Origin of the sequence: Paenarthrobacter sp. Y-19 (genome assembly GCF_029223985.1) — a bacterium.
GTDB lineage: Bacteria > Actinomycetota > Actinomycetes > Actinomycetales > Micrococcaceae > Arthrobacter > Arthrobacter nicotinovorans.
Window position 1 is genome coordinate 4,047,765 of the sequence record NZ_CP119414.1, and the last position, 115,008, is coordinate 4,162,772.

At 62.2% G+C, this 115,008-nt stretch carries 107 protein-coding genes, 3 tRNA genes and 3 pseudogenes (2 of these 113 running past the window's edge); 48 read left to right on the forward strand and 65 right to left on the reverse strand.

The genetic code is table 11. The features are described 5' to 3' along the window. The 3 genes from PYR64_RS19030 to PYR64_RS19040 form a co-directional block, all read left to right on the forward strand. On the forward strand, positions 1-1,562 hold the 3' portion of the coding sequence (locus tag PYR64_RS19030; RefSeq protein ID WP_018779419.1) for a dihydroxyacetone kinase family protein. The gene continues 175 nt to the left of window position 1, outside the view; the window shows 1,562 of its 1,737 coding nt (coding positions 176-1,737); its start codon lies off the left edge, out of view; it ends in the stop codon at positions 1,560-1,562. 9 nt (positions 1,563-1,571) lie between these two features. Further along, a complete protein-coding gene (locus PYR64_RS19035; protein ID WP_018779420.1) occupies positions 1,572-2,030 on the forward strand; it encodes a ribose-5-phosphate isomerase in 459 nt (152 codons plus the stop codon). Positions 2,031-2,109: 79 nt separating this feature from the next. Further along, a complete protein-coding gene (locus PYR64_RS19040) occupies positions 2,110-2,571 on the forward strand; it encodes a phage tail protein (RefSeq protein ID WP_275777036.1) in 462 nt (153 codons plus the stop codon). Between the two features lie 73 nt (positions 2,572-2,644). Here PYR64_RS19040 and PYR64_RS19045 read toward each other — a convergent pair whose 3' ends face one another. After that, complete coding sequence (locus tag PYR64_RS19045) at positions 2,645-3,376, reverse strand: hypothetical protein (RefSeq protein WP_018779422.1); 732 nt, start codon at positions 3,374-3,376, stop codon at positions 2,645-2,647. Positions 3,377-3,470: 94 nt separating this feature from the next. Next, positions 3,471-4,856, reverse strand: coding sequence for a replicative DNA helicase (dnaB, locus tag PYR64_RS19050; protein WP_018779423.1), 1,386 nt, complete (start codon positions 4,854-4,856; stop codon positions 3,471-3,473). Between the two features lie 592 nt (positions 4,857-5,448). Between dnaB and PYR64_RS19055 the strand changes: the two genes are divergently transcribed. Both PYR64_RS19055 and PYR64_RS19060 read left to right on the forward strand, forming a co-directional pair. Next, complete coding sequence (locus PYR64_RS19055) at positions 5,449-5,922, forward strand: hypothetical protein (RefSeq protein WP_039243490.1); 474 nt, start codon at positions 5,449-5,451, stop codon at positions 5,920-5,922. 7 nt (positions 5,923-5,929) lie between these two features. Beyond that, positions 5,930-6,505: a hypothetical protein gene (locus PYR64_RS19060; RefSeq protein ID WP_275777038.1), complete on the forward strand. Its 576-nt coding sequence runs from the start codon at positions 5,930-5,932 to the stop codon at positions 6,503-6,505. Here PYR64_RS19060 and PYR64_RS19065 read toward each other — a convergent pair whose 3' ends face one another. The 5 genes from PYR64_RS19065 to PYR64_RS19085 form a co-directional block, all read right to left on the reverse strand. Further along, complete coding sequence (locus tag PYR64_RS19065; protein ID WP_035734183.1) at positions 6,506-6,895, reverse strand: zf-TFIIB domain-containing protein; 390 nt, start codon at positions 6,893-6,895, stop codon at positions 6,506-6,508. Between the two features lie 37 nt (positions 6,896-6,932). Beyond that, a complete protein-coding gene (locus PYR64_RS19070; RefSeq protein ID WP_275780005.1) occupies positions 6,933-7,559 on the reverse strand; it encodes an FMN reductase in 627 nt (208 codons plus the stop codon). Positions 7,560-7,649: 90 nt separating this feature from the next. Further along, positions 7,650-8,609: an alpha/beta hydrolase gene (locus PYR64_RS19075; protein WP_275777041.1), complete on the reverse strand. Its 960-nt coding sequence runs from the start codon at positions 8,607-8,609 to the stop codon at positions 7,650-7,652. An 18-nt stretch (positions 8,610-8,627) separates the two neighbouring features. Next, entirely contained in the window at positions 8,628-9,656 is a 1,029-nt protein-coding gene (locus PYR64_RS19080; protein ID WP_275777043.1) for an alpha/beta hydrolase, read from the reverse strand. A gap of 117 nt (positions 9,657-9,773) precedes the next feature. Beyond that, the gene (locus PYR64_RS19085; RefSeq protein ID WP_018779430.1) at positions 9,774-10,286 is read right to left on the reverse strand and encodes a GNAT family N-acetyltransferase; all 513 of its coding nucleotides are present in this window, start codon (positions 10,284-10,286) and stop codon (positions 9,774-9,776) included. A gap of 129 nt (positions 10,287-10,415) precedes the next feature. Between PYR64_RS19085 and PYR64_RS19090 the strand changes: the two genes are divergently transcribed. Both PYR64_RS19090 and PYR64_RS19095 read left to right on the forward strand, forming a co-directional pair. Beyond that, positions 10,416-11,666, forward strand: a complete 1,251-nt coding sequence (locus PYR64_RS19090) for a CaiB/BaiF CoA-transferase family protein (protein WP_018779431.1) — start codon at positions 10,416-10,418, stop codon at positions 11,664-11,666. Further along, a complete protein-coding gene (locus tag PYR64_RS19095) occupies positions 11,663-12,613 on the forward strand; it encodes a hydroxymethylglutaryl-CoA lyase (RefSeq protein WP_055974114.1) in 951 nt (316 codons plus the stop codon). Before PYR64_RS19090 ends, PYR64_RS19095 begins: the two co-directional genes overlap by 4 nt. Here the strand turns inward: PYR64_RS19095 and PYR64_RS19100 are convergent. Together PYR64_RS19100 and PYR64_RS19105 are read right to left on the reverse strand one after the other, a co-directional pair. Next, positions 12,610-13,059, reverse strand: coding sequence for an SRPBCC family protein (locus PYR64_RS19100; protein ID WP_055974117.1), 450 nt, complete (start codon positions 13,057-13,059; stop codon positions 12,610-12,612). The two genes, PYR64_RS19095 and PYR64_RS19100, sit on opposite strands and share 4 nt — an antisense overlap. An 85-nt stretch (positions 13,060-13,144) precedes the next feature. Next, positions 13,145-13,438 carry a DUF4287 domain-containing protein gene (locus PYR64_RS19105; protein ID WP_018779434.1) on the reverse strand — a complete coding sequence of 98 codons (294 nt, stop codon included), beginning with the start codon at positions 13,436-13,438 and terminating at the stop codon, positions 13,145-13,147. 95 nt (positions 13,439-13,533) lie between these two features. Here PYR64_RS19105 and PYR64_RS19110 point away from each other — a divergent pair, with 95 nt between their 5' ends. Continuing rightward, on the forward strand, positions 13,534-14,421 hold the full coding sequence (locus PYR64_RS19110; protein WP_275777047.1) for a hypothetical protein: 888 nt from the start codon (positions 13,534-13,536) through the stop codon (positions 14,419-14,421). 5 nt (positions 14,422-14,426) lie between these two features. On the opposite strand, the gene PYR64_RS19115 is transcribed toward PYR64_RS19110, so the two are convergent. Continuing rightward, the gene (locus PYR64_RS19115) at positions 14,427-15,344 is read right to left on the reverse strand and encodes a diacylglycerol kinase family protein (RefSeq protein WP_275777049.1); all 918 of its coding nucleotides are present in this window, start codon (positions 15,342-15,344) and stop codon (positions 14,427-14,429) included. Between the two features lie 174 nt (positions 15,345-15,518). Between PYR64_RS19115 and PYR64_RS19120 the strand changes: the two genes are divergently transcribed. After that, positions 15,519-15,725 (forward strand): hypothetical protein, encoded by a 207-nt coding sequence (locus PYR64_RS19120; RefSeq protein WP_275777051.1) that lies wholly within the window; start codon positions 15,519-15,521, stop codon positions 15,723-15,725. Here the strand turns inward: PYR64_RS19120 and PYR64_RS19125 are convergent. Continuing rightward, on the reverse strand, positions 15,722-16,501 hold the full coding sequence (locus PYR64_RS19125) for a class I SAM-dependent methyltransferase (protein WP_275780007.1): 780 nt from the start codon (positions 16,499-16,501) through the stop codon (positions 15,722-15,724). The two genes, PYR64_RS19120 and PYR64_RS19125, sit on opposite strands and share 4 nt — an antisense overlap. A gap of 121 nt (positions 16,502-16,622) precedes the next feature. Here PYR64_RS19125 and PYR64_RS19130 point away from each other — a divergent pair, with 121 nt between their 5' ends. The 7 genes from PYR64_RS19130 (at position 16,623) to PYR64_RS19160 (ending at position 22,698) form a co-directional block, all read left to right on the forward strand. Continuing rightward, the gene (locus PYR64_RS19130; protein WP_018779439.1) at positions 16,623-17,300 is read left to right on the forward strand and encodes an ABC transporter ATP-binding protein; all 678 of its coding nucleotides are present in this window, start codon (positions 16,623-16,625) and stop codon (positions 17,298-17,300) included. After that, entirely contained in the window at positions 17,245-18,834 is a 1,590-nt protein-coding gene (locus tag PYR64_RS19135; RefSeq protein ID WP_275777053.1) for a DUF6297 family protein, read from the forward strand. Before PYR64_RS19130 ends, PYR64_RS19135 begins: the two co-directional genes overlap by 56 nt. A 478-nt stretch (positions 18,835-19,312) precedes the next feature. Then, positions 19,313-19,564, forward strand: a complete 252-nt coding sequence (locus PYR64_RS19140) for a hypothetical protein (protein ID WP_275777056.1) — start codon at positions 19,313-19,315, stop codon at positions 19,562-19,564. 31 nt (positions 19,565-19,595) lie between these two features. After that, positions 19,596-20,990, forward strand: coding sequence for a hypothetical protein (locus PYR64_RS19145; RefSeq protein ID WP_275777057.1), 1,395 nt, complete (start codon positions 19,596-19,598; stop codon positions 20,988-20,990). Next, the gene (locus PYR64_RS19150; RefSeq protein WP_275777058.1) at positions 20,987-21,583 is read left to right on the forward strand and encodes an ATP-binding cassette domain-containing protein; all 597 of its coding nucleotides are present in this window, start codon (positions 20,987-20,989) and stop codon (positions 21,581-21,583) included. Before PYR64_RS19145 ends, PYR64_RS19150 begins: the two co-directional genes overlap by 4 nt. Then, positions 21,580-22,131 carry a hypothetical protein gene (locus PYR64_RS19155; protein WP_275777060.1) on the forward strand — a complete coding sequence of 184 codons (552 nt, stop codon included), beginning with the start codon at positions 21,580-21,582 and terminating at the stop codon, positions 22,129-22,131. The genes PYR64_RS19150 and PYR64_RS19155 overlap by 4 nt, the downstream gene beginning before the upstream one ends. Positions 22,132-22,134: 3 nt before the next feature. Beyond that, positions 22,135-22,698 (forward strand): hypothetical protein, encoded by a 564-nt coding sequence (locus PYR64_RS19160; RefSeq protein ID WP_275777062.1) that lies wholly within the window; start codon positions 22,135-22,137, stop codon positions 22,696-22,698. A 34-nt stretch (positions 22,699-22,732) separates the two neighbouring features. Here the strand turns inward: PYR64_RS19160 and PYR64_RS19165 are convergent, their stop codons facing one another. Next, entirely contained in the window at positions 22,733-23,584 is an 852-nt protein-coding gene (locus PYR64_RS19165; RefSeq protein ID WP_275777064.1) for a PhzF family phenazine biosynthesis protein, read from the reverse strand. Between the two features lie 59 nt (positions 23,585-23,643). Here PYR64_RS19165 and PYR64_RS19170 point away from each other — a divergent pair, with 59 nt between their 5' ends. Beyond that, positions 23,644-24,066, forward strand: coding sequence for a DUF1801 domain-containing protein (locus PYR64_RS19170; protein ID WP_275777066.1), 423 nt, complete (start codon positions 23,644-23,646; stop codon positions 24,064-24,066). Between the two features lie 328 nt (positions 24,067-24,394). Further along, positions 24,395-25,335: pseudogene (locus PYR64_RS19175) on the forward strand (IS30 family transposase). A 124-nt stretch (positions 25,336-25,459) separates the two neighbouring features. Here PYR64_RS19175 and rplI read toward each other — a convergent pair. From rplI to PYR64_RS19200, 5 genes are all read right to left on the reverse strand, one after another. Beyond that, positions 25,460-25,912 (reverse strand): 50S ribosomal protein L9, encoded by a 453-nt coding sequence (rplI, locus tag PYR64_RS19180; protein WP_018778531.1) that lies wholly within the window; start codon positions 25,910-25,912, stop codon positions 25,460-25,462. An 18-nt stretch (positions 25,913-25,930) separates the two neighbouring features. Next, the gene (rpsR, locus tag PYR64_RS19185; RefSeq protein WP_003800144.1) at positions 25,931-26,170 is read right to left on the reverse strand and encodes a 30S ribosomal protein S18; all 240 of its coding nucleotides are present in this window, start codon (positions 26,168-26,170) and stop codon (positions 25,931-25,933) included. A 128-nt stretch (positions 26,171-26,298) separates the two neighbouring features. Then, positions 26,299-26,871: a single-stranded DNA-binding protein gene (locus tag PYR64_RS19190; protein ID WP_018778530.1), complete on the reverse strand. Its 573-nt coding sequence runs from the start codon at positions 26,869-26,871 to the stop codon at positions 26,299-26,301. Positions 26,872-26,921: 50 nt separating this feature from the next. Then, positions 26,922-27,227 carry a 30S ribosomal protein S6 gene (gene rpsF / locus PYR64_RS19195; RefSeq protein ID WP_011776755.1) on the reverse strand — a complete coding sequence of 102 codons (306 nt, stop codon included), beginning with the start codon at positions 27,225-27,227 and terminating at the stop codon, positions 26,922-26,924. Between the two features lie 281 nt (positions 27,228-27,508). Then, positions 27,509-27,591 (reverse strand) — tRNA-Leu (locus PYR64_RS19200). Positions 27,592-27,710: 119 nt separating this feature from the next. On the opposite strand from PYR64_RS19200, the gene PYR64_RS19205 reads away from it, so the two are divergent. Together PYR64_RS19205 and PYR64_RS19210 are read left to right on the forward strand one after the other, a co-directional pair. Beyond that, a complete protein-coding gene (locus PYR64_RS19205; protein ID WP_179128458.1) occupies positions 27,711-27,866 on the forward strand; it encodes a hypothetical protein in 156 nt (51 codons plus the stop codon). Continuing rightward, positions 27,863-28,540 carry a DUF1345 domain-containing protein gene (locus PYR64_RS19210; protein ID WP_275777071.1) on the forward strand — a complete coding sequence of 226 codons (678 nt, stop codon included), beginning with the start codon at positions 27,863-27,865 and terminating at the stop codon, positions 28,538-28,540. The genes PYR64_RS19205 and PYR64_RS19210 overlap by 4 nt, the downstream gene beginning before the upstream one ends. Positions 28,541-28,647: 107 nt before the next feature. Here PYR64_RS19210 and PYR64_RS19215 read toward each other — a convergent pair whose 3' ends face one another. The 3 genes from PYR64_RS19215 to PYR64_RS19225 all read right to left on the reverse strand — a co-directional run bounded on the left by PYR64_RS19215 (position 28,648) and on the right by PYR64_RS19225 (position 32,562). Further along, complete coding sequence (locus PYR64_RS19215; RefSeq protein WP_275777073.1) at positions 28,648-30,060, reverse strand: amino acid permease; 1,413 nt, start codon at positions 30,058-30,060, stop codon at positions 28,648-28,650. Positions 30,061-30,283: 223 nt separating this feature from the next. Then, entirely contained in the window at positions 30,284-31,591 is a 1,308-nt protein-coding gene (locus tag PYR64_RS19220; protein WP_110504782.1) for a M18 family aminopeptidase, read from the reverse strand. A 74-nt stretch (positions 31,592-31,665) separates the two neighbouring features. Continuing rightward, positions 31,666-32,562 carry a 3,4-dioxygenase subunit beta gene (locus PYR64_RS19225; protein ID WP_275777075.1) on the reverse strand — a complete coding sequence of 299 codons (897 nt, stop codon included), beginning with the start codon at positions 32,560-32,562 and terminating at the stop codon, positions 31,666-31,668. A 179-nt stretch (positions 32,563-32,741) separates the two neighbouring features. On the opposite strand from PYR64_RS19225, the gene PYR64_RS19230 reads away from it, so the two are divergent. From PYR64_RS19230 to PYR64_RS19240, 3 genes are read left to right on the forward strand one after another with little or no spacing between them, the layout of a single operon-like run. After that, positions 32,742-33,191, forward strand: a complete 450-nt coding sequence (locus PYR64_RS19230) for a hypothetical protein (RefSeq protein WP_189076446.1) — start codon at positions 32,742-32,744, stop codon at positions 33,189-33,191. Continuing rightward, positions 33,188-33,928: a cyclase family protein gene (locus PYR64_RS19235; protein ID WP_275777078.1), complete on the forward strand. Its 741-nt coding sequence runs from the start codon at positions 33,188-33,190 to the stop codon at positions 33,926-33,928. The genes PYR64_RS19230 and PYR64_RS19235 overlap by 4 nt, the downstream gene beginning before the upstream one ends. Positions 33,929-33,970: 42 nt before the next feature. Continuing rightward, entirely contained in the window at positions 33,971-34,735 is a 765-nt protein-coding gene (locus PYR64_RS19240) for an IclR family transcriptional regulator (protein WP_189076448.1), read from the forward strand. A gap of 4 nt (positions 34,736-34,739) precedes the next feature. Here PYR64_RS19240 and PYR64_RS19245 read toward each other — a convergent pair whose 3' ends face one another. The 8 genes from PYR64_RS19245 to PYR64_RS19280 form a co-directional block, all read right to left on the reverse strand. After that, entirely contained in the window at positions 34,740-35,510 is a 771-nt protein-coding gene (locus PYR64_RS19245; protein WP_018778521.1) for an IclR family transcriptional regulator C-terminal domain-containing protein, read from the reverse strand. 36 nt (positions 35,511-35,546) lie between these two features. Then, positions 35,547-36,716, reverse strand: a complete 1,170-nt coding sequence (gene alr / locus PYR64_RS19250) for an alanine racemase (protein WP_275777081.1) — start codon at positions 36,714-36,716, stop codon at positions 35,547-35,549. A gap of 72 nt (positions 36,717-36,788) precedes the next feature. Continuing rightward, positions 36,789-38,231, reverse strand: a complete 1,443-nt coding sequence (locus tag PYR64_RS19255) for an amino acid permease (protein WP_039243531.1) — start codon at positions 38,229-38,231, stop codon at positions 36,789-36,791. Between the two features lie 184 nt (positions 38,232-38,415). Next, positions 38,416-39,105 carry a response regulator transcription factor gene (locus PYR64_RS19260; RefSeq protein WP_018778518.1) on the reverse strand — a complete coding sequence of 230 codons (690 nt, stop codon included), beginning with the start codon at positions 39,103-39,105 and terminating at the stop codon, positions 38,416-38,418. Continuing rightward, positions 39,102-40,391 carry a histidine kinase gene (locus PYR64_RS19265; protein ID WP_039243532.1) on the reverse strand — a complete coding sequence of 430 codons (1,290 nt, stop codon included), beginning with the start codon at positions 40,389-40,391 and terminating at the stop codon, positions 39,102-39,104. The genes PYR64_RS19260 and PYR64_RS19265 overlap by 4 nt, the downstream gene beginning before the upstream one ends. A gap of 26 nt (positions 40,392-40,417) precedes the next feature. After that, entirely contained in the window at positions 40,418-41,317 is a 900-nt protein-coding gene (locus tag PYR64_RS19270; protein ID WP_018778516.1) for an ABC transporter permease, read from the reverse strand. A 5-nt stretch (positions 41,318-41,322) separates the two neighbouring features. Then, positions 41,323-42,264 carry an ABC transporter ATP-binding protein gene (locus PYR64_RS19275; protein ID WP_018778515.1) on the reverse strand — a complete coding sequence of 314 codons (942 nt, stop codon included), beginning with the start codon at positions 42,262-42,264 and terminating at the stop codon, positions 41,323-41,325. 153 nt (positions 42,265-42,417) lie between these two features. Further along, positions 42,418-43,923, reverse strand: coding sequence for a bifunctional phosphatase PAP2/diacylglycerol kinase family protein (locus tag PYR64_RS19280; protein WP_039243533.1), 1,506 nt, complete (start codon positions 43,921-43,923; stop codon positions 42,418-42,420). A gap of 55 nt (positions 43,924-43,978) precedes the next feature. On the opposite strand from PYR64_RS19280, the gene PYR64_RS19285 reads away from it, so the two are divergent. After that, positions 43,979-44,683, forward strand: a complete 705-nt coding sequence (locus PYR64_RS19285) for a phosphatase PAP2 family protein (RefSeq protein WP_275777086.1) — start codon at positions 43,979-43,981, stop codon at positions 44,681-44,683. Here PYR64_RS19285 and PYR64_RS19290 read toward each other — a convergent pair. From PYR64_RS19290 to PYR64_RS19330, 9 genes and pseudogenes are all read right to left on the reverse strand, one after another. Further along, positions 44,628-45,815, reverse strand: a complete 1,188-nt coding sequence (locus PYR64_RS19290) for an MFS transporter (protein ID WP_189076453.1) — start codon at positions 45,813-45,815, stop codon at positions 44,628-44,630. The genes PYR64_RS19285 and PYR64_RS19290 overlap by 56 nt on opposite strands. After that, entirely contained in the window at positions 45,812-46,579 is a 768-nt protein-coding gene (locus tag PYR64_RS19295) for a DeoR/GlpR family DNA-binding transcription regulator (RefSeq protein ID WP_275777088.1), read from the reverse strand. Before PYR64_RS19295 ends, PYR64_RS19290 begins: the two co-directional genes overlap by 4 nt. A gap of 476 nt (positions 46,580-47,055) precedes the next feature. After that, positions 47,056-48,738: an ATP-binding cassette domain-containing protein gene (locus PYR64_RS19300; protein ID WP_055976759.1), complete on the reverse strand. Its 1,683-nt coding sequence runs from the start codon at positions 48,736-48,738 to the stop codon at positions 47,056-47,058. A 68-nt stretch (positions 48,739-48,806) separates the two neighbouring features. Beyond that, entirely contained in the window at positions 48,807-50,063 is a 1,257-nt protein-coding gene (locus PYR64_RS19305; RefSeq protein ID WP_064722365.1) for an FAD-dependent oxidoreductase, read from the reverse strand. 15 nt (positions 50,064-50,078) lie between these two features. Then, a complete protein-coding gene (locus tag PYR64_RS19310) occupies positions 50,079-52,058 on the reverse strand; it encodes a penicillin-binding transpeptidase domain-containing protein (RefSeq protein ID WP_275777092.1) in 1,980 nt (659 codons plus the stop codon). Between the two features lie 118 nt (positions 52,059-52,176). Next, on the reverse strand, positions 52,177-52,605 hold the full coding sequence (locus PYR64_RS19315) for an NPCBM/NEW2 domain-containing protein (protein ID WP_275777094.1): 429 nt from the start codon (positions 52,603-52,605) through the stop codon (positions 52,177-52,179). A gap of 752 nt (positions 52,606-53,357) precedes the next feature. Further along, positions 53,358-56,024, reverse strand: a pseudogene (locus PYR64_RS19320) (TIM-barrel domain-containing protein); the annotation flags it as partial. 150 nt (positions 56,025-56,174) lie between these two features. Then, positions 56,175-56,831, reverse strand: coding sequence for a response regulator transcription factor (locus PYR64_RS19325; protein ID WP_018778505.1), 657 nt, complete (start codon positions 56,829-56,831; stop codon positions 56,175-56,177). Next, a complete protein-coding gene (locus PYR64_RS19330) occupies positions 56,828-58,108 on the reverse strand; it encodes a sensor histidine kinase (protein ID WP_055976744.1) in 1,281 nt (426 codons plus the stop codon). The genes PYR64_RS19325 and PYR64_RS19330 overlap by 4 nt, the downstream gene beginning before the upstream one ends. 193 nt (positions 58,109-58,301) lie before the next feature. Here PYR64_RS19330 and PYR64_RS19335 point away from each other — a divergent pair, with 193 nt between their 5' ends. Together PYR64_RS19335 and PYR64_RS19340 are read left to right on the forward strand one after the other, a co-directional pair. Further along, the gene (locus tag PYR64_RS19335; protein WP_275777097.1) at positions 58,302-59,381 is read left to right on the forward strand and encodes an ABC transporter permease; all 1,080 of its coding nucleotides are present in this window, start codon (positions 58,302-58,304) and stop codon (positions 59,379-59,381) included. A 24-nt stretch (positions 59,382-59,405) separates the two neighbouring features. After that, on the forward strand, positions 59,406-60,107 hold the full coding sequence (locus PYR64_RS19340) for an ABC transporter ATP-binding protein (protein ID WP_055976738.1): 702 nt from the start codon (positions 59,406-59,408) through the stop codon (positions 60,105-60,107). Between the two features lie 47 nt (positions 60,108-60,154). Here PYR64_RS19340 and PYR64_RS19345 read toward each other — a convergent pair whose 3' ends face one another. Then, a complete protein-coding gene (locus PYR64_RS19345) occupies positions 60,155-60,553 on the reverse strand; it encodes a helix-turn-helix domain-containing protein (RefSeq protein ID WP_055976736.1) in 399 nt (132 codons plus the stop codon). 83 nt (positions 60,554-60,636) lie between these two features. Between PYR64_RS19345 and PYR64_RS19350 the strand changes: the two genes are divergently transcribed. Beyond that, positions 60,637-61,242 (forward strand): NAD(P)H-binding protein, encoded by a 606-nt coding sequence (locus PYR64_RS19350; protein WP_018778500.1) that lies wholly within the window; start codon positions 60,637-60,639, stop codon positions 61,240-61,242. A 5-nt stretch (positions 61,243-61,247) separates the two neighbouring features. Here the strand turns inward: PYR64_RS19350 and PYR64_RS19355 are convergent, their stop codons facing one another. The 5 genes from PYR64_RS19355 to PYR64_RS19375 all read right to left on the reverse strand — a co-directional run bounded on the left by PYR64_RS19355 (position 61,248) and on the right by PYR64_RS19375 (position 67,138). Next, positions 61,248-62,693, reverse strand: a complete 1,446-nt coding sequence (locus PYR64_RS19355; RefSeq protein ID WP_055976733.1) for an NAD(P)/FAD-dependent oxidoreductase — start codon at positions 62,691-62,693, stop codon at positions 61,248-61,250. After that, positions 62,686-64,194 (reverse strand): glycosyltransferase 87 family protein, encoded by a 1,509-nt coding sequence (locus tag PYR64_RS19360; protein WP_055976730.1) that lies wholly within the window; start codon positions 64,192-64,194, stop codon positions 62,686-62,688. The genes PYR64_RS19355 and PYR64_RS19360 overlap by 8 nt, the downstream gene beginning before the upstream one ends. Before the next feature lie 150 nt (positions 64,195-64,344). Next, positions 64,345-64,485, reverse strand: a complete 141-nt coding sequence (locus PYR64_RS19365; RefSeq protein WP_018778497.1) for a hypothetical protein — start codon at positions 64,483-64,485, stop codon at positions 64,345-64,347. 602 nt (positions 64,486-65,087) lie between these two features. After that, positions 65,088-65,669 carry a histidine phosphatase family protein gene (locus PYR64_RS19370; protein ID WP_018778496.1) on the reverse strand — a complete coding sequence of 194 codons (582 nt, stop codon included), beginning with the start codon at positions 65,667-65,669 and terminating at the stop codon, positions 65,088-65,090. Beyond that, positions 65,666-67,138 carry a CCA tRNA nucleotidyltransferase gene (locus PYR64_RS19375; protein WP_018778495.1) on the reverse strand — a complete coding sequence of 491 codons (1,473 nt, stop codon included), beginning with the start codon at positions 67,136-67,138 and terminating at the stop codon, positions 65,666-65,668. Before PYR64_RS19375 ends, PYR64_RS19370 begins: the two co-directional genes overlap by 4 nt. Before the next feature lie 196 nt (positions 67,139-67,334). On the opposite strand from PYR64_RS19375, the gene PYR64_RS19380 reads away from it, so the two are divergent. The 5 genes from PYR64_RS19380 (at position 67,335) to trxA (ending at position 73,207) form a co-directional block, all read left to right on the forward strand. Continuing rightward, the gene (locus PYR64_RS19380) at positions 67,335-67,838 is read left to right on the forward strand and encodes an NUDIX hydrolase (RefSeq protein ID WP_018778494.1); all 504 of its coding nucleotides are present in this window, start codon (positions 67,335-67,337) and stop codon (positions 67,836-67,838) included. A 26-nt stretch (positions 67,839-67,864) separates the two neighbouring features. Then, positions 67,865-69,877, forward strand: coding sequence for a murein biosynthesis integral membrane protein MurJ (gene murJ, locus PYR64_RS19385; RefSeq protein WP_055976728.1), 2,013 nt, complete (start codon positions 67,865-67,867; stop codon positions 69,875-69,877). A 140-nt stretch (positions 69,878-70,017) separates the two neighbouring features. Then, positions 70,018-71,661 (forward strand): hypothetical protein, encoded by a 1,644-nt coding sequence (locus tag PYR64_RS19390; protein WP_055976724.1) that lies wholly within the window; start codon positions 70,018-70,020, stop codon positions 71,659-71,661. A 228-nt stretch (positions 71,662-71,889) separates the two neighbouring features. Continuing rightward, the gene (trxB, locus tag PYR64_RS19395) at positions 71,890-72,846 is read left to right on the forward strand and encodes a thioredoxin-disulfide reductase (RefSeq protein WP_055976720.1); all 957 of its coding nucleotides are present in this window, start codon (positions 71,890-71,892) and stop codon (positions 72,844-72,846) included. A gap of 34 nt (positions 72,847-72,880) precedes the next feature. Then, entirely contained in the window at positions 72,881-73,207 is a 327-nt protein-coding gene (gene trxA / locus PYR64_RS19400) for a thioredoxin (protein ID WP_014923339.1), read from the forward strand. A gap of 5,024 nt (positions 73,208-78,231) precedes the next feature. Here the strand turns inward: trxA and PYR64_RS19405 are convergent. The 8 genes from PYR64_RS19405 to rpmH form a co-directional block, all read right to left on the reverse strand. Beyond that, positions 78,232-79,473: a ParB/RepB/Spo0J family partition protein gene (locus tag PYR64_RS19405; RefSeq protein WP_055976717.1), complete on the reverse strand. Its 1,242-nt coding sequence runs from the start codon at positions 79,471-79,473 to the stop codon at positions 78,232-78,234. Between the two features lie 67 nt (positions 79,474-79,540). After that, a complete protein-coding gene (locus tag PYR64_RS19410) occupies positions 79,541-80,596 on the reverse strand; it encodes a ParA family protein (RefSeq protein ID WP_227453619.1) in 1,056 nt (351 codons plus the stop codon). An 87-nt stretch (positions 80,597-80,683) separates the two neighbouring features. Then, complete coding sequence (gene rsmG / locus PYR64_RS19415) at positions 80,684-81,334, reverse strand: 16S rRNA (guanine(527)-N(7))-methyltransferase RsmG (protein ID WP_039238988.1); 651 nt, start codon at positions 81,332-81,334, stop codon at positions 80,684-80,686. A gap of 5 nt (positions 81,335-81,339) precedes the next feature. Then, the gene (locus tag PYR64_RS19420; RefSeq protein WP_039238989.1) at positions 81,340-81,891 is read right to left on the reverse strand and encodes a R3H domain-containing nucleic acid-binding protein; all 552 of its coding nucleotides are present in this window, start codon (positions 81,889-81,891) and stop codon (positions 81,340-81,342) included. After that, positions 81,891-82,868: a membrane protein insertase YidC gene (gene yidC / locus PYR64_RS19425; RefSeq protein ID WP_018778484.1), complete on the reverse strand. Its 978-nt coding sequence runs from the start codon at positions 82,866-82,868 to the stop codon at positions 81,891-81,893. The genes PYR64_RS19420 and yidC overlap by 1 nt, the downstream gene beginning before the upstream one ends. A gap of 16 nt (positions 82,869-82,884) precedes the next feature. Beyond that, positions 82,885-83,370 carry a membrane protein insertion efficiency factor YidD gene (gene yidD / locus PYR64_RS19430; protein ID WP_026267272.1) on the reverse strand — a complete coding sequence of 162 codons (486 nt, stop codon included), beginning with the start codon at positions 83,368-83,370 and terminating at the stop codon, positions 82,885-82,887. After that, a complete protein-coding gene (gene rnpA, locus PYR64_RS19435) occupies positions 83,300-83,710 on the reverse strand; it encodes a ribonuclease P protein component (RefSeq protein ID WP_079582047.1) in 411 nt (136 codons plus the stop codon). Before rnpA ends, yidD begins: the two co-directional genes overlap by 71 nt. Before the next feature lie 41 nt (positions 83,711-83,751). Then, complete coding sequence (gene rpmH, locus PYR64_RS19440) at positions 83,752-83,889, reverse strand: 50S ribosomal protein L34 (RefSeq protein WP_011776797.1); 138 nt, start codon at positions 83,887-83,889, stop codon at positions 83,752-83,754. A 466-nt stretch (positions 83,890-84,355) separates the two neighbouring features. Between rpmH and dnaA the strand changes: the two genes are divergently transcribed. The 12 genes and pseudogenes from dnaA to PYR64_RS19500 all read left to right on the forward strand — a co-directional run bounded on the left by dnaA (position 84,356) and on the right by PYR64_RS19500 (position 97,576). Continuing rightward, entirely contained in the window at positions 84,356-85,774 is a 1,419-nt protein-coding gene (gene dnaA, locus PYR64_RS19445) for a chromosomal replication initiator protein DnaA (RefSeq protein WP_018778482.1), read from the forward strand. Between the two features lie 576 nt (positions 85,775-86,350). Continuing rightward, positions 86,351-87,475, forward strand: a complete 1,125-nt coding sequence (gene dnaN, locus PYR64_RS19450; protein ID WP_018778481.1) for a DNA polymerase III subunit beta — start codon at positions 86,351-86,353, stop codon at positions 87,473-87,475. A 21-nt stretch (positions 87,476-87,496) separates the two neighbouring features. Then, positions 87,497-88,402: pseudogene (gnd, locus tag PYR64_RS19455) on the forward strand (phosphogluconate dehydrogenase (NAD(+)-dependent, decarboxylating)); the annotation flags it as partial. A 23-nt stretch (positions 88,403-88,425) separates the two neighbouring features. Continuing rightward, positions 88,426-89,619 carry a DNA replication/repair protein RecF gene (gene recF / locus PYR64_RS19460; RefSeq protein ID WP_018778479.1) on the forward strand — a complete coding sequence of 398 codons (1,194 nt, stop codon included), beginning with the start codon at positions 88,426-88,428 and terminating at the stop codon, positions 89,617-89,619. Continuing rightward, on the forward strand, positions 89,606-90,160 hold the full coding sequence (locus PYR64_RS19465; RefSeq protein ID WP_018778478.1) for a DciA family protein: 555 nt from the start codon (positions 89,606-89,608) through the stop codon (positions 90,158-90,160). The genes recF and PYR64_RS19465 overlap by 14 nt, the downstream gene beginning before the upstream one ends. A 338-nt stretch (positions 90,161-90,498) precedes the next feature. Continuing rightward, complete coding sequence (gyrB, locus tag PYR64_RS19470; protein WP_018778477.1) at positions 90,499-92,577, forward strand: DNA topoisomerase (ATP-hydrolyzing) subunit B; 2,079 nt, start codon at positions 90,499-90,501, stop codon at positions 92,575-92,577. A 63-nt stretch (positions 92,578-92,640) separates the two neighbouring features. Further along, positions 92,641-95,313, forward strand: a complete 2,673-nt coding sequence (gene gyrA / locus PYR64_RS19475) for a DNA gyrase subunit A (protein ID WP_079582045.1) — start codon at positions 92,641-92,643, stop codon at positions 95,311-95,313. Next, positions 95,310-96,035, forward strand: a complete 726-nt coding sequence (locus PYR64_RS19480; protein WP_039238995.1) for a DUF3566 domain-containing protein — start codon at positions 95,310-95,312, stop codon at positions 96,033-96,035. Before gyrA ends, PYR64_RS19480 begins: the two co-directional genes overlap by 4 nt. A 113-nt stretch (positions 96,036-96,148) precedes the next feature. Beyond that, positions 96,149-96,222: transfer RNA gene (locus PYR64_RS19485), tRNA-Ile, on the forward strand. Positions 96,223-96,269: 47 nt separating this feature from the next. Continuing rightward, on the forward strand, positions 96,270-96,389 hold the full coding sequence (locus PYR64_RS19490; RefSeq protein ID WP_018778473.1) for a DLW-39 family protein: 120 nt from the start codon (positions 96,270-96,272) through the stop codon (positions 96,387-96,389). Between the two features lie 71 nt (positions 96,390-96,460). Further along, positions 96,461-96,536 (forward strand) — tRNA-Ala (locus tag PYR64_RS19495). A gap of 116 nt (positions 96,537-96,652) precedes the next feature. Continuing rightward, positions 96,653-97,576 carry a DMT family transporter gene (locus tag PYR64_RS19500; protein WP_039238996.1) on the forward strand — a complete coding sequence of 308 codons (924 nt, stop codon included), beginning with the start codon at positions 96,653-96,655 and terminating at the stop codon, positions 97,574-97,576. Between the two features lie 34 nt (positions 97,577-97,610). Here the strand turns inward: PYR64_RS19500 and PYR64_RS19505 are convergent, their stop codons facing one another. Together PYR64_RS19505 and PYR64_RS19510 are read right to left on the reverse strand one after the other, a co-directional pair. After that, positions 97,611-98,486 carry a glycosyltransferase family 2 protein gene (locus PYR64_RS19505; RefSeq protein WP_018778470.1) on the reverse strand — a complete coding sequence of 292 codons (876 nt, stop codon included), beginning with the start codon at positions 98,484-98,486 and terminating at the stop codon, positions 97,611-97,613. 129 nt (positions 98,487-98,615) lie between these two features. After that, entirely contained in the window at positions 98,616-99,587 is a 972-nt protein-coding gene (locus PYR64_RS19510) for a hypothetical protein (protein ID WP_018778469.1), read from the reverse strand. Positions 99,588-99,740: 153 nt separating this feature from the next. On the opposite strand from PYR64_RS19510, the gene PYR64_RS19515 reads away from it, so the two are divergent. Further along, the gene (locus PYR64_RS19515; RefSeq protein ID WP_018778468.1) at positions 99,741-100,283 is read left to right on the forward strand and encodes a peptidylprolyl isomerase; all 543 of its coding nucleotides are present in this window, start codon (positions 99,741-99,743) and stop codon (positions 100,281-100,283) included. A gap of 20 nt (positions 100,284-100,303) precedes the next feature. Further along, positions 100,304-101,158: a rhomboid family intramembrane serine protease gene (locus PYR64_RS19520; RefSeq protein ID WP_055976705.1), complete on the forward strand. Its 855-nt coding sequence runs from the start codon at positions 100,304-100,306 to the stop codon at positions 101,156-101,158. Between the two features lie 51 nt (positions 101,159-101,209). Here PYR64_RS19520 and PYR64_RS19525 read toward each other — a convergent pair whose 3' ends face one another. From PYR64_RS19525 to PYR64_RS19555, 7 genes are all read right to left on the reverse strand, one after another. Next, entirely contained in the window at positions 101,210-101,830 is a 621-nt protein-coding gene (locus PYR64_RS19525) for a GyrI-like domain-containing protein (RefSeq protein ID WP_275777123.1), read from the reverse strand. A 756-nt stretch (positions 101,831-102,586) separates the two neighbouring features. Continuing rightward, positions 102,587-103,186, reverse strand: coding sequence for a DNA-3-methyladenine glycosylase I (locus PYR64_RS19530; protein ID WP_275777125.1), 600 nt, complete (start codon positions 103,184-103,186; stop codon positions 102,587-102,589). 139 nt (positions 103,187-103,325) lie between these two features. Then, positions 103,326-104,042 carry an alpha-ketoglutarate-dependent dioxygenase AlkB gene (locus PYR64_RS19535; protein ID WP_275777127.1) on the reverse strand — a complete coding sequence of 239 codons (717 nt, stop codon included), beginning with the start codon at positions 104,040-104,042 and terminating at the stop codon, positions 103,326-103,328. Further along, the gene (locus PYR64_RS19540; protein ID WP_018778463.1) at positions 104,039-104,668 is read right to left on the reverse strand and encodes a methylated-DNA--[protein]-cysteine S-methyltransferase; all 630 of its coding nucleotides are present in this window, start codon (positions 104,666-104,668) and stop codon (positions 104,039-104,041) included. Before PYR64_RS19540 ends, PYR64_RS19535 begins: the two co-directional genes overlap by 4 nt. After that, complete coding sequence (locus PYR64_RS19545; RefSeq protein WP_039239002.1) at positions 104,665-105,195, reverse strand: RNA polymerase sigma factor; 531 nt, start codon at positions 105,193-105,195, stop codon at positions 104,665-104,667. The genes PYR64_RS19540 and PYR64_RS19545 overlap by 4 nt, the downstream gene beginning before the upstream one ends. Further along, the gene (locus tag PYR64_RS19550) at positions 105,195-105,704 is read right to left on the reverse strand and encodes a methylated-DNA--[protein]-cysteine S-methyltransferase (protein ID WP_018778461.1); all 510 of its coding nucleotides are present in this window, start codon (positions 105,702-105,704) and stop codon (positions 105,195-105,197) included. The genes PYR64_RS19545 and PYR64_RS19550 overlap by 1 nt, the downstream gene beginning before the upstream one ends. Positions 105,705-105,749: 45 nt before the next feature. Beyond that, positions 105,750-106,004 (reverse strand): cell division protein CrgA, encoded by a 255-nt coding sequence (locus PYR64_RS19555; RefSeq protein ID WP_018778460.1) that lies wholly within the window; start codon positions 106,002-106,004, stop codon positions 105,750-105,752. Between the two features lie 206 nt (positions 106,005-106,210). On the opposite strand from PYR64_RS19555, the gene PYR64_RS19560 reads away from it, so the two are divergent. Both PYR64_RS19560 and PYR64_RS19565 read left to right on the forward strand, forming a co-directional pair. Continuing rightward, a complete protein-coding gene (locus tag PYR64_RS19560) occupies positions 106,211-106,990 on the forward strand; it encodes a class E sortase (RefSeq protein WP_051088516.1) in 780 nt (259 codons plus the stop codon). A 170-nt stretch (positions 106,991-107,160) separates the two neighbouring features. Continuing rightward, the gene (locus PYR64_RS19565; protein WP_039239007.1) at positions 107,161-107,802 is read left to right on the forward strand and encodes an aminodeoxychorismate/anthranilate synthase component II; all 642 of its coding nucleotides are present in this window, start codon (positions 107,161-107,163) and stop codon (positions 107,800-107,802) included. A 50-nt stretch (positions 107,803-107,852) separates the two neighbouring features. Here PYR64_RS19565 and pknB read toward each other — a convergent pair whose 3' ends face one another. The 5 genes in view from pknB to PYR64_RS19590 are tightly spaced (at most 6 nt apart) and all read right to left on the reverse strand, a layout consistent with a single transcriptional unit that may run on beyond the window. Further along, positions 107,853-109,763 carry a Stk1 family PASTA domain-containing Ser/Thr kinase gene (gene pknB / locus PYR64_RS19570; protein WP_275777131.1) on the reverse strand — a complete coding sequence of 637 codons (1,911 nt, stop codon included), beginning with the start codon at positions 109,761-109,763 and terminating at the stop codon, positions 107,853-107,855. Positions 109,764-109,769: 6 nt separating this feature from the next. Then, a complete protein-coding gene (locus tag PYR64_RS19575; RefSeq protein WP_018778456.1) occupies positions 109,770-111,626 on the reverse strand; it encodes a protein kinase in 1,857 nt (618 codons plus the stop codon). Next, positions 111,623-113,080, reverse strand: coding sequence for a penicillin-binding transpeptidase domain-containing protein (locus PYR64_RS19580; RefSeq protein ID WP_026267267.1), 1,458 nt, complete (start codon positions 113,078-113,080; stop codon positions 111,623-111,625). The genes PYR64_RS19575 and PYR64_RS19580 overlap by 4 nt, the downstream gene beginning before the upstream one ends. Beyond that, a complete protein-coding gene (locus PYR64_RS19585) occupies positions 113,077-114,504 on the reverse strand; it encodes an FtsW/RodA/SpoVE family cell cycle protein (RefSeq protein WP_018778454.1) in 1,428 nt (475 codons plus the stop codon). The genes PYR64_RS19580 and PYR64_RS19585 overlap by 4 nt, the downstream gene beginning before the upstream one ends. After that, positions 114,501-115,008: the final stretch of a PP2C family serine/threonine-protein phosphatase gene (locus tag PYR64_RS19590; RefSeq protein WP_064722333.1), read on the reverse strand. The gene runs 1,193 nt beyond the window's last position; only the last 508 of its 1,701 coding nucleotides appear in the window; the start codon falls outside the window, past its right edge; its stop codon occupies positions 114,501-114,503. Before PYR64_RS19590 ends, PYR64_RS19585 begins: the two co-directional genes overlap by 4 nt.

The window sequence follows — 115,008 nt, forward strand, 5'->3', positions numbered from 1 at the left end:
TCGCCGGCATCATCGGGCCGGGCTTTGCTGACGGTGCAGTGGTGGGAAACATCTTCACCTCCCCGTCATCTCAGCAGGCCTACTCCGTGGCCAAGGCAGCCGACTCCGGTGCCGGCGTCGTCTTCACGTACGGCAACTACGCCGGCGATGTCATGAACTTCGGCATGGCCAGCGAACGCCTGAACGCCGAGGGCATCCGGGCAGAGAACGTTCTGGTCACCGATGACATTGCCAGCGCCTCACCCGGGGAGATCGGGAAGCGGCGCGGCATTGCCGGGGATTTCGTGGTCTTCAAGGTCATGGGTGCTGCTGCCGAAGCAGGACTTGACCTCGACTCGGTGGTTCGTCTGGGAAGCAAGGCGAATGGGTTGACCCGAACCATTGGCACCGCGTTTGGCGGTTGCACCTTCCCGGGAGCCGACCAACCGTTGTTCCGCCTTCCCGAGGGACAGATGGGCCTTGGGCTGGGTATCCACGGCGAGCCGGGACTGTTCGATACCGAGCTGCCGTCCGCCGTCGAACTTGGCCGCGAACTGGTGCGCCGGGTCCTGGCCGAAACTCCGGCGGGCGCTTCCCGGAGACTCGCCGTGATCCTCAACGGCCTGGGTTCCACCAAGCATGAGGAGCTTTTCGTCCTCTGGCGCACCGTCGCTCCCCTGCTGCGCGAAGCCGGTTACACGCTGGTGATGCCGGAGGTGGGTGAACTGGTGACCTCGCTGGATATGGCCGGTGCGTCGCTGACGCTGACCTGGTTGGACGATGAACTGGAGCAGTACTGGACCGCACCTGCCCTGACTCCGGCCTATCGCCGTGGCTCTGTTGGCTTCGATGCCGGTGTTTCCGAGGTCGTCCACGAGGATTCCGCGACCGAAGCTGCCGACTACTCCTCCACAGCTGAGTCCCGCGCGTACGCAGCACAGTGCCTCTCGGCCCTGGACACTACCGCATCGCTGCTGCGGGCTTCCGAATCGATGCTAGGGGACATGGACGCGATAGCAGGCGACGGCGACCACGGCCGCGGCATGGTGCGCGGATCCGCAGCTGCCAACGAGGCCGCAGCAACCGCGTTCGAGCGGGGTGCGGGGGCCGGTTCGGTCCTGATCGCGGCCGGCGACGCCTGGGCAGACAAGGCCGGAGGTACCTCGGGCGTTCTTTGGGGTGCCGGGCTGCGCGCCTTCGGCGAGCGGTTGGGTGATGCAGAGACCCCGACGCCGGACGTCCTCGCCGAGTCTGTTCGCGCCTTCGCGGACCGCATCGCGGGCCTTGGGAAGGCCGAGATGGGCGACAAAACAATGATGGATGCCCTGCTTCCGTTCGCTGCGTCGCTGGAGGAACGCATCGCTTCCGGCATCCCTGTCGAAGAGGCTTGGGCAGTTGCTGCGACTGACGCTTCGGCCGCTGCCGCGTCCACCGCTGACCTCCGCCCCCTCAAAGGCCGAGCCAGGCCACTGGCCGAGAAGAGCCTCGGTACGCCGGATCCCGGGGCGACGTCGCTCGCCATGGTGTTCACCGCCGTCGGACCCCATTTCACCGCAGTTCCCGTAGCTGCCGTTACCAACTAGGAGAATTCCATGCGCATTATCGTGGGCGCCGACGAAGCCGGCGTTGATTACAAAGACCGGATCATGGCCGACCTCAAGGCCGACTCCCGGATTACTGAAGTGATCGACATCGGAGTCAACCACGCGGATGAAGACTTTACCCGCCCCTACCCATACGTTGGAATCGCTGCCGGAGAGATGATCCGCGACGGCAAGGCCGACCGGGCCATCCTGTTCTGCGGCACGGGAATCGGCGTGGCCATCGCGGCCAACAAAGTACCCGGCATCCGGGCCACGGCAGCACACGATTCGTTCTCCGTCGAACGCTCAGTCCTGTCCAACGACTGCCAGGTCCTCACCATGGGTCAGCGCGTCGTGGGCGTGGAGCTTGCCCGTCGCCTGGCCAAGGAGTGGATCGGCTACGCGTTCGATCCATCCTCCGGCTCAGCCGCGAAGGTGAAGGTGCTGAGCGACTTCGAGGGCTGCTAAGCCTCCACAACGGCTGCACAGTCATTCCTGCCCGCCTCACCAGTAGCATTGGTCCAAACAGGCCCGAGCAGGAGAGCTGATGCCCTACATCGTTGACTTCAAGAACGTTTCCACTGTGGGACTCGAATCCTCCCCCGTAGCGGAAGCCGCCGCAGGACTACGGGCCAACGAAGCCCGCTACTACAAGAACAAGTACGGCCATGAATTCACGGTCAGCCCCGCCGACGAGCTCCCCGACGTGGTGGACAGGGTGAGCCGGATCCTCAAGGAAGAACGCGACATCGTGATCAAGTCGCGGCCACTGGAAGCCACGTCTTTTCAGGTGGAGGACCTTCAGATGGCCTACGTTTTCTACGAGTCCGGGCTGTCCATCAACGTCATGTACAGCGTTGGCGAGGGAAAAAGGGCCGTCGGGTTCAAGCTCTCCGACGGCATGGAAGTCCCTGAAGAACTGGAATCAAAGTTCAAGTTTGCCCGCCAGAAATCCAAATTGGCCGGCACCATCCGCGGGTCCTACTTCGTCATCAAGGGCGAATACTGACCCTGCTCAGGGCAGCTTTAAGCCGATGAAGGCCGTACGTGCGGACGAACCCGCCCGCACGGCCTTCACGGAACTATTTGATGAGCGCGGCGGCCTGGTCCATGAGCGCGCCTGCTGCTTCCGGCCCACCGGCCGCAGCTTCGGTACCTGAGGCCGTGGCCGAGATCAGGACACCGTCCTTGACGGCGTGCGCCGTGTAGATCGCTCCCGTTTTCCCGTCAGGCATCACCATGAGCGTCTTCAGCGCCACCGTGCCGGGCACGCCGCCAACACCTTCGATCTTTTCGGTGGAGGTTGTTATTGCCTCTCCCTCCGCGGAGAACGTCATTTTCCGGCACGTTTCTGCCAGGGACTTGCTTGACTCCACGCTCTCCTGCAGCACGGCAGAGTCGACTCCGGACGTCAGCGATACGTTGCTGATGAAGTCGCCCACCTTGGCCCGGGCCGTCCCCGCGATGCTCGAACCGGAGATATCGTGCGGAACTCCAAGAGTGCGCAGGTCCTTGCAGCTTTCCGGTTCAATGGTGGCCTTGCCGAAGCCGTCCAGCAGTGAGGCGTACTGGCCCAAGAGCTCCTCACCGGAAAGTACGGCGGGACTGCTGCCATCAGAGGCCTTGATTTGCCCGACCAAAGCGACGAGTTCTTCGTCGGTGTACTGCTTTGCCGGGGACGGTGTGCTGGAGGCCGTTTCGCTGGCCGCAGCCGCCGTCGAGTCCTGCGATGCCGGCGTAGTGCCGCCGCATGCCGTAAGAGTCATCGCAACGATTGCTGATGCCCCAAGTCCGAGCAGCAAGTTCTTCTTCATATGATTCCCCAATAAGTCATTGATAAACCCGCGGACGCGGACCGAGTCAACACTACTGGCCCGGTCACGTTGTCAGGGGAGGGCCACAAGAAGATTAGAACCCGCCGCCACCGCCGGTATCGCCGGCCATGTTGGCGAAGCGCGAATAGTGGCCTTGGAAGGCGACCACGATGTCCTTGGTGGGGCCGTTACGGTGCTTGGCGATCAGGATGTCCGCTTCACCCGCACGCGGCGATTCCTTGTCGTAAACGTCTTCACGGTGAAGCAGGATGACCATGTCGGCGTCCTGCTCGATCGAGCCTGATTCACGGAGGTCGGAAACCATCGGGCGCTTGTCTTGTCGCTGCTCGGAACCACGGTTCAGCTGTGACAGCGCGATGACGGGAACCTGGAGCTCCTTGGCGAGCAGCTTGAGTGCACGCGAGAACTCGGAGACTTCCTGCTGTCGGGACTCAACTTTCTTGCCCGAGCTCATGAGCTGGAGGTAGTCAAGGATCACGAGCTTGAGGTCATGCTGCTGCTTCAGGCGGCGGCATTTCGCCCGGATCTCCATGAGGGACATGTTGGGGCTGTCATCAATGAACAGGGGAGCATCGTTCATGCGGCCCATGGTGGTGGCAATCTTGGACCATTGCTCGTCCTTGATGGTTCCCTTGCGGAGATCCTGGAGGCCAATGGTGGCTTCTGCGGAGAGCAGACGCATGGCGATCTCGTTCCGGCCCATTTCCAAGGAGAACATGACAGTGGCCAGGTTGTTCTTGATGGCGGCCGAGCGGGCGAAGTCCAACGCGAAAGTGGACTTACCAACAGCCGGGCGGGCTGCGATAACGATCATCTGGCCCGGGTGGAGGCCGTGCGTCAGTTCGTCGAGCTCGTAGAATCCTGTGGGAACACCGGTCATGCCTTCGCCGCGGTGGCCCGAAGCTTCGATCTCGTCCACAGTGGACTCCATGACGTCCTTCAACGCCACGTAGTCCTCGGCGGTGCGTTTTTCAGCCACCGCGTAGACCTCGGCCTGTGCTTGGTTGACGAGGTCCTCCACCTCGCCGTCCTGGCCGTAGCCCATCTGCACAATCTTGGTGCCGGCATTGACCAAGCGGCGGAGGACCGCTCGTTCGGCCACGATCTCCGCGTAGTACCCGGCGTTTGCGGCGGTGGGAACAGTCTGGATGAGCTCGTGAAGGTAGGCGGGGCCGCCGATCCGGTTGATCTCGCCGCGCTTGGTCAGCTCGTCCGATACCGTCACGGCATCAGCAGGTTCACCACGGCCGTAGAGGTCAATGATGGATTCATAGATGGTCTCGTGCGCCGGCCGGTAGAAGTCATGTCCGCGGACGATTTCGACGACGTCGGCGATCGCATCCTTGGACAGCATCATGCCGCCCAGTACTGACTGTTCGGCAGGAATGTCCTGGGGAGGCTTCCGGCTCGAGTCCGAAGCGCGAGTGCCCTCGATTGAGTCCAAGTGCGTAACTGACAAAGCCGTCCTCCATTTTTGTACCGCTGCAGGGCTGAACTCCCTGGCGGCCTGTAAAGCGCAGTGTGTGGCTAAACCGTCCGCCGGGGTTGCTCCGAGAATGTCAGGCAGCTCCGACAAAATAGCGGTATCCACAAGTTATCCACAGCCGCTTCCCTGAGATCGTCACCGTAAGCGGCTTTTTGCGACCAAGGAAACTCGACTCGGGGATATCCGTGCCCAAAATGGACACTTCAGACACGTTACAGCAGGTACCCGAAGGCCCCTGTGGATAAGCTGTGGAATACCACCTCCACGTTGTGCACAGACTGTGCACTACTCTGTGGATAGAGAAATTCTTTTGACGGAATCAACACTCTGACCTGCGGAAACGCTTCTCACAAGCTGTGGACTAAAGAAAGATTCAGCGGAAAATCATCCACAGCCCCAAGGGTTCCAAGGAGGCCCGGAGTGGCTAAAAGCACCATAAACATGCCCCAAATGTGATGCATCTTACTTTTCGTGGCTGAATTTGACACTATCCTCTCAGAAGCCTATGCCCACCGTGGAATGTGCTGTGGATAACGCAGTTCTGGCATAAGCTCTAAGCATGGGGATGAACTTTGGTGACGTGTTGACGATTGCCCTTCCGCTTCTTGTCCTCCTGGGCCTGTTGTGGGCCTTGACTGCGGCCTTCAAACCACGGGACACCGGGGTGTCGGATGCTGAGAGATACCAGCGGGAACTGGCAGCCCGCTCCGCCGCGCACCAGGCTTCCCAGGTCCAAGAGGCGCTGGCCCTTCGAGCCCGCATCGAGGCCACCACCAAGCCGAGCCAAAACGAAGCCCAACACAGCCAGCAGACCGAGCAGAACCGCACGGCAGTCCAGGCGCAGGCCGCCCGTTCGCAGGCCGCCGGCCAGCAGGGCCACCAACCCGCTGTGCTTCCCAACGGCCAGCTCAACCCCCAGCTCGCCTTCGAGCTGCAGAACCTGGTCCGAAGCGGCAAAAAGATTGAAGCCATCAAAGTTCTTCGCCAAGCCACCCACTCAGATTTGCTTACCGCCAAGAACTACGTAGATCGGCTCTGACAACGCCATGGATTCCATCCTCATTCCGCTCCTGATCCTCATTGCGGTGGTGGCGGGAGTGCTCCTGCTCATTCATTCCTTCACCAAGCGCTCTGCTGAAACAAAGGCGGGCAACGACGCAGCAAATGCGCCAATGGACCCCGTGGATCTGGCCAAGGAGTCTGCGGCCAAGCTCAACCAGGAACAGCACCGCCAGCTGTACTCGCTCATAGCCCAGGGCCAGGGCATGGCGGCGATCAAGCTGTATCTGCAGGCCACGGGTGAGGGGCTGCGGGCCTCGCGCAACGCCGTGGGCGCTTTGGCGGCACACCCGCAACCATTCACGCCGGAAGCCCCGGCCAAAGACCTGCTCGCGGATGAGGACGATGAACCGGAGCGCTTTCCCTACCGCTACAGGGCAATCGTCAGCAAGGGTGACGTCACCCGCGAAGTCAGCAGCAATATGCTCAACGACGAAATCTACGGACGGATCCGCACGTTGGCCAAGAGCGGTGACGTGGAAGGCGCGGCCTTGGCCCTGACCCGCCATTCGGACATCAACATCAAGCAGGCCCGGGAATTCATCGAGCTTCTGGACGACTAGCTAGAAGTCAAAGAGGTCGCCCAGGAAGCCTTCCTTCTTCTTCCGCTTGCGGCCGTACTGGTCGCGGCCACCATCCCGCCGGTCGTAGTCCCGACGGTCACGGTCATGATGGTCGCGGTCATGATCGTGCCGGTCGCGGCGGTCCCTGTCGTCGTACCGCGGTTCCTGCGGACGGGATTCAAACGGGTTATAGAGGGGCGGCGGGGCGATCGGCGGTTGTGGTGGCGCCTGCCGGCTGACGGCCGGGCCGGTCTCAGCTGCTACGCGGTCAATAATCTTGTCCAGCTCACCGCGGTCCAGCCACACTCCCCTGCATTGTGGGCAGTAGTCGATCTCCACGCCGCTTCGTTCGCTCATCACCAGGTCAATGGAATCCACAGGACACTTCATGCTTGCCCCAACGACCGGCGCCCGCTAAAAGTTCGGCCTACCTGCCGGCTGAGATTCCGGCCAGCAGCTGCTCGAACGGTAACGACTCGAGGGCGTTGTCCTTGCGATGCGGCTGCGTGCCGTTGAGCAGTTGCACGAGTTCACCCGCGGCGCGGTCCACCCGCGACGAAAGTGGCGAGGCGCCGTCGTCGGTGTTTCCCCAGTCTTGCGGCCCCGCGAAGACGCCCGTAGCCGCGATCCTGGTGCGCAGGTAGCTGAACAGGGGCCGCATGGCGTAGTCGAGGACCATCTGGTGGCGGTCGGTGCCGCCCGTCGCGCCCAGCAGTACGGCCTTGCCGTCCAGCGACTTGGGATCGAGGACGTCGATGAACGACTTGAACAGACCGCTGTAAGAGGCGCTGAAGACGGGGCTGACGGCGATGATGGCATCGGAATCCTCGACGCCGGCAATCACCTCCGCGAGGCGCGGTGCGGCGTAGCCGGTAACGAAGTTGTTGGCGATGTCCACCGCCAGGTCGCGCAGCTCGACGATGTCGATCTTCGCCTCATAGCCGGCTCCGCGCAGCTGCCGCTCGGCAGAAGCTGCCAGCTGGTCCGCCAGCAAGCGGCTCGACGACGGGACTCCGAGTCCGGCGGAAAGTACGGTGATGCGGCGGGTTTCCATGGCATTCTCCTGTTGCTTGTTCATCCAGCTTACATGCATTTGCATCTAAATCTAAGAACAGGGGCCCTTCCGGAAGTATTCCCTCCTGGCCTACGGAGTCTTGAGTTGCTGCAGGAACTCCACAGTAGCCGCGGCGATCTGCGCCTGCGCCACGGACCTGTCCACGCCCGGCTGACCGTCTCCGGGCTGCGCTCCGTAATTTCCAAAGAAGGCATGGTTCCCGCCTTGGACCGCGACAAACCTGGTGTCACCCGGCAGCAAGTCGCGGGAGGCCTCGATCTTCGCCGGAGTGCTGAGGCCATCTTCTGTTCCGGAAATGGACTCGACCATCAGCCCCGCACGCTCCCGGAGGGATTCCAAAGGGTAGGAGGCGTACAGAAGCAGCCCGTCCACATCGGCGTTGCCAAGCGCGAAGGAACTGGCACTTACCCCGCCGAGCGAGTGGCCTCCCACTGCCCACGTGGTGATGGCGGGGTGGGCGGCCATGGCGCTGCGGGCCTGGTCTCCGTTTAGCAAGCTGAGGTTCAGGGGCTCTTTCAGAATGACCACCAGGAACCCGGCATCGGCGGCGGGCTTGAGCAGGTCCACGTAGGCGCGGGCTTCAACCCGGGCGCCCGGATAGAACACCAAGCCTGTACTGACCTCACTAGCCTCGGGAGTCAGCACGATCGACGTCGGGTCCTCGGTGATCGAAAAGCTGGACGCCGGGCCTGAGGCCTGGTCAGCAGGTGGCTGGTACGCGAATGGATTGAGCCAGAAGAGCATTGCCACAAGCGCCAGCACCGCCACGCGCCCAAGCCAGGACCCGACCGTCCGCACGACAGAACGCGGCCGTTGTGCGCGTCGACGCCGCCACAGCAGCAAGCCCCACAAGAGCCCGACGACGGCGGCAGTCACCAAAAGCGACGGAAGCAAGGGGTGGCCCCGCAGTACGGCCGGGTTCCCCGCAAGCATCCATGCCGGCACCAGGACCAGTACCGCGGCACAGACAACAGAAGCCCAGAAGAGGAGGGGAGTGCGGGTTATCCGACGTTCAGGGGAATCAGCCATTCCCCCATAATAGTTCCATCATGGAGATACTTTGGCGGTATACCGCGCCAGGAAATCGAACGTCCTGTCCCGGGCCTCCTGCGCCTCGCTGAAATTCAAGTGGAACTGGTATTCGTGCGGCAGCTCGGGCTCATGATTGGCCGGCCAGAACAGCTCCGTCACCGGCACCCCGGCGTCCTTCAGTCGGTTGCTGTACGGAACGGATTGGAGCCAAGTGAGGCCGTCGCCGTTGCCGCCGCTGATGAACGTCGGCGGGAAACCGGGGGTGACAAAGTCGATGGTAGACATGGTGGCCCCGGCATACGTGGCAGACCAATCCTTGGTGCCGGTGTAGGCCCAAAGGGAAGTCTTGAAACCCCACGCCACGATGCCGTTCAGGTCAGCCATGGCGCGAAGATCGTAGACACCGCAATGCAGGATGGTGGCAGCAAGCTCCGATTTCCGGAGGGCCGGCTGGATTCCCATGAGATTGGCATACTCCGGGTTCACCGTGAGCGTGGTCATCTGGCTGGCCAGCTGGGCGCCGGCGGAGTCCCCTGCGAGGACGATGCGGCTGGTGTCCACATTGAGCTCGGCGGCGTGCGCCTTGATATACGCCAGGGCTTCATTGATGTCCCGCACAGCGGTCGGGTACGTGGCCTCCGGCGCGATCGCATAGCTCATCCCAATCGTGGTGTAGCCCTTGGCCGCCAGAATCTGCAGATAGGGATTGACGTCGCGTTGTGCCCCGGAAATCCAGGCGCCCCCATGAATCCACACGACCGTAGGAAGGGGAGCCGCCGTGCCTTGCGGGCTGAAAACGTCAAACGTGGAGCCTGGCTTGTAGACAACACCGGCCTGGGTTTCCAGGGGCGTGTCGGGAACGTAAGGCGTCATCTCGTCGATGGTGGCTTGGGCACCCCGTTCAAAAACACTGCGGATGAGCAAGGCCGACGGCCAGGGCGTAGCGGAAAGAGCCAAGGCCAGGACCAACACCACCAGGATGGCCAGCTCGAGCTTCCGCAGCCGTGAGGTGCGACGTCGTGGAACCTTCGGTCGCGGTGGCACTTGAGCCGTTTCGGCTTTCCCTGCACTGGCTTGAATCGAATCCAAAGGCCCCATCACACACTCCCCCAGTCGGCGCATCCCTGGACCCATGCTAAGGCGGGGAGCCGTTGGATGGGATCAGGACAGCGGCCGTGCCGCCGAGAGCAGGACGCCCTCACCGCCGTCGAACGTCACCGTATGAAAACCCGGGCCACGCGCGACCTCACGAAACCCCCATTTCCGGTGCAGTGCCAACGAGGCCTGGTTGCGGGCGTTCACTACGTACCAAGCGTCGCCGGCCTGCTGCCAAATCCATTGGAGCCTTGCTTCGGTAAGCTCCTGGGCCAGCCCTCGTCGTCGGAAATCCGGCAGCACGGTGATGCCGGCCAGATAATGACCGGCGGGCGCCGATCCGTCCGGGAAATCCCATTGGTGCGTTTTGGCCCAACCCACGACGGCGGAGCCTCCGCCCGCCGGTACGTCCGGAGGCATCCCGGCCACAAGAACCAAACGCCCGGGATCAGCGATGGCGCTGCCGATCCTCAGCCCGAACGCCCGGGCGGCGGCGGGCGCGGTCCGGCCAGCGGCCAGCTCCACCGCGACGATGCCGGGAACGTCCACCTCGGTGGCGGTCCGGATCAGGAAACCCATAGCGTGAGTCTACTTCCGTCACCGACAATGCCCGCCAACGGCCGTGACGATGGTGGAGCCGGCCATACCGTGCCAGAGTGTAAGGGGTTCCCTACTGCTGCCCTCGCCAGCCACGCACGAAAGAAGACCATGACAGAGCAAACAATCGCCCCGCTGGACGGCGTCCGGGTCCTGGAGCTCGGCAACTACATCGCGGCTCCTACCGCGGGCCGGCTCCTTGCCGACTTCGGCGCCGAAGTCATCAAGGTGGAACGTCCGGGAACCGGTGACGAATTGCGCAACTGGCGGCTCCACAAGGGCACCACCTCCATGCTCTACCGGACGCTGAACCGGAACAAGAAGTCAGTGGTCCTCGATCTCCGCACGGATGCCGGCAAACAGGCGGTCCTGGAGCTTGTGGCGAAGTGCGACATCCTGTTGGAAAACTTTCGTCCCGGCACCTTGGAAAAGTGGGGCCTCGGCCCGGAAGTCCTGAACGAGGCAAACCCCGAGCTCATCGTCACCCGTATCTCCGCCTTCGGGCAGACGGGGCCACTGTCCGGACGGCCCGGTTTTGCCGCCGTCGCCGAAGCCTACGGCGGGTTCCGCAACTTGGTGGGCGACCCGGACCGCGCACCGGTGCGCGTCGGCGTCTCCATTGGAGACTCGATCGCGGGACTGTACGCCGCCTTCGGCTCCGTCATGAGCCTCTTCCAACGCGAAGCACGACGCCGGGACCCGGGTTCCGGCGTTCCCCTCACCGAACGCGTCATTGACGTTGCCCTGCATGAGGCCATGTTTTCGATGATGGAATCACTGATTCCGGATTACCAGGCCTACGGCGTGGACCGTCAGCGCGTGGGTGGGCGGATGGAAGGCATTGCCCCCTCCAACGCGTACGTGTGCGGGGACGGCGCGAGCATCGTGGTGGCCGGCAACGGTGATTCGATCTTCCAGCGGTACATGCAGACCATCGGACGCCCGGACCTGGCCGAACGCCCGGATTTGCAGGGCAATGCCGGGCGCTGGACCCGGCGTGAAGAGCTCGATCAGGCAATTGGCGAATGGACGGCCACGCTGCCTGCCGCCGAAGCCCTGGCCGTGCTGGAAGCCGCCGGCGTCCCCGCGGGACCCATCTACACAGCGGCGGACATCAGCGACGACAGCCAGTACGCGGCACGGAACATGATCCAGAAATTCGATGTTTCCACGGGCGAGGAGACCATCCCCGGCGTTGGGTTCCCCGGGATTGTGCCCGTCATCGGCGGTCAATCCCTGCCTATCCGCAACCTCGGGCCGGACCTCGGTGAGAACACCCAGGAGATCCTCGGTGGCCTGCTGGGCATGAGTGCGGGCCAAATCGATGCCGCATCCGGCCGTGAGGAAGCAGTACGCTCATGAACCACGTTGAGAACCCCCTTGCCGGAACACTGGGCCAAGCCATCCTTCGGGACGTCACTCTGCGCGACGGCTTGCAACTCACGGGCAAGCTCCTGACGGCTGAGCAGAAGATCGAAACCGTCCGGGAGCTGCTGCGCCTGGGCGTGCCCGCCATTGAACTCGGCTCCATGGCCCGCGCCGACCTGGTTCCCACCATGGCCAACACCTTGGAGGTCGTCCAGGCGCTTACGCCGGAGGAACTGGAGAAGTGCTGGATCTGGGTAGCCACCCCCGGCCACGTGGCGAAGGCATCGGCTGCGGGGGCGCGGAACTTCCAGTACTGCCTGTCCGCCTCGGATTCCCACAACAAGGCGAACATCGGCCGCACCACGGATCAGAGCCTGGCGGCCCTGCCCGAGGCCGTCGAATACGCACGCGCCGTGAACGGGCAGATCCAGCTGTGCATCGCAACATCTTTTACCTGCCCGTTTGAGGGCAACATTTCCGAAGAACGCATACTCTCGATTGCCAATGATCCCCGCGCCGAGGGCACCACGGACATTGTCATCTGCGATACCTTGGGCCAGGCGGTTCCTGCCCAGGTTGCCGGACTGGTGGCACGTGTGCGGGACGAATCCCCTGCCCGCCGGATCGTCTATCACGGCCACGACACCTGGGGTTTGGGCGTGGCAAATACCCTCGCAGCCATCCAGGCAGGAGCTGCCATGGTGGACGGCGCTTTGGGGGGTCTTGGCGGCTGCCCCTTTGCCCCGGGTGCCAGCGGCAACACTTCCAGCGAGGACATCCTGTTCGCGACCCGCCCGGACTGGCTGACCCCGGGGATCTTTGGCGAACTCGTGGTGCTGTCGGAGACGTTGCTGGCGGAGCTTGATGAGCCGAACCGCTCCAAGTCAGCGCAGGGCGCACGATCCAAGGCCGACGCTTTCGACTGGGTGGTGCGCTCCTAGCTGTGCCGCCCGGCCCCGCCCAGGGCCATGAGTTCCAGCCGTCTGAGGGTTTCGCGGTTCCGGACTGCAATAACGGGATCACGCAGCTTCTTGGGCACCATCTTGCCCGGTCCACGCACGGCATCCTCGGCAATGGAAACCCTGCATTGCGAGTCTCCAACGTCTTCCAAGGTGATGCGCACTGTGGCTTCGCCCAGGGGCCAGCCCCTCGCGAGAAGCTCCAGCATCCGCCCGGGTTCGACGGCGGTCACGCGTGTGCTGTCGTCGATGAGGAACGGCCAGGAGCCCACGGAGTGACGAAGCCCGGACCCCTTCTCCGGCCAATGGTCGTCAACGGAACGGATTCTTGAGGCGCCAACCACCCACCCGGAATACAGCCAGCCCTCCTGGACAACCTTCCAAACATCTGCGGCAGGGGTTTTGAACAGCTGCGTCACGGTAGACATGTGAACCTTTCTGCGCGCGTACGGATGGTGCAGTGGACACTAAGCTAAGCATGCTTAGTGCTTCATGGCCAGTGACCTCCAGCGGTCACGATGACGGCTTGCTGGCCTTGCCGTCCAACCAGAGCATGTCCGACTCGTCCCGGTGGCTTCCCTCGGATCCCACGTGCCGGCTGTCGATCTGCGCTCCCTTCTTGATGACATGCACCAAGGCCATTCCGTGGCCGCGGCCTAGGCCGTAGTCCGCCTTAAGCCATTCAAGGATGGTGCCCGCCTTCACCGAGGGGTCGCTGAAGCCTTTGGTTTCCGCGATCTCGACCAATTGCCGCGGCGTGAGGCCTGTTTTGTCCTCAATGGCGTCGAGGTAAGCCTGGAATGACATGGATACCGCCTTTCATGGCAACTCCTTGGGCGGAGTTGAAAGCTGTGCGTCAGCGACATCGTACCCGCGCTCCCAGCGGCGCCTACACTGATCGCATGGTGTGCCGAAAAGGGCGTGTCCTTGCCGGGTTTCTGGTCCTGGCGGCGATGATGCCTGCCCTGTCCGCCTGCGACTCCGGTGCCGCCTCCCCGCAGCCCTCGGCGAGCACCAGCGCCATCGCCGTGGAAGTCAACCAGTCCCGTGACCAGTACGGCAAGCAAGCCATCCAGATCCAGTTCACCAACACGACGGCCACGCCCCTGACAGTGACCTCTGCCCGGCTTCGTTCGCCCCTCTATGAGGAAGAGATTCTCTGGCAGCGACCCGAAAGCGGCCTCGAACTGCCCCCGGGACAGCCCAAAGCTGTGCCCACAGCACTGCCTGCGGCGGCCTGCGGAGCAGCACAAGACACCTCCGAGCCGCCGACCGGAGCAACCTTGGAGTACTCCGAACCCGGCAAGGAAGCCACGAAGGAAACCACTGAGGCCACCGACCCCTTCGGGGTGCTGACCAGAAACGCAACCGAACTCTGCATCGCAACTGAAGCTGCCGCCGTCGCCACCATGGTGCTGGACCCCGAACTGAAGGTGGCAACGGACGGACGGACCGCCGTCGTGCGACTCATCATCACCCCGGCCACGCAGGGCGGGGGGCCACAAAGCCTCACCATCGAATCGATCGACGAGACTACGTTGCTGGCGCAGTCCCCCGGTAACCCCTGGCCCACGAACGTCACCGTGGGCACGGACAAACAGGAACTGGCCCTGACCATCCGCCCGGCACGCTGCGACCCCCATGCCGTCGCCGAAGACAAAGTGGGCACGCTCCTGCCACTCAGGATCAGGCTCGGAGGACGGCAGGGCCTGATAAAGGTCCCGGCATCAAATGACCTGCGTGGTCGCATCTACGACTTTGTCACCGCCGCCTGCGCACCTGCAGGCTAAGAGCCTTATCCGAGTGTTGCGAGGGCGCGGGGAGCGCACTCCACCGTGACCTTGACGTTGGCCTCCACGCTCTTCACCTCGCCATCCATCTGGTAAGGAAGCGGCTTGAGGGTGGTGAATTCGTAGTTGCTCACGCTGGGCTGGTCCCCCAGGCCCTGGGTGGTGGCCTTCAAGGCAGTCAGGAGCACGCGCCACTTGGCCATGTGCGGGAAGGTGATGACCTCGAACTTGCCGTCCGACGGGTGCCCGTCGGCTTCACTCAAGGTGGCGTATTTGGCCATCTCGTGGATGTTCGCAAAGACCAGGCTGTCGAACTTGCGGCGTTTTCCGTCGGCCAAACGGATGGCGAACGGCTCGAATTTGGAGAAGGTCTGTATGACAGTGACCATTTCCTTGAGTGCGCCTTTGCTGCCCTTTTCCAGTTCCGTGGCAACCACCGGGGTCAAACCGAAGCCGATGTACGAATGCGCATATTCAAGGGGTTCGTCACCTTTTTGCCCTGTGTGGATGCGGAGAAGGTCGATGTTGTGGACATGCCCCTCGGCAATGGCCTCTTCCAAGGGCTTGGTGGCCATGATCCGGCTGTGGTCATTCGCGTTGCCTGCCGCCCGGACAGCACATACTGCCTTGGGGTTACCAGCCTGCATGACGCCATTGACGACCTCGTTGTAGCCGCCGTCGCCGCTCACCGAGACCACGAGGACGTCCCCGCCCTTGGCCGCCGCTTCCCGCGCCAGATCCACGGCGTGGCCGGCGTGCTCCGTCGGCTGGAGGGTGATCTCGGGCTGATAGGTGAGGAGTTCCTTCAGCTTCTCCTGCAACTGCTGCGCGAGCTCCGGCGCATCCCCCGTGCTGTTGGGATTGAAAATGATAACGATCGACTCAAAGGTCCGGGCAGAATCCACGATGTACTCCTGATTCATTGCGAGGTCCCTTATTCAGGCGGTTGTATCCCTCGGAGGTTCCCATAGTATTCGCAACCCGTGGGGGTTTCGGATATACAGCGAACGTGAAACCATGAAAATGGGTTCCCAGATGTGAACCTTTGTCGATCAGCTGGATGCGGCGTGGTGCTGCGGCAGCAGCGGGGAAATCCCATGGACTCACGCCAGACAGCACGACTACTCGTCCTTGAGCATGAGATCACCCTTGACGATCTATGGGCTTGGTACTGGGCAAATGGCGGAAATGCCATGCTCTTGGACTTTGATGCCTACCTGTTCGGGATCCTGGAACGCGATCCCTTCGACCTCCGAATCCTCAGCTGGGCCATGGAAGACCTGGAAGCGCGGTCACTCCTCTAACTGTCCCCAGACTGTGTTGCTCCCGCTTTCCGCTGCGCTTCGATCAGGTGCCGGGTGGAGTGCGCAACGAAGGGATGTCCGGATCTCATCCGGCCATCCAGTTCCTTGAGCTGGTCGAGGTACCGTTCCGGCGAGAACCCGGGGATCCACCACACGCATTTGCGCAGGATCCACACCACCGCACCCACGTCAAAGAACTCCATGCGGCACCGGGCCGTTCTGAGGTCCGTCACGGTAAGCCCGGCGGCTTCTGCTGCTGCAACCTCGGCCTGCGGGTCGCGGCCCTTCCGCTGCTCGGGCAGCGGTCCCAGGAAATATTCGATGAGTTCAAAGGCCGACGCCGGCCCAACGTGCTGGGCGAAATAGTGGCCGCCGGGGACCAGGACGCGGTGGATCTCATTCCAGTCCGGGCTGACGGGGTGCCGGGCAGTGACCAGTTCGAACGACCCGTCAGGGAAAGGTAGCGCATCGCCGGCTGTTGGCTCCACGATCTGCACGCCCCGCGGTCCCAACAAGGCCCGGGCGCGGGCGGCGTTGGGTGGCCACGCCTCGGTGGCTGTCATCCTTTCGGGAAAGCTGCGGGCCTCTGACAACACTTCTCCGCCACCGGTGTCCAGGTCCAGGGCGCTTCGGACCTGGGCCAGGCGGTCTGCCTGCAACGCGGCGAACCCCCAGGGCGGGCGCTCTTCAGTGGCGCGCTTATCCAGCCATCCGAACCCCCAGCCATCCACGTCGGCTTCCGTGGCCTCCGCAATCAGGGTTTCGAAGTCCCTCATCATTTCTCCAACTCCGCCGGCAAGCCGGCACTCCCGCATTCGTCCATTTCGCCCGGGTTCCGCGCGCCCCATGCCCAACGCTACCGGGAGCCGGCGCCCGTTCCGCCGGTAGGGTTGCACCATGGGGTCAGTACTGGAAGCCGAAGGCTTGCTTGTGGGATATGCCGGAGCTCCAGTGTGTGGAGAGGTATCCGCTTCGGTGGCTGCCGGCGAAGTCCTCGGAATCGTGGGGGTGAACGGTGCCGGGAAGTCGACGGTAGCCAGGACCATCGCAGGTCGCCAGGCTCCCCTGGCCGGAGACGTGAGAGTCCACGGCCTCCTCATCGATCCCGACGCGGTGCCGTTCCGTCGGCAGGTAGCGGCCGTTTTCGACGACGACCTCTTCTTCCCCTCGCTCACGGTCAGGGAGCACCTGCTCCTCGTTGCCCGCGGCCATTCCGTAGCCGACCCTGAAGGGCGGGTGGAAGAAGAACTCGGGTTCTTCGGACTTCTTGGCAGAGCCGACGCGATCCCGGATGCCCTCTCTTCCGGGCAACGACGCAGGCTCCTCCTCGCAGCAGGCCTGATCCGTCCATCCTCGCTGCTGATCCTTGACGAGCCGGAACAGCGCCTCGATCCGATGATGCGGGTGGCACTCGGGGTGCGCATCGCTGAACACGCCCGGAACGGCGGTGCCGTGGTGCTGGTGACCCACGATCCGGAGTTGTTGCTCGCCACGGCCTCTTCCTGCCTGGTCATCGACCATGAAGTCCGCGAGCTGGAGCCCGAGCGGGGAGCGTCGATCATTGCCGGGTCCTGAGTTACTGACAGTTGATGGTTCGACGGCGGACCGTAACCTCGCCGCGGAGATCGTCCGTTTTACCCGCAGCACCACCCGGCGTTACAAGCGCAGCCGGATTTCGTTGAGTGAACGCTTCGTCGACGCGTACAGCTGGGGACTTGGCATTGCCGTTTCGCTGACCATCGCGGCCTCGTTCGTACTGGCCCTCCGCAACGAGATCGCCGACCGCAGCTCCGCGGGCAGCAGCATCATCGGGGAACAGTGGCTTGTCCTCCCCGAGTCCGTGCTGTGGACGACCGTGACGTACGCCTTCCTGCTGATCGTGGCCAACCTCGCCCGGAAGCTCGGTCCTGTCACGGTGGGTGGACCTGAGAGCACCTGGTGGCTGTCCCTCCCCATCGACCGCCGCCCCATGGTCCTGCCCCCATTCCTGCGCAAAGTGGTTCTCACTTCGGCCGGCCTGGCCATTGTTTTCCTGCCGTTCAGCATGGTCACCGCTGTTGACCGCACGCCCATTGGGCATCTTCTTGCATCAGTCACCTTTGCTGCGGCCGGGGTCATCGCCGTGGCGTTGGCGGCCTTCCAGCAGCTCGGCATGGTCCGACCCCGGCTTGGCCGCGCGATGACCATGGTCGTGCTCCTTGCCTGCGCGGTCCTTCCTGCGCTCCCTGAATCTCCCTGGCCGGCAGCGCTGGCCGGAGCCACCGCCGTCGTACTTCTGGTCCTTGCGGGTCCGCGCACGGGTGAGGTGCGCAGCGAGGAGCTGATCCGCGGCGGGGCGGTGGCCGGGCATGCCGGAGCTTCCCTGTTCATGATGGATTCCAACGAGGTACTGCGTGCGCTGGGCGCCGGTCGGAAAACGGTCGACGGCGGCAGGGCAGCGGGCTTCTTCGCCCGCCCGGCCGGAGGTCCGCTTCGGGCGCTGATCCGGGCGGATGTTGTGGCATTCCTCAGGCTGAATCCGCCCCTGCTATCTTCTTTGCTGTGGCTGGTGGCCTGCGTCGCCATGCTGTTGGTCGAAGGCGGCCTGCCCGAATTCGCGCAGTTGGGCATCATCGTCATCGCCGGCTGCGCCACGGCTTCCGGCATGGGCGGCGTGGCCCGCAAGGCGGCACTGGTGCCCGAACTCGATGCGTTACTCCCCCTCCACCCGGCGCTGGTCCGCAGCAGCCGTGCCCTCATGCCGTGCCTGGCCATGGCCGTGTGGATGGCCGCCCTCAGTGGGCTCCTGGTTCTTTTGGGCGCTTCCGATCCTGCCCTGATTGCGGTAGGCGCCCTGGCAGGAATCGGGATGGGTGCGGGATCGCTCCGTTCAGCCACCAAAGCCGCGCCGGACTGGTCGGCTCCCCCGGTGGACACGCCCTTCGGCCCCGTTCCACGCGCCCAGCTGGGTTCCCTGATGCGCGGACTCGACGTGACCATCCTGGCCATGGTTCCGCTGCTGGTAGGGCTCTATCTTGGCTACACTCCGTGGGCCGTGGGGATGGTCCAGGCCCTGTTCAGTGCGGGCATCGTCATGGTTGCAGTGCTGTCCAGACCCAAGCGGGCGTGAGGGCCGGGGCGCTACAGGAGCAAGGTCGGGCCCTGTCAACAGAGGTAGGTGTTACTCACCATGCCCGCAATATGTATGAGTAGCACGCCGTCCGTGTCACAGGTTTTGAAACTTTTTTAAATCTTTTTTGCCCCCGCTGGTCTACGGGAGCGCAGGTGATGTTCCTGAGTGAGGCCAGTGCCAGATTCATGACGCCGAAATTGCAAAGATCATCCCCTAGGGCACTAAATACATAATTGTTACGCGATTTGTTGAAACTTGTAGATTCAAACATCTGCACCCTAATCCTTCTCCGGACCAATAATGGGGTTGACCGGCACAACTTCGTACGCAATGCTCCTTCTTGGCTGCAAATGTCATTCGGCCGAAGACAAACAGCCCTATCAAGTGATCCAGAAGAATCCATTCGCATGATATTGAAAGTAGCATTTCCATGTCGGCATCAATTACGCGAGTTAAGCGTGATATCAGCCCAGCCGTGGCCAAGGCGGCTAAGGTCGGCGGCGTGACGGCTGCCCTGTTCGCAACCTTGTCCGTGGTATTCCAGGCCGTCGCTACCCTCGGCATCTCCTCGGGTCTGGCGACCAATCTGTACTTCGCGCTCAACGCACTTTCCTGGGCCGCGTTGGCTGCAGGCATCGTCGCCTCGTTCGGAATCGGCACGGCCCTCGCAGGCGTCATCTTCGGACTCGTCAAGCGCTGGGCACTGAAGCAGTTCGTGGCCTGGTAAACCGCAGCAAGTGAACCCGGAGGGGGCCACAATGGATCCACTTAGCACCCAGCCACGCTGGCGCAGTGCTTTCGCTGTGGCCCTTACCGGATGCCATGCCACGTATATCAACGAATTCCGTCGCAGATCCAGCCGCCTTCAAGGTGTCCTTGACGACCTTGGGTTCCGCTTCAGCCTGGGCGCCAGCAAAGCCGTAGTGACGGCAGGACAGGCTGCAACATTGCTTGTCATAGTGATTGGCCTTGTATGGACAGCACCCCACGCCGGCCTGTCCCCTTTGGGTATTCCGCTCAACGCTCCGGACCTGACCACAATAGCCGGCGTCATGCTGGCATTGGGGCTTTTACAGGCGAGGCGTCGCTTCCGGCGGGCTCACCGGCAGTGGACTACCGTATCGGGAGCGCTGGGATGCGGCATGCGCGCCGGGATGGCCATCCCGGACATCGGCTTGGCTTTGATGCTGGCAGTCCAGAACCTCCACTGGGGCAGCCTGATCAATGTACTGGCAACCCTTGGCTTGGCTGGAGCCACGGTTGCCCTGCTTCCAAACGGCAGATCGTGGGTCTGGACGCCCGGAATCATTGCAGCAGCAGCGGCGTCAGGGAGCGTCATCATGCTCATAGCCCAATCTCCCGCGCTCATCATTTTCTCCGGCGGCAAAGACCAGTACGCGATTGGCTTGGCAGTTACCCTGGCCTCGGTGGTCCTTACGGCATCAGGAACCCCCCTTTTGTTCACAGGAATTGCCCATAATTATGCGTTCAAGTCACGGGGATTATTCCTGGATATGGGCATAAAGGCTGGCGGTATAGTACTTCTGGCTTCACTAGCACTCATAATTGGTGAAAATACGCCCTGGCCCGGAGTTGCGCCTTTTGTATCCATTGCTGTGTTCTTCCTGGGAATGATACTTTTCAGGTCAGGCTTCGTGCGGACGTCGTCACTTGAGACTCTAGGATTTGGGTTGTTCGTTTTCCGCACTGTCCCCGGGAAAGCAAGGGCGCTGTTACTCAGAAGCCTGTTTACCAATGCCGTGCTTGTACTGCCTGCCTTGGCGTGTCTCATCGCAACTCTGCTCTTCCACGGAAATCCGCAGTCGGCTTTGCTCCTGGCCGCTCTGGCCGTCTTTGAAATCGCCGCTGATGCCCTAATCATCCAGCGGAAGACAGCGGTCCTGCCGGCGTCGCGTATCGCCGAACTGTCCCAACGCTCAAGGGCAGGCCTGGGCGCAGCTCTGTGCGGCGGGATGGCTGTCGTGCTTTCCGGGGTCCTGGGAGGCATCATTCCCGGAGCGGCAGAGCCAGCATGGCTGGCCGCCGTCGCTGGCGCCTTGGTGATAGTAGCCGCGCTGCTCTTCGGCGTTCTTATGGCAGATACACCATCGTGGTTACGCAACCTGACAGCAACAGAAACAGAGGAACCATGAAGTCCCTGACGAGCGTTGAACACGCCTTCGGAAGCAATGTCATCTTCGCCAGCACGAAGATCGACTTGCCGGAAAGAGGCGTGGTGGCCCTCCGTGGGAGCAACGGGAGCGGAAAGACGACTCTGCTGAAACTGCTCGGCGGCGTGATCCATTCATCCTGCGGAACTGTCCCCGACTGGCGGAACAGGTTCAACGCGGTCTATCTCGACACGGAATACCTGACGCTCGACTACCTCACAGCGAGCGAATTGCTTGACATGATCAGGCCCCTCACCGGACCCATCCCAGACAACGGGCTCCTCACCGATGGGATGCTGGCTACCAAGGTCAGTGATCTTTCACTTGGCCAGCGCCAACGACTCGTCCTTACAGCGGCATTGGCCTTCCAGCACACGGATGTTGTCTTGCTTGACGAACCCCTTAATGGGCTGGACCGGGATGGTTCCAAAGCTGCCCGCAGTGCCCTCCTGGCCGCGGGCCAAGATCGTCTTGTCATCCTGGCCACCCATGAAGAGGACCGATGGACGGACTACGATCTCACCATCGGGCAGGACCGCAAGGTGAGGTTGTCCGAGGCTGGAGTCGCAGCTTGAACGCATCCCAGCTGCCTGCGCGGCCCTCGGGCTTCCGATCTTTCTACAGTTCGCTAAGCGGGCTCTTCCCGTCTTTTGCCAAGGATCTGGTCCCGCCAGTCATTACGGTGGTGGCGGGCGGATTATTTGCATCGCTGTTTACCTGGAAGCCCGTTACTGATGGAACCGCCCTCACGGCCAACGAAATTTTTGCCCACAATTTCTCCTTGGCATTGGTCGCCCTCCTCCTGACGCAATACGGTGCGAGGATCATGATGCTTGCCAACGGCTTCTATCTGGGGATGGGCTTGGTGGGAAGTGTCGCCTCGGCAGGCCTGGGACAGACCGTTGCACTCACACTGGTCCACGTCCCGCTCGAGATCGTTGCGTGGGTGATGACAATCCAGGGTGCTCGCCTGTTCTGGCCGACGCTGGTTGCAGTCCTCAGGAAGGAAGGCATTCGGACGAAGTTCCTCCCAGCGATAATGCGCACCATCGCCGCCTTCACCGTGTTTTACGTTCTGGCCGCCGTGGCCGAATGGGCTGAGTACGCACTACTGAAAAGGTAATCGATGACCCCGAGCTACCCCTCCCCGTCCCACGAATCCCTTCAGGCTCCTGGAGCACCCAAGATCAACGCCGTCTGGATAATCTGCCTGCTTCTCGCCTACACCGCGGCGGCGCAATACGCGGCAGGCCCCAGGCTTGAACAACTGGTCAGCGAGAATGCCCAATACAACCAGTTCTCCAGCCAGGAAGTACTGCTCACTTTCATGCGCGTAGGCGTACTTCTTTGGAGCATGGTGGCATCTTTCCTCCAGGCCCTTGCACTGCGGCTGATCTACAAGTTCATTGTCGGGGTCGAGGTGCCAACACTGCGCACAAGCTGGCTCTGGGTGCTGCTGGGCCAGATACCGTTCATGCTGACGACGCTTTTCGTGGGTCTGTTTCTTGAACCGGCAGCGACGCTGATGCTGGGACAAACTTGGCTGAGAATTCTGTTCGGGGCCATCGCCGCCGCACTCTACGCAGTGCTTGCCCGCAGAGTATTCGGGGCTCCCAACGGCCGCCTCGCCGTACTCTTCGTCATCTCCTCAATTATCAATTCCATACTGCTGGTGGCGGGGACTGCATAGCGACATCCGTGCTCCGAGGACCGATATGAAGTAGCTACAGGAGCACGCTGCCCTCGATGCAGGTGGTCGATTCCCCACCGATCCAGATCACGTCATCCTCGGCAGAGACATGGATGCGTCCGGCCCTGCCAAGGACCGTTCCTTGGGCCGCGACATACTCCGCTGGTGCACGCCCGGTACCGATCAGCCACTGGGCCGCTCCCGCGTTGAAGCTGCCCGTTACGGGGTCTTCCACCATGGCGTCACCCGGAACGAACGTGCGGACTTCGAAATCGGCAGCTGCACCTGGCTCATGCGGGCCGATCACGCCAACCTTGAGGTCGCCCATCGCAGCAAAATCAGGTTCAAGGGCCAGCACCTGTTCGGCTGATTCAAGGAGCACGCCGATCCATTCCGGGCCGTTGACCAGCCACGACACATCCAGAAGCGAAGCCTCGGGAAGGCTCAGCCCTGCAGCCAGTTGGGCGCGTTCAGTCTCGCTTACCGGACCGAAACGCGTCAGCGGCGGAGCGGCGAAAGCCAGCCGTCCGGCGTCGTACTTCACCCGTACCAGGCCGGCGCCGCATTCCTGAACCACAACGCCGTCGGCCTTGGGCACTCCCCCGGACTGCAACCAGGTGTGCGCGGACCCCAAGGTGGGATGCCCTGCGAACGGGAACTCCTCGCTGCCGGTAAAAATCCGCACCCTGTAGTCCGCTGCGGGATCCGTCGGCGGAAGGAGGAACGTGGTCTCGGAGAGGTTGGTCCAGTTGGCGAAGTGCTGCATTGCCTCTGTGCTGAGGCCCTCGGCGTCGACCACGACGGCGAGGGGGTTTCCCCGGTACGGCTGGTCGGAGAAGACGTCCACTTGGTGGAACGGGCGGGCGCGGAAAGCTTCTGAAGTCATCCGGGAAGGCTATCACCGGGGTGCTGGCGGCCGTGACCTGCGTCTGCAAAACTACGAACATGGCAGAGAACAAGACCCAGCCCACGGACGTGTCGGTCGAGGAATTCCTGGCGGCCGTCGAGCACCCTACCCGGCGTGCGGACGGCGTTGAGCTGCTGGAGATGATGCGCGAAGCCACCGGCCAGGAAGCTGTCATGTGGGGTCCCACGATTGTCGGGTTCGGCAGCTACCACTACAAGTACCAGACCGGCCGCGAAGGCGACGCCCCCGCCGTCGGGTTCTCGCCGCGAAAAGCGAACCTGGTGTTGTACGGCGTCACGGAAGGGCCCGACGCCGACAGGCTCCTCCCTGAGCTTGGCAAGCACAAGACGAGCACGGCCTGCCTGTACCTCAACAAGCTGGACGACGTGGATCGGGATGTGCTGGCAGAGATGATCCGCGCCGGCTACAAACACGTGATGACGGAGCACCACACGCCTTAGCCCCTCCCCGAGGTGGCAGTTAATGACAGTTCCAGGCAGGCAAAGTCATAGGGTCGTTGCAACGCTCTGATTGATGGAGCGTTTTATGGTCAAGTTGTTCCCCAAGGCTGCGCGTACTGAGTTTCTTGATTTGGTGTGTGCGGGGATGCCTGTTCGTACTGCTGCCCGGCGTGTCGGGGCGGTGCACGCTACCGGGCACAATTGGTGGGTTCAGTCTGGCCTAATGATGACCGTGAACCGGGGTGCTACCGGAGGTCTTGCCGATCCTGCTCCTTCAGTCGGGGGCCCTGGCCGTGCGTTGGGTCTGGAAGAGCGAGGCATGATCCAGATGGGTGTGCGGGTGGGCCTCAGTTACGCGAAGATCGGCGCATTGATCGGGCGGGATAAGTCCGTAGTTTGGCGGGAGGTCAAACGCCACACGAGCGCGGACGGGAAGTACTACGCCTCGGTCGCTCACGCCAAAGCGCATCAGGACAGGCGCCGTCCCAAACCCTTCAGGCTGGCCAAGGACGAGGGTTTGTGCCGGCTGATCGGCGTCTGGATGGATGACGGGTGGAGTCCGAAGCTGATCTCCTCGATGTTGGCGTATTACTTCGGTGACGATCAGACTATGCAGGTGAGCCACGAGACGATCTACCAGGCCCTTTACGTCCAAACCCGCGGGAACCTGCGGGCGGACCTGGCCGAAAAGCTCAGCCTGAAACGCAAACAACGCATCCCCCACGGCACTGACCGGCGCGCCAGCAGCCCCTATAAAGAGGCCTTCAAGATCAGCCAACGTCCCGCCGAGGTCCAGGACCGGGCAGTGCCCGGGCATTGGGAAGGTGACCTCATCATCGGCGCCAACGGGACAGCGATCGGAACCTTGGTGGAACGCTCAACCCGGTTCACGATCCTGCTGCACCTGCCAGGGGACCACACCGCGGAAACCGTTGCCGCCGCGATGATCCGGGAGATGGCCTCCTCCCGGATCACCTGCGCCGGTCGATCACCTGGGACCGCGGCACCGAACTGGCCGACTACGCAAAAATCCAGACCGCTCTCGATACGACGATGTACTTCTGCGACCCGCACTCGCCCTGGCAGCGCGGCACCAACGAAAACACCAACCGGCTCCTGCGGTTCTGGTTCGAGAAAGGCACTGACCTTTCAGTGCACACCCCCGAGGACATCCGCCTGGTCGCAGCGAAACTCAACCGCCGCCCCAGACCAACACTGAACCTCGAGACCCCAGCCAACCGGCTAAACCAGCTGCTACAAGCGGCCTAACCCCCAGCGTTGCTCCCACCAATTGACTTTGCCGCATCAACATTGGCATTAACTGTCACTTCGATGCACAGAAAAACCCCCGCCACCGGAATCCGGTAGCGGGGGCCTTTCTTGCAGTCAGAGACTACTTGCTTGCAACGACCTCGAGGTCGATGACAGCGGAAACGTCCTCGTGCAGGCGAACGTTGGCCTGGTACGAACCGACAGACTTGATGTGGTTCGGCAGTTCAACGTTGCGCTTGTCGATGGCGCCGAGGCCAGCGGCCTCAACAGCAGCAGCGACGTCGGCCGGCTTGACGGTACCGAAGAGACGACCGGACTCGCCGGCCTTCACCTCGAGCTTGACCTTCTTGGAGGACAGAGCCTGGGCCTGTGCCTGTGCAGCTTCAACGGAAGCGTGGGCACGAGCAGCGCGGGCAGCCTTGATGGACTCAACCTGCTTCTCGCCACCCTTCGACCAGGTCAGTGCGAAACCGCGGGGCAGCAGGAAGTTACGTGCGTAACCGTCCTTGACCTCGACAACGTCGCCAGCAGCACCGAGACCGGTTACTTCGTGGGTCAGAATGAGCTTTGCCATGTTAGTTAATCCCTTCCCTTAGCCGCGGCCAGCGCCGGAGTAAGGCAGCAGAGCAACTTCGCGGGCGTTCTTAATTGCCTGGGCGATCTTGCGCTGTTCCTGAACGGTAACGCCAGTAACGCGACGAGCGCGGATCTTTCCGCGGTCGGAGATGAACTTGCGCAGCAGTGCTACGTCCTTGTAGTCGATGACAGTGATGTCAGCGGCCTTCAAGGGGTTGGACTTTGGTTTGGGCTTACGGAGTTCAGCCTTAGCCATCGTGGAGCTCCTTTTCTATGGAGCCCGTGGATATTGATCCACGGGATGGTGGTGTTCGACGGCGGTGATCGCCAAGGTGCCTTGCGGCAGTCCCGGCGGGTGTCCGGCGTCGGACTTTAATGTGGTGTTTAGAAGGGAGGTTCGGAATCCGGGCCGTTGCCCCAGCCGCCAGCGTTGCTGACACCGGGCGTAGCCCAAGGGTCATCCTGCTGTTGTGCGGGCTGGTTGCCGCCCCAGCTTCCACCGGAGTTGCCGCCGCCCTGGTTTCCACCAGGAGCGCCACCTCCAAAGCCACCGGAGTTACCGCCGCCGAAGCCACCCTGTCCACCGCCGGAGCGCTGGGTACGGTTGACCTTGGCATTTGCGTAACGCAGGCTGGGGCCGATTTCGTCGACCTCAAGCTCGATAACGGTGCGCTTTTCGCCTTCTTTTGTTTCGTAGGAACGGCTCTTCAAGCGGCCGGAAACGATCACGCGCATGCCCTTGGTGAGGGACTCGGCTACGTTCTCGGCTGCTTCGCGCCATACCGATGCACGGAGGAACAGGGTTTCCCCGTCCTTCCATTCATTGGACTGGCGGTCAAAGGTCCGGGGAGTAGAAGCGATGGTGAAGTTCGCTACTGCTGAGCCAGACGGGGTGAACCGCAGCTCCGGGTCATTGGTGAGATTACCAATGACCGTAATAGTGGTTTCGCCTGCCATCTACTGCCTCCTTGTTCGTTCCTGCGGTGTAAAGATTTTGAAGGGGCTGATTACTCAGCAACGACCTTCTGGTCTTCGGGGCGGATGATCTTGGTGCGCATGATCGTCTCGTTGAGAGACAGCTGGCGATCAAGTTCCTTGGCGGTAGCCGGTGCAGCGGTGAAGTTCACCACGGCGTAGATACCTTCGGACTTCTTCTTGATGTCGTATGCCAGACGGCGACGGCCCCAGATGTCAACCTTTTCGATGGTTCCACCATCGGTGGTGATGACATTAAGGAACTTCTGAAGTGACGACTCTACGGTACGCTCTTCGACCTCGGGGTCGATGATTACCATCAATTCGTAAGGACGCATATGTGAACCCACCTCCTTTGGGCTAAGCGGTTACGGTATTTCCGTAACAGGAGGTTCATTTGCGATGCTGTGCACCGCTCCCCCGCCGAAGATTCGGAAGGAGGGCGTAACACAGACTTCAATATCTTAGTGCATCTCCTGCACTCAAAGCTATTCGGGCGGATCCCGGCCCGGAACGGGGCACTTGGCGTATGTGGATAAATCCGCCTGGGTCGGCGTCATGCCGCATGGCCCAACGACAAAACCCCTGGAAGATCGTGGATCTTCCAGGGGTTTCTCTGTGCGCGGAGGGGGACTTGAACCCCCACCCCCTTTCGAGGACTAGCACCTCAAGCTAGCGCGTCTGCCATTCCGCCACCCGCGCAAGGTGATCAGGAGAAAGCAACTTTCGTTTTTCTCCTTGACAGCGACAAAGACAGTAACACGAACATGTCCGATTCGTGGATTCCTGGCACCTAGAGGACGTCCCGTTAGAGTGGCGCCATGGATGCCACACCGTTGAACAACCTGGTCCTGACCGTTGTTTTTGCCGCGATAGCCCTCTACGCCCTGTACTTCGTGGTCCGCGCTGGAGTGAGGGACGGCATCCTCCAGGCGAAGAAGATCTCCCAGGACTCCACCTCACGGGAACAACCGTGACCAGCGGCGGGCAAGCGAAAAGCGTCAGGGTCCGACGCAGCAGATTGCGCTTCGTCGCCATGATAGTTGCCGGCGCGTCGACGTTCCTCGCAACGGGGCTGGCAGGGAGCTGGGTGGACGCGCCCGCCGTGGGCTGGGCGACGGCAGCACTGGTCTATGTAGCGTGGGTCTGGCTGGTGATCGCGCGGATGGACCCCGACCAAACGGAGCAGCATGCCACGTCCGAGGACCCTTCCCGCGGAGTCACCGATCTCCTGATCCTCATCGCGAACCTTGCCAGTATTGCCGCGGCCGTGGCGGTGATCGTCAACTCCCACACGGAAGGCACCGGATCACGCCTGTCTTCGGGGGCTCTGGCACTTGCCTGCGTCGCGCTGTCCTGGATGCTGGTGCAGACCCTCTTCACGCTTCGCTACGCGGAGCTCTATTACAGCCCTGCAGAAGATGCCGGAGGTGAGGTGGGCGGAATCAGCTTCAACCAGGAACGGCCACCCCAGTACACGGACTTTGCTTACCTGGCCACGAGCCTGGGCATGACCTACCAGGTGTCCGACACCAACCTCGGCAACCACCGGATCCGGGGGGAAGCCTTGAAACACAGCCTGCTCTCCTACCTGTTTGGCACGGTGATCCTTGCCGTCACCATCAACCTGGTGATCGGCCTGGCCCAGTAGCCCACGCAGCCGCGTAGCCCAAGCAGCCGCTCATCATGCCGGGCCAAAACGAAACGGGGCAGCCGCCGTCGAACACCGACGGCAACTGCCCCGCATCAGAAAGAAACTTACGACGCCGGGCCGGAACCGACCGCGGAAGGTTCGGCTGAAGCGGCATCCTGGTGCGGGCTGCCACCGTTCCTGCGGTAGCGGAACACTCCGATGCCCACCACCACAGCGGCGAGGCCCAGCGACAGGAACAGCGACTCGCGGGTGGACTCGAGGATGACCATGCCGATGATGAGCGCCACGATGCTGCCGATGGCGATCCAGGTGAGGTACGGGAAGAACCACATTTTGAGTTCGAGCTGCTTCGCTGCAGCACCCATGCGCCTGCGCAGGATGAGCTGGGAAGTCGCAATGACCAGCCACACGAACAGGGCGATCGCGCCCGAGGTGTTCACCAGGAAAAGGAACACCGTGTCCGGCGCGATGTAGTTCAAGCCAACCGTGATGAAACCAACCACCGTGGAAGCAAGGACGGCTGCTGCGGGGACACCGCGCTTGGAAATCTTCATCCACGACTTGGGAGCATCGCCGCGCCGGGAGAGCGAGAAGAGCATGCGGCTGGCGGTGTAGAGCCCTGAATTCAGGCAGGACAGCACCGAGGTGAGCACCACGATGTCCATGATGGTGCCGGCGCCCGGGATGCCATAAAGCTCGATGACGGCGACGTAGGGGCTTTTGGCGACGGATGCGTCGTTCCACGGCAGGAGCGTGACAACAATGGCGATGGAGCCGATGTAGAAGATCAGGATGCGCCACACTGTGGACTTCACGGCCTTCTTGACGGCGTCTACGGGGTTCTCGGATTCACCCGCAGCGATGGTCGCGATTTCGGCACCGAAGAAGGAGAAGACCACGACGAGGATGCCCGCCAACACTGCGCCGGGACCGTTGGGCATGAAGCCGCCCTGGTCCAGCAGGTTGGCGACACCCGGGGCGGATACACCGGGCATGAGACCGAGAATTGCTGCGATGCCTGCAAGGAGGAAGATCACGATCGCCGCAACCTTGATCGAAGCGAACCAGAATTCGAACTCGCCGTAGGACTTGACTGATCCGAGGTTGGTCAGCGTCAGGAGAACCATGAGAACCAACGCCCAGATCCACTGATCGACGCCGGGAACCCAGCGGTGCATGATGGCGGCACCCGCCGTTGCCTCGATGCCGAGGACGATGATCCAAAACCAGGCATAAAGCCAGCCAATACTGAACCCTGCCCAGCGGCCAAGGGCCTTGTCTGCGTATGTGGAAAACGAGCCCGTCTCCGGGTTGGCGGCCGCCATCTCACCAAGCATGCGCATGACGAGAATGACAACCAGGCCGGCGGCCAGATAGGCCACCAGGATGCCGGGTCCGGCCTGCTGGATAGCAGCACCGGAGCCAACAAACAGACCTGCTCCGATGACGCCCGCAATGGCGATCATGGAGAGGTGGCGGGGTTTCAGTGACTTTGAAAGCTGTTGGTCAGCGTGCATGGATCGGCGCCGTCCTTTGGGTTTGAGTTGGGCCATGAGTGGTGTGCCACGGGCCACACGACTTTCCCACACTAGCCAGCACCAGAGGGCGGATTGCTGTGCAATTGGACATTTTGACACCTCCAAAAAAGGGAGACTGCACAAAATGTATTGTCACAGTCAACACAAGTTTCCTTATGAAAACATTCGAAATATGCGCGAAACGAGTGTTTGAGGCTTTCGTCTAGACCGACGTCCGGAAGAACAGTTCCGTCACCGCCGCAAGATGATGCGGATCCTGCACACCGCACAGCTCACGCGCCGAGTGCATCGACAGCAGCGGGATGCCGACGTCCACGGTGCGGATCCCCAGGCGCGTGGCAGTCAACGGGCCGATGGTCGATCCGCAGGGAAGATCGTTGTTGGAGACGTACTCCTGGTAGGGCACGTTCGCCTCGGCGCACATCCTGGCCCACAGCGCAGCTCCCGCGGCATCGGTGGCGTAGCGCTGGTTGGCATTGATCTTCAGGAGGGGACCACCGTTGAGAACCGGCTTGTTCGCCGGGTCATGCTTCTCGGCGTAGTTCGGATGGACAGCGTGGCCGGCGTCCGCGGAAACACAGAACGACGCCGCTACGGCCTGCCGCCGCTGGGTCACCGAGGCTCCCAATCCGTCAGAGATGCGCACCAGCATGTCCTCAAGGATGGGACCGCAAGCGCCCGAGCGCGAATTGGAGCCGATCTCCTCGTGATCGAACGCTGCAAGAACAGCGATCGGGCCGTCCTCCGGGGACGAGGAAGCATGGGCAATCAAGGCCACCAACCCCGCGTGAGTGGAGGAAAGGTTGTCCATGCGCCCGGAGGCGAAGAACTCGCCCTTCGCCCCGAAAACCGCAGGAGCCTGCGTGTCCGCCACCACGACGTCGTATCCGCCGATTTCGGAGGCATCCACCGAGGCGCCCTCGACGCCGGCGGCCAGCAGTCCCAGAAGGTCCTCGCCCACGGGATCGCCCTGGCCAAAGATCGGGTTCATGTGCTGCTGCTTTGACAGGTGCAGACCGTTGTCATTGACGCCCCGGTCAAGGTGGATGGCCAACTGGGGAAAACGCAGCAGCGGCCCTGTTGAGGTGAGGTGCTCGGTGCCGTCGCGCATGACCAGCCTGCCGGCGAGCTGCAGTTCGCGGTCCAGCCACGAGTTGAGGAGCGGGCCACCGTAGACCTCGACTCCCGCCTGGAGCCAGCCGAACTTGCCGGTGGTGGGTTTCGGCTTCAATTTGAAGGACGGTGAATCTGTGTGTGCACCCAGGATGTTGAAGCCGGTGGTGGGTCCGGCATTGGTGGGGGTAACCCAGGCGATCAACGCGCCGTCACGAATGACATAGAACTTTCCCGCTCCACCGTCCCACGGCTGCCGCTCGTCCAATCCAGTGAAACCGGCCTCGTCAAGGCGGCGGGCGGCCTCGTGCACTGCGTGGAAACTCGACGGCGACGCCGAGACGTACGCGCCGAGATCCTGGATATGGTCAACTGCTGCGGAAGCGTTTGAAGGCATGCTCCCGAGTCTAGCCGCATGGATTCAACCGCCTGTCCGGACCGCCTTGCACCCTGCCCCGGACAGCTACGGGGTCAGATCGTGACGTTCAGGGCGGCCGTATAGCCGCCGGCAACCGAGCCGGAAATAGTCGCCAACTGGTATATGCCCCCATCGTCACCAAAGACGTTGTCAGAGGACAGGGTGGTTTTCGGGAAGCTTCGGGCACTGTTTTCGTAACCGGCGGTCGCGTACACGGTCTTGCAGGCGCTCTCAGTCAAGGCTATCTGCGACACCGCCAGCACCTGGCCCGCCTTGGTTGCGTTGCTCATCGACTCAAATACCTCAAAGTGAATATGAGGCCAGCGGCCCATGTAGGCGCCGGGAAAGACCGTACTGAAAGTGAGTTGGCCATTTTCATCCGATTCCTGGACGCCCCGCAGGTAGTTCTCGTCTTCCAGGCCGGAATCGTAGAGGGAATACTTACCGTTTTGGTCGCAATGCCAAACATACACAGCCGCGCCCGCCAGGGGAGAGCACCCGTTGGCGTTATCCAGAAGCGTCAAGGTGACAGTGAGCGGCACTCCTGCGGCCTTCGTGCTGGACGCTCCGAAACTGGATCTGATGTCCCGTCGAACAACTCCCGAAGCCTCCAGGACGTTGGGTCCGTTTGAGCCGTCGCCCGGGTATGGTCCCAGCGTTTCCTCCGGGATTTCCGCCCCGCATTCGGCCAAGGCGCGGGTCACCGTACTGGTGGCCTCCGCCGACGGTGAGGTGGCCTCCGTCGTGCCTTGCGATGGGGTGACTGTACCGGTGGAGGTTCCCGACGGCGTCGCACCGCCGCCTTGCGTCCCCGGCGTGCAGGCGGCGAGGGCGGCAACGGTTCCCGTCCCGAGAAGAACGCCCAAGGTCCGCCGCCGGCTCAGGAGCGTGGAGAGGTCGAACTCCAGTCCCTTGTCGTGGTTCGGGTGCGGCTGTTGAGGAGATGTCATGCCTCCATCAAAGCTGCAGTCACTGTGAGTTGTACATGGGGAATCTGTGGCAGGACTGTGACCGGTGAAGACTCCGGAATTGTGACCGGCGTGCATAATAAGCATTTCGATATGCTTGTAATGCTCGTCACGTCATGGCACGATGGCTTGCAACAGCAACTGACGGAAGGTCCACTGCCATGAACATCGAACTGAAACCGGTGCGGAAGCTTCGCATCCACTGGCCCATTTCGGTAGAGACGATGACCCAGCTCGCCGACGGTCAGCTTCAGGCCCTTGAGTCCGACGCCGGTATCGCCTCGTTGCTGGACGCGCTGACATCAACCCCGGAGCTGGGCGGGTTCGGGAACTACCACCATGTCTTCGAATCCTCGGCCGGCTTTGAGGGATTCACAGTGGCAGAAGGAGCCAATCCCACCCTGGGCAGGGTAGGCCAGCGGACCATCTCACCCACTTTTGTCTTCACGACGTACTTTGACGACTCCCTGGACGACACCGCCGTCCAACAGCTCGTCCAGACGATCGTCGACATTCACCCATGGGAGGTTCCCGTGATCGAGGTTTCGGGACCCCTCAGCGTCTCAAGCAGTGTTATGGACTCCCGCACCGAAATGCGGGTGGCATCATGAGCGCCTCAGTCTGGGAAGAGGTTGCACCACTCCTCCGCAACAGGACCTTCACGGATCTCACCCACGCCTTCCACCCCGGCCAACCGCACTTTTCGGCCTTTCCCGACGAGACACGGGAAGCCCTTTTCGATATGGAAAAGGGCGACGGATTCACCGCCCACAGGTATTCGATTGTGGGCCAGTGGGGCACGCACGTGGATCCGCCGTCGCATTTTGTCCGGGGAGGCCGGACGCTGGACCAGATACCTGTGGAGGACATGATGCTTCCCCTGGTTGTCCTGGACATCAGCCACCGTGTCAGAAACGATGCGGACGCAACCCCCACCCTTGACGATGTCCGGCAATGGGAAGCACGCAACGGGGCCGTCCCAAACGGGGCGTTCGTTGCCCTTCGGACCGGCTGGAGCAAACACTGGCCGGACGCATCGGCAATGGCCAACAGGGATGACGACGGCATCAGCCACACACCCGGGTGGTCCCAGGAGGTGCTTCGGTATCTGGTCGAGGAGCGCTCCGTTGCTGCCGTAGGCCACGAGCAGACCGACACGGATCCCGGCATGGCTACCTCACGGCAGGACTTCAGCCTGGAAACATACGTCCTGGCCCAGGACCGCTGGCAGATCGAGCTGCTGGCCAAGCTGGATGAACTACCGGAATCCGGCGCCATGCTGATCGCCACGTGGGCAAAGCCCTTGGAGGGCAGCGGTTTTCCGGCACGGGTGTTCGCCATTCACTGACGCCGTACCGATCCGGCCCCCGGGGCTGACTAGAATCAATCCATGTCAAAGACCTCCAGCATGGGCCGCGGCATGATGGCCTTACTCACCGTTGGGGCGCGTCACGCGGAAGGATTCGACGGCGGTACGGTGGCTGACATTGCAGCCCGCCTGGACAAGGACCGCAGCCAGGTCTCACGCAGCCTCAAAGGTGCACAGTTGGAAGGTTTCCTCACAAGGACCGAACAGCGTGAGTATTGCCTGGACTGGTCCTTCCTGACGGACGCGCAGCTGGTCACCGAACAGCGGCTGAAGACTGACGGCTTGACCGCATTGGAGGGTCTGGCATCCGAAACCAACGAAGCCTGCTTCCTGGGTGTACTGAGCGGAAACAGTACTGTCACCATTGGCGAGCAGGTGCCTGAAAGCGCCAATTTGGTGGGTTCCTGGCTTGGCCGGCCCTACCCCGCCTACTGCAGCGACGCCGGCCAGGCGCTCTTGTGGGATGCGCCGGACTCAGACGTCCGGAAGATCTTTGACGGAGTCGAGTTCGTGAAGCACGGGCCCAATACGCCTGTGTCCGTTGACGATTTCCTGGAGCGGTTGGCCAAGGCAAGGGAACGCGGCTACTCGATCGTGGACGAGGAAGCCGAACCGGGCCTCTACTCCCTGTCCGCGCCCGTCCGGGACTTCAAAGGCGAAGTCGCTGCTGCATTGCAGATTGTCGGCCCGAAATCACGTCTGGAACCCCAGCGCGAAGCCTTCGCCATGGCTCTTGGTTCGTGGCGGGACTGGCTTGAGTCTTCAGTTGGAGGACAGTCAGGCTGACGGGTCAATCCTGAGGTTGGGCCGCGCTGCCGAGCCGGTTGGAAGCGGACTGAAGCGCCGCGGCAATGTGTGGAGCCGCTTTCTCCAGATCGGCGCGGCTTCCCAGGACACTGAGTGCGGCAACAATGCGGGCTCCGCCTGCCCGGACCGGTACTGCCAGCTCCCAGACGCCGTGCTCGAATTCCTCCGCAGCCAAGACATACCCCTGTGGCTTGTCCTTGTCCATGAGGGTGGCCACCTCCGCTGCGGAATGCGCCGCGGCGGGGCCGCCAACGCCAATGAAGTTGGCCTCGCGGAGCAGACCCTCAAGCTCCTTTGCCGAATGGTCCCACAGCAAGGCCCGGCCGGCGCCCGTGCACCACACAGGGGTCACCATGCCGGGCTTGGCGAAGCCGCCAAGGACAGAGTTGTTGGCGGAAGAACGCAGCAGGAGCACCCGGACCCCGTCGCGCACTGAGAGCCTGGAGCGCAATCCATAAGAGGACACCAGCTCCTCAAGCTCGGGTCCGGATTGCTGGACCCAGCCTCCGTTCAGGGAGGCTGCCAGGGTGAAGAACCGCGGCCCTGTGCGGAAGGGACCCCGATCCACGCGTTCCAGCAGCCCAAGATCGCACAGTTCCTGCGCCAACCGTGAGACCCGGCTTTGTTCCATGTCCAGCTCCGCAGCCAACTGCGAGACTCCCAAAAGTTGGCGTCCCTGCTTTTCGCGGTCCGTGACCAGCCGGATCAGGCGAAGGCCCTGCGCCAACGACGAAGCCTCTGTTGACACATCCACGAATCAGGCTCCTTCCACCAAGCGCTCACGCCATTCTCACACGTTGGCGCAGACCCTGAGGATCCTGGCGTCCTTGGCCCACACCGTGTACAAATCTGCGAGAATTCCGGCGTTGGCTGCTTCAAGCTCTCCCGAAGTGATTTCGGACCGGTCCTGGCGCCCGAACAGGACCACTTCGTCCCCGGGCAGGACCTCCGGAACGGATGTCACATCAACCACCATGGAGTTCATGGAAATCACGTCGACGATGGGCACGCGTCGGCCGCGGACCAGGACATCGCCGCGATGGTCGGCGCTTCGACGGCCAAGTGCGCGTCGGTACCCATCGCCATAGCCCACAGTGACTGTTGCCAAACGGGACTCTGTCGCCAGGGTATGGGTCAGCCCATAGCCCACCTTGCTTCCCGCGGGATAGGTGTTCACCGAGCCGATACGTGCCTTGAAGGTCAGGCAGCGGCTGAATCCGGACTGCGCGGGTTCCGTGTCACCGTAGAGGACGGCCCCGGTCCGTACCATGTCCATCCACGACGCCCGGACGTTCAGGGTTGAAAATGAGTTCGCCGCGTGGAGGAGCACTTCACTGCGGGGCACTTGCGCGGCTTGGAGGATAGCTTCGGACTCGGCCCTGAAACGCCGCAGCGATTCTTCTATGTTCTTCACGTCATCGCAGGGAAAATGCGTCATGATGCCGGCGGGTTGAAGCCAGGGCTGGCTCAGGATCCCAACTGCGCAGGCCCTGCCGCGGGAAGAAGACACGTCAAGGCTGTGGCGGCTGATGCCCGACGAGTTAATGTCCAGGTGCACCCGTAATTTCCGGCCCGTTTCCTCGGCGATCCCGCTCATGGCCAAGGCACTCTGCGGATCAGAGACGAGTTCTTCAATGGAGAAGTCCATGCCCGCCCTGACTTCCTGCGGGGCCGCTGCTCGAACGCGGAGCAGTTTTCCCTGAAAACCATGTCTCCGCGCCAGTTCTGCTTCGTGGTTCGACCCCACCCCTATGTAGGGAACGTCCTGACGAACCAGGAACGGCAGCAACATGTCAGCCCCGTGGCCGTAGGCGTCGGATTTGATCACGGCACACAGCAAGGCCCGGCCTTCCAGGAGTTGCATCATGGATCGGACGTTGCCATCAAAAGCGTCACCGTCAACTTCCAACCAACTGGAAAACTTCCCGGCCGGTTCCGTGGACTGGGTTGTTTGGGCCATCCTGCCCTCCCCCTTTCAAGACAGTCAGGCGGCGGGGCAATATTGCCCTGCCGCCTGACGTGGCAACCTGGATCAGACCGACTGCTTTACTTTCACAGTCCGGCCGTATCGGAAGTGGAAATACAGGTAGCAGGCAGCCACAAAGGGGATACCGAAGTAGAGGGCAGCGACCTGCGCAGGATCGGACGCAATGCCCACCAGTGAGAGCAGGCACAGTCCGAAGGCCAGGATCGGAACTACAGGGAAGAACGGTGCCTTGTAGGCAAGGTCAGCCACCCGTCCCCCGTTGCGGACAAAGGCCCGGCGATGGAAGAAATGCGAGGCGGTGATGGACATCCATACCCCGACGACGGCGAAGCCGGCTACGGAGACGAGGGCCAGGTACACGGTCTCCGGAGCAGCCACGCTGCTGATCAGGGACGCCAGCCCTCCCACCATGCTGACGGACAGGGCAAGGAGTGGGATGCCCCGGCGGGTGAGGCGCTTGAGCGCCTTGGGAGCGTGCCCTTCGTCTGCAAGGGAGTAGAGCATGCGGGCACAGGAGAACAGGCCGCTGTTTCCGGCGGACAGGAGGGCGGTGATGATGACGAAGTTCATGATGTCCGCCGCGAAGGGAATGCCTACGGACGAGAAAACAGTGACGAACGGGCTCTCATCCAGTCCCACCTGGTCATAAGGAACGGTTGCGGCGATGACGGCGATTGCCCCCACGAAGAAGATCAGGAGGCGGATGACCGTGCTGCGCATGGCCTTGGGGATGTTCCGTGCCGGATCCTTGGTTTCGCCTGCCGCCACGCCAATCAATTCCGAGCCGGAGAAGGCGTAGAAGACGGCCAGGGCTGTCACCAGGACGCCGGAAAAGCCGTTGGGAAACAGGCCGCCTGAGGTATTGAAGTTCTCGAACAGGAACGGGTGGTGGTCGTTGTCCGAGAGTGGATGGAATCCGAAGAGGGCCGCCCCGCCGAACACGATCAGTGCGATGATCGCTCCGACTTTGATGATGGAGAACCAGAATTCAGATTCGCCAAAGAACTTGGACGAGAGCGCATTGAAGCCGAAGAGCATGGCAGCGAACACCAGGCACCACACCCATACCTCGACACCCGGGAACCACCGCTGCATGAGCAGGCCCGAGGCCGTGAACTCCGAACCGATCGCCACCGCCCAGCACAGCCAGTAGAGCCAGGCGGTGGTGAAGCCGGTAGCCGGACCAATCGAACGGGAAGCGTAGATGTGGAAGGCACCCGAGACCGGGTAGGCAATGGCGAGCTCGCCAAGGCAGGCCATCACCAGGTAGACCACGAAGGCTCCCACCAGGTAGGCGATGACTGCGCCCAGGGGGCCTGCCTGGGAGATGGTGTAGCCCGAGCTGAGGAACAAGCCTGAGCCGATGACACCTCCCATGGCAATCATGATGAGGTGACGCGGACCCATGGAACGGCGAAGGCCTGTTTCCAAAGGCGCCGGAGGGGCGTCAGCCGGGTGGTCCAGTTTCAGGGGGGTTGATGATTCCATGACTCGTCTCCGATAAGTGAAAGATGCGATCGGGACGCCTGGGACTTCCTGCGCGGGGGAGCCGGAGGCGCGCTTGTAGTGACGAAGGTAACACAGAATCGGCTCAAATAGTCATTAAAAACATTTATGAATGTCTATAACGCACATCTTGTGAAGAAAGTGGGCCCGGGCCGGGCCCACCGCATCAATAGTCCGGGTTGCTCGGTACCACCAGTCCGGTCTCGTAGGCGTAGACAACCACCTGCACGCGATCCCGCAGCTGCAGCTTGCTCAGGATCCGGCGGACGTGCGTCTTGACAGTGGCCTCGGAGAGGAAGAACTTATGGGCGATCTCCGCATTGGACAGACCCTCGGCGATGGTCGTGAGGATTTCGGTTTCGCGCGGCGTGAGTTCACCAAGCAAGGGATCCCGGTGGGGTGCGGGCGAATGGCCCGGCACTGCACCGCCCCGGACATACGTCTCCAGGAGCCGCTGCGTTACACGCGGGGCGACGACGGCGTCGCCGCTCGCCACGAGCCGCACCGCATGGACGAGCTCCACGGGCGCAACATCCTTGAGGAGGAAGGCAGAGGCTCCGGCCTGCAAACCGGTGAAGGCGTACTCATCGAGGTCGAACGTGGTCAGGATGATGACCCGCGCTTCCGAACCTGAATCGGAGATACGCCGCGTTGCCTCGATCCCGTCCATGGTGGGCATTCGGACGTCCATCAGCACCACGTCAGGTTGCAAGGCTTCGACCTGGCGGACGGCTTCAGCGCCATCGGACGCCTCGCCCACTACATGGAAGTCTTCTTCGCCTTCCAGAATGAGTCGGAAGCCCATCCTGAGCAGCGGCTGGTCGTCCACGAGCAGCACTTTGATGTCATTGGTCATGATTCCCCCTTGTCGCCGTTCCAGTGGAGGTCGGCGTGGACCGCCCAACCGCCTCTTTTGCCTGGACCGGCAGTAACGATTCCAGCATAGATTCCAGCGCGTTCATTCATTCCGGCAATGCCCAGCCCTGTGCCCAGGCTGCCAATCGATTCGCTGCCACCGTCCCTGGTTCCGCGTCCGTCGTCGAGGACATCAATGGTGACCACATCGCCGTCGCGGGCCACCTGGACGTCCACCCGGCTCAACGAGCGTCCGTAACGCAACACGTTGGTCAGGGATTCCTGCACGATCCTGTAGACGGTGAGCTCGAACGCCGGGTCGGCCGGCAACGCCGGCCCGGTGTGCGCATAATGCAATGGCAGGCCGGCCGTGCGGAAGCCCTCCAGGAGCTTGGCCAGGTTGTACCCGGACTCAAGCGGCGTGAGCGGGGCCGGCCGGCCTGAATCATCACGTAGAACCCCCAGAACACGCCGCATATCCGCCAGGGCGGTGCGTCCGGTCCGCGAGAGTTCGCCAAGCACCTCGCCGGCACGTTCCGGATCCTTCTTGACCACAACTGCCGCACCATCCGAAAGACTGATCATGACCGTCAAAGAGTGGGCGACGACGTCGTGCATTTCGCGGGCGATGCGGTTGCGTTCGGTGACCTTGCCCAGCCGCGTGGTCCGGGCGGCCCAGGCAGCGATCTCCGCTTCGTGTTCCCGTCGCTGGCGAACCGAAATGCCAATGCCCGTGGCCAGCAGGTTCGACAACATGATGGTGACCGCCGTGGCGATGTTGTTGATGAGGTGGAAATTCTCCGGAACGTCCTGAAGCGTGTCCATCTGGGCCGGGCTAGTCCACATGAACAGGTAAAGCAGGCTCAGGGGCAGGCTTGCGGCGATAAAGACCGCAAACGTGATCCCGCGCTTCCGGAGGGAAGCCACCGCATAAAGGGCGAACCACAGGCCCGCCGAAACGTTGGAGCCCCAGGGGTTCAGGATGGTCGCCGAGATTTCCAGCAGGGCCACGGCCAGGACCACCTGGAGCGGGAACTGCCTCCTGAAGACCAATGCCAAGGCAATAAGGAGCAGTATGGCCACCACGAGCCATTTGCCCTCACCGATCGAGGCGACGATGGTGGGCAACGCCAACAACACGTAGCAAAGCACCACCACGGCGTCCATGGCACGGGGACGCGTGAAGAAGTACCGCCGGATCCTGCCCCGGCGGCGTTGGGCAATTTCAGCGAAGGACGCGTCGGCCACGGCGGCCGGCGCGTCCTTCATCTGTGGAGCTTCAGTCATGAATTGAGCCTAGAGGGCACGTCGGCCTAGACGTCGCGCTTCTTGATCACGATGATGGCCGGAATCAGGAAGACCAGCACGTAGCCCAGGAAGATCAACCCACCCTGCCACGGGTCGATGACGCCGTCGGTGTGACCGATGGAAAGGAACCTGCCACCAGCCTCGCTGGGAATGTACTGCGGCACGTACTTCCAGAAGTCGCCCGGCACCAGTGAGAGGAAGCCGGATGCGATCGACAGTACGAAGAACAGTGCGACAAGTACGGTCACGCCACCGGCCGAGTTGCGCAGGAGGGTTCCCAACGAAAGACCGATCAAAGCTACGCCGGCAACATACAGGCCACCGGTGAAGATGCTGTACAGGACACCGTCAGTGGACCACGTCAGATCAATATCCAGGCCCTGGAAGACGGGCATGGCGATGAGGAATGTCAATACGGCGGCAATGGTGGTGATGACGTAGGAGAGGACCACCAGAAGCAGCGCCTTGGCCGCGAAGGCCGGAATGCGCTTGGGAACTGCGTTCATGGTTGAACGGATCATGCCGGTGGCGTACTCGGACGAAATGAAGAGCACGGCCAGCGAGCCAAGGACCAAGGTGCCGATCTGGATGCCGGCATTGGGCAGGTTGTAGAGGTCGAATCCGGACCCCGGCGGGAAGGATTTCGTCAGCATCTCGCCGGTGACGGGCTGGCCGGCATCCTTGGCCTGCTTGATCATCTGATCAAGGAAGGTGAAGCGGATCAAAACGGCAAGGGCACCCACGCCCACTGTGGCAATAAGAGTCACAGCGAGCAGGATCACGGTGGACGTCAGTGAGCGGAGCTTGATCCACTCCGACTTGACTACTCCCCCAAAAGTAACGCCGCGGACCCCGGCCGATGCGTGGGCCGGTGCTTTGGTGCGGTTTTCAGTCATGGTGCTCATTGTCCTTACTTTCCTTCCGGGGCGGCAGAGACAGGCTCACCGGACATATGGGATTGGTACTCCACTTCGTCCTTGGTGAGATTGAAGTAGGCATCTTCCAGCGAGGAAACCTGCGGCGTCAGTTCGTAGACCAGCACGTTGTTGTCCAGGGCAACCTGGGCGATCTCACGCGGTTGCAGACCCACCACTTCCAGGGTCTCCGTCTGGCTCTGGTCCACCCGGACACCGTCTCCCACAAGCAAGGCCGACAGCTGGCTGGCAGCCGAGGTGCGAACCAACGTTTTGGCCTGCTGGGCTCCGGCGATGATGTCCTGCACAGGAGCATCCGCGATGATCCTGCCCCGGCCGATCACAATCAGATGGTCGGCGGTCTGCGCCATTTCGCTCATCAAGTGCGACGAAAGGAAAACGGTCTTGCCCTGGCTGGCCAGGTACTTGACCAGATTGCGCACCCACAGCACACCTTCAGGATCGAGTCCGTTGACGGGCTCGTCGAGGATGAGGGTCTGAGGGTCACCGAGGAGTGCGGCCGCGATGCCGAGACGCTGGCCCATACCCAGCGAGAATCCTCCGGCCTTCTTCTTCGCCACGGCACCGAGTCCGGTCATCTCAATGACCTCGTGAACGCGGGCGGTAGGAATGCTGTGCGTTGCAGCCATGGCCAGCAGGTGGTTGTAGGCACTGCGGCTGGTGTGGACAGCCTTGGCATCCAGCAAGGCACCTACCTGGTGCAGGGGAGCCTTGTGCTGCGCATAGTGCAGGCCGTTGACCGTGACGTCGCCCGATGTGGGAGAGTCAAGCCCCATGATCATGCGCATCGTGGTGGACTTGCCGGCACCGTTCGGGCCCAGGAAGCCCGTCACCCGTCCAGCCTGGACAGTGAAACTGACACCGCCGACGGCAGTTTTTTGGCCGTAGACCTTAGTCAGGCCCTTTGCTTCGATCATGGAAGCGTTCCCCTCCTCGGAGCACATAAATGTGCAGGTGAGTTTTGAATGTACTCACCACGCTACTCAGGGAGGCCGCCCAAATCGCCTGTCTCAGGGATGATTCAGGGTTCAGTCAGGGTAGTCCTACCGGATGACCCCGGTCAGTCCGCTTCAGTCAGCCACCGGAAGCGACGAGTACACGCGCAGGACGCGAGGCTTCACCGTGAAGGTAGCCGAGCGGACTCCAGGCGTAGGTTCACCGTCGACGGCCAGCACCAACGGCTGCCCAATGGCTTCGACGGTAATCTCTGTAGCCTCGGCAAGGTGGGTGACCTTCGAGGCCGACACGGTGCCGGTAACGACGGCCCACAGCAAACGCGCACGTGCGAATGGTTCGTCCGCCGTGATCATGCGGAGGTCGAACACACCATCATCAAGCACAGGGCGGCGGATGGGCGCATGGTCGCTGGGATAGAACCTTCCCCTGCCCATGTAGAGAATCCAGAGCTTGTGCTTTTGTCCGTTCACCGTGAGCGTGGTGGGGGAATTCACGCCGAAGGTCCGGAGCGATGCCACCACACTGGCGAGCGGCTTGCCCATGGCCGGCTGCAGGCGCTCACGCCGCCTGACCAGATTGGGGTACACGCCCACACTCGCCGTATTCAGCATGGCCAGCTCCGAGGTCTCCGGCTTCTCAGCGAGCCCGCGCTGGACAACAACATGCCCCAGGTCCACGGACGCTGCGAAACCATTGGCCAAGGCGTCCAGGACGTCCTCGATCGAGCGGGCGCCGAGATCGCGCGCGAAGTGATTCAGCGTCCCTCCCGGCAGAACCGCCAGAGGCAGTGAATGTTCGACGGCGGCAGCAGCAGCCGCCCCCACGGTTCCGTCGCCGCCCCACACACCCAGCGCTACGGTTCCGGGCCGGGTTGCTGCGGCCTTGACCTCTTCGGCGACATCCTCCCCTTCGGAAATCTCTCGTATATACGCCTTGGGGAATACTCGTCGCAGCAGCTCTCCGGTTTCGGGGGAGTAGGACCCGCCCAGGACGTTGACCGCGATACTCAGCCCCTCGCCGTCGTGAATTGCCGGAACCTCAGCGGGGGTGCGGCGGGGAGTCGGCTCCGCCGGGCGGGCAGGCCACCACTTACGCGTGAGAAATGCGGCGCCGGCACCCAAAGCCGAGCCAAAGACGACGTCGGATGGCCAGTGGGCACCCGTGTGCACCCGCGAGTAGGCCACCCCCACGGCGATGGGCGCCAATGCAACCCCTATCGCAGGCGAGACGATTCCTGCGCCCACCGCGAAGGCCACAGCGGACGCAGAGTGGCCGGATGGCATCGAAGAGCTTGTGGGCTGCGGATTCACGAACCGGAACAACGGCAGATGTTCAGGAAGCGGCCGCCTGCGGGGCAAAGCCCGCTTGAAAATGACGTTGGTAACGCCGGAAGCAACACCCAGTGCGAGCAAGCCATGGAGCGCGGCCCTGCGGGGTTTCCCTGGAACCGTCGCCATGATCCCGGCAATGCCGAACCACAGCTTGCCTTTCGTCGCCGCGGACGAAAGCCGCCGGAAGAAGACGTCATGGTCGCCCTGCGGTTGCCGGGAAACAGCCCGCACCAGGAAGTGGTCGAGTTTGACAACACGTTTGGGACCTTTGCCCACGAAGCCTCGCATCCCTTCACAGTATCGCCTGCCGGTACTGCAGGGCCGCCATGGCTACGATGAGTTGATGATTCGCGTCCTGACTCCCCGAAAGCAACCGGACTGGAAGCTGCTTGCCCCTGGAATATTGCTGCTGTGTGCGTTTGTGGTTCCGGGAGTCATGATCCTGGCAGGACAGGGCCAACCTGCCTTCAACAGCGTAGACACCTGGTGGCAGGCCTTCTCCTTTACGTTGCACTCTCCCTTCTGGGATGGCGTCAACGGGATCCTCAACTGGGTGGGCTACGTGGGGATGCTGTCGGCCCAGGGAGTGCTGGCCCTCGCCTTGGTGGCTTGGAAACGACCGGTGACGGCGTTATTCGTTGCGGGCTCCGGAATAGCCACACTGGCGCTCACCCAGCTGGCCAAAGTCGTAGTAGGCCGGGAAAGGCCGGTAGGGGCCAAGGTCCTCACCGATACCGGTTCATACCCTTCCGGGCATGTATCCGCCACCACCGCCTTCCTGGTGGTTCTGGCTGTCCTCGCCGGCCGTTGGTGGATGACGACATTGGCCGCGTTGGGCATCATCGCCATGATGATCAGCCGGACGTACCTCTCCGCGCACTGGCTGAGCGATGTCCTGGGCGGTGCCTGCCTGGCCGCCGGCTTGGTGCTCTTGGCTTGGTGGCGATTCCAGGACGTATGCATTCGGGAGAATGCTTCGTTGGATGGCAGGACTATTTGGGCGGCAAGGGCTTCGCGACACCGGCAAGCAGGAGAGCCAGCAGAATAGGCGCCCCAATGGCCAGCAAGGCCAGGTGGATTCCTGTTTGGTCTCCCAAGTAGCCCAGCAGCGGCGGTCCTGCCAGGAAGGCAATGTATCCGATGGTGGAAACTACGGAGACCCTGGCAGCGGCGTGTTTGGGATCATCGGCAGCCGCAGACATACCCATGGGGAAGGCCAGCGCCGCCCCAATGCCCCAGAGAGCCGCGCCGACTCCGGCCAAAACCACGTTGCCCGCAAATACGAACAGGGCCAGGCCCAAGGCGGCTGCGGCCATGCTGGCGCGGAGAACGGCTACCCGGCCAAACTTGTCGATCGCCTTGCCGCCCAGGAACCGCATGATGGTCATGGCCAGGACAAACAGGGCGAACAGCAAAGCGCCGGTGGACTCTGAAGCACCCAGCCCGTCCACCGCTGCCTTGGCGATCCAGTCATTGCCCGCACCCTCGGTGAGCGTGGCACCCAGGACCACGACGCCGATCAGCAGCGTCCTGCCATCCCGCCAAGCCGTGGGACCCTTGGCGGCCGGCCCGCCGCCGTCGTGAATTTCCACCGCTTCATGCGGCAAAAAGTACTTGGGGACGGTCAGGGCCAACGCGACAGCGACGGCGGCGATGACCAGCAAGTGCTCGGGCAGGCCGACTCCCAGTTGGGACAACCCCGCACCGATCAGCGCGCCGAGGAAGGCCCCGCCGCTGAATGCCGCGTGGAACTGCGGCATGATGGTCCGCTCTAGCCGGTGTTCGACGTCGGCGCCTTCAATGTTCTGGGCTACGTCCCACAGGCCAATGCCGATGCCGAAGAAGAAGAGCGCTACGGCTGTGGCCGGCACGGACGCGGCCATCAGGGAGAACGCAATTGCCGCACCCGCGGCTCCTGCCACGATGCCGGCCAACCGAACCGTGTTCGCCGTGCCGATCCGGCCCACCACCCAACCCGCAGAAGGCAACGCCAGCAACGAGCCAACCGCGGTGCAGAGCAAGAGCGTGCCCATCTGGCCGGACGTGAGGTTGAGCGCTTCGGTCACAGCCGGAATGCGGGCTGCCCAACTGGCGAAGACCAGGCCGTTCATGCCGAAGATCAAGAACGTCGCCACTGCCGCGGCCCTGACGTTGGTGGTGCTTCTGGTGTTGGTGGTCATGCAATCACAACTTCCACGGAGAGTTTGTTGAGCTGGGCAAGGTCTTCGGGGGATGGTTCCAGGTCCGTCACGATGACGTCCACGCTGTCCATCGCGGCAACCAGGGCCCTGGCGCCGGCATTCCATTTGCTTCCCGCGGCCGCGACGATCACGCGCGACGCCGACTCCAGACCGGCACGCTTCACGGCGGCGTCATCGAGGTCGTGAGCCAGCAGGCCGTCTTTGAGGTTGAGCGCGCAAGGGGTTACGACGGCGGCGTCGAACCTAAGCGAGCGGACGTTGGCTTCCGCCATGGGTCCCCTGAAAGACTGCTCACCCGGGGTGAACCGGCCACCTGGGAGGATGAGTTCAGGAGCCCGGCCCTCCGAGGATTGCGTGAGGGCTTGGACGCCGTGCAAGGACATCGGCATGACCGTGAGCTCTCGTGTGCTGAGCCGGCGTGCGATTTCCGTGGCAGTGGATCCGCTGTCCAGCCACACGTGTTCGCGATCCCTGATGAGTCCATCCACGGCTTTGGCTATGCGGGCTTTGGCCTCGTGGTCCTCGAGTTCACGCTGCCCGTAGCCGGGGTTCTCTCCACGGGCCAGGAGGCTGCGGGCACCCCCGTGCACTCGCTTGAGCACACCGTTGGCTGCCAGGATCTCGAGGTCGCGGCGGATGGTCGCCCCGGAAGCTCCGGTGGTTGAGACCAGTTCGTCGACGGTTACTTCTTCTTGTCCGCGCAGCAGTTCGGCGATGAGCCTGTGGCGGTCAGTGGTTCCCATGCCTCCACGGTAGCAGGGCTGTGCTCACTTAATCATGTCAAGTGATCATTTGCGCACAAACCCTCGCTCACATCCCACACCCTTCAACCCAACCCTCCCTCACATCCCACACCCTTCAACCCAACCCTCACCCACACCCCACACCCTTCAACCCAACCCTCACCCACACCCCACACCCTTCAACCCAACCCTCGCTCACACCCCACTGCCTTCAACCCAACCCTCGCTCAGTGACCACCCGTTGGTGATCGGGTAGCGGCCAACTAGGAAGCCAGCTCAAGCTCTCGCGCCGGGACGTGAGCAAGCGTCCACCCGAAAGGCTCGTTACGTGAACAAGCGTCCACCCGAAAGGCCTGCTACGTGAGCGAGCGTCCCCCCGAAAGGCGCGGAACGTGAGGAAGCGTCCGCCCTAAAGGCGCGGAACGTGAGCGAGCGTCCCCCCCCGAAAGGCGCGGGACGTGAGGAAGCGTCCGGTGTCAGCGGGCGCGCTCTACCCGCTTTTCGTCCCACACGGGCTCTTCGGATTCGTACACCTTGCCGTCGGACCCGAAGATCAGGAAGCGGTCGAAGGACTTGGCAAACCAGCGGTCGTGCGTGACGGCCAGGACGGTTCCCTCGAACGCGTCGATGGCACGCTCCAAGGCTTCGCCTGAGTGGAGGTCCAGGTTGTCCGTGGGCTCATCCAGCAGGAGGAGCGTGGCACCGGACAGCTGGAGCAGCAGGATCTGGAAACGTGCCTGCTGGCCACCGGACAAGGACTCGTATTTCTGCTCCGACTGACCCGCCAGGCCATAGGAATCCAAGGCTCCCGCTGCAGCCTCACGCGGAAGGCCCGAACGGTGTTCGTCGCCGCGGTGCAGAATTTCCAGCAACGTCCGGCCCAGCAGATCCGGACGGACATGCGTCTGGGCGAAGAACCCGGGCCGGATGCGTGCCCCCAGTTTCACCGACCCTTCGTGCGGGACTTCCGCGATGACGACGTCGGACACCGGCAGGTGCTCGCGCTCCGGGTCGGTACCCCCGGTCGCGAGAAGACGCAGGAAGTGGCTCTTGCCCGAACCGTTGGATCCCAGGACGCCCACCCGGTCCCCGAACCAGATCTCCGTGGAGAACGGCTTCATGAGCCCGGTCAGTTCCAGCTTCTCTGCAACGACGGCCCGCTTGGCCGTGCGGCCACCCTTGAGCCGCATCTTCACGTTCTGCTCGATGGGCAGGGCCTCCGGCGGCCCGGCCTCCAGGAACTTCGCAAGGCGGGTCTGAGCCGCTTGGTATCTGTTGGCCATGTCGGAGCGGAAAGCCGCCTTGTTCTTGTACATGTTGACGAGTTCCTTGAGCTTGATGTGCTCCTCGTCCCAGCGTTTGCGGAGTTCCTCGAACCGGGCGTTACGGTCTGCGCGCGCTTCGACGTAGGAGCCGAAACCTCCACCGTGGATCCAAGCGCCGGCACCGTTGATGCCCGGCTCCAGTGTCACGATACGGCCGGCGGCGTTGTTGAGAAGCTCGCGGTCGTGGCTGATGAAGAGCACAGTCTTCTTGGACTCGTTGAGCTTGCCTTCCAGCCATCGCTTGCCGGGCACGTCAAGGTAGTTGTCCGGTTCGTCCAGGAGCAGGAGCTCGTCCGGCCCGGCGAACAGCGCTTCCAACACCAGGCGCTTCTGCTCGCCGCCCGACAGCGTGGAAGCACGGCGGAACTGGGCTTTGTCGAAGGAAATCCCCAAAGCGGCCATGCACACTTCGTCCCAGACGGTCTCGACGTCGTATCCGCCGGCATCGCCCCAGTCCACGATCGCCTGCGCGTACTTCATCTGCGTGGGTTCGTCGTCGTGCTCCATCATGGCCAATTCGGCTTCTTCCACCGCCTTGGCTGCTGCTGCGAGCCCGGCCTGCGCAGTGGAAACCAGGAGGTCGCGGACGGTGGATTCGTCGCGGACCTGGCCCACGAACTGCCGCATAATGCCCATGTTGCCCGAGCGGCCCACGGCACCTTCATCAGGAGTGAGGTCTCCGGCGATGATCTTGAACAGTGTGGTCTTGCCTGTTCCGTTGGGTCCGATCAGCGCCGTTTTGGTGCCGTCGGGGACCTTGAAGGTCACACCGTTGAGCAGCTGGGTGCCGTCGGAGAGGAAGTAGTCGATGCCGGAAACGTCAATATGGGCCACGTTTCAATCCTCCCACGCCGGCGTATTAACGCCCGACGGCGGCAATTGGCTTGGGCGTCGACGCAGCGCTACGGCTTTCGCCGGGCAAAGTCCGGAGCATGCTCGGGGCGCGGTCCAAAGGCGATCATGCGGGCGGGAAGCTTGGGAAAACCGCGCAGGTGCCGGGCCATCAGGACCAGGATCCTGGGTGGCTTGGGCTGTTTGCCGGCCATCACCCGGGCAAAGATGGCGCGATGCAGCACCCGCTGGAACGTCTGGACAATCACGGTGGGCAGCCAACGCCGCTTCTGGACGGCGGCGAGGTGGCCGTCGTCGAGTGTTCCACTGAGCAGCGGTGAGGCAATAAAGCGCGCTGCCGCCACGGCGTCCTGCACCGCGAGGTTGATTCCCACGCCTCCGGCCGGGGACATGGCGTGCGCGGCGTCGCCAATCAAGAGCAGGCCCGGCTGATGCCAGCGGGCCAAGCGGTTGAGCTTCACATCCAGCAGGTGAAGCTCGTCGACTGACCTGATGGTGTCTACGCGGTCGGCTAGATCCGGCCGCAGCCGCGCAACCCTGGCCCGGAAGGCTTCCACGCCCTCAGCCCGGAGCTGGGGATCCAAGCCCTTCGCGGCCAGATAGGCGATCTGGTGGTAGTCCTTGCGGGTGAGGCTCAGCAGGACGTCGGAGCTGCCGAAACGCGGCGCTATGGATGCCACTGGCTCATCCTCGTCGGCCGTGCGGGGGAGCCGGAACCACCAGGTGTCGAACGGCACCGGGTATTCGTGGGGAGCCAGTCCGGCCCGCTGCCGCAGCACCGAACCCCGGCCATCGCACGCCACAGTCAGGGTGGCCATCAGTTCGCCGCTGTCCAGCGGGGAGCCGGTCAGCGGGTCCCTGGTCCGGTACGCCACACCCGTCACTGCCCCCGAAGAGTCCCGCAGCAGGTCCGTGACCTCGGTATTCATCCGCAGCGTAAAGGTGGGTTCCTGCCCGGCAGCTGCCACCAGGAAATTAAGCAGGTCCCACTGGGGAACCATCGCCACATAGTTGTAGGGCTCTTTAAGGAGTCCGAAATCGGCCAGCACCACCGAGCGACCCCCGGCAACAGGCAACCGGAAGTTCTCCAGCCGGCTCTGCGGCAGGGCCCTGAAGCCTTCTCCCAAACCCAACTCGTCCAGGAGCCGGACGGTGGACGCATGGACCGTGTCGCCCCTGAAATCCCGGAGGAAGTCGGCGTGTTTTTCCAAGACAGTGACTTGCACACCGGCCCGGGCAAGCAGCAGCCCCAGCATTATCCCGGCCGGACCTCCGCCGACCACCACACACTGGGTACTGCCTGTCATGGGTTCTCCTCCGGATCAGCCCGCCGCGGTCAGGAACGTTTTCAGCAACGGCCCACTGGTGGTGGCACCCAGTCCGCCGTCTTCAACAAACACGGCAACCGCCAGGTCCCCGTGGGTGGCAACAATCCACGCGTGGGTCTTGGGCGGGTTGTCATTACCGAATTCGGCGGTGCCCGTCTTTGCCCCGACCGGTGCACCCGGCACTGCGGCAAGGAAACCGGCGTGGCCCGAGGTTACTACCGCCCGCATCATGTCGGACAGGGCAGCCGATTCCTCCTTGGTGATCGGCTTGGTGGATGCCGGCGAGGCAGGCAGCGCGCTGGCCGTCGCGGAGTCCGGCGACGGCGTGGCGGAGCTGCTTTCCGTGGGAGCGGCCGTGGAGGTGGTGGCCGGCACGGCGTCGGCATTGAGCACCAGTTGCGGTGAGACGGGGGCACCGTTGGCCACCGAAGCTGCCATGACAGCGGCCGAGAGGGGCGAGAAGAGCACCTTGCCCTGGCCAATCATGGAAGCGGCGTGCTCCGTACCCTCAGCAGCACTGGGAACGGAACCCAGGAACGCGTCAGCACCGAGTTTGGGGGCTTCAACAGCCACACCAAGAGCCTGGGCCGCGGATTCCAACTGGTCCTGGCTGACGGTGTCACGGGCGTTGATGAAGGCAGTGTTGCAGGAGTGGGCAAACGCATCCCTCAGGGCAACTGAACCCAGCGAGCTTTCAGGATACCCCTCCGCGTTCTTGAAGGTCCGACCGTCAACAGTCAGCGTCGGCGGGCACTCGACCTTGGAATCGGGGGTTGCGCCGTTCCGGAACATCGCCAGGGAGTCAACAATCTTGAAGGTGGATCCTGGCGCGTACTGGCCCAGCATTGCAGTGTTGTAGCCGTTGCTCCCCGGCCCGGAGGCGGCGGCGAGCACGGCGCCCGTGGAGGGTCGGAGGGCAACTATGGCCGACGCCGGGCCAACGCCAGCAAGGGTTTCCTCGGCCAGTTGCTGCAGTTTCAGGTCAAGGGTTGTCTTGAGGGTGGTACCGGGAGCGGGGAGGGACGAAAAGAACACCTTGGTGCCGGGCGTTTCCCCTTCAGCTTTGGCCTCGGTGCTCGCAATGACCTCAACACCGTCCTTGCCGCGGAGCAGGGTGTCGTACTTCTGCTGCAGGCCGCCGGTTCCCGTGGTGTCACCGGCACGCAAGGCGCCGTTGGACTTTTCAATCTGCTCCGCGCTGGCCTGGCCAACGCTTCCGAGCAGTGCACGTGCAAAGGTCCGCGTTGGTGCGAGGGCCATCGAATCCAGGATGCTGGCACCACCGGGAATGGCCTTGATCTTGGCCTCCGTGATATCCGTCGTGTAAGCCCTGAGAACCAGTCCTTCCACAAATGCCTGCGGGCCGGACGCAGCAACTTGCTTGGCGTATTCCTCAACGTCCAAGCCCAGCAGGGCAGCCATCGCACGCGCTGAAGCATCCGCTTGTTCAGCTGGAATCTTGGTCTTGTCGATGCCGACCCGGAAGACGGGCCGGTCCTCCACAATAGGGGCATCCCCGGCGCCCAGGATCTGGCCGCGCTGGGCAGGAACGGTCTTGACGGAAAGAGTTTCGCCATCGGAAAGCTCCGGTGCCAGCAGGGCGGGGCTCCATTGAACCGCCCACTTGTCACCGGACTTCTTCAAGGTGGCTTCGGAACTGTACTCCCACTTGGCCGAGCCGATGTTCCAGCTGTAGTTAAGAGGGAAAGTGGCGGTGTCGCCGTCGAGCTTGACGTCACCGGACTGCACCGACGGCTTGGCGTCGAGTCCTTCGAAAACTGCCTTGAGCTGGTCGTTGGCCGCGGCAGCATCCTTGCCCTCAACGGCGAGCTGGCCGACGTCGAGCGCCGACAGCGAGGAGGCGAGCTGCTTGGCGGCTCCCTCAGCACCCGAACGGCCGTCGTCGCAAGCGGTCAGCGAGCCTGCCAGCACAATCGTGGCCAGACCAAGAATCAAAGTACGTGTTTTCCCCATTTGCCACATTATGCCCGGTTCCCCTGACACTTTCTTGTCATGGCCGGCAGCCGGACGGCCGCCGCCTGCCACCCCGGGGAGGAGCGGCAAGCGACGGCCGTCTGTTTGCAACGTCAGGCTAGGGAGCGCAGGTGAACTTTGCATCACCCCAGACACCATGTGCTCCATTGATGGAACCGGACGGGTCAACGACCAGCTCCACGTAAGCCGCGCCCGTCAGGTCAACGGACACCGACTCCGGAGCAAACCCCGGCGTATAGGTGCGCGACTGGTACTTGTTCACCCCGTCGGCGTTGACCTTGAAGATGATGTTGCCGCCGAAGCCGCTTTCAAGGCCCACCTGGGACGTAAATGAAGTGCACTTGCCACCCAGGTAATAGGTGATCTTGGAGGCAGCGTGGACGCCCAGGCCCTTGGAGAAAACGGGTTGCTGACCGGTGGCGGGATCGGTGTAGTTGATGGCCAGCGCCTGTCCGGGGACGACGCGGAGTCCTTGTTGGCCACGTTCTTGCCGATCACCCCGTAGCCGTTGAGTGCCTGGACCCACGGCGTTTCCGAGGCGTACACCGCTCCATGCGGTACGTCCGGCAACGGCTGCGAGGTGACTTTCCAGTCGAAGAACTTCACCCGGGTGTCGGTGGGCAAGGTGACGGAGGCCAGTTCCTTGGTGGGGTTGAGCCGGACCGTGTTGGAGAATGCCTGGTACTTGTATTGCGTGTACTCCGGCGACGGACCGTTGGCGTTGTTGCGGCCTTGTTCGGATACCGCGAGCAGGGCGCCATTCAGTACTGAGGGCTGCAGCCAGTTCGGGAAGAAGATGGACTGTTTCTCCGTGGATCCGTCAGCGTACGTCAAGGTCAACGTGGGGCTCGTTCCATTGCCCACCGCGGCCGATCCGAGGACAGCCAAGTGCGTTCCCTTGCCCTTCACGGCGATGGTCTGCGCGGACAGCGCCACCGAGTTGGGAACATCGGGTCCCACGGCCGGCCAGGTGTAATCGACCTGCGTCGGCTTCCCGGCATCCACCGTCACGGTGCTGCCCGGCCGGACTCCGCCTGCCGGAACCGTAGCGGCAGCCAGCTGCTCGGCAGCGAAGGTGGCCCCTCCGCCGTCGAAGTTCCCGAGTGCCTTGCCGGCCACCGTGGTGACGGAGACGGTGTTGTACGCCGCGGCCAAGGACCCGTAGGCGACGTAGATCTGGTTGCCGCCGGTCACCGATTGATTCGAGCCGGAAGCAGCGTACGACGCCGTTACCCGCACAGTCTGTTGCCCCGCCTTCGCGCTGGGGCCGGGTTTGATGACGAAAGTGGCCGTGCTTGTAGCGCCGCCTTCAACCTTGGCCGCCGTCGCGCCGGAGGACGAGACAACAGTCCAACCCTCGGGAAGAACCGGGGTGAGGACCACATTGGTCTTGGCTTTGGTTCCGGTGTTCACGAATGCCGCGGTGACAGTGGTTTCCTGGTCCTGGAAGACCTGCTGGCCGGTGGTCACGCGGACTTCCGCAGCGGTGTCTTCCTGGCTCTTGCCGCCGAGCGGACCTGCCTGCTGGAGCTGGACCGTCGCGGACTGGTTGGAGGCGATGGAGCCCGTCTTCACCCAAATGGTGCCGTTGTTGGCTTCATCGAAGTACCAGCCGGTTGTAGCAGCCGCGTAGGAAGCCTGGGTGATGTGCTGGGTGAGTTTGGTGCCACCGATCTTGACGTCCTTGGGAGCAGCACCGGCGTGGACCTTCAGTTCGTAGGGGCGGGCTGCGGCCTTACCGGTGTATTCGCCCTTGCGTTCACCGATGGACACCTTGACGCTGCTGTTGCCGGTACCGGGAGCATCCACGGAGAAGAGCTGGCTGGAGGACTTGCCGTTCTTGAATTCGCGGGTGACCTTGTCATCCTCATAGAGCGTGAAGGTGTCCTGGCCCTTGGCATAGACATCCAGGGTGATCATGGAGTCTTCCGGGACCAAGGACGCGTTGCGGGCCACGATACCTTGCGGGATCACTGCTCCGGCACGAACGAACACCGGCAGCTTATCCAGGGGTGCGTTGTGGCCGTTGAGGATCTGGCCACCTTGGTAGAGCTTGCCGGTCCAGTAATCCACCCACTGATGGCCGGCCGGGAGGAAGATGCCGTTGCGTACGTCGGTCTGCGTAAAGACGGGTGCTACCAGGAAGTCGGAGCCCAGCATGAACTGGTTGTTCGCTTCGGCACCGTAGGACCACTGCTGGTCAGGGAATTCGAGGGCCATGGACCTCATCATCGAAACGCCGGTGGTGGAGGATTCCTGCGCGAGCGAGTAGATGAAGGGCATGAGCTGCTGGCGGAGCTGCAGGTATTGGCGGTTGATGGCTGTTGCCTCGTCGCCGTAGAGCCACGGACGCTTGTCCGTCGCGGCCCAGCCGGACATGGAGTACAGCGCCGGAGCGAAGGCTTTCCACTGGAGGTCGCGGACGTAGGACTCGGCGGACCCGCCAAAGATGCCGTCAACGTCGCCCGTGGTGAATGCCAGGCCCGAGTTGCCGGCGCCGGTGAGGGCCGAGACCTGCCAGCGGACGGCGTCGAGGTTTCCTGAATGGTCACCGGTCCACTGCATCCCGCAGCGCTGGGAGCCGGCCCAGCCTTCCACCATCAGCGAGGTGCCGCGGGCGTTCGAGTACTGCTCGATGCCCCCGTGGGCAGCTTCGCAGCCCGTCAGGGCCTGGCGGTAGCCTTGGCCCACCCATGCGACGTCCAGCTTGCGGAGCCGGACGCCGGCCTCGCCTACTTCGTATTCCTGGTTGGTGAGGGAGCGTTGCGTCCAGAGGCCGACCTTGAGGGCGGTTTCGTCCTCGATGTTGCTCACGGTTTCCGGGAGTTGCTGGTACTCGCAGCCGTAGCCGTCGTTGACCAGCATCCAGCCTGCGGGCATGTCGTTCTCAACGAACTTCCGTGCGGTCTTGATGGCGTCGGGAGTTTTCTGCTTGGCGCCGTCGGGATCGCCGTATCCGGAGGACGAATAGCCCGGATTTGAGCGGTTGTAGCAGTCAGCGTCGCCGTATTCCAGGGCGTACACCGGGGGCATCATCGGCTTGCCGGTCAGCGTGGTGTACGCGCCCAGAGACTGCTTGTAATCGCCCACGAAGTAGTAGGCGTCAAAGCGCTTTTCCTCATGCGTCGTGGTTGGTTCGCCCGCGAAATTGTAGGAGCCGCGGGCGAACGTGTCACGCAGGACGCCGTAGCCCATGGAGGACATGTAGTACGGGACGGCGTTGGGGTAGCCGTCGTCGTCCCAGTCGAAGTTCTTGGCGATGTTGATCAGTGCGCCGGTGTGGACTGAGCGGCCGTTCTGCATGCCGCCGCCGATGAATTGCTCACCGTCGTGCTGGGCGAGGTGCTGGGTGGCCGAATTCGCACCGAACGTGATGGGTGCGGACTCTTCCAGGACCAGCGAGCTGTCGGCCCTTACAACACGGAGCAGGGTGGTCGCTTTGTTGATCTCGACGCTGATTTTGGCAGTTTTCAGGACCAGCCAGTCGCCGTCGATGACCGTGGGCGTGGTGCCGGGGAACTTGTCCTTGCCCACCACGATGTTGGCTGTCCTGGCCGGGTCGCCCTGGTCGGTGTTCGCAGGGTCGGTGAACTTTCCGCTGGGATCGGCTTCCAGGCGGAAGTTGCCGTCGTCCAGGAAGGTGACGCGGATGGCGCCCTTTTCGGTGGAGAGGTCGACGACGTTACCGGACTGGGTAAAGCCGGTCACCGCCCCGAGGGGTACTCCAGCTGCGTCGACGGGTACTTCCGGGGTGACGGTCTTGATGACCGCGGGGTCGCCGGGAGCGGCATTGGCAGCGGCGGCGAAGGTGAGGGCCGGGATGGTTCCTGCGAGGAGGAGTGAGGCGAGACCGAGGGACGCGGCCTTCCTGGCGAATGAGCCTTTTCTGATGCGTCCAGAGCTGTTGGGGGCAGCTCCGGACAGACCCAAGGAGGGTGCGGACATGTGAGCCAACTTTCGACGAGTGACAGTTTGTGATCTAACTCATAGCGAAACGTGCACTAATCGTCACTGTTGAAAGGCAAAAGGTCAACCGTTTCACCAATACTGCTTTCCTCACCAGAGGACTGCCGGGCGCGTGCCTGGCGCCGGAAGTCAGTGCCCGCGGATGATCCGGCGCTGCGTTGCCGTCGCGATGGCTGCCGTCCGGTTGTCCACACCCAACTTGGAATAGATGTGGACCAAGTGTGTCTTCACAGTGGCCTCGGAAATAAAGAGTTGCTTGGCGATGGCCCTGTTGCTCATGCCGGTGGCGAGCAATTCCAACAGTTGGACTTCCCTGCCGCTCAGCACGGGTGAGGGATTCCTGATCCGCCCCATCAATCGCGCCGCCACTTCCGGTGCCAGTGCGGTCTGGCCGGCAGCGGCCGAAAGCACGGCCTGCCGGATCTGTTCCGGCGGCGCATCCTTCAACATGTAACCACTGGCGCCTGCCTCCACAGCGGCGAGGATGTCGGCGTCGGTGTCGTAAGTGGTCAAAATCAGCACGGGTGGCGGGGGAGTCCCTGCTTCACCGGCTTTGATCTTTTCCGTGGCCGTCACCCCGTCCATGCCACTGCCCATTTGCAGGTCCATGAGCACCAGGTCCACCGGCTCGCCGAGGGTGTGGAGCTTGCTCAACTCCGCCAGTGCGGCGTCACCGTCAGCGGCCTCCGCCACCACGCTCACCCCTGGGAAATCGCTCAGCATGGCCCGAAGCCCGGCCCTGACCACTGGGTGGTCATCTACCAACAACACCCGGATTCCGGTCACGCCGCCCCCTCCCCGGTTGGCAAAGGTACGCGGATGGCCACCACCGTGCCTTCACCCGGGGCCGACTCCAGGTCCAGCCTGCCATCGAGCGCCGCCAGCCGTTCGCGCAGGCTCAGAAGCCCGACGCCGGTACCGTCACCGCGCGCGGTGCCGGTCGCCGTCGTGGGTTCGAAACCGACGCCGTCGTCGAAGATGTCCAGCGTCACTTCGGAACCCGGGAAGGAGAGGGTGACGACGGCGGCACGCGCCTTCGCATGCGCCCAGACGTTCGCGAGGGAGGCCTGGGCGGCCCGAAGCAGGGTGGTCTGGTAGGTGTTGGGAAGCTCGACGGGCGTGCCCACCAGTTCGAAGCGGCAGCGCAAGGCTGTTCCCCTTGCCGCCGCCTCGGTCTCGGTCTTTTCGCAGAGCCGGCGCAGGGTGTCCACCAAGCCTGAGTGCTCCAGGTCCGGCGACCGCAGCCCCCGCACGAAACTGCGCGCCTCCGCCAGGTTGGCCGAAGCTGTCTCCTGGACAATCCTCAACTGTTCCTTCGCCGTCTCGGTGTTTCCGCCGTCCAGGGCCTTCTCGGCGGACCGCCCCATGAGGACGATGCTGGAGAAGCCCTGCGCCAGGGTGTCGTGGATTTCGCGGGCCAGTCGTTCGCGCTCGGCCAGCATGCCGGCGTCGTGCTGTGTTTGTGCCAACGCGTCGCGGGTCCGGCGCAGTTCCTCGGCGACTAGACGCTGGTTTTCCGCCTCCAGGAACAATGCCCGGTACGCCAGGCCGGTCACGACGGCGAAAGCCGCACCGAACACGGGACCCAGCACCATGGCCAGCTGCAGGCCGCCGTCCGCGGAGCCCCTGCCGTGGAACCACAAAGCACCCACCAACAGGGCGGTGCTCAGCCCGATGGCGGGCAGTGCCAGGCGCCGCGGAAGCAGGTGGAGCTGCAGGAAGAACAGCGGGAAGGCCACCCAGGCGAAGTCCGCACTGACCAGCAGCAAGAGCAGCCACAGCATCATGACGGCGGCCAGCCACCAGAGAGCGTAGGGCGTTGGGTTGAACCTGGAGGGGTCACTGGCGTGCCGTTTCTCCAGCACTGTCCCCGCGAGGTACACCAAGGCCAGCAAAGCCGAAAGCCCCAAACCGGCGGTCACTGCGAGGGGTGATGGCGCACCGGCAGAGCCCAGGCCGCCCAGCAGCCGGACGATTGCCACGAGCAAGAGCACGGCGAAACCAACGTGAAGGCACACGCGCAGGACCCGGAGGATCGTGGTGGCGCCGGTGGGGGACTGCATGCCTTCCAGCGTATCCCCGCCCCTCGCCCGGCCAGCCCGATATTCCGTCCAGGACATACAAATCAACCTTTCGGTTGACTCCCGGTTCAACCTCCCGGCGCCAGCCAATCCATCCGGCTCACGATGTCCGCGGGGCCCATCGCCGGAAGAGTTGAAGGCAACGGAACAAGCCCGCAACAACAGAAGGAATCCGATGTTTCTCGCCATCCGCGACATTCGTTTCGCCAAAGGCCGGTTCGCCCTCATGGGCAGCGTGGTTGCGCTCATCACGCTGCTGCTCGTCATGCTGTCCGGCCTGACCGCGGGATTGGGCAACCAGTCCACGTCAGCCATAACGGCCTTGCCCGCGCAGCAGATCGTTTTCGGCGCACCGGCAGGCGGCGAACCGAAAGCGTCTTACACGGAATCGGAAGTTTCCACCGCCCAGCTTCAGACCTGGCGTGACCAGCAGGGCGTGAAATCCGCACAGGCGCTGGGCATCAGCCAATCGCGGGTCCAATCCCTGGCCAACGACGGCAGCCCCAGTGGCACGGCGAACGTGGCCGTCTTCGGTGGTTCGGAAGCTCCTTCCGCTGTGGAGGACGGGACCGTAGTCGTGGGCAAGACATTGGCGAAGGAGCTCAGCCTGACGAAGGGCAGCCGGCTCCGTGTGGGCGGCACCGACCTGACGGTCTCCGACATTGTGGAGGACCAGTGGTACTCACACACCGGCGTCGTCTGGACCACGCTCGATACCTGGCGCGCTGTCGCCCACGCCGCACCTGGGACGGCAACTGTCCTCACCGTGACGTACGACGACGACGCTTCCGTCAGCGTCGAAGCCGCCAATGCGGCCGCCGGTACGGTCAGCTCCGACCCCACCGCTTCCTTCCAGGCCTTGGCCTCGTACAAGAGCGAAAACGGCTCGCTGCTCCTCATGCAGGCGTTCCTCTACGGCATTTCAGCCCTCGTGATCGTGGCCTTTCTGACGGTGTGGACAGTGCAGCGCACCAGGGACATTGCCGTGCTCAAGGCCTTGGGCGCATCCTCCGGCTACGTCCTGCGGGATGCCCTGGCGCAGGCAGCGCTCGTGTTGCTGGCAGGGGCAGCTGTCGGAGGCTCAGTTGGCTTCGCCGGTGGAATCCTTGCCGCCCAGGCAGCACCTTTCCTTGTCACCCCGCTCACCACGTTGCTGCCGGTGGCAGGGATCGTCGTCCTCGGGCTCGCCGGTGCCGTCCTGGCTGTCCGCAAAGTCACCACCGTGGACCCTTTGCTGGCCCTCGGCGGCAACTAACACATTCTTCGAAAGGCATACATCATGAATTCCGCACTGACCCTCGTGAACGTTTCGCTCGAATACCCGGACGGCGGCTCCACCCTCAAAGCGCTGGATAGCGTGGATTTGGGCGTCGGCAGGGGTGAATTCCTGTCCCTCGTGGGGCCGTCAGGCTCGGGCAAGTCCTCACTCCTGGCTGTTGCCGCAACATTGGTCAAGCCCACCGCCGGCCTGGTGGTCATCGACGGGCAGGATGTCTCCGGCTTGAAGGATTCGGAGCGCACAGAGCTCCGCCGGGACAAAGTGGGCATCATCTTCCAGCAACCCAACCTGCTGCCGGCGCTGACAGCCTTCGAGCAGTTGCTCATCCGCGAGCATCTGCGCGGCAACGCCGTGAAGGATGCCCGCCGCACGGCGGAGGAGCTCCTGGATGTGGTGGGCCTGTCTGCAGCGATGCATAAGAGGCCGCACCAGTTGTCCGGCGGGCAGCGTCAACGGGTGAATATCGCCCGGGCGCTGATGGGAAGTCCCACGGTGCTGCTGGTAGATGAGCCCACGGCTGCGCTTGACCACGAAAGGAGCGAGTCAATCGTCCGGCTCCTGCGCCGTGTCACTGACGATTTCCGGACGGCGACGGTCATGGTCACTCACGACACCGAGTTCCTGCCCCTGACCGACGCAGTTGCCACCATGCGGGACGGCCGGATCAGCCGCGCATCGGTTCCGTCGACCCAACCCAACTAGGGACAACAAACGTCCCAACAGGGCCTCATTGGATCAAGTGCCGTCCCCTAGTTAGGGGAGCCGAGGAGGGCCTGGTCCTGTGCGTCGTCGTATGCCTCCCGGGCTTCCATGATGGTGGGGACATGGCTCTCGGCCCACTCACGCAGGAGCGACAACGGCTGCAGGAGGGACTCACCCATGGGCGTGAGCTGGTAGTCCACGCGCGGCGGCACCTGAGCGTAGACCGTCCTGGTAATGAGGCCATCCCGCTCTAAAGCACGGAGCGTTTGGGTCAGTACCTTGGGCGTCACCACATTCACCATCTTGCGCAGTTCCGAGAAACGCACGGGACCGTCGCCGAGCACCTGAATCACCAGCGAGGCCCATTTGTCTCCGATGCGCTGAAAGATCACGCGCGACGGGCAATTGGGATCCAGGATGTTCGCGGGGAGGTCTTTAGTATCCATGAGGTAACTGAGTTCCTTTGAAGCTATCGGTATCCAATAGATACCTTTGTCTTATTGCAAGGATACCAACCTCAAGGAGAGCTATGAAAATCGCAGTCTACGGCGCAACGGGCATGGTCGGCAGCCAGATCGTCAACGAATCCATCACCCGTGGCCACGAGGTCACCGCTATCTCCCGCAAGGGCTCAGAGGTTCCCGGCGCTTCCGCCCGGGCCGCAGACCAGGCCGACGGCCAGACGTTCGCGTCCATCGCGAAGGACCACGACGTCGTTGTGCTGGCGACGGGTCCCAGCCGCACCGGCGGCGACCATGCAGAATGGTTGGACGCCATGGCTACTGCTTACAGCAATGCCGAAGGCACCCGTTTGATGATCGTGGGCGGCGCCGGCACCCTGGAAGTCGATGGCGTCCGCCTCCTCGACTCCCCGGATTTCCCGGAAGCCTACAAGGCTGAAGCCACCACCGCAGCCAAGGCCCTTGAGGCCGTGAAGCAGTCCCCTGAATCCCTAGACTGGACCGTTCTGGCACCGGCACCCGTTATCCAGCCGGGCGAGCGTACGGGCGAATACACCGTGGCCAAGGACTCCCCGGCCGGCAACACCATCTCCACCCAGGACTACGCCGTGGCCATGCTGGACGAGATCGAAAGCCCGGCACACCGCCGCGCCCGTTTCACGGCCGCCAACTAACCCGCCTAGAGCCCCAGGCCCAGCCCGGGTACCCGTGCATTGAATATGTCCTTGAGGGCATGTTTCGCGGCGTGGTACCCGGGCATACCTGTGACTCCGGGGCCGGGAGGCGTGGAGGACGAACACAGGTACACACCGGACATGGGGGTTCTCCAGGGCACAGGAGAGACCACGGGCCTCTGCACCAAGCCACGCAAGTCCAGCATTCCGGCACTGAAGTCCCCACCCACATAGTTCTCGTTGTACGCGGACAGTGCCGCCGCCGTCGTGGTTTTCGATGCCACCACCACGTCACGGAACCCGGGCGCGTACCGCTCTATGCGGGCGATAACGGCTTCTGCCATGTCCACCGTGGAGCTCTTGGGGACATGGCAGTAAGTCCACAGAATCTGACGCCCTTCAGGGGCACGCGAAGCATCCACCAGTGACGGTTGGGAAACCAGCACATAGGGCTCAGCGGGGTGTTTGCCCATGTCCACGAGGTTTTCGGATTCGGCCATGGCCCGCCGCGAACCGCCCACATGCACTGTTCCGGCCTTGGCCAATTCCGGAGAGCGCCAAGGAACGGGACCCGAAAGGATGAAGTCCACCTTGCAGGCAGCATTCCCAAAGCGGAATGCTTCCAGGGCGCGTCGGTAGCGGTCGGGCACTTCAGATCCACCCAAGCGCGCCAGCGTCGGTGGCGCAACGTCCAGCAGGATGGCTTTCGCGGGTCGCACCTGGTCCAGGGAATCGACGCGCTCACCCACGCGGATGGTTCCGCCATGGGAGGTCAGGTCATCTGCCATGGCCCTGGCGATGGACATGGAACCACCAACCGGCACCGCCCACCCGCCGGCATGGGCCAGGACACTTAGCAACAAACCAGCGCCTGTGGAACTGAGTGCCGGCTGGGATCCGAGGGCATGCGACATGACCCCCGTCAGGAGCGCCGGAGCCGCTTCCTCCCGGAAACGGCGGCCCCACAGCGGGGTGCCTTGGTCGAGGGTTGCCAGCCCGAACAGCAGCGCCGCAAGGGGGTCTTTCGGCAGGCGGAGCAACTGGTTCGACGTGAATTCCACGACGCCATCAACCCGTGCCAGCAGGGGACCGAGAAGTCGCCCGTAGGCCGGACCATCCATGCCCAACTCTGCGACGGTCCGTTCCAGGGACTGGTACGCCACCGCCGCACCGCCTGTGTCCAGCGGTGTACCGTGCTGGACCTCGGGAATGCGCAGATCCACGCGACGGGATAATTCGAACTCCCGGAAGAACGGCGAGGCCAGGGCCATCGGATGCACCGCCGAACAGACGTCATGCAGGAAGCCGGGTTCGATCAGCTCGGTGGTGCGCGAGCCACCTCCAATGTCATCGGCGGCCTCGTACAACGTCACGTCCAGTCCCGCGCGGGCCATGACCACGGCAGCGGCCAGACCATTCGGACCGGCCCCGACGACGGCGACATCAACCATCGCTGCTTACCTCCGATTGCTGGGCTGCTGTGGAACTGCTGTCGCGCCGGGGGCTCCACGGGAACACAGATCGCGACGGCCGCAAGAGGTCGACGCGCAACCAATCCCGGGCTCCGTCGAAGGGCCCGCCATGGGGATCGTCTTCGCCGTCGATCCGCAGGGGATCCTGGGCAGGATCCCAGATATCCATGATGATCCGTGCCATCAGGTATGCGGTGACCACCATGTGCAGGCCCACCGCCAGGACGTAGTAGGACATGTCCAGGTTGTGCTGGACGGACCCTCCGCTGGTGGCCTGTCCAAGGTACATCCAGATCGCCGCCCAGTGGAGCCCCTCTGCTGCCTGCCAGATGAGGAAGTCGCGCCAACGCGGCCGTGCCAGGGCCAGCAGGGGGATAAGCCAGATGACGAATTGCGGGGAGTAGACCTTGTTGGTGAGGATGAAGGCGGCCACGATCAGGAAGGCCAGCTGGGCGATGCGCGGACGCTGTGGCGCGCACAAAGCCAGGATTCCAATCAGGGCACACGCCGCAATAAACAGGTAGAGGGCCAGCGTGTTGATGGTTGCAGCGTTCATCTGCATCCATTGCAGGCGGTCCGCCACCAGGTTGTAAGCGAACCAGGGCGAGCTGTAGCCGGCAGGTCGGGATTGCGTGAACTCGAAGAAGTAGCGCCATCCGGCTGGGTTCAGTGCCGCGAGGGGCAGGTTCACAGCGAGCCAGGACGCCAAGGCGGCTCCGGCAGTGACGAAGAAGGCCCGGAACTTTCCACTGCGCAAGGAAAGGACCAGAACGGCACCGAGGATCAACAATGGATAGAGCTTGGTGGCTGTGCCAAGGCCTATGAACACGCCGGCAAGGATCAACTTGTCCCGGGCGAAGAAGTACATGCCCAAGGCCAGCAAACCTACGGCCCACATGTCCCAGTTGATAAAGCCGGCAAGTATGATCCCGGGGGCAACGGCCACCATGGCGGCATCCCACGGGCGACGCTTGTTGATCCGGGCAGTGAGGATGACTGTGACCATCCAGACCGCCACGATCAGCGTCGCATTGACGTCGAAATACCCCAGGATCCGCTCACTTCCCACCCCCTGACCGGGAACCATGAGCGCGGTGACCCCGGCAATGATCCCCATGAGCACCGGGTACTCAAACAGGCTGCCCTGGGTGAAGAACGGAAAAACGCCATCGCCCAGGCCGCGGTTCTTGAAGAGCTCGGGGAAGTCTGAGTAGCAGGTGGCGTAGAACTGGCCGGGCGTTTCCCAGCCATTGACCCGGCAGTAGTCCTTTGCGAGCACGGCCAAAAGAGCCGCGATCACAGTGAGGACGATGAGTACCCGTTCAACAGTGAACGGGCGCGCGGAAACCTCTCCGGGAGACGAGCGTTTGCCCAATGGACCGCCCACCAGCTCCGTGAAGTTTCGAAGCAGGGAGTCACTGCGGCTGGGAACAACAAAGCGGGCACGTTTTCGTTGCCGGTGCGGCTTCGTCTCCTGCATGAATCGAGCTTACAGTCATGGCCGAACCCGACCCAGTTAAGCCGGACCAGACCAGTTAAAAGGGGGGAGCCCACGCGTAGCCGCGTGGGCTCCTTGAGGTTCAGCATGGATATCCGGCATCTGAACTCCTTCGTGGCCGGCTCAGGGGAATCAACGGATGAGTCCCATCTGGTGCAGGACAACGAAAACGTCTTCACGGCGCTGGTCGAGCAGCTGGCCGTTGAACAGTGTGCGGTCCTTGGGAGCATCGCTGCTCTTGTAGAAACGCATCTCTTCGGGGCGTTTTTGCATGGTTCACCTCCTTTCACAAAGAATTACCCGGCATTTAGGCACAACAATTAGAGCTATTTATTTCGAAGAAAATAACAGCCAAAAGGACATAAATAGCCGAAGCCAATAAGGGGATTTTGCGGACCGAATCAGGAGAACCCGAATCGTCGTGCATAAAAGCGCGTGCTTCCTGCAGTCGACCCAACAAGAAGCTGGTTCCGAACTTTGGGGAAACTGCGCACCCGCGGCATGCTGCGTGGGTCCGCGCCTACAACTGACTACTCAGAACGCCAACCACGGAGAGTGGTGGCCATGAACACCGCCGGCGTCAGGCCGGTCCGGTGAATCAGGAGTGGGTCAGAGAGCAAAAACGGCGCGCGTCATCAGCAGAGGCCGGGGTAGCAGTGACGGTCAACTTCCGTCCGCTAGTCAAAGTAATCATTTTCCCAACCTCCTTTTCTGGCCGTAACAGCCTGCTGTGGCATTGTCCCGGCTGACTAACCGGTGAATGCGCGCCTGGTTCCCGGCGGGTCGCTCTGGGAACAAGATATAAGCTACCCCATGAACACGGAGTTTGACCAGCACAATTGGCTAATTGGCCAAAAGTTTTCAAAATTAATGGTTTAGAGGCCCCAGCGGACAATTGCGGGCGTCCGCTTATCCCAACCAAGCGTGCACACCTTCGCGGTTCCGAGAATGAAGTGCCGGCCTTCGCGGGCGTCCATTTCGAGCCAACGCGCTGTGAGGATCCGGGAGAAATGTCCGTGTGCCACAACCAGGACATTGTCCATGCCCGATTCCAGGACACGCCCAATGATCTTGTCGGCCCGGGCAGCTACTTCATCCAGCGTCTCTCCGTTGGGCACTCCGTCGGTCCAGATGAGGTACTCCGGGTTGTCCTTGCGGATGAGATCGGAGCTGATGCCCTCGTAGTCGCCGTAGTTCCATTCCACGGCGAGTGGCTCGTGAACGGCGTCCGGATAGCCGGCGAGTTCCGCTGTCCTCCGGGCACGTCGCAGCGGCGAGGTCAGGACGAGGTCGAAGTCGATGCCTTCCAGCACCTTCCGCGCCTCCACGGCCTGCTGCTCGCCCTCGACAGTGAGGGGGAGATCCGTCAGTCCCGTGTATTGACCGCTCTTGGACCACTCCGTTTCACCGTGGCGAAGGATCCAAAGTTGCGGACGCGGGGAAGTCACAGCGTTCATGAGGGCTCCTCAGTTTCGGTCGAAGGCTCGACGACGGCGGCGGACTCGGGTTGTTCTTCCCACCATGCCAGGAGCTTCTGCTCAGCTTCCTCCGGTGAGAGCGGCCCGTGTTCCATCCGCTCTTCGAGGAGGAACTTGTAGGCGCGTCCCACCACGGGTCCGGGCTTCAGTCCCAGCAGTGCCATGATCTGCGCTCCGTCCAGGTCGGGCCGGACAGCTGCCAGCGACTCCTGCTCCAAGAGCGCCGTGATGCGGTGCTCAAGGTCATCGTAAGCGAAGGACAAACGGTCGGCCTTGCGCTGGTTACGCGTGGTGACATCTGAACGGGTGAGCCGGTGCAGGCGTTCCAGCAGGGGGCCGGCGTCGGTCACGTAACGGCGGACCGCGGAGTCGCTCCAGCCGGCGTCACCGTAGCCGTAGAACCGCATGTGCAGTTCAACCAGGCGGGAAACAGCTTTGATGGACTCGTTGTCGAACCGCAGTGCCTTCATCCGCTTGGCCGTCAGTTTGGCGCCCACGACGTCGTGGTGGCGGAAGCTCACCGCACCGCCCGGTTCGAATCGGCGCGTCGCCGGCTTGCCGACGTCGTGCATCAACGCAGCGAACCTCAACACGAAGTCGGGGCCGGGAACCGGACCGTCAGGACCGGTTTCCAGCGCAGCAGCCTGTTCCAGGACCTGCAGCGAGTGCTGGTACACATCCTTGTGCCGGTGGTGTTCATCGGATTCCAGGCGCAGGGCGGAGACCTCGGGCAGTACGAATTCGGCGAGCCCAGTGTCCACCAGAAGGTCGATTCCTACGCGCGGATGCGCGCCGTTAATCAGCTTGACCAGCTCTTCGCGGACGCGCTCTGCCGAGATGATCTTGATGCGATCGGCCATGTTGGACATGGCCAGGCGCACGTCGTCATGGACCGACACGCCCAGCTGGGATGCGAAACGGGCAGCGCGCATCATGCGCAGGGGGTCGTCCGAGAAGGACGACTCAGGTGCGCCGGGTGTGGCGAGCTCGGAAGCGTGCAGATCGCGGACGCCGCCGAAGGGGTCTACCAGCTCCAGGCTCGGCAGGCGCAGTGCCATGGCGTTGATGGTGAAGTCCCGGCGCAGCAGGTCGTCGGTCAGGGAGTTGCCGAACGCGACCACCGGCTTGCGGGAATCAGGGTCGTACGCCTCGGCCCGGTAGGTGGTGATTTCAATCTGGAAGCCGCTCTTCCGCATCCCGATGGTGCCGAAGGCGCGCCCGATTTCCCAGAAGTTGTCCGCCCACTTCTTGATGACGGTGATGGTCTGGTCCGGCGTGGCGTCGGTGGTGAAATCGAGGTCCGGAGAGGTCCGGCCCAGAAAGAGGTCACGCACGGGGCCACCCACCAAGGACAGCTCGAATCCGGCGTCGACAAAGCGCTGCCCGAGGTCGAGCACCACCGGATCGATGGTGAAGTTAACAGAAGAGCTGTCCAATACGTGCGCCATAGTTCCTTAAGCTTGGCAGATTTTTGCGCTGCATTGGGCCACTGTTCCATGCGAAATCAGGCATGCGTCCGCCGGGCATCTCCTGCAGTCCATCTTGTGGCCATGTCCCGGTCATCACTCCGGGGCAAGAGTCGTTAGAGTGGACCACATGGCCAACCCGATTCCGAGCGCTCCTGGCAGGAGGACAAACGCACCGTTGCCGTCGGCAATCGGTGCCCACGTCGCGCCTGCCCCGCAGCACCCGGTGCAGGCCTCGCTTCCGACGGTTGAGGAAGTGTCCGCCGGTGGTGTCGTAGTTGACACGTCCGACGGCGAACTCCGGGTTGCGATCATCGCCCGCCTTAATAGGGGTGGCCGGCTTGAGTGGTGCCTGCCGAAGGGCCATCCGGAAGGCCGGGAGAATAACGAGGAAGCTGCTGTACGCGAGATCGCCGAGGAAACCGGGATCGAAGGCAGCATCCTGGCACCGCTTGGCAGCATCGACTACTGGTTCACTGTGAGCGGCCACCGCGTCCACAAAACGGTGCACCACTTCCTGCTCAGGGCAACCGGTGGCGAGCTGACCATCGAGAATGATCCGGACCAGGAAGCCGTGGATGCTGCGTGGGTTCCCATCCAGGAATTGGCCCGAAAGTTGTCCTTCCCGAACGAACGCCGCATCGCCGACCTGGCACGGGAAGTGCTGCCCGAACACCTCTGACCCGGGTACATGGGACGATAAAGGCGATGTCTGAAGCCAAAACAACCCAGTCCGTTCAATCCGGAGAAGCACGTTCCAGCGCCATCATGGCCGCAGGGACGCTCGTTTCCCGGTTCCTTGGTTTCGCCAAAACCTGGATGCTCGGTGCCGCCCTCGGCCTGGGTTCCACGGTCAATGACACGTTCATTAACGCGAACAACCTGCCAAACCTGATCTTCCTGCTGGTAGCAGGCGGCGTGTTCAACGCCGTCCTGGTTCCGCAGATCATCAAGGCCAGCAAGGCTCCGGACAGGGGCGCGGATTACATCAGCAGGCTCCTGACGCTGGCTGTGCTGGTGCTTCTGGCACTCACGGCCCTGGTGACCCTCGCGGCGCCGCTCGTCATCGACCTCACCACCCAGGGATACTCCGAGCAGCAGAAGGCCCTGGCGGTCACCTTCGCCCTCTGGTGCCTGCCCCAGATCTTCTTCTACGGGCTGTATGCCCTGCTCACGCAGGTCCTCAACGCCCACGGGGCTTTTGGGCCCGCCATGTGGGCCCCCATCCTCAACAACCTCGTGGCCATTGCCGGCCTGGGACTGTTCATTTGGATCCTCGGCGCCAACATCGTAAACCCCCACACTCTGGACAACTGGGGGCCAACCCAAACGTTCCTCCTCGCCGGCTTCTCCACCTTCGGCGTGGTGGCCCAAACCGCCATCCTGCTGATCCCGGTCTTCAAGCTGCGCCTTGGCCTGCGTCCCCGCTTTGGTTGGCGCGGCGTTGGACTCGGCCAGGCGGCCAAGCTGAGCGTTTGGACACTGGCGACTGCCGCCGTCGGGCAGCTGGCGTTCCTGTACGTCATGAGGATCGCCACGATCCCCGGCGCCGAGCGCCTCCGCCTGGACAACGCCGGAGACCGGGCGGCTGCCGCTGTCCTGCCAGGCAACGCCGTCCTGGAGGTGGCCAGCCAGCTGTACCTGCTACCGCACTCAATCATCGCTTTGTCCCTGGCCACGGTCCTCTTCAACCGCATGACACGCGCTTCGCAGGACGGCAACAAAGCCGAGCTTCGCGACGCCCTCTCGCATGGCCTCCGCACCATGGCTGTTGCCACGGTCTTCGGCGCCCTGGCGCTGTTCGCATTGGCGGGGCCGCTGGGCATGTTCTTCTCCGGTGGTGAAAGGCAAGACGGCGTGATGCTGGCGCAGACACTCACCATCCTTGCCCTGAGCACCCCGTTCCTGAGCGCAAACTTCATGATGTCCCGCGTGTTCTACGCCAACGAGGACGCCCGTACGCCCCTGTATGTCCAGTTGTGGCTGGCCGTCATCTACGTTGTGGGTGCCTTCTTCATCCAGTTCCTCCCCGTCGGCCAGATCATCTACGCGATCGCCATCCTGTACATGCTGGGCAACATCCTGTCCGTCGTGATCAGCGTGGTGTTCCTGCGCCGCCTGCTGGGGCACCTGGACGGTCCCCGGATCGCCAATTCGTACATCCGCATGGGCTACGCGGGGCTGGGCTCCGCCCTGGCCGGCGCACTCGCACTGTGGCTGCTTGGCAGTTACCGTTCTGACGGTTTCGCGTGGAGCAGCCGCCCGGCCGCCTTGGTGACGGTGGCCGTCGTCGGACCCGTCATGCTGCTGGCCTACCTTGTCCTGCTTCGCGTTTTCCACGTCACCGAACTTCGTGACCTCCTGCGTCCGCTGATGAGCCGCTTGGGCCGCGGCACGCCCGTGCCTGCTGGCGCCCCCGCAGAACCTACGACGGCGGCGCGCGCCACGGTCTCGGACGATACCGGCTTGATCCCGCGTATCTCCGGCGAGTTCGACGCCGCGTCCTTCCGCGCCGGACCCGCAGTGGCTCCCCAGCGCGCCCCCGAACCCGCACCGGACCAGCCGGATGCACCCAAGGTGTATCTTCCGGAGGAAGACGAACCGAGCACAGCGCAGGGCGGCAGGTTCCGCCCATCGGTACCGCTTCCGGGCCGCCGGACGTACCAAGGCGAGGCCGGACGCAATCCGTACTTCCCTGTTCCGCGAAACCGCAGGAAGTGAGCCGGTGCCGCCAACATGGGCGGCGGCACTGAATCCGCTAGGCTAGAAACGAATATAGGTAGTTGCAAAAGCGGTGGAACCGGCTAGCCGGGCCGGCCGTATGCAGGACCCGCAGCTCCCGGACAGCCTAGGAGGAACACGTGTCCCACCCGATCGACGTCGGATCAGTACTTGGCGGCCGCTACAAGGTCACGGCCAATGTGTTGACCTCGCATGACCAAGATCAGGTGCTCGACGGCGTGGACCAGGTCCTCAACCGTCCCGTGAGCATCCTTGTTGCCGGTCCCGGAAACGCCGAACAGGTTGCCCAGAGCGCCCGCGAAGTGGCCACAGGGGAGCGCCCCGGGCACGTCCAGATCCTGGACCTCGGCATCAGCGAAAACACCACGTACCTGATCACCAACCACAGCACCGCACCGGATCTGCTGGACCTGGTGGTGGCTACCAACCCGCCCTACATCGAACCGTTCTTCACAGAGACTCTGGGCAGTGAGATCTTCGGCCAGGCGCGCACCTATGAGCCGGAAACCTACGACGGCCTTTACGAGGACGACGAGCACGAGGCCGAGTACATCCAGTACGACGAAAACGGCTATGCCATCACCCCCGAGTCGGATGATGAACCTGAGCCTGCCGCACCCGCACGCAGCGCACCCTACGTGCCGCCGATGCCGGCGTCCAATCCGTCGTCCGCCAAGAGCGGCATCGCGGGCAAGCTCGCAGCTGCCGCCGCCGGGGCCGGTGCAGCAGGTGTTGCCGCCGCTTCCGCGCTGAAGAAGAACGCCGGTTCGAAGAACAACAACGACGCCGGTGCTACCGCCGGCTCGTCGGCAGCTGCCACGCCCGCTCCGGCCGCTGAGACGCCCACGCAGGCTGTTTCGTCGGAGGCTGTTTCGTCGCAGGCAGCTCCCGGCCGCGAACAGGCCCGCGAACCCAAGGTGTCCCTCTGGTCAGAGGAAGACTACGGCTACGCGGAGAGTGGCGCCGCGGCCGGTGGCGCGTCTGCTGCGGGCACCGCGGCTTCCAACCGAAGCGGCGAATCAGGCTACGACCGGGCGGCAAGCAGCTTCCCGGCGTCGTCGGCTGTCACAGAGGATTACTCAGACGAAGACGACGTTTATGAGGAAGAGGCTCCCGAAAAGGAGCCTCGGTCGCTGCGCTGGCTCGTGGGCGGCCTCCTTGCCGCCGTCTTGATCGTGGGTCTTGTCCTCGCGGTCACCAATTTGGGAAGTCTCCTGCCCAGCGGCCAGCCTGCTGCCACGCAGAGCAGCTCCACGCCGCAGCCCTCGGAGTCCACCAGCGAGGAGCCCCCGCCCACGGAGACTGCTCCGCCTGCGGCTCCGCCGGCCATCGAGGAGATCACCCGCCTCGGCAACTTCCCGTTCGCAGCGACGTTCGATAAGGACCTCGGCAAGGCTTTCGATGGCAACGCAGCCAGCTACTGGTCTGACATGGAGTTTGCCTCGGCCAACTGGGGCGGCCTGTCAGAAGAGGTGCCGCTCATGATCAAGCTGAAGGAACCGGCGGATATCAAGTCCGTGGTCCTCAACCAGCTGGGCGGTTCCGGTGGAAACATCAGCGTGTTCACCAACGATCGGCCGGCCATGGATGGCGCCAAGCTCGTAGGCACCAACAGCTTCACCTCCCCGGAACTGACCATTCCGCTGGCAAGCCCCACAAAGGCCCAGTACGTCATTGTTGTCATCAAGGCGCTGCCCAAGCTGGCCGCACCCAAAACGCAGTACAACTTCGGGCTCCGGCTCGCTGAAGTTTCCGTTCAGTAGTCACATCCGGGGAGTTATCAGAGGGGCCGTTTCGATTCGTCGGGGCGGCCCTTACTGTTGTCTGCGCCAGCGTCACCGCTTCGATAAGGCAGGTGTCCAGACGGTACCCTGAATGTTGGTGGCTTTTAGGGTCCCCAACTCCAACGGAATATTTGGAACACATAAGGGGTTGAGTCAGGTGGCTGCCCCGAAAGCCGCAGCATCGACTAAGGAAGAGGTTCACGCCACGTGAGCATTGCAGAAAACAGCGCATCGCAGGTGCGTGACGTCATCATCGTAGGTTCAGGCCCCGCCGGCTACACAGCCGCTGTTTACACCGCCCGTGCCAACATGAAGCCTCTGCTCATTGCCGGTTCCGTCACTGCCGGTGGCGAACTGATGAACACCACGGACGTTGAGAACTACCCGGGATTCCCTGATGGCATCATGGGCCCGGACCTTATGGAGAACTTCGAGAAGCAGGCTGCCCGATTCGGCACTGAAATTCAGTTCGAGGACGTCACCGAGCTGGATCTCGACGGCGACATCAAGACCGTCACCATCGGCACGGGGGAGACCTTCCAGGCGAAGGCCATCATCCTGTCCACCGGTTCGGCGTACCGCGAACTCGGTCTGACTAACGAGAAGCGACTCTCAGGCCACGGCGTTAGCTGGTGTGCAACCTGCGACGGTTTCTTCTTCAAGGATCAGGACATCGCAGTGATCGGTGGTGGCGACTCCGCGATGGAAGAAGCACTCTTCCTCACCAAGTTCGCCAAGTCGGTCACCGTTGTCCACCGCCGCGACACCCTGAAGGCTTCCAAGATCATGGGTGACCGCGCCCAGGCTCACGAGAAGATCAAGTTCGTCTGGAACACGGCTGTTGAAGACGTCCTCGGTGAGGATAAGGTCACTGGCCTGAAGCTGAAGAACCTGGTGGACGGAACCGAGTCCGAGCTCGCAGTCACGGGTGTTTTCGTGGCTATCGGCAACGATCCACGTACGGATCTGGTCAAGGGCAAAGTCGAACTGACTCCCGAGGGAACCATCGCCGTTGAGGGTCGTAGTTCGCGGACCAACATTAAGGGTGTGTTTGCTGCGGGCGACGTCATCGATCCGACTTACCGCCAGGCCATCACGGCTTCGGGTTCCGGTTGTGTCGCAGCCCTCGACGTCGAACACTACCTCGCAGACCTGCACTCCTAAGCTGCATCCAAGCAACCATACGAAGGGAAAAGTTATGAGCAACGCAAAAGACGTAACTGACGCAAGCTTCAGCACGGATGTCCTGGCTTCCGAGAAGCCGGTCATCGTGGACTTCTGGGCAGAGTGGTGCGGCCCCTGCCGCAAACTCGGTCCCATCCTCGACGAGATCTCCGTTGAGTACAGCGAGAAGGTTGACGTCGTAAAGCTGAACGTCGATGACAATCCGGCAATCGCTGCCGAGTACGGCATCACTTCCATTCCTGCTGTGTACCTGTTCAGCGGGGGAGAAGTGAAGAGCACCGTGATCGGCGCCAAGCCGAAGCAGTTCTTCGAAAAGGAATTCGCGGACGTCCTGTCCTAAGGCTTACGCCTTAACCGGATAGTCTGCAGCCGGCGGTTCCGCTCCCCAAGAGGGCGCGGGACCGCCGGCTTTTTTGTTGTTGGTGAAGATCAGCCCCTACTAGTCTCATACCTGCCAGTGCGTCGACTGGAAGCATTCTGTTGCACGCGACGGCGAATTAGCGCCTTTCCCTACCTGGGGTAGGGGGAAATCGCACAAACCTCCCTCACATCGGACCCTCCTCCACAAACCGCCCCCTTCGCACCCGGCCCTCCCCACAAACCGCCCCCTTCCCACCCGGCCCTCCTCCACAAACCGCCCCCTTCCCACCCGACCCTCCTCCACATCACTTCTTCTGTCTGTTAGCGCGAATAGACCCGCCGCCCGACAGTGCGCGTAACATGATGCACGCGAAGCTCAGAGTTGATGCCGATTCGACCACGAGCTAAGTCCTGAGACAACCCGAATGGTGTGGTCACGGCTCCTCCATAGATCAACGGGCCGCAAGCATTCCCGCGCCCTGGCCGAAGGGGGCCAGTTGTGGCCTGGGAGGGCTATTGAGATGACCCAGCGTCTTGGCACAGCTAAGAGAGCGACAGCTTCGTCTCGTTGGTAGAGGCCGGAGTTCCCATTTGGGACGTGTACCTCGCCGCACCATTACGGAGACGACGTCGAGGGGGTTGAGAATCAGAGCTTTCGAGGCAATAGCGCGGCCTTCAAAGCCCTAGTTCAGATATTATGGCGAGTTGATCAGCCCACTTCCTGCATCACAATGACATCTACCACTTTTAACAGGGCAAGAGGGCAATCGAAGTCCCTATTCGGAATTCGGTAGGACGGGGTCCTCCTGTTTCACGTGAAACGATCTCCAGGCACTGAAATGACCAGCACCCGCTGCTCGGTGTTTCACGTGAAACGAGACCAATCGGATCCGTTCGACACCACGGTGATGGCACTACGACAGCACTACAGGGTAGACCAACGGCGACTGAATCCGATCCCGACACGTGGATTCATTCACCGTCTCGTCCGGAAACGCGACGGAGTAGATGTCTCAGGACCCAGCGATGAAGTATGCGCTGCGGTCGGCGAGGAGTCGTACCAGCGGCTGCACAGCAGACGCGTATGCGCCTTCAGTGCTATGGGCCTTCGGAAGTTCTTTCATCGGCCCCTACCGGGACGTATGCCCTCAGGGAGGCCGCTCCGGATGCTCAGCCGGCCCTGTAAGGCGATCGCGGCCTTTCCCGAACCAGATTCCGAAGCAGCGGCATGCTGTCCGCTCTAGGCGTGCTTCCATGGCTGCCAGGGCCCTGAAGTGGCATGAAGTGGCAGAGTTGCGACCAACAGCCTCTAGGCTAGTGTAGAAGCGCTTGTATGACCCGGAGTAGCCCTTTAGACGACTTCCGCGAACTGAAGGTTCAAGACTCTAAACCAGGCCCATTCACGAAAGCATCAGAACGTTCCACCTCCAAGCAGACTCGTTCCGAGGAGACCTCTCCGCGGTAACCCCACAGAGACACGGAATGTCTGTTTCACGTGAAACGTATCCGTAATTTCACGACGACCAGTGTCCCGGGAAGCACACTCGAATCTGATCACAAGCAAGACAGCCAAAGACTGCCGCCGTTAGGACTCTTACTGCTTGCTGCTGCGGAGCGAGCATCTCATGAGGAGCATGGCGCGTGACCGGAACGCCCATGGGGCTTGCTGCTTTGCCTTTTGAATCGAAGCCACCGAGAAGTAGCTCAAGGGCGGGATTGCCTCTTCTCTTGAGGATTATCGTGTCACCCGACCGCAAGATTGTTCAGCCTGACGGCCTAAGCCCATGTCGACGATCGCAGCACGTCCACATTACGCCATGTGATTTCAGGTATTCAGCTGTCGATTGTCCGGTACGCCGGCAGCGCCTCAGGACTCCGCACACTGCCCCGTGGGCTAACGGCGACAAGTCTTCGCGAGGGAACGCCAACGGCATGCCTGCCTATGGGTCGTTTCACGTGAAACCGAACCACAGAACACTCTCTAGCCAGAGACTACGGAGGGCACCAATATTCTCTCAGTAGACTCAGAGCGGCTCCTCGCTGAACCCTTGTGCGTGAGGCGTACTGCGACGATGCCTACTGCGACGGCCGAATTGGATCACGAGATACTTGCCCGGGCTGATCCCGGGTTCTGGGTGCTGAGGCAGGAGAACTCTGTCAGCTACTCGGCCCGTACGCCACACCGACTGCGGCCACCGTTCAGTGACTCCAGGTGGCGCACTGTTTATGCGGAGCCAGGAGAATGCATGGGCGTCAACATGAGGCAGCTCGTATCTCAGTCGCTATGGCTATTCGTGACAGAACATCCGATGATTCACGCACCTAGGTGCTCGGCATCTTAGGCACGTTCGGCGCATTGCGCCGCCAGCAGCCACAGGTGTCGGCCTTCATTCCAGTTCTGTCATCCCAAGCTGAGACCGTGAGGGGATCACCCTACCGTCCGCGCCCATCGTCGGCCTAGGCGAAGGCCTCAACTCTGTCGTGCTCTCGGATGGATCAGGATCGATCCTTGCCATCATTCCCAAGTTATCCGCAGGAGAGCCCTCTTCTTATGCACAGAGTTATCCACAGGCTTATCCACTGCGGGTGTTCAATCTCACCATCCCACTAAGAGAGCCAAGACAGTGGGACATCTATGGCATCTTTTGGGGAAGTTGATTCTAATGCAAAGGGCCCAAACTGCTGAGGCTCGAAAGTTCCGAAATAGCGCAAGAATACAGCGCTTTTACGTGTCATAAACCCCTGTTGAAGCTCAATTTCTACCAGTCAGAATCAAACCCAGAACAGGCCTTGCCACATCACTTCAGACCATCCGGCGGACGGGCTCTGAGGAAGCCGCCGAGTCATACCCGCTCGCTCGTTCGACCCACATCGGCCGAACGTTATCCCCAAAGATATCCACAGGCTTATCCACTGCGATATGCACAGTTGTAACGGACGGTTTAAACCACTACGAGGTAATGGTCCTCTCTTCGTTTCACGTGAAACAAGTCGGGGACGACGGCTCCTATGCAGCGACTGCAGGTGCGCCGGCTGATGGCGTCGTAGTAGGGCAGCCGTCTACTCAGCCTCCTAAAGAGCCAGTCGTCGAATCGCCAGAACAATAGTGTGTGCATGCGGGCTCAATATTCGTCATCAACATCCGACCAATTCAAGCCTCGACCCCGTACTCAGCGTACGCGATCCAGGGTGCGTAGTACGGGGGAGTGTAGGGACGGATGCCGGATACTGCCGGCCTAGCCAGAATCCCCACGGCGGAGACGATGAGATTGCACAGAGCAGAACGCCTACGGACGGAACGAAGTATAGGTTGTCCAAGACCACCTAGGCCCGTTATTCACCTCTGAAGGTGCCAACCTGGGCTGGCTCATGGCTCATAGGGCCTTCGACACTCCCGACACCCATGGACGCTCCGAGACCTCGCTAGCCCAAGCTTTGGGGGAGTAGTCAACATCGCTAGATGAGTGGCCGCGGCTGAGCCATCACCGAGACGCTGGATCACTATAGGACTCTACACACCCACGGTGCTGTACACCGTTACTACCCAGGTGCTCGACTCCACAGCTTGAACAGCACGGTGACAACCATTCAATTGAGGACTACACCTAACTATTTGGGCAATCGAGCGCTTCACTGCCACACCTTAGCCGCGTTGCTCCTGATCTGACGATGGCACCGGAATATGCCAATGGCCCTTCCGAGGACACTCTGGTTCGGCTCCAAGCCAGGGAACTATGCGAGCATCCAGCCTCGCCAACCAGCTACGGCGGCTGCTTCGCACTTAGTGCGACGCGAGCAATCTGGTTCTCCGGACCTGCCGGGCTATGTGCCACAGGTCGGCCAATCCGTGCTTATTGTCATCCTGCGCCCTGCAGCAGTGTCTCTTGACTCCAAGACAGCGAGGCCAGCGAAGTCCGGGTCCGCAGTCGCAAGCTCTGCAGACACCCTCAGGCACAGTTCGGTTGCAGCTAAGACGGTTATACAGACCGCTTGGACCAGACGCCAGCAACATTCCTCTGGCCCAGAGTATGCGGAGCAACCTCCTTAGAGGACAATGCGAACCCTATTCCGTTTTAGTAGATGGGTACGGCAATGTTTCACGTGAAACAGACGGGAACTGAGCCCCCTCGGCTTGGGATATCGAAGGTAGAAGCGTGGGATAAGACTGATCCTGATCCGAATAAGAAGGATCCTACGCCCGGTCCAAAGGCAGTGATACGACTCAGCCAAGGAGGCAAACCAGCGGACCATAGCCCTATGGTCAGTCTGGGTGTTTCACGTGAAACCAGCAATGTCAGAGTACAAGATGTATCACTCCAGGCGCCGCATCTCCGTAAACAGGTGCGCATGGACGTCTCGGGCATTCTCCGCCGCAGGTGGCTGCTGTAAGGTTCGTTCCTCAGTTGTGTCCAGGGCAACTCGAAAGTGGTAGCCAATGGCCGGAAGAGTGCCTTTGGGATTTTCCGGCGTATTGCGCTGATTTCGACGCGGAGAACAGTACGGCCGCAGGTTTCACGTGAAACACCGTGAACATCTGGCGTGGTTTCAGATACCGGCGGAACCAACCTGTGTCCGAGCACATGAAATCCCGGGCCATCCAAAATCAAGAGCCTTGGTAGAAATCCCGAACATCAAAACATGATTTCGACCAACCGCTAAGAGAGCTGACAGCTCTGACACCCAAAGAGAGGGCCTAACCGCAGCGCGAGACACTAGGAGGCGGCATCTATATGAGTGGATTGCCGGAGATTCCTGGACCTCGGCATTGCGTGTTTCACGTGAAACACATTAGTCCTAGTCGAATCACGGGTTTGTACGCTCGACACTGCGAATGCACCTACAATCAGCGCCGGGGCGGATCGAGAGAACCGTTCCGCGCGCCCGCCGGGAATGAAACGGTGCCTCACAGTGCAAGGCCAGAAACCACCAAAAGGGCACATTGATCTGGAAAGAGAAGAAGGGCCCCACTCAATGAGTGGAGCCCTTCAGTAATTGCGCGTTAGCTTAGTCTTCAGAGCCCGGACCCAGAACATCCATAATACGGTTGAGATCCTCAACGCTGGCGAACTCGATGCTTACTCGTCCCTTACGGGCGCCCAAAGTGATCTTCACATTCGTGTCCAAACGGTCCGAAAGTGAAGAAGCGAGGTAATCGAGCCGCTCATGCCGAGCGTTAGGCTTGGGAATACTACTCTTCGCGGGCGTGGTGGGATCCTGGTACAGCGTCACTGCCTCTTCGGTGGCACGCACAGACATACCCTCGGCGACAATACGCTGCGCCAGGCGCTCCATTGCGGCCGCATCCGGAAGGGCAAGCAAAGCCCGTGCATGGCCTGCAGATAGGACACCAGCGGCCACACGACGCTGCACCAACGGCGGAAGCTTGAGGAGACGCAGTGTATTGGAGACCTGAGGGCGTGAGCGGCCGATGCGATCTGCCAGCTGCTCGTGCGTAGTACCAAAGTCCTCCAAGAGCTGCTGATACGCTGCAGCTTCTTCCAAGGGGTTCAGTTGGCTACGGTGCAGGTTCTCCAGAAGAGCATCACGGAGAAGGTCGTCGTCCGTGGTATCCCGGACAATCGCAGGAATGGTTTCCAGCCCTGCGGCCTGTACTGCCCGCCACCGACGCTCGCCCATGACGAGCTCGTACGGTTCTCCACCCTTTTCGGTTGAGGTTCGTACAACAATTGGCTGGAGAACCCCTATTTCCCGAACGGAGTGAACCAGTTCAGCCATGTCGTCCTCATCGAAGACGGAGCGGGGCTGTTTACGGTTCGGATGGATATCACCGACCGGGATCTCAGCGAACCGAGCCCCGGGAACCTCCACCAACTCGACGTCGTTGCTTTGGGGTGCCGAGGGAGCCTTTGCACGAGCTGAGGGAACCTGAGTATCTGCATCTGAAGAAGGCACGGGCTGTTCGACGGCAGTGGACGCAGCGTCGGCAGAACGTTTCGCGCTGGACTTGGCAGCAGGCGTCTTGGCTGACGCGCTCTTGGCCGGTGACTTCGCCGCAGGGGCCTTGGCTTTTGACGTCGCGGGTGATGACTTCGCAGCTGCCGGCGCTGAATCGGCAGGCACCGACTCCTCACGCGGAGATTCAACTGTCGGTTCCGAGGCCTTACGTGCTTCCGGGAAGAACAGGTCCACGGGGCGGGACGGCGCTGAGCCATTTCCCTGGGCCGCGGCCGAGCTAGGAATGAGAGCCCCAAGACCCCTGCCGAGGCCCCTTCGCTTTTCGCTCATTGATTCATCCCTCCGATGGAATAGCCGAGCACGGACCTGCCCTGGCTGTTGCTGTGTTTCAAGAATTCTAACGTTCAGCGATTTCGGCTGCGGCTTCCATATAGGACAGCGCGCCGCTCGATGAAGGGTCGTAAGTCATGACGGTCTGCTGGTAGCTCGGCGCCTCAGAGATACGCACCGAGCGCGGAACCACCGCACTCAGGACCTGTTGGGGGAAGTGCTGGCGTACCTCTGATGCGACCTGTGCGGCAAGGTTCGTCCTGCCGTCATACATCGTGAGCAGGATGGTCGAGACCACCAAGTCAGCATTGAGGTGTTTCTGGATCATCTCAATGTTCTTGAGTAGCTGACTCAGTCCCTCAAGGGCGTAGTACTCACACTGAATGGGAATGAGAACCTCACTGGCTGCGCAGAAAGCGTTAACAGTGAGCAGACCCAGGCTGGGAGGGCAATCGATGAAGATGAAGTCCAGACGGCCCTCACCGTTCTTCTCTCGTTCCTTGGCATAGACATCAATGGCACGCCGGAGCCTCTGCTCACGGGCCACCAGCGAAACGAGTTCAATCTCAGCGCCAGCCAAGTGAATGGTCGCCGGCGCGCAGATGAGGTTGGGAATGTCGGGGCATGGGGCCACGACCTCCTTCAACGGAAGATCGTTGATGAGGACGTCGTAGATGCTGTCTACATCTGCATGGTGCTCAATACCCAGGGCCGTAGATGCGTTTCCCTGCGGATCGATATCGATCACGAGCACGTTGAGGCCTGCCGAGGCCAGGGCTGCTGCAATGTTCACAGTGGTAGTGGTCTTACCCACCCCGCCTTTTTGGTTGGAAACCGTAAAGATACGGGTCCCTTCCGGCTTGGGAAGTTCACGGCCGATCAAGCGCTCTCGGCGCCGCGTTTCATTCGCGAGCTGCCGCGCTATTGGGCTGGAATCATCGATGGAATCCATGACGTTCTGCACTCCATCTGAGACGGTTTCACGTGAAACTGCAGCGTTTGCAACTGAATCAGTGCGCACAATCGCGGACTGGAGAGACGAAGAGGGTGTAGCCATGGCCCGCGCGGACCCCAAGGACATAAAGGGGGGTATCCGTTGCGTGGAAGTTTCACTACTGCCCACTGGTCACACTCTCACTCTCATTCGGCGCTTGCTGCCGTTCTCTAGCCTAACCGCTCAGCCGCCGACACGCGGGAAACCAAGCGGTATCTACGCCGTCTTTCCGTGCTTCTTGACGATAATCCTCACCACAGTGGTGGGTTCTTCCAGCAGCTCCTGCCCGCAAACCACGACAGACGTTTCCACGCCCCCGAGCTTGCGGATGACTTTGCCGGCCTTCTCTATCTCTTCAGAAGCACTGCGTCCCTTGATGGCCACTACCTCTCCGCTGCCGTTAAGCAACGGGATGGTCAGCCCGGCAAGATTGGTCAGCGCTGATACAGCCCTGGCTGTGACGACGTCAGCGTCCACCATGCCTACGGCCAACTCGGCACGTGTCCGCATGATGGTGACGTTGTCCAGTCCCAGGTCATCCACCACTTCCTGAAGCCAGATGACTCGACGTTCCAAGGGTTCAATCAAGGTCAATTCGAGATCCGGGCGGGCTATGGCAAGGCAGAGACCAGGTAGCCCGGCGCCGGAACCGACGTCGGCAACGTGGCTGTTCCTTGCGATGGCGGACTCGATTACTGCACAGTTGAGAACATGCCTGCTCCACAAACGGGGAACCTCGCGCGGGCCAATCAGCCCACGTTCTGTTCCTGACGTGGCCAGGTGCTCAACGTAGCGCTTGGCAAGATCCAGGCGCTCCCCAAAGATCTTCTCTGCAGCTGCCAGTTCTGCTGCGGTGATTTCGACCATGGGCTCTAGTCAGCCGAAACGACGATGTGACGGCCAGCGCCTTCGCCTTCGGACTCGGAGACGAATCCAAGATCAGCCACGGCATCATGGACAATCTTGCGCTCGTAAGCGCTCATCGGTTCGAGGGCCACAGTACCGCCGTCTGCCTTAACCTTGGCCACTGCGTCTTCGGCGATCTGCTGGAGAACGCCTGCGCGCTCCTTGCGGTAGCCGTTGATGTCCAGCACCAGGCGTGAGCGGGTCTCGGTAGCGGAGAGAACGGAGAGGCGGGCGAGTTCCTGCAGGGCCTCGAGGACCTCACCGTCGCGCCCCACCAGGCTGTCCAGGGCCGCAGACTCTTCGTCCGTTCCGATGGAGATGTAAGTACGTCCGTTCCGGACCTCAATGTCGATGTCGCCGTCGATGTCGGCTATATCAAGAAGTTCTTCGAGGTAGTCGGCGGCGATGTCGCCTTCCTCTTCCAAGCGGCTTGCCGTCTTGGATTGCGTCTCTTCCTGGGAGTCATCCTGCTCTTCAGTCACGGCGGCGATAACTTCTTCAGTGCTCTCGGCAGACATTACTTCTTCTTCCTGTTCTTACGTTGTGGCTGGACGCGCTGGGCACGGGCTTCGGCTGCGGCGGCTGCAGCAGCTTCGGCTTCGGCAGCGGCGTCCGCGGCTTTCTTGCCACCCAGCAGCGGGGGCAGGCCCTTGGCAGCGCGGCGCTCTTCAAGTGCCTTCGCGGCAGGTGAGCCCGGGGTAGGCATACGGCGAATGACGAAGAACTGCTGTCCCATGGTCCAGAGGTTCGTGGTGGTCCAGTAGATCAGGACACCGATCGGGAAGTTGATGCCACCGATACCGAAGACGAGCGGCAGGATGTAGAGCATCATCTTCTGCTGGCGCATGAACGGGCTGGCCATAGCCTCTTCGGACATGTTCTTGGCCATGATCTGCTTCTGGGTGATGAACTGCGAGGCGGTCATGGCCACGATCATCACAATCGAAAGTACCCAGACCGTAACGTCATTGCCGCCAGCCCCGCCGTGCAGCAAGGATGCTGACAGAGGCGCGCCGAAGATGCTGGACTGATCGAACTGCACCACTTGTTCGTGGCTCATGGCACCGACGCCTTGGCCCTCCTTGGCGTTGGTGGAGATACCCGACAGCACCTGGAACAACGCGAAGAAGAACGGCATCTGGATCAGCATCGGCAAACATGCCGAGAACGGGTTGGTGCCGTGCTTCTTGTACAGCGCCATCTGCTCCTGGGCCATGGCCTGGCGGGAGAGCTGATCAGTCTTGCCCTTGTACTTGGTCTGCAGCTTCTTCAAGTCCGGCTGCAGCAGCTGCATGCCGCGCTGCGCCTTGATCTGCTTCACGAACACAGGAATCAGGGCAGCACGGATCACCAGCACAAGGCCGATAATCGACAAGGTCCACGTCCAGCCGTTGGCGGCGGGCAAGCCGATGAAGCTCAGTCCGTCGTGGAAGGCAACCATGATGATTGACACCAGCCACTTGAACGGAAACATGATCGTTCCAAAGAAGTCCATACGATATCCCTATTCGTTAGGCCGCAGTGCGGCCTTCTTCATCAGCCTGAGCAGCCAGGAACTGGTCCGGATTGTTCAGTACAACAATTGTGGGCGTCCGGCCTTCGGGCCAATGACGATGGCCGGCGGGGACATGGTCCACTCCACCGGCGTTCCAGGGGTGGCATTTGGCGAGCCTCCTGGCTGCCAGCCAGCTACCCTTCACGGCGCCATGCACCGTCACTGCTTCCAAGGCATATGCCGAGCAGGAGGGAAAGAAACGGCAAACCTGGCCGTACAGGGGTGAGATCACCTTGCGGTATGTCTTCAGCAGGATGATCAGGATGTTGCGGGGCAGCTCCCAGAGGAATGTGCCCACCGCCGCCGAGAGGCTCCGCCGGGGAACCTTCCCGGAGGGGTCACTTGAGGAAGGAACGACGGCGGTGCTTATGTCATGCACGCGGTGTCCCTTCCGTTGTGGTGCCGTTGTGTTCGGTCGAAGCATTGCGTGGAACTGAGCCACTCAATCGCTTCGTCGTCACTGCCAGTGCGGCGTTGTAGTCCGAAAGCAACTGCTCCCAGCTCGCATTTGCAGCTGCGGGCAGTGCCCGGACCACGACCGCCAGGCCCGTTCCATGCGTATGCAAGGAAAGTGCGCCTGCTTCTCTCAGTCTCCTCTTAACGAGGTTCCTGGTCACGGCGTTCCCGACGGCTTTGGAGACAATGAAGCCGATTCGACTCGGCTCCCCGGCTCCGATAGGAGCCGTATATAACACTAAGTTCCGGCGTCCATTGCGGACGCCGGAACGTACAGTTGTTGAAAAGTCGGTAGACGTCCGCAGACGGTTAGGGGTGGCTAGCACCGTCGAACCCGCAAATAGACCCTGACCGACAAGTCAGTTATTTACGCCGACAGTTCGACGCGGCCCTTGCCGCGACGGGCAGCCAGGATGGCGCGGCCGGCACGGGTGCGCATACGAAGGCGGAAGCCGTGCTTCTTGGCCCGACGGCGGTTATTCGGCTGAAAAGTCCGCTTGCTCACGTTAGTTACTCCAGTGGATCAAAGGTGCGCCCACCCGATCAAAAAAGGGGAAGAACTGGCCGACGCTAAGTTTTGTATGTGCCTGCCGCCGTTGCCTTCCGAACGATGAACGTACGGGGTTACAACTGATCTCAAAAGCGGACACAAAGGACTTCACAACGTTAGGGCAAAAAGGCACCCACAGTCAAACCGGGAGCCTGCCGCGCATCTATCCACAGTTGTGTTCAACAGCGGCTTCAAGCCTGTGGATGAAGTGGCTCACAGAGCGTTTTGCAGAACCACAACAGTGTAATTATCCACAGGCAACTTCCCAGCTATCTTCTGGCGATTTCATCCCCTAGAGTGGCTCAGTAGCCCATTGTCCACCCGCTGTGCATAACTCTGTGGATTAACGCCCGGACCAGCGCCCGCCTGAGACACCTCGGCTGCCAGCAACGCCGGCAAGCAAGTATTTAGGAACTGATTGATGACAGTAGACGAAGCCAACCACGCCAACACTGTCGGAAGTTCCTGGCGCAGGGTGCTAACCCTCCTGGAACAGGACGACCGGGTCACACCCCGTCAGCGTGGTTTCGTCATTCTCGCCCAGGCCCAAGGCCTTATCGGTTCAACCCTGCTGGTGGCCGTGCCCAATGAGCTAACCCGCGAAGTCCTCCAGACACAGGTCAAGGATGCTCTGGATGACGCCTTGCGCAATGTCTTCTCCGACGACATCCGCTGTGCCATCGATGTCGACACTGATCTGGTACCCGTCCATGCCGAGCCGGAACCCGCCGTCGAGCTTTCCGCCGTTCCTGACTTCGCCGAGCCGAAGCCGCAGCCAACCCCGCCGAGCACCTCACATGAGTTCGGCCGCCTGAATCCTAAGTACATCTTCGACACTTTCGTGATCGGTTCCTCGAACCGGTTTGCCCATGCGGCCGCCGTCGCTGTCGCGGAAGCGCCGGCAAAGGCGTACAACCCGCTCTTCATCTACGGCGACTCGGGCCTTGGCAAGACGCACCTGCTGCACGCGATCGGGCACTACGCACGCAGGCTCTACAGCGGCATCCGGGTCCGCTACGTGAACTCGGAAGAATTCACGAACGACTTCATCAACTCCATCCGTGATGACGAGGGCACCAGCTTCAAGACCACGTACCGCAACGTGGATGTCCTCCTGATCGATGACATCCAGTTCCTGGCAGGCAAGGACCGGACGCAGGAAGAGTTCTTCCACACGTTCAACGCGCTGCACAACGCCAACAAGCAGGTTGTCATCACCTCGGACCAGCCACCCAAGATGCTGGCCGGCTTCGAAGACCGCATGACTTCCCGCTTCGAGTGGGGCCTTCTGACGGACATCCAGCCGCCGGAACTCGAAACGCGTATCGCCATCCTCCGCAAAAAGGGATTGAGCGAAGGCCTCTCGGCTCCCGATGACGCCTTGGAGTACATCGCGTCCAAGATCTCCAGCAACATCCGCGAACTTGAAGGCGCACTGATCCGCGTCACGGCTTTCGCCAGTCTGAACCGCCAACCGGTGGATGTCGCCCTCGCAGAGATGGTGCTCAAGGACCTGATTACCGACGACGGCGCCCAGGAGATCACGGCGAAGCAGATCCTTGACCAGACTGCTGACTACTTCAAGCTCAGCATGGAAGAGCTCTGCAGCAAGTCCCGTACCCGCACCCTGGTGACCGCACGCCAGATCGCGATGTACCTCTGCCGCGAACTGACGGATATGTCGCTTCCCAAGATCGGGCAGGAGCTCGGCGGACGTGACCACACCACGGTCATCCACGCCGACCGCAAGATCCGCGAGCTCATGGCCGAGCGTCGTGTGATCTACAACCAGGTCACAGAGCTCACCAACCGCATCAAACAGCAGCAACGCGACTCCTGAAATCCACATCGCGTCCGCCACTACATACCTTATTAACAGGCACATGTGGATAAGCCTGTGGATACTTAAGGGGACAAGCGCGGTTAATGGGCTTAAAACTCTTAAGCCGTCTGTGGATCGTTAAAAACCGGCTTTGGAGTTGTCCCCATCCACACCCTGTTTAAAACCCAGTTAACGCACAGTCCATGAACAGGGCTTAACCCCGGATCTGCGCCGCAGGATGGGGTTATCCACAGTTTCCACAGCAGTTATTAACACTACGAATCCCAAAAAATGGAAATCCCTCAAATAACAATCTCGTTCTGCCACCCACCCGACCGTCCGAAGGACATGCCAAGTTCCGGGCCAAGGCCAGCCTGCGGCTGTCCACATAGGACGGGTCGGAGCAATCGGGGATGGGTTAATCGCGGATCTTCCGGCTAAGCTGTCAGCAGCGCTCCCATCCTTGGGTCTTGTTTGTAGTTCGCTGAGTGCGGACCATGCAGGTTCCGATGCCGGACTGCGAAGATTTAGCGGTTTCCAAGCAGGAATCCGCGGCTACTACATGGCAGCAGCAATGAAAGGCGGCACCCCTCCGTGAAGTTCAGAGTCGACCGCGACGTCCTGGCAGAAGCCGTTACGTGGACCGCGCGGTCGTTGTCTCCGCGGCCGCCCGTTCCTGTGCTTTCCGGCCTCCTCCTCAAAGCTGAGGCGGGAACCGTAAGCCTCTCGAGCTTCGACTACGAGACATCGGCGCGTCTGGAAATCCCCGCCGATATCGCCGTCGAGGGCACCATCCTGGTTTCCGGACGCCTCCTGGCAGACATCTGCCGCAGCCTCCCGTCGGCTCCGGTCGAGGTTGAAACAGACGGAAGCAAAGTCACTCTTACCTGCCGTCGAAGCAGCTTCCACCTGGCCACAATGCCTGAGTCTGAGTACCCGGCCCTTCCTGCGCTGCCGGCCATCAGCGGCACCTTGCCCGGCGACGCTTTCGCCCAAGCCGTGTCCCAGGTCATCATCGCTGCGAGCAAGGACGACACCTTGCCGATCCTGACCGGCGTCCGCATGGAAATCGAGGATGACCTCATCACGCTCCTGGCTACGGACCGCTACAGGTTGGCCATGCGGGAAGTGCCGTGGAAGCCAGTAACTCCCGGCATCTCAACCAGCGCACTCGTGAAGTCCAAGACCCTGAACGAAGTCGCCAAAACCTTGGGCGGCAGCGGTGACATCAACCTGGCCCTCGCGGACGACGACAGCCGGCTTATTGGTTTCGAGAGCGGCGGCCGTACCACGACGTCTCTCCTGGTAGACGGCGATTACCCGAAGATCCGCTCACTTTTCCCGGACTCTACCCCGATCCACGCAACAGTCCAGACCCAGGAATTGGTGGAGGCTGTACGTCGCGTTTCCCTCGTTGCAGAGCGCAACACTCCCGTCCGCCTCGCCTTCACGCAGGGTCTGCTGAACCTCGACGCCGGCACCGGCGAAGACGCGCAGGCTTCCGAAGAGCTCGAAGCACAGTTGTCCGGCGATGACATCACCGTGGCGTTCAACCCGCACTACCTCGTTGAAGGTTTGAGCGTCATCGAGACCAAGTACGTTCGCTTCTCCTTCACCACCGCTCCCAAGCCGGCCATGATCACGGCCCAGGCTGAGGCCGACGGCGAAGACCAGGACGACTACCGCTACCTCGTGATGCCGGTCCGCCTTCCCAACTAATCGGCAAAACCCGCCCCGCTTTCGCAGAAAAGAGTTCGCACTGTGCACATCGGATTGATCGGCCTTGGAAAAATGGGTTTCAACATGCGGGAACGCATGCGGAAAGGCGGCATCGAGGTCACAGGCTTCGACCGGAATCCCGAGGTCACCGATGCCGCTTCGGTCGACGAGCTCATTGCCGCCCTTCCTACTCCGCGGCTCGTGTGGGTCATGGTTCCCTCAGGGGAGATCACTGACGCGGTCGTGACGGAACTCGGCGGGAAACTGAGCCCCGGCGATATTGTGATCGACGGCGGAAATTCACGTTTCACCGAAGACCAGAAGCACGCGGCCGCGCTGGCCGAAAAGGGCATCCGCTTCGCTGACTGCGGTGTTTCCGGCGGCGTCTGGGGTCTCCAGAACGGTTACGGCCTCATGGCTGGTGGAGCTGACGAAGACATCGAACTTGCCATGCCGGTCTTCGACGCTCTTCGTCCTGAAGGCGATCGGGCCGACAGCTTTGTCCACGTTGGCGGCGTTGGCGCCGGCCACTACGCCAAGATGGTGCACAACGGCATCGAGTACGGCTTGATGCAGGCCTATGCCGAGGGATATGAACTCCTCGCCGCAAAGGACATCGTCAAGGACCTTCCCGGAACGTTCCGCGCATGGCAAAAGGGAACGGTTGTCCGGTCCTGGCTCCTGGACCTCATGGTGAAGGCACTCGACGAAGATCCGGGGCTGGCCTCCATCGACGACTACGTCGAAGATTCCGGCGAGGGCCGCTGGACCGTGGAAGAAGCCATCGCCAATGCTGTTCCGGCACCGGCCATCACGGCTGCGCTCTTTGCACGCTTTGCTTCGCGCGAAGACAACTCACCGGCCATGAAAATGGTTTCCGCCCTGCGTCACCAGTTCGGCGGACACGCCACCCGTCCGGCCAACTAGGCCGCAGGAGTCCTGCAAACGGCGTGTACCTCGAACATCTTTCGCTGACTGATTTCCGCAGCTACGCACAGGTAGACCTGAAACTGGGTCCCGGTGTCACCGTGCTGGTGGGTTCCAACGGCATCGGCAAGACAAACCTCATGGAAGCCATCGGCTATTTGGCTACCCTGAGCTCGCACCGTGTCAGCACAGACGCGCCATTGCTTCGTTTTGGTTCAGAACGCGCATTGATCCGGGCCCGTTTGGTCCGTGGTGAGCAAGCGACGGTCATCGAGCTTGAAATCAATGCCGGGCGCGCCAACCGGGGACGCATCAACCGGGGAAACCCGGTGCGCGCACGGGACATCCTGGGCATTTGCCACACGGTGCTGTTCGCGCCCGAGGACCTGGCACTGGTGAAGGGGGACCCCTCCAACCGCCGGCGCTTCCTCGATGAACTGCTGGTCAGCCTGGTACCCCGCCATGCTGCCACCCGCAGTGACTACGACCGCGTCCTGAAACAGCGGAACGCCCTGTTGAAATCGGCCCGTGCAGGCAAATTCACTGCGGGTCATGAAGCAACCCTGGATGTGTGGGACCAACACATGGCCAAGGCCGGGGCCGAACTGCTGCACGCCCGGCTGGAGTTGGTGGAGCGGTTGCGTCCGCACCTGAACAGCGCCTACGCCCAACTCACGGATGGTTCCAAGGACGCCGGGGCGGTTTACCGCTCCACCATCCAGGACATCCTGGACGACGACGGCGGTCCGGCCGACTACGGAACGGAACCTTCGCCGTCGGTTGAGGACCTCAGGCTGCTGTCCGTCGACGAACTCACCGAACGCTATGTCCAGGCCTTCGCAGCCTCGCGGAAAAAGGAACTTGAGCGGGGCATCTCGCTTGTTGGCCCGCACCGCGACGAGTTGGAACTCGTCCTGGGACAGGCTCCAGCCAAGGGCTATGCCTCCCACGGCGAAACGTGGTCCATGTGCCTGTCCTTGCGCCTCGCTTCCTACTACGTCATGTTGGACGATGCCCGGACTGGTGGAACTGCGCCGATCCTGATTCTGGACGATGTTTTTGCCGAATTGGACGTGCAGAGGCGGCGTAAACTGGCTGCAATAGTGGCCGGCGCCGAACAGGTTCTGGTGACTGCCGCCGTCGATGCCGATATCCCTGAGGAGCTGGCCGGACGGCGCGTAACCGTTGTTCCGGGAGGCATCGATGGCGAAGGATAGTCCCGAAGGACTGCAACCGGGCCGGGATCCGGACGAAATTGATGCTGCCCAGGCGGCGCTGAACCGCATGCGTGAAGCAGCCGCGGCCCGAGGTGAAGTAAGGCTGCGTGCCCCCAGGCCCGGATCTGCTCCCAAACGCAAGGGTCTGCGGGATACCCGGGGTTTTGCGCAGTTTCATGGCAGCGGCCGCGACCCCTTGGGCTTGGGCAATGTTGTGGGAAGGCTTGTGGCGGAACGGGGTTGGACTTCTCCTGTTGCCGTCGGTTCCGTCATGGCCGAATGGGAAACGTTGGTTGGGTCGGACATCTCCGCCCACTGCACCCCGGAGAGTTTCACCGACACCACGCTGCATGTCCGCTGTGACTCAACGGCATGGGCCACGCAGTTGCGGTTGCTCAGTACCAGCCTCCTGGAGATGTTCCGGAATGAGCTGGGTGAAGGGGTGGTCACCAGCATCCAGGTACTGGGGCCATCAGCTCCAAGTTGGCGAAAAGGCGGGCGCAGTGTCAACGGCCGCGGCCCCCGGGATACCTACGGCTGAACGGCGTGCAGGGCGTTTCAACGCCCCCGGGTCGTATAGGCACCCATCGGGACCTCCGCAGGGCCATTGCAGATAGGGCCAGCGGCCTCCCATCGGCATATTCAGCTCTGGGCTGCCCCCGTATTTGCAAGGATTCACGGGTTTCCACGATAGAATTGGCGTAGATCACTGAGCGCCGGTGAAACGTCGTCGGATCCCGAATCCACTCCTGTGGCAGTTGGGAACCCCCGTCGTCGGAGTAATCGGCGCAATCAGTCACGTGCCCGTTGGCGGCCGCGGTTCGCCGCGGGCAGCTGCGGGAACGGCCGACATCGAGTACAGAGGAGTCGAAAGCGCCTGTGGCTAACGACAATGCAGAGACCTTGGCAGTAGAGCCCCAAGAGGAGACTGTTCCCACGCCTGATACGCCTGCGGAGGCCCCCAGGGAGTACGGTGCCAGCGACATCACCGTGCTGGAAGGCCTCGAAGCCGTGCGCAAACGCCCCGGTATGTACATCGGTTCAACCGGTCCCCGCGGCCTGCACCACTTGGTCTATGAAGTGGTGGACAACTCTGTTGACGAGGCCCTGGCCGGTTACTGCAGCCATATCGAAGTAACGCTCCGCGCTGACGGCGGTGTGCAGGTGGTCGATGATGGCCGCGGCATTCCCGTGGATATCCACCCCACCGAGGGTAAGCCCACGGTTGAAGTAGTCATGACCATCCTGCACGCTGGCGGCAAGTTCGGCGGTGGTGGGTACGCGGTTTCCGGTGGTCTGCACGGTGTCGGCATTTCGGTTGTGAACGCCCTTTCCCGTCGTGTGGACACGGAAGTGCGCCGCCAGGGCCACGTGTGGCGGATGACCTTCGCCGATGGCGGCAAGCCCCAGGGCGAACTCGTCAAGGGAGAAGAAACCGAGCGTACCGGAACGTCCCAGACGTTCTACCCGGACGGAACGATCTTCGAATCCACTGAGTTCGACTTCGAGACTCTTCGCGCACGTTTCCAGCAGATGGCCTTCCTCAACAAGGGCCTGCGGATCACGTTGACTGACGAGCGTCCGGTCAACCGCGATGGCGATGACGACCTTGACCTGGACGCAGTAGCCACCGAAGGCGAAGTTGCAGCCGAGCACCGCACGGTTGTCTACGAGTACCCGGACGGCTTGCTGGACTACGTCAAGCACCTCAACTCGAACAAGAAGGTCGAGATCGTCCACGAGGACGTCATCGCTTTCGAAACCGAGGACACTGAGCGGCACATCGCCGTCGAGGTTGCCATGCAGTGGACCACCGCTTATTCGGAAAGTGTCCACACGTACGCGAACACGATCAACACCCACGAGGGCGGAACGCACGAAGAAGGCTTCCGTGCCGCGATGACATCGCTGATCAACCGCTATGCGCGCGAGAAGAGCATCATCAAGGAAAAGGAAGACAACCTTACCGGTGATGACATCCGCGAAGGCCTGACTGCGGTGATTTCGGTAAAGCTTGCTGAACCGCAGTTCGAAGGCCAGACCAAGACCAAGCTGGGCAACTCCGAGGTCAAGGGCTTTGTCCAGCGCGTGGTTACTGACCAGCTGGGTGACTGGCTGGAACGGAACCCGGGCCCGGCCCGCGACGTTATCCGCAAGGCCATTTCAGCCGCCCAGGCCCGCATGGCCGCCCGGAAGGCGCGCGACAATGCCCGCCGAAAGAGCCCGCTTGAGTCCTTCGGTATGCCCGGTAAGCTCTCTGACTGCTCGTCGAAGGATCCTTCGCGCTGCGAGGTCTACCTCGTTGAGGGTGACTCGGCCGGCGGTTCGGCCAAGCGTGGGCGCAACCCCGAAACCCAGGCGATCCTGCCGCTGCGTGGCAAGATCCTGAATGTGGAGCGCGCACGCCTGGACAAAGCTTTGGGTAACGCTGAAGTCCAGTCCATGATCACCGCATTCGGCACGGGAATCGGCGAAGACTTCGACATCTCCAAGCTCCGCTACCACAAGATCGTGTTGATGGCCGATGCTGACGTTGACGGCCAGCACATCACCACCCTGTTGATGACGTTGCTGTTCCGCTACATGCGCCCGCTCATCGAGAACGGTTATGTGTACCTGGCCCAGCCGCCGCTGTACCGGATCAAGTGGTCCAATGCCGCGCACGACTACGTCTACAGCGATCGTGAGCGCGACGAGACCATCCGCAAGGGTGCCGCCATGAACAAGCGCCTCCCCAAGGACAACGGCATCCAGCGCTACAAGGGCCTCGGTGAAATGGACTACACCGAGCTGTGGGATACCACCATGGATCCGGGTCGCCGCACGTTGTTGCAGGTAACCATGGACGACGCATTGGCAGCCGACCAGACCTTCTCCGTGTTGATGGGCGAGGACGTTGAATCACGCCGTAACTTCATCCAGCAGAACGCCAAGGACGTCAGGTTCCTCGATATCTAAGGGCCCAGCAGGGCACTTGAATATTCCAGAACCGACATATACCTGAAACGGAAACCTTAGATTATGAGTGACGAAACTCCCGAAGTCCCGGCGGAATCGAACGACGCCGAGGAAGTTGTTCTTGAGGGTGATGTGCTGACCGACCGCGTGGAGCAGGTGGACCTGCAGACAGAGATGCAGCGGTCCTACCTGGACTACGCCATGGCCGTGATCGTCGGCCGCGCCCTCCCGGACGTCCGCGACGGACTCAAGCCCGTTCACCGCCGCGTTTTGTACGCAATGTTCGACGGCGGCTACCGCCCCGACCGCTCCTTCAACAAATGCGCCCGCGTCGTGGGCGACGTCATGGGTACCTACCACCCGCACGGTGACATGGCGATCTATGATGCCCTGGTGCGCCTGATCCAGGACTGGACCATGCGCTACCCGCTGGCACTGGGCCAGGGTAACTTCGGCTCGCCCGGCAACGACGGCGCTGCTGCACCGCGTTACACGGAAACCAAAATGGCGCAGCTGGCCATGGAGATGGTCAGGGACATCGACGAGGAAACCGTCGATTTCCAGGACAACTACGACGGCAAGAACCAGGAACCGACCATCCTGCCGGCCCGTTTCCCGAACCTGCTGGTCAATGGCTCCTCAGGCATCGCCGTCGGCATGGCAACCAATATCCCGCCGCACAACCTCCGTGAAGTTGCCGAGGGCGTCCAGTGGGCACTGGAAAACCCCACCGCCACGCGCGAAGAGTTGCTTGAAGCCCTGTTGCTGCGTATCAAGGGACCCGACTTCCCCACAGGCGCCACCATCCTGGGCCACAAGGGTATCGAGGACGCTTACCGCACTGGCCGCGGCTCCATCACGATGCGCGCGGTGGTCAACGTTGAAGAGCTCCAGGGCCGTACCTGCCTGGTAGTCACCGAGCTTCCGTACCAGGCCAACCCGGACAACCTGGCGATCAAGATCGCCGAGCTGGTCAAGGATGGCAAGATCCAGGGCATCGCCGACCTCCGCGATGAGACCTCCGGCCGCACCGGCCAGCGCCTGGTGATCGTCCTCAAGCGCGACGCCGTGGCCAAGGTGGTCCTGAACAACCTCTACAAGCACACGCAGCTGCAGGACAACTTCTCGGCGAACATGCTGGCGATTGTCGACGGCGTGCCGCGCACCTTGAGCCTGGATGCCTTCATCCGGCACTGGGTTGCCCACCAGATGGACGTCATTGCGCGCCGCACCCGTTACCGGCTGCGCAAGGCCGAGGAAGAAGCGCACATCCTGCGCGCACTCCTCAAGGCACTGGACATGCTGGATGAAGTCATCGCGTTGATACGTGCGTCCAACACCACGGAAGCAGCCCGCGAAGGCCTGATGGAGCTGTTGGAGATCGACGAACTCCAGGCCCGGGCCATCCTCGACATGCAGTTGCGCCGACTTGCCGCCCTGGAGCGCCAGAAGATCCAGGACCGGCACTCCGAGCTCGAAGCGATGATCGAGGAATACAACTCGATCCTGGCTTCCGAAGAACGCCAGCGCCAGATCATCAGCGAGGAACTCGCTGAAATTGTTGCCAAGCATGGCGACGACCGGCGGACGCACATCCTGATGGGCTTCGACGGCGACATGTCCATGGAAGACCTGATTCCTGAAGAGGAAATGGTTGTCACCATCACCCGCGGCGGCTACGTCAAGCGCACCCGCAGTGACAACTACCGTTCGCAGCAGCGCGGCGGCAAGGGCATCAAGGGTGCCCAGCTGCGTGGCGACGACGTGGTGGAGCACTTCTTCGTCACCACCACCCACCACTGGCTGTTGTTCTTCACCAATTTGGGCCGTGTTTACCGCGCCAAGGCCTACGAACTTGCCGAAGCCGGTCGCGACGCCAAGGGTCAGCACGTTGCCAACCTTCTGGCCTTCCAGCCGGACGAGCACATCGCCCAGGTCCTGGACCTGAGGGATTACCAGCAGGCTCCGTACCTGGTTCTGGCCACCAAGAACGGCTTGGTCAAGAAGACGCGGCTGGAAGATTACGACACCAATCGCACCGCCGGCGTCATCGCCATTAACCTGCGCGATGGTGACGAACTGGTTTCAGCCCAGCTGGTCAGTGAAACAGACGACCTCCTGCTTGTCTCACGCAAGGGCCAGTCCATCCGCTTCACAGCAACGGATGACGCCCTGCGGCCCATGGGCCGTGCCACTTCAGGTGTTACGGGTATGAAGTTCCGTGAGGACGACGAACTGCTGGCTGCGGACGTGGTTCAAGATGGCTCGTTCGTGTTCATCGTGACCGAAGGCGGTTATGCCAAGCGGACTGCCGTGGATGAGTACCGGCTCCAGGGCCGCGGCGGTTTGGGTATCAAGGTAGCCAAGCTGGCCGAGGACCGTGGCGACCTTGTAGGCGCTTTGATCGTCCAGGAAGAAGACGAAGTCCTGGTGGTCATGGAGGGCGGCAAGGTGGTCCGCTCAGCCGTGACCGGCGTTCCCGCCAAGGGCCGCGACACCATGGGCGTCATCTTTGCCAAACCGGACAAGAATGACCGCATTATTGAAGTTGCCCGCAACAGCGAACGCGGTTTGGAAGGCGAGGAATCCGAAGACGGAGCCGACGATGACGTAACGTTGGCTGCAGAGGACGGCGCCGCTGCGGTGACCGCAACGCCCGCAACGGAAAACGACGCAGACCCGGAAAGTGAATCGGGCGCGGAGCTGAACGAAGACAATACCGGAGGTAACGAGTGAGTAATTCCGACTCATATCCCAAGCCGAGCACAGGTGTCCCCGGCGGACTCCGGCAGCCCTCGGGCAATGCACAGGCAGGAACGCCTGCACGGCCCCAGCAACGACCCGGAGCAGGAGCCACCGGTTCAGGAGCCACAGGCGCACGACCGGCGACGGGTGCCAACTCCGCTCCGCGACCTGCCGGTGCCCCCGGACAGCGTCCCGCTCAAGCCGGACAACGACCTGCCCCGGCAGGACAGCGTCCTGCGGGTGCCCCCGGGCAGCGTCCGGCCCAGCCCGGCCAGCGGCCTGCTGGGGCCCCGGGCCAGCGTCCGGCCCAGGGTGCCCCCGGCTTGGTAAAGCCCGCTCCCAAGGCGAAGGTGCGCCGTGCACGCCTCCTGGTCAGCAAGGTGGACCCGTGGTCGGTGCTCAAGATGGCGTTCCTGCTGTCCGTAGCGCTGGGCATTGTCACTGTCGTGGCTGCAATCGTTCTGTGGACTGTGCTGGACCTTACGGGAATCTTCAACCAGGTGGACAGCCTCCTGGGCACTCTCGCAGGTTCTGAAGGCGGCGGTTTCGAGCTGAAGAAGATTGCCTCGCTGGGCCAGGTTGCCTCGTTCGCCACCATCATCGCCGTGGTGAATGTTGTTCTGCTGACGGCGCTGTCCATGCTGTCGGCCGTGCTGTATAACATTTCTGCAACATTGGTTGGCGGCGTCGGCATCACCCTGACGGACGACTAGAAGAAATCCGCGGAATTTCGCCGTTTTCGGCGGAAATCCTCCGCGAAATTGCCTCGATTTGAGATCGGGCCGGGAAGTGCTGTACAGTCATATCTCGGCCCGATGAGGCATCGGGGCGTATAGCTCAGGCGGTTAGAGCGCTTCGCTGATAACGAAGAGGTCCCAGGTTCAAGTCCTGGTACGCCCACGGAACCAAAACAGGTTCAGGTAAAACTGAGCCGGAATGAGGTACTTGTGAAGAAGTTGCTGATAGTTGTGGCAGCGGCAATCGCAGGTGTCCTGGTTTATAAAAAGAACCAGGAATCCGAAGCCCGGAAAGATGTCTGGAGCAAGTCAACCGATACGGTTGATTAGCCGAAGATCCCGGTTCTGAACTGGTAAAAGCCAGTCCGGAGATGGGGTATGATTGACGGGTTGCTTCTTATGGGGGCATGGCGCAATTGGTAGCGCACCTGCTTTGCAAGCAGGGGGTTCGGGGTTCGAGTCCCCGTGCCTCCACCATAAGGAAAGTCCCGGTCAGGAATGACCGGGACTTTCGCGTTTAACACCAAGATCCGGAATATGCTCTTGCCGGCAGCTCGAATGGACAGGGCACTCCGGCGCACTAGGGTTGGTCTGTGAACCTTCTCATCGCCGCCCTGGGAGTCCTGGGTGTAGCCTCCTCCGGACCACTGATTGCCGGGACCTTGGGCGCCACCTCGGTGACTGCACTGGCCATCGCCTTCTGGCGGAACGCCATCGGGGCTGTGGTGATGGCGGCGCCTGTAGCTATCCGGGAGCCGAGAGCGTTCGGCAGGATCACCCGGCGTGAGTTCGGCTGGTCGACGGTGGCCGCCGTCGCATTGGCATTCCACTTCGCGTGCTTCATCACCGCACTCCAGTTGACGTCCGTTGCGGCGGCGACTGCTCTGGTCTGCCTGCAGTCAGCGTGGATCGCGGTCTTCCAGATGTTCCGTGGTACCCGCCACCTCTGGCCTGTCCTGGCCGGCCTTGGCATCGCCTTCGTGGGCGTTGTGGCGATCACGGGATTCGATATGGGTTCTTCCCCCGAAGCACTGCTCGGAGATCTCCTGGCCGTCTCTGGCGGTGCCCTGGCAGGTCTCTACACCCTGGCGGGCGGCAAAGCCCGGCAGTCCATGGCAACGGGAACCTACACCACGCTCTGTTACGGGATGTGCGCGGCCCTCGTGGCATTGATGGCGCTGGTCAGTGGGCAGCCGTTGTCAGGATTCGACGCCGGCGGCTGGCTGGGCATCATCGCCATCACCGTTTGTGCGCAATTGGTGGGCCATACGGCCTTCAATCACTTGCTGGCAACGATGAGTCCCCTGCTGGTATCCATGATCATCCTGCTGGAGATCCCAGGGGCAGCCATTCTGGCAGCCATCTTCCTCAACGAAACATTGCCGCCCGGTATCTACGCCGGATTGGGACTCATACTCGCCGGCCTGGCCGTTGTGGTGGCCGGACAGAGGCGCAAGCGCCCGGGAACGGACCGCCCGGAAGCTGACCGGCGGGAAGCCGAGCTAGGCACTGACTGAAGTGCCGGCGTCGTACGTCGACGGCTTACAGGCGTTACAGACCGCCGCGGCGGACGCCCTGAGCCGAATTGGCTGTGTGGATGGCCCGCAGCAATTTGGCGGGGAAATACACGGAGAAGAACACCACCATGGGGGCTTTCAGGGCCATCTTTTTGACGTTATGTGCCTTATAGGTCCGGTCAAAGCGTTGGACGTAGTAGCGGTAGTCCCTCGGTGAGTCTTCCAGCCTGCGCGCGGACATGCCCGAGACCATCTGGGGCACGTACTGGACTTTGAGGTCGTGCTCAAAAAGGTGCAGCGAGAGGTCGATGTCCTCGTGCATCTCATCCTTCTCATCGAGGCATGCCTCGTCGCGGATGGTTTCCCAGGCAGTCCGGCGAAGGGCCATGTTGGAGCCGAACAGGAAGTGGTATTGGTGCTTGGCCAGGCGCAGCATGAGTTGGCGCATCTTGTCATCGGCCTTGAGTCCGAACCGGCGCATGGGCATGTCGTAGTACACCACCGGCCCCGTGGCAGCGGCCACGGACTTGTCAGTGAACGCCTTCTGGACCTGCTCAACCCAATCCGGTTCCAGGACAGAGTCGGCATCGATGCGGCCCACGACGTCCCCCGTAGCGCTGTTCAGGCCGTGGTTGCGTGTGGGGATGAGACCCTGTGTTGCGTCCTGTCGCAGGAGAATGATGGGGCTCTCGGGGTATTCCTGCTGCATCTGCCGCACAATCCGTGCTGTCCGGTCCGTGGACATGTTGTCCACCACGATGATCTCGTCAGCAGGGACAGACTGGTAGATGGCAGCGATGAGGCACTGGCGGATGACGCTTTCTTCGTTATACGCCGGGATGACGATGGAGACCCCGGGGGGTTCCGGGGCATCCTGGAGGGCGCCCGTCAAGGGGCTATCGGCTGACATCTCTCCAAATCTAACACCCGCATCCTCGCCCCAGCCGGAGGCTTTGGTTACAAGCCGGCAAACACTGGAGGGACCCCGGCTGCTGCCGAAGTCCCTCCAGTATTGAAGCGTTGCCTATCTGAAAAGCACTTAGCTGTTTGTACCCTTGGCGTCAGCCCCGGTGCCTTCGGTGTCCTTGTTCAAGCTGGCCGCGATGTTCTTCACGGCCGTCTTGGCGTCGGTTGCCACCTTGGCGGTGGAGTCCTCGACGTTCTTGAAGGCGTCCTTGGTGGCCTGCTCGGCCTCGGCTGCTGCATCTTCCGGGGTGATGTCCGTTGCACCCGGCTTGGCAGCTTCCGCAGCCGTTGCCGATGCTGCGGTGTCCGCGGGAGCCGGTGCCGGGGCGGCCGGAACCGGAGCCGGCGTGGGGGTGACCGGAGAAGGCGTCTTCCACGGATCCTCAACCGGCTTGGAAGCCTTCCAGGCGGCAACACCGGCGGCCGCAGCTGCGGCAATGACGGTGAAGATCAGCCATCCACGTTTCTTGGGCTTCGGTTCCTTGCCCAACTTCGTGGAGACGGCCTTGGTGGCCTCGTCAGCCACGGCCTTGATCTGCTTGCCGGTAGCGTGTGCCTGCTCCTGGACGCTGTGCACCACGCCTGAATCAACAAGCTTCTGCGCAACCGCGTCAACCTGTGCGGGGGCGTTCTCCAAAACGTGGTGAACGGCTACAGAGGCCTGACCCAACTGTTCAGAGAGCTTGGGCAGGTACTCGTCCACGACTTTGTCCCGCGCAATACCCAGAGCCGGAGTGGCCTTGTTGAGCGTCTCCTGGATCCGGGGTGTTGCGTCCTCTACGACGTCGTGGATCTTCGGCGCGAGGTGCGCCAGCCCATCCTGGATCCGCGGCGTTACAACTGCCACGCCGTCGGCAAGGTTGTGCGCGGCGGACTTCAGCCCCTCTTGGATCCTGGGGGAAGCGGTGTCAATGCCGTGCTGGATGCGCGGAACAGCCCAATTGACGGCTGCTTCCACACGGGGCGCAGCCCAGTCGCGTGCGTTATCCACACCAACCGCAACGGATTGTTCGAGTTCGCGGGCAATACGGTCTGTTTTCTTCACAACTACCTCCCGATACACGTGCTCGTTTGTTGCTAGCCTACGTCGCTTGGGGAACACCGGCTATTCATCTGCCCGATTCGACCCGGATTTCACCGAGCGCGGAACCGGCTTTACAACTGCAACGGCGTTGACCCTGCATGGAAGAATGGCCCTATGACCATTGCAACTGCAAAAGCAACGATCCACACTACCCTCGGCGACATCAAGGTTGACCTCTTCGGCAACCACGCGCCCAAGACCGTAGCCAACTTCATTGGCCTGGCTACCGGCGAAAAGTCCTGGAACCACCCCGAGACGGGCGAGGACAAGACCGGAACTCCCCTGTACAACGGCACGATCTTCCACCGGATCATCAAGGATTTCATGATCCAGGGCGGCGATCCCCTGGGCCGCGGCGTCGGTGGCCCCGGCTACCAGTTCGATGACGAGATCCACCCGGAACTGACCTTCAACGCTCCGTACAAGCTGGCCATGGCAAACGCCGGCATCCAGATGGGCAAGGGCACCAACGGGTCACAGTTCTTCATCACCACGGTCAACACCGACTGGCTGTTCGGCAAGCACAGCATCTTCGGTGAAGTCACGGATGAGGAATCCCGCAAGGTTGTCGACGCCATTGAGGCTGTCCGCACCGGCATGGGCGACCGCCCTGTTGAGGACGTCGTCATCAACAGCATCGACATCGAACAGCTCTAGTCATTCACTGAGCTGAATCCATGAGTTACGGAATCCCGTCGGCAGAGCCGTCCGCTGATATTCCGGTGTGCCCGCGGCACCCGGACAGGCCCTCCTATGTGCGGTGCCAGCGCTGCGGGCGCCCCGCGTGCCCCGAGTGCCAGCGGACGGCCGCCGTCGGGTTCCAATGCGTTGACTGCGTCAACGAACAAAAACGTACGACGCCGGCGTACCGGTCCCCGTATGGCGGGGCCCTGGCTGTCGGCCGTCCTTTGGTGACGTTCACGATCATCGGGCTTTGCGTGCTGGTGTACATCCTTCAGTGGATTGTCCCCGGCGACCTGATTTTCCAGGACTTCGCGTTCGCGAATGCTTTTGCGGCCACGGAACCTTGGCGGATGTTGACCGCAGCGTTCCTGCACTCCCAGGGATTCCTGCTCCACATAGTCCTGAACATGTATACGCTGTGGATCTTCGGACAAGCCCTCGAGCCACTGCTCGGGCGGATCCGCTTCCTGGCTGTCTACCTCTTGTCTGCTGTCGGTGGCTCGATTGGCTATCTCCTGCTGACCCCTGACTACCCTCTGTCCGGCGTCGTCGGTGCCTCCGGTGCCATCTTCGGCCTCTTCGGGGCCATGCTGGTGGTTCAACGGCACCGCGGCGGCGACACCCGGCAACTTTGGATCCTGATCGCCATCAACGGCGCTATCGGATTCTTTGTCCCCAACATTGCCTGGCAGGCCCACCTGGGCGGGCTGATTACCGGTGGCCTGGCCGCAGCAGCCATCGCCTACGCCCCCCGGGGCAAGAACCAGGCCCTGCTCCAAGCCGGCGGCCTGGTCCTCGTGGCCGGCTTGCTGGCCGTGGTGACCTGGTTCCGCATTACTGCCGGCTAGCGGGCTGCCCGTTGCTTGGACTGGCCCCCACGCTCGCTGCTTTTCCGACCTTCAGTCCGCCGTGCGCACGACTGGCTGCCTCAGGATTGTCCTGAGCCTGTCCGGGGCAGTACGCCGGGGATCACCGAGGTAGATCTCATGGTGCCTCCCCGCCATGGCCAGTGAATGCTCCGGTATGAACCTGTTGTGCATCTCATCCAGTACGGGGCCTTCGTCGTCGTAGGGGCCAACGTGAAGTGTCTGCACGCTCAAACCCTCTTCCAACGATTCCAGACGGAGTGCATCTACGGCAGGAGCCGCTCCCTTGTCGGCGACCGACCTGCACGCTGCCTCCATGTGTTCCTGTGTAAGCCACTCGGGAACCATGTTCATCAACGTCCACGACCAGAGTGATTTGTCCCGGGCGCTGGTGAAGGAATCCATGTCTTCGGCCCACCACAGGGCCTCCAGCGGCATGACACCATAATCACGCGCGAGCACGCCCTTGCTGAAGAACTTCAGTTTGTAGGCGACCGGATAAAGGGTCGACAACGCGTCCTTGTACGCCTGGGCAGTGTTGGGGTCACCCTTGCCATCGATCATCAGGTACTGCATGGGCGGGACGGTAAGCAGAGAAAACCGTCCCTTGGTCGCACTGTAGGCAGGTATCAGTTTCTTGAGGTCGGTCTTCATGGAACCCACGCTAAGCCCACAGGCCAGGGCGTCCCACCCTGCGGCACCCGTGTTATCCACAAGCGTTATCCACACTGTGAGTAACTTACACACGTGTAGTTATCGTGTTAAGCCCTCGTTGCAGCCCCTGAAGCGCTAGATATCCCCCGAAAGGCATGGATTTCTCCACACCTGTGGATAACTATGTCCCCACAAGCCCGGAATTTGTGGACAAACAAGGCTAATTTGGGATGCCTGTGGATAAGCCTGTTAATTCCGCTGCGCGGAAGCGGCTATCAACAGGCTTATCAACAATGTTAATAACTTACACACGTGTAGTTCAGTCCGGCTTAGGGCCGCTGAGGCCCGGCACGACAGCGATCCCTCTGCTGAAACCCACATGTTTTCCCCATCTGTGGATAACTTGTGGGTAGGGGGTTGTTGTTAAGTGGGTAACCGGCACGGACTCGGAAGATGCGAGGCGAGAGTCGACCGGGGCCTCCGGTGCCTCAAGGTAGTGGCCGGATTATTCCGCCAAGACGAACCAGGCAATCCTGCGACGTTGAATTTTCGGTGAAGCTTGGACCACTATCCACAGCTCGATGCACAGTGGGCATAAGTGGCAACATGGGCCGTTTGGCCCCTCCATACGCGGTGTGGCACTGATTTTGGACCTAAGTACGTGGATGTCCACAGAAGTTATCCACCCTTGTGGATAAAGTTACGCACTTCTGTGGACAGCGGCTCAGCCGCCCACAGCGAAGGTGGACGCTTCCCCTAGGTCCACACTCCAGACGTGCCGCGCCGGTGGCTGTCCACCAAATGGGTATCGATGATGCCCACTGCTTCCATCAGGGCGTACATGGTGGTGGGTCCCACGAAAGCGAAACCCTTCTTCCTCAGGGCCTTGGAGAGGGCGATTGACTCCGGCGAAGTTGTGGGGATTTCCGCCAATGTGCGGGGAGCGGGTGTGCTGTCCGGCTGGAAGGACCACACGAATTCCACCAGCCCGCCCTCCTCACGCAAGGCAATGGTGGCTTTGGCGTTCGTGATCGCGGCGTTGATCTTCAGGCGGTTCCGGACTATCCCGGCGTCGAGCATCAGGCGCTCCACGTCGGATTCCGTGAAGGCGGCCACGCTTTCCGGGTGGAAGTCCAGGAACGCCTCTCTGAAGGCCTCGCGCTTCCGGAGGATGGTGGCCCAGGAGAGGCCGGCCTGGAACGCCTCGAGGCTGATGCGTTCGTACATGCCCTGTTCATCGCGCACGGGCATGCCCCACTCGTGATCGTAGTAGGCCTGCATGAGCGGGTCCGAGGCAGCCCATGAGGGACGAGCCAAGCCGTCCGGTCCGATGATGGTGCCGTTATCCGGGGCCATGCGCACTCCTCCGCAACCATGCCGGCCCAGCGGCCGGCATGCATTTAACTGCCGGGGATATTCTTCCCGGCACCTGTGACATTAACAGCTGTCACGTCGACAGCCGGGTAGCACGGAGCCGGTTTCCACGGGTCCGGTCTTACGACAGACCCGTGACACGCATGGTGATATTGATCCGTCCACGATCGAGGCCGCAGCCCTCAGGAGCCGTATCCGGAAGGACCTTGGGGATGCCGTGATAGGCGAACCGGGAGGGCCCGCCGAAAACGAACAGATCGCCCGAACGGAGTTCCAGATCGGTGTAGGGCTTGGTCCGTGACTCGGTGTTGCCGAAACGGAAGATACATGTGTCTCCGATGCTGAGGGACACCACCGGAGCGTTGGAATGCTCGTCCTTGTCCTGGTGCATGCCCATGGCGGCTCCATCGCCGTAATAGTTCACCAGGGCGGCATCCGGTGCGTAGTCCCGGGACAGGCCAATCAAGGATTCATCGACTCCAAGGTCCGGGGAATACGCGGCAGCAACGGCCTGCTTCCCCAGGCGGACCATCCACTCAGGAAAATCGAGGACGGGTAGGCCGTTCACGTCGGTCGCCGTCCGTGAATAGCGGTACGGCTGCCAATGCCATCCCAGGCAAACCGTGCGGACGGACATCTGATGCCCTCCCGGCAGAGTTGCAGCCCGCAAGGGAACGGGTCCCTGGGTCCATTCACCAAAACGCCCGACGATCCATCGTTGCTGCTCCAGGGTCAGCCAACCGGGGACGTGAACCGCACCCGGCCGCACCAGGCGTGGACCGGCGTCGTGGTTTTCCGGTTGAACCAGCTCCAGCGGGAACAGGGCGTCGTCGCTCACGCCGCGGCCTCCAGCGTGAGCAATGCGCGTTTGGCTTCAGGACCTCCAAGGTAGCCACCGAAGCTGCCGTCGGATTTGACCACCCGATGGCAGGGAACGATCACGGGAAGCGGGTTGGTGGCGCAGGCGGTGCCCACGGCACGGACGGCGTTGGGGCTGCCGGCCGCCTGGGCCACCTGTGCATAACTCGCCGTGTTGCCGTATGGAATCCGGGGCAGGTGACGGAGGACGTTGAGCCGGAAACCGCGGGATAACCGGAAATCGAGGATGAGGTCGAAGTCGCGGCGTGTACCGGCGAAATACTCTTCGAGTTCCCGGGCAGCGTCGTCGAGGCGCGTGGGCGCTTCCAGAATGCGGGGGCTGACCGTGTCCGCCAGCAACTGCAGGACGGAGTCATGGTTTTCCAATTCGAAGGCTACCCGGATGATTCCGCGGTCCGTGGCTGCCAAGAGGAGCTTCCCCACCGGTGAATCGACGGTTCGGTAGGCGATGTCCAGGGTGTGGGTCAGTTGTGCGTCGAGGGCCAGGCGGGCATGGAGGTCCGCGAGGGCGGGCCCAAGGGCAACGTCCAGTGGTTCCAGGAGTGACAACACCTCGGTGTGCCCGGGGCTGGGGTCGAGGGTCATTGCACTTCACCTTTCGACGATGAATGGACCAGCGGAACGGGGGTGTGGACGGCTGCCCGGAGCGCCTTCACGCCATCTGCTCCGGCCCGGCGTGCGGCCTCCGGGGAACTGCCCAGAAGGGCGCCGATCTCTTTGTAAGGCAGCCCGGCGAGGTAGTGGTACGCCACGGCCTGGCGCTGCTTCGAGGGCAACTTGGCGACGGCGTCGAGAAGCTCGGTGTCCCGTTCGCCCGGAAGGCCCAGGCGGGTTGGTTGTTCCGGCGGTTGTTCCACAGGTAATGCCCGGCGCGCACCGGCCCGCAGATGGTCAATGCACTTCCGGTGAGCGATGGTCACCAACCAGGCTTCCACGTTGGCCCCCACGGGAAGATCGGGATAGGCCTGGAGAGCGGCCAGGAAGGTGTCCGACCAGGCGTCGTCGGCATCGTGGACGCCGAGAATTGCACGGCAAACACGAAGCACCGTAGCCCCGCGTTCCCGAACAACTGCTTCGAACGGTTTCTTGCTGGCCGCCTGTCCGTTTTCCATCAGAAGAGCTTGCCCTCTCTTACGGAATCCGGTTCTTCCAGTTCCAGCAGGAAGCGCTTGTTGCGAAGCCCGCCGGCATAGCCGGTCAGTTGCCCCTTTCGGCCCACTACCCGGTGGCAGGGGATGATGATGCTGATGGGATTACGGCCGACAGCCGAACCAACTGCCTGCGCCAGGTGGGGATCACCCAGTTCCTGGGCCAATTCCCCATAGCTGACCGTTTCCCCGAAAGGAATGGTCTCGAGGCGTGCCCAGACCTTCTCCTGGAAGGGATTTCCGCGTGCCTCGAACGGCACGTTGAATTCGGTGCGGTGACCGGCTAGGTATTCGGAGAGCTCGCTCCGGGTGCGGGAGAACACCGGGTCCTCGATGGTGGTGGGCTCTCCGAAATAGTCGGGCGGAGGCATATGCCAGTGGCCTTCGTAAAATATGCCCGTCAAAAACTCCCCGCGGGCTGTCAGCGTCAACTGACCCAACGGGGAGTCCAACGTGGTGTGCCGGTTGCTCATATCCTGTAGACGCCAGCAAGCACTGGAATGTGAGGTCCGGAATTCCTAGGAGCGCCAGCGCGTGGTCATGAGGAACCCGACAATTGCAATTCCGAAGCCGGCCACGATGTTCCAGGATGCCCAGTCGCGGACCGGGAACTGCCCTTCAGTGATGTAGAAGGTGATGATCCACAGGAGGCCGAGGATCATCAATCCAAACATGACGGCCTTGTACCAAACCGGGTTGGGCTTGTACTGCTGCGTGGCCGAAGTCTGTGGGGCCTGGCGGGCAGGCCGCTTGCGGGGCTTGGACTCGGGCACGGATCCTCCTGGACTGTTCGGTTGATACCCGTCCCTGCCGGCCTTGATATCCTGCAGGAAGGAAATTTCCAGCGGTTAACGGCCACACGGCGTTCCGGGTTGGTTCTAGCTGTCAAGTCTAGCCGCAACTCGGGATACGCCCGCGACGCCCGCGCCCTATATGAGGAGACCCTGTGGCGCACCAGCAGACGACGGCGGCATCAGCCGTGCCGTCCGCCAGCCCGGGGCAGGAACGGCGGCCCCGAAAGCGTCGACGGGCCTCGGATGTTATCCGTAAAATCAGCCAGATCTTCGGCGAACTCCTCATCACAGCCGGGATAGTCCTGCTGCTGTTCGTTGGCTGGGAATTGTGGTGGACAAACGTGGAAGCCGATGCCAAGCAAACGGAAGCGGTGAAGAGCTTCGCCCAGGAATTCACCGGCCCGGTAGCTCCGGCGGCGCCGGTGGGTCCGGTGGACTATGGCCCTCCCGTGGTGGGCAAGGCGCCCGGCAACGGCGGAACCATCGGGATCATGTACATCCCCCGCTTCGGCCAGGACTATACCCGCCCCATCATTGAAGGCACGGGTTCGGACGTCCTGGACACCTTGGGATTGGGCCACTACGGAACCACCAGCATGCCTGGAGCTCCCGGCAATTTTGCGGTCGCCGGCCACAGGCAAACGCACGGTGCGGTCCTGGACAACATCCACACGTTGGTTCCCGGTGACAAGATCTACGTCCAAACCGCGGATGGCTACTACACCTACGTGTTCCGCAACAATCAGATTGTCCTGCCGGACCGTACCGACGTGCTGATGCCCGTGCCTACCCAACCGGGGGCAACCCCCACGGAAAGTTTCCTCACCATGACCAGCTGCAATCCCCGCTTTGGTGCACAGGAACGCATCATCGCGTACTCAGTGCTGGATGGTTGGCAACCTGCCTCGGCAGGGCCGCCGTCGGAAATAGCCGCCCAAGTAGCCCGCGCCCACGGAAAGGGGTAGCAGATGTACGCATGGATTTTCCGGAACTTGCCCGGTCCGCTGTGGGTACGGATCCTGACCTCACTGGTTCTGGTGGGTGTGGCCCTTGTCTTGATGGTCGAGTTCCTCTTCCCCTGGTTTTCCCAATTCACCACATTGACTGACTCAACGATTGGTTTAGTGCAGCAGCCATGAGCACAACAAAGATTTTGGTAATAGATAACTACGACAGCTTCGTCTACACACTGGTGGGCTACCTTCAGGAACTGGGTGCGGAAACAACGGTCGTCCGTAACGACGACGTCACGCTTGCCGAGGCCATCGAACTGGCCGCAACGCGGGACGGCGTATTGGTTTCCCCCGGGCCCGGGACCCCTGCAGAAGCCGGCGTGTGCATTGAGCTGATCAAGTGGTGCGGTGAGGCCTCCAAACCCATGTTCGGTGTCTGCTTGGGACACCAGGCCCTCGCTGAGGCCTACGGCGGAGTGGTGACCCACGCGCCGGAACTCATGCACGGCAAGACATCACCCGTGCGGCATGAAGGCAAAAGCGTCTTCGTCGGCCTGCCCTCGCCCGTTACGGCAACGCGGTACCACTCACTGGCGGCGGTTCGTGATTCCATACCGGACGTCCTGGAGGTCACAGCGGAGACGACGAACGGTGTAGTGATGGGTCTTCAACACAGGACCGCTCCCCTGTGCGGTGTCCAGTTCCACCCGGAATCAGTGCTCACCGAGGGCGGGTACCAGATGTTGGGGAACTGGCTCGAATCCCTGGGCATGGCCGGTGCCGCCGAACGTGCCTCCAAGCTGAGCCCGCTCATTAAGCAATAACTGCCGGTAAACACTTACCCGGCGGGACGGCGGATCCGCCCCGCAGCAGGCTATTTCTTGGTTGTCGTCGGTGTAGGCTTCGGCGTCGGCGTGTCCGTAGTGGGTGTTGGAGTGGGAGTCGGGGTCGGGACAGGCGCGGGAGCCTTCGCAACAGTAACGGTGACCAACTTGCCCTGATCTACCTCGCTGTTGAATACCTCGCTTTGTGCCGTGACCTTGCCCGGATCCACCTGCGAGTTTTCCTGTTCCACTACCTGCATGGTCAAGCCGTTGGCCTTCAGCGCCGCTTCGGCCTCCGCCACAGGCAGGCCAATGAGTTGCGGCATCAGGACCTTGCCCGATGAGATCTGCAGCTCCACCTTTGAGGACGTAGCTATGGGTCCGCCCGGCGCCGGGGCTGTGCTGATCACCTGGCCCATGGGTACCGTCGGGCTGTGCGTCCGGACACTGGTGATGGTGCCCGTGATACCAAGTTCCCGCAGGGCGTCGGTCGCGTTTGCTTCCGTGCGGCCCACGATATCCGCCGGTATGGTCACCGAACTCGGACCGCTGGAGACCTTGAGGATCACTTCGCCGTCCTGGGGCACCTTGGCGCCCGCTGCGGGCGAGGTGCCAATGGCCATGTCCTTGGCCACAGTATCGCTTGGCTCGCGTACGGATTTCGGTACCAGCTTGAGCGAGTAGAGCTTCTGGATCGCTTGGGATTCCGACATGTTGGCCACCACCGGAACCTCGATCTGTGCAGGTTCGGCCGGCTTGGCGTTCATGAGGTTGTAGAGCCAGAACCCGCCGCCGGCCAGTACCAGGATAGTGAAGATCACCAGGGTGGAGATCCACGCTCGACGCCGGGACTTCTGCTGGGCGGGCCGCTCACGTTCCGCTGGGAGGCCCAAAGGAAGGGGGTCCTCGTGCTCGTGGTCCAAGGTCTCGTCCTTGAACTGGTCCACGTCCAAAAGCCCCACGGCGGTAGTGCTCAGGAGCTGCGTGGCGGGATCTTCCTGTTCCACGAGGTCGTTGGGATCTGTGGGGGCTTCGCTTGCCGGGAGTGCAGGCACGGGAATGCCGTTGCTGGCTGCCCGGAGGGCCCGACGGAAGGCCGCTGCGTCCTGGAAGCGGTCAGTACGGTTTTTCTGCAGTGCCTTGACCAAAACGGAATCCAGCGCCTCTGTGATATCCGGGTTGTGGATGCTGGGCAGTTCCGGGGTTTCCCGGACGTGCTGGTAGGCGACGGACACCGGGCTGTCACCAACGAACGGCGGCCTGCTGGTCAGCAGTTCGTACAGGAGGCATCCAGCCGAGTAGAGGTCGCTGCGGGCGTCCACGGTTTCGCCCCGGGCTTGTTCCGGGGAAAGGTACTGCGCGGTGCCAACGACTGCCTGTGTTTGGGTCATGGTGGCCGCGGAATCTGCCATGGCCCGGGCGATTCCGAAGTCCATGACTTTGACGTCGCCGGTATCCGCACACACCATGACATTGGCCGGCTTGATGTCCCGGTGCACGATCCCTGCCCGGTGGCTGTACTCCAGGGCTGAGAGGACACCCAGCGTGTAGCCGACGGAGTCCTCTACGCCCAGTTCCTTCGCCTTGATCATGTCCCTCAGGGTGCGGCCCGAGATGAACTCCATGACGATGTACGGAACGCGGACATCCTCTCCGGGCCCACCTGGAACGGAATATTCTCCGGTATCGAAAATAGCCACGATGGAGGGGTGGTTAAGCGCCGCGACGGCTTGGGCTTCACGCTTGAAACGGGCCTGGAACTGGGGATCGCGGGCAAGGTCGGCACGCAGGACCTTTACGGCGATGGTTCGGCCCAGGAGGGTATCTGTTCCCTTGTAGACGTCAGCCATGCCGCCACGACCGATCAACTCACCGAGTTCGTAGCGTCCATTGAGGATGCGCTGTGAAGACACAGGTGTGCTCTCCTCTCGATGCGCGGGGCCGGGACGTGGCGTAGACATGGTGGCTTAGCGGCCTGTAGGGGACGCAGAGCTGGACGGCTTGGGGTTGCCGCTGGGAGTGACCGGATCCGTAGGGATGAGCTCCTTGGACAGGTAGTAGGTCACCGTGGACCCTGCGGGTACCTCGGTGCCGGCGGCAGGCGAGGAACGCACGAACGTGTTCGGGCCCTGGCTGATGCTTCCGTTGACGTCCTCGCCCCTCACGTATTTAAGCCCTGCCCCCTGCAGGGCGCCCTGGACCTGGGTTTCGGAGACTCCCTGACCGATGTTCGGGACCGCAACCATTTCGGGTCCCTTTGAGTAGGTCACCGTGATGGTGGTCCCCGGGTCAACAGGACCTGTGGGGTTGAGGCTGAGAACCGTCCCGGGTGTTGCCGGATCGAAGACCTCCTGGCCGTTGACGCCGAGGCCGAGGGAACGCAGCTTGGCACTGACCGTCTCGAACGGCTGTCCCTGGAATTCCTCCGGGATGATGTTGATCTTCTGCGGCGTCGACTGGGTGGGCGACGGCGCTTCAGAGGTTTCCGTAGGAGTAGGAGTCGGCGAGGACGACGTCGATGAGGACGACGGGCTGGCAGAGCGGCTCGGGCTCGCGGAAGTGGACTGGCTCGGCGAAGGGGTGGGCGAGAAGAACCCCGACTGGGAAATCAGGAAACCGACCAGCGCGAACAAGACCAGGAGGATCAACGCAACAAGGGGCCACGTCCAGGGGCTGCGCTTCTTGCGTTCCGGTTCCTGATCGTCGTAGCGTTCGTCATCGCTGTAGATGACCTCTTCGTCGTCGTTCAGTTGCCGTTCCGCCTCGAGGGCGTTGGCTCGTGTCAGTGGGTTGTCCGCGGATGCCGCAGCGGCTCCCACGGCAGCTCCGGCGGCGCCGGCGCCCAGCACCGGAAGTGCGGAGGTCGCCGTCGAGGATTGCTCCTTGCCGTAAGGTGAGGCGACGACGCCGGTGGGTGCCGTTGCGGTGTCGACCGGCGCCGTGATGGGGCCGGTTGAGTCTTCGAACAACAGCATTCCCGGCACAGCGGCATGAGCCGTGGCGATGTCGCCGTTACGGATGGCTTCAGCTGCTTCGGCAAGCTTGATGGCGTTGGCCGGCCGGTTCTTGGGGTCCTTGGCAAGCATGGACATCAAGAGGGCACGCACGGGCGTAGGCAGCGTCTCCGGCAGGGGCGGCGGTGCGTCATTGACCTGCGCCAAGGCGATGGCGATCTGCGATTCCCCGGAGAACGGACGGTGACCTGTGAGGCATTCGTAGCCGATGACGCCCAGGGAGTAGATATCCGAGGACCCGGTGGCTGTCTGGCCGGTTGCCTGCTCAGGTGCCAGGTACTGGGCGGTGCCCATGACCTGGCCGGTCTGCGTCAGCGGAACCTGGTCCGCCAGGCGGGCGATGCCGAAGTCGGTGACCTTGACCCGGTTGTCCGGTGTGATGAGCAGGTTGCCGGGCTTGATATCGCGGTGAACCAGGCCTTGCGCGTGAGCCACGGCAAGGGCCCGGGCCGTCTGGGCAATGATGGAGAGCGTCATGTCCGGGGACAGCACCTGTTCGCGCTCCAGGATGCCGCTCAGGGGGTGGCCTGGCACGAGCTCCATCACCAGGTATGCCGAGCCGGCTTCCTCGCCGTAATCGAACACGTTGGCGATGCCCACGTGGTTGAGGAGGGCGGTGTGGCGCGCTTCGGCACGGAAGCGCTGCAGGAAGCCGGGGTCACCCGTGTATTCCTCCTTGAGCACCTTGATGGCGACGATCCGGCCAAGGATCTGGTCCTTGGCCTTCCAGACCTCGCCCATGCCGCCAATCGCAATGCGACTGGTCAGCTGGAACCTGCCGCCGAGTGTGATTCCCGAAGTAGGCCTCACTTATTCAACACCGCCTCAAAAATCTTCTTTGCGTTCGGACTGGTTAGCTGGGCACCGCTGAGCACGTCCACACGTTCCATGACAATGGTGACGGCTACTTGCGGGTCGTTTGCCGGGGCGAACCCGGTAAACCATGAGTTGTTCAAACCTGAATCACCGAGTTCCGCCGTGCCGGTCTTGCCGGCCACCTTGATGCCGGGAACGGCTGCGCCCTTGGCAATGCCGTTGTCCACTGCGCTGGTCATCCATTCGGTGATCTGGCCGGCGATCGGCTGCGTGGTGCTGGTGCGGAGTGCTTCAGGCTTTGTTTCGCTGATGACGCGCAGGTCAGGAGCACGTACTGTCTGCACCAGGTTCGGCTTCATCTGCACGCCGCCGTTTGCGATGGCTGCCGTCATCATGTTGATCTGCAGCGGAGTAGCTTTGACGTCGCGCTGGCCCACGGACGACTGGGCGAGCTGTGCCTGGTCCAGGTCCCTGGGGAAGACGCTCTTGGCCTGCTGGAGCTTGAGCTGATCTCCGAAGGTTTCACCGAATCCGAACTTTTCGGCCTGCTCACGGATGGCGTCCTGGCCGAGGTCCAGGGCAATGCTCGCGAACGGCGTGTTGCAGGACTGCTCCAGGGCAAAGGCGAACGACGCCGTCTCCCGGACGTTGCAGTTGCCCCCGGCATAGTTGGGAAGGCTGGCATTGGAACCGGGAAGCGGGAGGCTGCTCGGGTTCGGCAGCTCGCTGTCCTTGTTGTACTTGCCCGAGTTCAACGCCGCGGCCGTGTCAATGAGCTTGAAAACCGAGCCGGGAGAGAGCAGGTTTCCGGTGGGACCGCTGACGTTCTGGTTCAGGTTGATACCCGGGATCTGGTTCAGCTGGGCCATGTTCGCCTCTGCAGCGGCAGTGTCGTGGGTGGCAATCAGGTTGGGGTCGTACGACGGCTTGGAGACCATCGCCAGGATGGCTCCCGTCTTCGGGTTGGTGACCACGATGGAACCCCGCTGGCCGTCCGGAATGAGGTCGTACGCCAGCTTCTGGATGGCAGGATCAAGGGTCAGCTCCACAGAAGCGCCCTTGGGTTCCTTGCCCAGGAACATCTGGCTGATGCGGTCCAGGAACAACTGGTCCGAGTTACCCGCCAGGGTTTCCCCCATCGACTGCTCCAGCCCGGTGGATCCGAAGCCCCTCGAGAAGAAGCCGGTGACGCCCGCATAAAGCTCCGGCTGGGGGTACGAACGCTGGAAGGCGCAGGACTCGGTTCCGGGGACGGACTCTGCCACCGGTTTCCCGCCAACGATGATGGCACCGCGTTCGTTGCAGAACGTGGCGAGGATGGCGCGCTGGTTCCAGGGATTGGCGTTGAGGTCGTCCGCGCCAATGACCTGGACGTAGCTGATGGCGCCGAAAATCAACGCGAACATGGCGACGGCGGCCATCCACGAGCTGCGAATCGCTTGGTTCATTGATGCTTCACCGCCTCAGTTGGTGCGCTTGGTGTCTGGCCTGTTGGAGTCTTGACTGTCCCGTGGGAGCTGGTGGTCGGGGGTTTGTTGACCATGGGTGTGGTGTCAACCGGTCCGCGGGCCGTATTGGAGATCATGAGCAGCAGCCCGACGATGATCCAGTTGGCCAGCAGGGATGAACCTCCGGCGGCCAGGAACGGGGTGGTCAGGCCGGTCAACGGGATGAGCCGGGTGACGCCGCCGATGACCACGAAGCACTGCAGTGCGATCGCGAACGACAAGCCGCACGCCAGGAGCTTTCCGAAGGCGTCGCGCGTTCCCAGGGCTGCGCGGAAACCGCGGGTGAAGAGCAGCAAATAGAGCATCACCACGGCGAAAAGGCCGATCAGGCCCAGTTCTTCGCCGATGAGCGCCACGATCATGTCGCTGTTTGCGAACGGAACCAGGTCCGGGCGGCCCTGTCCCAGTCCTGTTCCCACCAGGCCGCCGTCGGCCATGCCGAACAGGCCTTGGACGATCTGTCCACTACCGCCGGGAGACCTGCCGAAGACCTCCGGGGTGAAGGCGTTGATCCAGCTGTCGATCCTGAACGCGACGTGGGAGAAGATCTTCGATGCGATGAAACCGCCGCCGAGGATCAGGGCCAGGCCAATAACGACCCAGGAGATACGGCTGGTGGCCACGTAGATCATCACGATAAAGAGGCCGAAGAAGAGGACGGACGATCCGAGGTCGCGCTGGAAGACCAGGACGCCGATGCTCACCAGCCAGGCGGTGATCATCGGACCCAGGTCCTTGAAGCGGGGGAACTGCATGGGACCGATCTTCCGGCCGGCCAGGAGGATGAGGTCCCGGTTGGACGACAGATAACCCGCGAAGAATATGGCCAGGGTGATCTTGGCGATTTCACCAGGCTGGAAAGTCATGGGGCCGATGCGGATCCAGACGCTGGCACCGAGCACCTCACCGGCGGAGATGCCGGGCACCAGAGGAAGAATCAGCAGCAATGCACTGGCCGCCAACGAGATGTAGGTGAAGCGGCGCAGGATGCGGTGGTCCTTGAGGAACCAGATCACGGCGATGGAAACGGCCATGGCAATCAGCGTCCACCGGAGCTGGTTGTTGCCGGTGTCGTCGCCAGGGCCGTCCATGCGGTGGATCAGGGCCAGGCCCAATCCATTCAGGGCCACCACGATGGGAAGTATTACCGGATCGGCATATTTAGCGCGGAGACGGAGCACCACGTGGAATGCAAAGGCGGCTACGGCGAGCAGGCTCGATTGGAACCAGAAGTCGCTGTCCAGTCCCAGATCCGAGTTGAGGCTGACCAGTGCGCTGGCGCCGATTCCAACGGCAAGTGCCAGCACGATGAGCAGAAGCTCGACGTTCCGGCGGGGCTTGGGGGCGGTTTCAGTCTGGATCATTTTGCCCCCTCACAGGGAGTCGGAACGGGAGATGGCGTGGGGCTGGCAACGGCTGCCGTGCTGGGTACCGGCACTGTGGCCGTAGCCGACGGCGAGGGCGTTGGAGTCGCCGTGCCGGTTGGAGTCGGGCTGGGGCAATTGGCCGAGGCGCTGCCGTACTGTTTCAGGTTTTCCACGATGAGCTGGGCGTCGTCGAGGTCCCCGGCAGGAACGGTCTGGCGAACGCTCTGCTGGCCATATTCAGGCAAGGAATCCACCCTGACATCGGTGACGGCTTCCAGCCGGGAAAGCTGAATGGGGCCGAGCCGTTGCGAGATGCCGTTGAAGATGGCAACACGCTGATCGTATTCACCCACGTAATAGCGTGTCTGGGTCCAGGCGTAGCCAAGCCACAGGCCGACCACGACGCCCAGAACCAGGAATGCGGCGACGGCGGGCATCAACCAACGGATGCGCCGTCGTGGCGGCTCTTCGGCCTCCGCGCGGTCCTGCTCTGCTTTGTGC

Coding starts and splice junctions, on each gene's coding strand:
- PYR64_RS19375 (WP_018778495.1), bottom strand. CDS start 67,138: ATGGCGCACGTATTGGACAGCTCTTCTGTTAACTTCACCATCGATCCG.
- murJ (WP_055976728.1), top strand. CDS start 67,865: ATGTCTGAAGCCAAAACAACCCAGTCCGTTCAATCCGGAGAAGCACGT.
- PYR64_RS19260 (WP_018778518.1), bottom strand. CDS start 39,105: ATGACCAATGACATCAAAGTGCTGCTCGTGGACGACCAGCCGCTGCTC.
- PYR64_RS19090 (WP_018779431.1), top strand. CDS start 10,416: ATGACAGAGCAAACAATCGCCCCGCTGGACGGCGTCCGGGTCCTGGAG.
- PYR64_RS19240 (WP_189076448.1), top strand. CDS start 33,971: ATGTCAAAGACCTCCAGCATGGGCCGCGGCATGATGGCCTTACTCACC.
- PYR64_RS19230 (WP_189076446.1), top strand. CDS start 32,742: ATGAACATCGAACTGAAACCGGTGCGGAAGCTTCGCATCCACTGGCCC.
- PYR64_RS19115 (WP_275777049.1), bottom strand. CDS start 15,344: ATGAATCAGGAGTACATCGTGGATTCTGCCCGGACCTTTGAGTCGATC.
- rpsF (WP_011776755.1), bottom strand. CDS start 27,227: ATGCGTCCTTACGAATTGATGGTAATCATCGACCCCGAGGTCGAAGAG.
- PYR64_RS19125 (WP_275780007.1), bottom strand. CDS start 16,501: ATGAGGGACTTCGAAACCCTGATTGCGGAGGCCACGGAAGCCGACGTG.
- PYR64_RS19165 (WP_275777064.1), bottom strand. CDS start 23,584: ATGACTTCAGAAGCTTTCCGCGCCCGCCCGTTCCACCAAGTGGACGTC.
- PYR64_RS19035 (WP_018779420.1), top strand. CDS start 1,572: ATGCGCATTATCGTGGGCGCCGACGAAGCCGGCGTTGATTACAAAGAC.
- rplI (WP_018778531.1), bottom strand. CDS start 25,912: ATGGCAAAGCTCATTCTGACCCACGAAGTAACCGGTCTCGGTGCTGCT.
- PYR64_RS19465 (WP_018778478.1), top strand. CDS start 89,606: ATGGCGAAGGATAGTCCCGAAGGACTGCAACCGGGCCGGGATCCGGAC.
- PYR64_RS19105 (WP_018779434.1), bottom strand. CDS start 13,438: ATGTCATTCCAGGCTTACCTCGACGCCATTGAGGACAAAACAGGCCTC.
- PYR64_RS19550 (WP_018778461.1), bottom strand. CDS start 105,704: ATGAGCAACCGGCACACCACGTTGGACTCCCCGTTGGGTCAGTTGACG.
- PYR64_RS19350 (WP_018778500.1), top strand. CDS start 60,637: ATGAAAATCGCAGTCTACGGCGCAACGGGCATGGTCGGCAGCCAGATC.
- PYR64_RS19530 (WP_275777125.1), bottom strand. CDS start 103,186: ATGGCCCCGGATAACGGCACCATCATCGGACCGGACGGCTTGGCTCGT.
- PYR64_RS19545 (WP_039239002.1), bottom strand. CDS start 105,195: ATGGAAAACGGACAGGCGGCCAGCAAGAAACCGTTCGAAGCAGTTGTT.
- PYR64_RS19295 (WP_275777088.1), bottom strand. CDS start 46,579: ATGGGAACCACTGACCGCCACAGGCTCATCGCCGAACTGCTGCGCGGA.
- PYR64_RS19075 (WP_275777041.1), bottom strand. CDS start 8,609: ATGGCTGATTCCCCTGAACGTCGGATAACCCGCACTCCCCTCCTCTTC.
- PYR64_RS19065 (WP_035734183.1), bottom strand. CDS start 6,895: ATGAAGTGTCCTGTGGATTCCATTGACCTGGTGATGAGCGAACGAAGC.
- PYR64_RS19095 (WP_055974114.1), top strand. CDS start 11,663: ATGAACCACGTTGAGAACCCCCTTGCCGGAACACTGGGCCAAGCCATC.
- gyrA (WP_079582045.1), top strand. CDS start 92,641: ATGAGTGACGAAACTCCCGAAGTCCCGGCGGAATCGAACGACGCCGAG.
- PYR64_RS19305 (WP_064722365.1), bottom strand. CDS start 50,063: ATGACAGGCAGTACCCAGTGTGTGGTGGTCGGCGGAGGTCCGGCCGGG.
- PYR64_RS19040 (WP_275777036.1), top strand. CDS start 2,110: ATGCCCTACATCGTTGACTTCAAGAACGTTTCCACTGTGGGACTCGAA.
- PYR64_RS19120 (WP_275777051.1), top strand. CDS start 15,519: ATGGACTCACGCCAGACAGCACGACTACTCGTCCTTGAGCATGAGATC.
- PYR64_RS19280 (WP_039243533.1), bottom strand. CDS start 43,923: ATGCGAGGCTTCGTGGGCAAAGGTCCCAAACGTGTTGTCAAACTCGAC.
- PYR64_RS19275 (WP_018778515.1), bottom strand. CDS start 42,264: ATGATCGAAGCAAAGGGCCTGACTAAGGTCTACGGCCAAAAAACTGCC.
- yidC (WP_018778484.1), bottom strand. CDS start 82,868: ATGGACTTCTTTGGAACGATCATGTTTCCGTTCAAGTGGCTGGTGTCA.
- PYR64_RS19220 (WP_110504782.1), bottom strand. CDS start 31,591: ATGCCTTCAAACGCTTCCGCAGCAGTTGACCATATCCAGGATCTCGGC.
- PYR64_RS19340 (WP_055976738.1), top strand. CDS start 59,406: ATGAATTCCGCACTGACCCTCGTGAACGTTTCGCTCGAATACCCGGAC.
- PYR64_RS19335 (WP_275777097.1), top strand. CDS start 58,302: ATGTTTCTCGCCATCCGCGACATTCGTTTCGCCAAAGGCCGGTTCGCC.
- PYR64_RS19145 (WP_275777057.1), top strand. CDS start 19,596: ATGGATCCACTTAGCACCCAGCCACGCTGGCGCAGTGCTTTCGCTGTG.
- PYR64_RS19255 (WP_039243531.1), bottom strand. CDS start 38,231: ATGGAATCATCAACCCCCCTGAAACTGGACCACCCGGCTGACGCCCCT.
- PYR64_RS19285 (WP_275777086.1), top strand. CDS start 43,979: ATGATTCGCGTCCTGACTCCCCGAAAGCAACCGGACTGGAAGCTGCTT.
- PYR64_RS19170 (WP_275777066.1), top strand. CDS start 23,644: ATGGCAGAGAACAAGACCCAGCCCACGGACGTGTCGGTCGAGGAATTC.
- dnaA (WP_018778482.1), top strand. CDS start 84,356: ATGACAGTAGACGAAGCCAACCACGCCAACACTGTCGGAAGTTCCTGG.
- pknB (WP_275777131.1), bottom strand. CDS start 109,763: ATGTCTACGCCACGTCCCGGCCCCGCGCATCGAGAGGAGAGCACACCT.
- PYR64_RS19160 (WP_275777062.1), top strand. CDS start 22,135: ATGACCCCGAGCTACCCCTCCCCGTCCCACGAATCCCTTCAGGCTCCT.
- PYR64_RS19585 (WP_018778454.1), bottom strand. CDS start 114,504: ATGATCCAGACTGAAACCGCCCCCAAGCCCCGCCGGAACGTCGAGCTT.
- PYR64_RS19520 (WP_055976705.1), top strand. CDS start 100,304: ATGAGTTACGGAATCCCGTCGGCAGAGCCGTCCGCTGATATTCCGGTG.
- PYR64_RS19205 (WP_179128458.1), top strand. CDS start 27,711: ATGGATGCCACACCGTTGAACAACCTGGTCCTGACCGTTGTTTTTGCC.
- PYR64_RS19270 (WP_018778516.1), bottom strand. CDS start 41,317: ATGAGCACCATGACTGAAAACCGCACCAAAGCACCGGCCCACGCATCG.
- PYR64_RS19225 (WP_275777075.1), bottom strand. CDS start 32,562: ATGACATCTCCTCAACAGCCGCACCCGAACCACGACAAGGGACTGGAG.
- PYR64_RS19215 (WP_275777073.1), bottom strand. CDS start 30,060: ATGCACGCTGACCAACAGCTTTCAAAGTCACTGAAACCCCGCCACCTC.
- PYR64_RS19580 (WP_026267267.1), bottom strand. CDS start 113,080: ATGAACCAAGCGATTCGCAGCTCGTGGATGGCCGCCGTCGCCATGTTC.
- PYR64_RS19060 (WP_275777038.1), top strand. CDS start 5,930: ATGGATTCCATCCTCATTCCGCTCCTGATCCTCATTGCGGTGGTGGCG.
- rpsR (WP_003800144.1), bottom strand. CDS start 26,170: ATGGCTAAGGCTGAACTCCGTAAGCCCAAACCAAAGTCCAACCCCTTG.
- PYR64_RS19265 (WP_039243532.1), bottom strand. CDS start 40,391: ATGACTGAAGCTCCACAGATGAAGGACGCGCCGGCCGCCGTGGCCGAC.
- PYR64_RS19355 (WP_055976733.1), bottom strand. CDS start 62,693: ATGGTTGATGTCGCCGTCGTCGGGGCCGGTCCGAATGGTCTGGCCGCT.
- PYR64_RS19420 (WP_039238989.1), bottom strand. CDS start 81,891: ATGTCTGCCGAGAGCACTGAAGAAGTTATCGCCGCCGTGACTGAAGAG.
- alr (WP_275777081.1), bottom strand. CDS start 36,716: ATGGCCCAAACAACCCAGTCCACGGAACCGGCCGGGAAGTTTTCCAGT.
- PYR64_RS19055 (WP_039243490.1), top strand. CDS start 5,449: ATGAACTTTGGTGACGTGTTGACGATTGCCCTTCCGCTTCTTGTCCTC.
- PYR64_RS19525 (WP_275777123.1), bottom strand. CDS start 101,830: ATGAAGACCGACCTCAAGAAACTGATACCTGCCTACAGTGCGACCAAG.
- PYR64_RS19150 (WP_275777058.1), top strand. CDS start 20,987: ATGAAGTCCCTGACGAGCGTTGAACACGCCTTCGGAAGCAATGTCATC.
- PYR64_RS19565 (WP_039239007.1), top strand. CDS start 107,161: ATGAGCACAACAAAGATTTTGGTAATAGATAACTACGACAGCTTCGTC.
- PYR64_RS19085 (WP_018779430.1), bottom strand. CDS start 10,286: ATGGGTTTCCTGATCCGGACCGCCACCGAGGTGGACGTTCCCGGCATC.
- PYR64_RS19365 (WP_018778497.1), bottom strand. CDS start 64,485: ATGCAAAAACGCCCCGAAGAGATGCGTTTCTACAAGAGCAGCGATGCT.
- PYR64_RS19310 (WP_275777092.1), bottom strand. CDS start 52,058: ATGGGGAAAACACGTACTTTGATTCTTGGTCTGGCCACGATTGTGCTG.
- PYR64_RS19045 (WP_018779422.1), bottom strand. CDS start 3,376: ATGAAGAAGAACTTGCTGCTCGGACTTGGGGCATCAGCAATCGTTGCG.
- PYR64_RS19235 (WP_275777078.1), top strand. CDS start 33,188: ATGAGCGCCTCAGTCTGGGAAGAGGTTGCACCACTCCTCCGCAACAGG.
- PYR64_RS19515 (WP_018778468.1), top strand. CDS start 99,741: ATGACCATTGCAACTGCAAAAGCAACGATCCACACTACCCTCGGCGAC.
- PYR64_RS19070 (WP_275780005.1), bottom strand. CDS start 7,559: ATGGAAACCCGCCGCATCACCGTACTTTCCGCCGGACTCGGAGTCCCG.
- PYR64_RS19505 (WP_018778470.1), bottom strand. CDS start 98,486: ATGTCAGCCGATAGCCCCTTGACGGGCGCCCTCCAGGATGCCCCGGAA.
- PYR64_RS19190 (WP_018778530.1), bottom strand. CDS start 26,871: ATGGCAGGCGAAACCACTATTACGGTCATTGGTAATCTCACCAATGAC.
- PYR64_RS19135 (WP_275777053.1), top strand. CDS start 17,245: ATGAAGTCCGCGAGCTGGAGCCCGAGCGGGGAGCGTCGATCATTGCCG.
- PYR64_RS19345 (WP_055976736.1), bottom strand. CDS start 60,553: ATGGATACTAAAGACCTCCCCGCGAACATCCTGGATCCCAATTGCCCG.
- PYR64_RS19100 (WP_055974117.1), bottom strand. CDS start 13,059: ATGTCTACCGTGACGCAGCTGTTCAAAACCCCTGCCGCAGATGTTTGG.
- PYR64_RS19370 (WP_018778496.1), bottom strand. CDS start 65,669: ATGAACGCTGTGACTTCCCCGCGTCCGCAACTTTGGATCCTTCGCCAC.
- PYR64_RS19540 (WP_018778463.1), bottom strand. CDS start 104,668: ATGACCCTCGACCCCAGCCCCGGGCACACCGAGGTGTTGTCACTCCTG.
- PYR64_RS19130 (WP_018779439.1), top strand. CDS start 16,623: ATGGGGTCAGTACTGGAAGCCGAAGGCTTGCTTGTGGGATATGCCGGA.
- PYR64_RS19330 (WP_055976744.1), bottom strand. CDS start 58,108: ATGCAGTCCCCCACCGGCGCCACCACGATCCTCCGGGTCCTGCGCGTG.
- PYR64_RS19110 (WP_275777047.1), top strand. CDS start 13,534: ATGGTGTGCCGAAAAGGGCGTGTCCTTGCCGGGTTTCTGGTCCTGGCG.
- PYR64_RS19360 (WP_055976730.1), bottom strand. CDS start 64,194: ATGCAGGAGACGAAGCCGCACCGGCAACGAAAACGTGCCCGCTTTGTT.
- trxA (WP_014923339.1), top strand. CDS start 72,881: ATGAGCAACGCAAAAGACGTAACTGACGCAAGCTTCAGCACGGATGTC.
- PYR64_RS19405 (WP_055976717.1), bottom strand. CDS start 79,473: ATGAGCGAAAAGCGAAGGGGCCTCGGCAGGGGTCTTGGGGCTCTCATT.
- rsmG (WP_039238988.1), bottom strand. CDS start 81,334: ATGGTCGAAATCACCGCAGCAGAACTGGCAGCTGCAGAGAAGATCTTT.
- PYR64_RS19290 (WP_189076453.1), bottom strand. CDS start 45,815: ATGACCACCAACACCAGAAGCACCACCAACGTCAGGGCCGCGGCAGTG.